The organism is Gluconobacter japonicus (assembly GCF_015244665.1).
GTDB lineage: Bacteria > Pseudomonadota > Alphaproteobacteria > Acetobacterales > Acetobacteraceae > Gluconobacter > Gluconobacter japonicus.
In genome coordinates this window covers 55,077-170,419 of record NZ_JABCQN010000002.1, presented here as the reverse complement: position 1 = coordinate 170,419, position 115,343 = coordinate 55,077, and the positions used below count along the sequence as shown (strand labels likewise).

Annotated in this window: 108 protein-coding genes, 3 tRNA genes and 3 riboswitches (2 of these 114 cut by a window edge); of the genes, 56 read left to right on the top strand and 55 right to left on the bottom strand. The window is 54.0% G+C overall.

Annotated elements, in window-relative coordinates; genetic code table 11:
- The 8 genes from HKD32_RS04225 to HKD32_RS04190 form a co-directional block, all read left to right on the top strand.
- Positions 1-117 carry the 3' portion of an entericidin A/B family lipoprotein gene (locus HKD32_RS04225; RefSeq protein WP_007284482.1) on the top strand. It extends 75 nt beyond the left edge of the window, so only the last 117 of its 192 coding nucleotides appear in the window; its start codon lies off the left edge, out of view; its stop codon occupies positions 115-117.
- A gap of 181 nt (positions 118-298) precedes the next feature.
- A riboswitch (FMN riboswitch) is annotated at positions 299-457 on the top strand.
- A gap of 118 nt (positions 458-575) precedes the next feature.
- Positions 576-1,610 carry a bifunctional diaminohydroxyphosphoribosylaminopyrimidine deaminase/5-amino-6-(5-phosphoribosylamino)uracil reductase RibD gene (gene ribD / locus HKD32_RS04220; RefSeq protein ID WP_194257577.1) on the top strand — a complete coding sequence of 345 codons (1,035 nt, stop codon included), beginning with the start codon at positions 576-578 and terminating at the stop codon, positions 1,608-1,610.
- A complete protein-coding gene (locus tag HKD32_RS04215) occupies positions 1,592-2,230 on the top strand; it encodes a riboflavin synthase (protein ID WP_194257576.1) in 639 nt (212 codons plus the stop codon). The genes ribD and HKD32_RS04215 overlap by 19 nt, the downstream gene beginning before the upstream one ends.
- Complete coding sequence (locus tag HKD32_RS04210) at positions 2,227-3,480, top strand: bifunctional 3,4-dihydroxy-2-butanone-4-phosphate synthase/GTP cyclohydrolase II (RefSeq protein WP_061931346.1); 1,254 nt, start codon at positions 2,227-2,229, stop codon at positions 3,478-3,480. The genes HKD32_RS04215 and HKD32_RS04210 overlap by 4 nt, the downstream gene beginning before the upstream one ends.
- Positions 3,477-3,941 carry a 6,7-dimethyl-8-ribityllumazine synthase gene (ribH, locus tag HKD32_RS04205; protein WP_061931344.1) on the top strand — a complete coding sequence of 155 codons (465 nt, stop codon included), beginning with the start codon at positions 3,477-3,479 and terminating at the stop codon, positions 3,939-3,941. Before HKD32_RS04210 ends, ribH begins: the two co-directional genes overlap by 4 nt.
- A gap of 213 nt (positions 3,942-4,154) precedes the next feature.
- Positions 4,155-5,651, top strand: a complete 1,497-nt coding sequence (locus HKD32_RS04200) for a glycosyltransferase family 2 protein (protein ID WP_194257575.1) — start codon at positions 4,155-4,157, stop codon at positions 5,649-5,651.
- 164 nt (positions 5,652-5,815) lie between these two features.
- Positions 5,816-8,011 (top strand): hypothetical protein, encoded by a 2,196-nt coding sequence (locus tag HKD32_RS04195; protein WP_156471984.1) that lies wholly within the window; start codon positions 5,816-5,818, stop codon positions 8,009-8,011.
- A gap of 116 nt (positions 8,012-8,127) precedes the next feature.
- Positions 8,128-9,342: a discoidin domain-containing protein gene (locus HKD32_RS04190; RefSeq protein ID WP_082905327.1), complete on the top strand. Its 1,215-nt coding sequence runs from the start codon at positions 8,128-8,130 to the stop codon at positions 9,340-9,342.
- Between the two features lie 15 nt (positions 9,343-9,357).
- On the opposite strand, the gene pqqE is transcribed toward HKD32_RS04190, so the two are convergent.
- The 5 genes from pqqE to pqqA all read right to left on the bottom strand — a co-directional run bounded on the left by pqqE (position 9,358) and on the right by pqqA (position 12,500).
- Positions 9,358-10,431, bottom strand: coding sequence for a pyrroloquinoline quinone biosynthesis protein PqqE (gene pqqE, locus HKD32_RS04185; RefSeq protein ID WP_061931335.1), 1,074 nt, complete (start codon positions 10,429-10,431; stop codon positions 9,358-9,360).
- Positions 10,428-10,703, bottom strand: coding sequence for a pyrroloquinoline quinone biosynthesis peptide chaperone PqqD (gene pqqD / locus HKD32_RS04180; protein WP_061931333.1), 276 nt, complete (start codon positions 10,701-10,703; stop codon positions 10,428-10,430). The genes pqqE and pqqD overlap by 4 nt, the downstream gene beginning before the upstream one ends.
- Positions 10,700-11,419, bottom strand: a complete 720-nt coding sequence (pqqC, locus tag HKD32_RS04175; protein ID WP_061931331.1) for a pyrroloquinoline-quinone synthase PqqC — start codon at positions 11,417-11,419, stop codon at positions 10,700-10,702. The genes pqqD and pqqC overlap by 4 nt, the downstream gene beginning before the upstream one ends.
- Positions 11,416-12,330, bottom strand: coding sequence for a pyrroloquinoline quinone biosynthesis protein PqqB (gene pqqB, locus HKD32_RS04170; protein ID WP_194257574.1), 915 nt, complete (start codon positions 12,328-12,330; stop codon positions 11,416-11,418). Before pqqB ends, pqqC begins: the two co-directional genes overlap by 4 nt.
- 89 nt (positions 12,331-12,419) lie before the next feature.
- Positions 12,420-12,500: a pyrroloquinoline quinone precursor peptide PqqA gene (pqqA, locus tag HKD32_RS04165; RefSeq protein ID WP_010502998.1), complete on the bottom strand. Its 81-nt coding sequence runs from the start codon at positions 12,498-12,500 to the stop codon at positions 12,420-12,422.
- 173 nt (positions 12,501-12,673) lie between these two features.
- On the opposite strand from pqqA, the gene HKD32_RS04160 reads away from it, so the two are divergent.
- The 3 genes from HKD32_RS04160 to HKD32_RS04150 all read left to right on the top strand — a co-directional run bounded on the left by HKD32_RS04160 (position 12,674) and on the right by HKD32_RS04150 (position 17,471).
- Entirely contained in the window at positions 12,674-13,939 is a 1,266-nt protein-coding gene (locus HKD32_RS04160; RefSeq protein WP_061931327.1) for an AI-2E family transporter, read from the top strand.
- Between the two features lie 95 nt (positions 13,940-14,034).
- On the top strand, positions 14,035-14,667 hold the full coding sequence (gene gmk / locus HKD32_RS04155; protein WP_062023550.1) for a guanylate kinase: 633 nt from the start codon (positions 14,035-14,037) through the stop codon (positions 14,665-14,667).
- A 188-nt stretch (positions 14,668-14,855) separates the two neighbouring features.
- A complete protein-coding gene (locus HKD32_RS04150; protein ID WP_194257573.1) occupies positions 14,856-17,471 on the top strand; it encodes a TonB-dependent receptor plug domain-containing protein in 2,616 nt (871 codons plus the stop codon).
- 44 nt (positions 17,472-17,515) lie between these two features.
- Here the strand turns inward: HKD32_RS04150 and HKD32_RS04145 are convergent, their stop codons facing one another.
- Complete coding sequence (locus HKD32_RS04145) at positions 17,516-18,289, bottom strand: SDR family oxidoreductase (RefSeq protein ID WP_194257572.1); 774 nt, start codon at positions 18,287-18,289, stop codon at positions 17,516-17,518.
- A 129-nt stretch (positions 18,290-18,418) separates the two neighbouring features.
- Here HKD32_RS04145 and HKD32_RS04140 point away from each other — a divergent pair, with 129 nt between their 5' ends.
- Positions 18,419-19,324 carry a LysR family transcriptional regulator gene (locus HKD32_RS04140; RefSeq protein ID WP_061931323.1) on the top strand — a complete coding sequence of 302 codons (906 nt, stop codon included), beginning with the start codon at positions 18,419-18,421 and terminating at the stop codon, positions 19,322-19,324.
- A gap of 2 nt (positions 19,325-19,326) precedes the next feature.
- Here HKD32_RS04140 and HKD32_RS04135 read toward each other — a convergent pair whose 3' ends face one another.
- On the bottom strand, positions 19,327-20,250 hold the full coding sequence (locus tag HKD32_RS04135) for an SPFH domain-containing protein (RefSeq protein WP_194257571.1): 924 nt from the start codon (positions 20,248-20,250) through the stop codon (positions 19,327-19,329).
- Entirely contained in the window at positions 20,247-20,690 is a 444-nt protein-coding gene (locus HKD32_RS04130; protein ID WP_062023548.1) for a GntR family transcriptional regulator, read from the bottom strand. Before HKD32_RS04130 ends, HKD32_RS04135 begins: the two co-directional genes overlap by 4 nt.
- A gap of 118 nt (positions 20,691-20,808) precedes the next feature.
- Between HKD32_RS04130 and hisG the strand changes: the two genes are divergently transcribed.
- Together hisG and hisD are read left to right on the top strand one after the other, a co-directional pair.
- Positions 20,809-21,513 carry an ATP phosphoribosyltransferase gene (gene hisG / locus HKD32_RS04125; protein ID WP_010502982.1) on the top strand — a complete coding sequence of 235 codons (705 nt, stop codon included), beginning with the start codon at positions 20,809-20,811 and terminating at the stop codon, positions 21,511-21,513.
- Positions 21,510-22,808, top strand: a complete 1,299-nt coding sequence (gene hisD, locus HKD32_RS04120) for a histidinol dehydrogenase (RefSeq protein ID WP_194257570.1) — start codon at positions 21,510-21,512, stop codon at positions 22,806-22,808. Before hisG ends, hisD begins: the two co-directional genes overlap by 4 nt.
- A gap of 17 nt (positions 22,809-22,825) precedes the next feature.
- Here hisD and HKD32_RS04115 read toward each other — a convergent pair whose 3' ends face one another.
- Positions 22,826-24,406, bottom strand: a complete 1,581-nt coding sequence (locus HKD32_RS04115; protein ID WP_194257569.1) for a DUF6311 domain-containing protein — start codon at positions 24,404-24,406, stop codon at positions 22,826-22,828.
- A gap of 278 nt (positions 24,407-24,684) precedes the next feature.
- Between HKD32_RS04115 and infA the strand changes: the two genes are divergently transcribed.
- The 5 genes from infA (at position 24,685) to HKD32_RS04090 (ending at position 26,917) form a co-directional block, all read left to right on the top strand.
- Positions 24,685-24,903 carry a translation initiation factor IF-1 gene (gene infA, locus HKD32_RS04110; RefSeq protein ID WP_007282896.1) on the top strand — a complete coding sequence of 73 codons (219 nt, stop codon included), beginning with the start codon at positions 24,685-24,687 and terminating at the stop codon, positions 24,901-24,903.
- A 13-nt stretch (positions 24,904-24,916) separates the two neighbouring features.
- Positions 24,917-25,564: a Maf family protein gene (locus HKD32_RS04105; protein WP_194257568.1), complete on the top strand. Its 648-nt coding sequence runs from the start codon at positions 24,917-24,919 to the stop codon at positions 25,562-25,564.
- Positions 25,561-26,607: a ribonuclease E/G gene (locus tag HKD32_RS04100; protein ID WP_194257567.1), complete on the top strand. Its 1,047-nt coding sequence runs from the start codon at positions 25,561-25,563 to the stop codon at positions 26,605-26,607. The genes HKD32_RS04105 and HKD32_RS04100 overlap by 4 nt, the downstream gene beginning before the upstream one ends.
- The gene (locus HKD32_RS04095) at positions 26,604-26,780 is read left to right on the top strand and encodes a DNA gyrase inhibitor YacG (protein ID WP_061931307.1); all 177 of its coding nucleotides are present in this window, start codon (positions 26,604-26,606) and stop codon (positions 26,778-26,780) included. The genes HKD32_RS04100 and HKD32_RS04095 overlap by 4 nt, the downstream gene beginning before the upstream one ends.
- A gap of 61 nt (positions 26,781-26,841) precedes the next feature.
- Positions 26,842-26,917 (top strand) — tRNA-Phe (locus HKD32_RS04090).
- Positions 26,918-27,232: 315 nt separating this feature from the next.
- Here HKD32_RS04090 and HKD32_RS15495 read toward each other — a convergent pair.
- The 4 genes from HKD32_RS15495 to HKD32_RS04070 form a co-directional block, all read right to left on the bottom strand.
- Positions 27,233-27,406 carry a hypothetical protein gene (locus tag HKD32_RS15495; protein ID WP_156471986.1) on the bottom strand — a complete coding sequence of 58 codons (174 nt, stop codon included), beginning with the start codon at positions 27,404-27,406 and terminating at the stop codon, positions 27,233-27,235.
- A gap of 133 nt (positions 27,407-27,539) precedes the next feature.
- Positions 27,540-27,911, bottom strand: a complete 372-nt coding sequence (locus tag HKD32_RS04080) for a glycoside hydrolase family protein (protein WP_061931305.1) — start codon at positions 27,909-27,911, stop codon at positions 27,540-27,542.
- Between the two features lie 23 nt (positions 27,912-27,934).
- Positions 27,935-28,405 (bottom strand): MgtC/SapB family protein, encoded by a 471-nt coding sequence (locus HKD32_RS04075; RefSeq protein ID WP_061931303.1) that lies wholly within the window; start codon positions 28,403-28,405, stop codon positions 27,935-27,937.
- Positions 28,406-28,438: 33 nt separating this feature from the next.
- On the bottom strand, positions 28,439-30,385 hold the full coding sequence (locus tag HKD32_RS04070; protein ID WP_061931301.1) for a glycoside hydrolase family 32 protein: 1,947 nt from the start codon (positions 30,383-30,385) through the stop codon (positions 28,439-28,441).
- A 101-nt stretch (positions 30,386-30,486) separates the two neighbouring features.
- Between HKD32_RS04070 and HKD32_RS04065 the strand changes: the two genes are divergently transcribed.
- The 5 genes from HKD32_RS04065 to HKD32_RS04045 all read left to right on the top strand — a co-directional run bounded on the left by HKD32_RS04065 (position 30,487) and on the right by HKD32_RS04045 (position 36,828).
- Positions 30,487-31,482: a bile acid:sodium symporter family protein gene (locus tag HKD32_RS04065; RefSeq protein WP_061931299.1), complete on the top strand. Its 996-nt coding sequence runs from the start codon at positions 30,487-30,489 to the stop codon at positions 31,480-31,482.
- A 136-nt stretch (positions 31,483-31,618) separates the two neighbouring features.
- The gene (locus HKD32_RS04060; protein WP_194257566.1) at positions 31,619-32,365 is read left to right on the top strand and encodes a sulfotransferase family 2 domain-containing protein; all 747 of its coding nucleotides are present in this window, start codon (positions 31,619-31,621) and stop codon (positions 32,363-32,365) included.
- Positions 32,366-32,581: 216 nt separating this feature from the next.
- Positions 32,582-35,074: a TonB-dependent receptor gene (locus HKD32_RS04055; RefSeq protein ID WP_194257565.1), complete on the top strand. Its 2,493-nt coding sequence runs from the start codon at positions 32,582-32,584 to the stop codon at positions 35,072-35,074.
- Positions 35,075-35,228: 154 nt separating this feature from the next.
- Positions 35,229-35,738 (top strand): DUF892 family protein, encoded by a 510-nt coding sequence (locus HKD32_RS04050; protein ID WP_010502956.1) that lies wholly within the window; start codon positions 35,229-35,231, stop codon positions 35,736-35,738.
- Positions 35,739-36,162: 424 nt separating this feature from the next.
- Positions 36,163-36,828: a helix-turn-helix domain-containing protein gene (locus HKD32_RS04045; protein WP_228118769.1), complete on the top strand. Its 666-nt coding sequence runs from the start codon at positions 36,163-36,165 to the stop codon at positions 36,826-36,828.
- Positions 36,829-36,836: 8 nt separating this feature from the next.
- Here the strand turns inward: HKD32_RS04045 and rfaE1 are convergent, their stop codons facing one another.
- From rfaE1 to flgE, 5 genes are all read right to left on the bottom strand, one after another.
- A complete protein-coding gene (gene rfaE1, locus HKD32_RS04040; protein WP_061931291.1) occupies positions 36,837-38,279 on the bottom strand; it encodes a D-glycero-beta-D-manno-heptose-7-phosphate kinase in 1,443 nt (480 codons plus the stop codon).
- Positions 38,280-38,403: 124 nt separating this feature from the next.
- On the bottom strand, positions 38,404-40,269 hold the full coding sequence (gene htpG / locus HKD32_RS04035; protein ID WP_061931290.1) for a molecular chaperone HtpG: 1,866 nt from the start codon (positions 40,267-40,269) through the stop codon (positions 38,404-38,406).
- A gap of 67 nt (positions 40,270-40,336) precedes the next feature.
- Positions 40,337-41,404, bottom strand: a complete 1,068-nt coding sequence (locus HKD32_RS04030) for a flagellin (protein WP_061931288.1) — start codon at positions 41,402-41,404, stop codon at positions 40,337-40,339.
- Between the two features lie 2 nt (positions 41,405-41,406).
- Complete coding sequence (gene flgK / locus HKD32_RS04025; protein ID WP_061931286.1) at positions 41,407-42,921, bottom strand: flagellar hook-associated protein FlgK; 1,515 nt, start codon at positions 42,919-42,921, stop codon at positions 41,407-41,409.
- Positions 42,922-42,947: 26 nt separating this feature from the next.
- A complete protein-coding gene (gene flgE / locus HKD32_RS04020) occupies positions 42,948-44,207 on the bottom strand; it encodes a flagellar hook protein FlgE (protein ID WP_061931284.1) in 1,260 nt (419 codons plus the stop codon).
- A 299-nt stretch (positions 44,208-44,506) separates the two neighbouring features.
- Between flgE and HKD32_RS04015 the strand changes: the two genes are divergently transcribed.
- Complete coding sequence (locus tag HKD32_RS04015) at positions 44,507-45,805, top strand: MATE family efflux transporter (RefSeq protein ID WP_228118768.1); 1,299 nt, start codon at positions 44,507-44,509, stop codon at positions 45,803-45,805.
- Positions 45,806-45,841: 36 nt separating this feature from the next.
- Here HKD32_RS04015 and HKD32_RS04010 read toward each other — a convergent pair whose 3' ends face one another.
- Together HKD32_RS04010 and HKD32_RS04005 are read right to left on the bottom strand one after the other, a co-directional pair.
- On the bottom strand, positions 45,842-46,888 hold the full coding sequence (locus HKD32_RS04010; protein ID WP_194257564.1) for an aldo/keto reductase: 1,047 nt from the start codon (positions 46,886-46,888) through the stop codon (positions 45,842-45,844).
- Between the two features lie 118 nt (positions 46,889-47,006).
- Positions 47,007-48,908, bottom strand: coding sequence for a S9 family peptidase (locus HKD32_RS04005; RefSeq protein WP_194257563.1), 1,902 nt, complete (start codon positions 48,906-48,908; stop codon positions 47,007-47,009).
- 150 nt (positions 48,909-49,058) lie between these two features.
- Between HKD32_RS04005 and HKD32_RS04000 the strand changes: the two genes are divergently transcribed.
- Positions 49,059-49,664, top strand: a complete 606-nt coding sequence (locus HKD32_RS04000) for a DedA family protein (protein ID WP_010502943.1) — start codon at positions 49,059-49,061, stop codon at positions 49,662-49,664.
- Positions 49,661-50,632, top strand: coding sequence for an SDR family oxidoreductase (locus HKD32_RS03995; RefSeq protein ID WP_061931276.1), 972 nt, complete (start codon positions 49,661-49,663; stop codon positions 50,630-50,632). The genes HKD32_RS04000 and HKD32_RS03995 overlap by 4 nt, the downstream gene beginning before the upstream one ends.
- A gap of 16 nt (positions 50,633-50,648) precedes the next feature.
- Here the strand turns inward: HKD32_RS03995 and galE are convergent, their stop codons facing one another.
- From galE to hemE, 5 genes are all read right to left on the bottom strand, one after another.
- Complete coding sequence (galE, locus tag HKD32_RS03990; protein ID WP_061931273.1) at positions 50,649-51,635, bottom strand: UDP-glucose 4-epimerase GalE; 987 nt, start codon at positions 51,633-51,635, stop codon at positions 50,649-50,651.
- A 522-nt stretch (positions 51,636-52,157) separates the two neighbouring features.
- Positions 52,158-53,678, bottom strand: a complete 1,521-nt coding sequence (locus HKD32_RS03985; RefSeq protein ID WP_061931271.1) for a glycosyltransferase family 2 protein — start codon at positions 53,676-53,678, stop codon at positions 52,158-52,160.
- A gap of 155 nt (positions 53,679-53,833) precedes the next feature.
- Positions 53,834-54,280, bottom strand: coding sequence for a protoporphyrinogen oxidase HemJ (gene hemJ / locus HKD32_RS03980; RefSeq protein ID WP_061931268.1), 447 nt, complete (start codon positions 54,278-54,280; stop codon positions 53,834-53,836).
- A complete protein-coding gene (locus HKD32_RS03975; RefSeq protein ID WP_061931264.1) occupies positions 54,277-54,981 on the bottom strand; it encodes an HAD family hydrolase in 705 nt (234 codons plus the stop codon). Before HKD32_RS03975 ends, hemJ begins: the two co-directional genes overlap by 4 nt.
- Complete coding sequence (hemE, locus tag HKD32_RS03970; protein ID WP_061931261.1) at positions 54,978-56,027, bottom strand: uroporphyrinogen decarboxylase; 1,050 nt, start codon at positions 56,025-56,027, stop codon at positions 54,978-54,980. Before hemE ends, HKD32_RS03975 begins: the two co-directional genes overlap by 4 nt.
- Before the next feature lie 354 nt (positions 56,028-56,381).
- Here hemE and HKD32_RS03965 point away from each other — a divergent pair, with 354 nt between their 5' ends.
- Both HKD32_RS03965 and HKD32_RS03960 read left to right on the top strand, forming a co-directional pair.
- The gene (locus tag HKD32_RS03965; RefSeq protein ID WP_061931258.1) at positions 56,382-56,996 is read left to right on the top strand and encodes a Maf family protein; all 615 of its coding nucleotides are present in this window, start codon (positions 56,382-56,384) and stop codon (positions 56,994-56,996) included.
- 90 nt (positions 56,997-57,086) lie between these two features.
- Positions 57,087-57,162, top strand: a tRNA-Ala gene (locus tag HKD32_RS03960).
- A gap of 65 nt (positions 57,163-57,227) precedes the next feature.
- Here the strand turns inward: HKD32_RS03960 and HKD32_RS03955 are convergent.
- Complete coding sequence (locus tag HKD32_RS03955; protein ID WP_061931253.1) at positions 57,228-57,713, bottom strand: aminoacyl-tRNA deacylase; 486 nt, start codon at positions 57,711-57,713, stop codon at positions 57,228-57,230.
- Positions 57,714-57,810: 97 nt separating this feature from the next.
- On the opposite strand from HKD32_RS03955, the gene HKD32_RS03950 reads away from it, so the two are divergent.
- Genes HKD32_RS03950 through HKD32_RS03935 form a run of 4 tightly spaced genes read left to right on the top strand, consistent with a single transcriptional unit; the run spans position 57,811 to position 60,566 of the window.
- On the top strand, positions 57,811-58,227 hold the full coding sequence (locus tag HKD32_RS03950) for a lytic transglycosylase domain-containing protein (RefSeq protein WP_010502927.1): 417 nt from the start codon (positions 57,811-57,813) through the stop codon (positions 58,225-58,227).
- Positions 58,228-58,284: 57 nt separating this feature from the next.
- Entirely contained in the window at positions 58,285-59,139 is an 855-nt protein-coding gene (locus tag HKD32_RS03945; protein ID WP_061931250.1) for a metal ABC transporter solute-binding protein, Zn/Mn family, read from the top strand.
- Positions 59,123-59,782: an ATP-binding cassette domain-containing protein gene (locus HKD32_RS03940; protein WP_061931247.1), complete on the top strand. Its 660-nt coding sequence runs from the start codon at positions 59,123-59,125 to the stop codon at positions 59,780-59,782. The genes HKD32_RS03945 and HKD32_RS03940 overlap by 17 nt, the downstream gene beginning before the upstream one ends.
- The gene (locus HKD32_RS03935; protein WP_010502922.1) at positions 59,775-60,566 is read left to right on the top strand and encodes a metal ABC transporter permease; all 792 of its coding nucleotides are present in this window, start codon (positions 59,775-59,777) and stop codon (positions 60,564-60,566) included. Before HKD32_RS03940 ends, HKD32_RS03935 begins: the two co-directional genes overlap by 8 nt.
- On the opposite strand, the gene HKD32_RS15420 is transcribed toward HKD32_RS03935, so the two are convergent.
- Complete coding sequence (locus HKD32_RS15420; protein WP_255312266.1) at positions 60,563-60,697, bottom strand: hypothetical protein; 135 nt, start codon at positions 60,695-60,697, stop codon at positions 60,563-60,565. The two genes, HKD32_RS03935 and HKD32_RS15420, sit on opposite strands and share 4 nt — an antisense overlap.
- A 126-nt stretch (positions 60,698-60,823) precedes the next feature.
- On the opposite strand from HKD32_RS15420, the gene HKD32_RS03930 reads away from it, so the two are divergent.
- Together HKD32_RS03930 and HKD32_RS03925 are read left to right on the top strand one after the other, a co-directional pair.
- Positions 60,824-62,311: a sugar porter family MFS transporter gene (locus HKD32_RS03930; protein ID WP_010502920.1), complete on the top strand. Its 1,488-nt coding sequence runs from the start codon at positions 60,824-60,826 to the stop codon at positions 62,309-62,311.
- A gap of 32 nt (positions 62,312-62,343) precedes the next feature.
- The gene (locus HKD32_RS03925) at positions 62,344-62,784 is read left to right on the top strand and encodes an HIT family protein (protein WP_010502918.1); all 441 of its coding nucleotides are present in this window, start codon (positions 62,344-62,346) and stop codon (positions 62,782-62,784) included.
- On the opposite strand, the gene HKD32_RS03920 is transcribed toward HKD32_RS03925, so the two are convergent.
- From HKD32_RS03920 to rfbB, 5 genes are all read right to left on the bottom strand, one after another.
- Complete coding sequence (locus HKD32_RS03920; protein ID WP_228118767.1) at positions 62,781-63,782, bottom strand: glycosyltransferase; 1,002 nt, start codon at positions 63,780-63,782, stop codon at positions 62,781-62,783. The genes HKD32_RS03925 and HKD32_RS03920 overlap by 4 nt on opposite strands.
- A gap of 65 nt (positions 63,783-63,847) precedes the next feature.
- Positions 63,848-64,738, bottom strand: a complete 891-nt coding sequence (gene rfbD, locus HKD32_RS03915; RefSeq protein ID WP_010502914.1) for a dTDP-4-dehydrorhamnose reductase — start codon at positions 64,736-64,738, stop codon at positions 63,848-63,850.
- Positions 64,739-64,746: 8 nt separating this feature from the next.
- Positions 64,747-65,310 (bottom strand): dTDP-4-dehydrorhamnose 3,5-epimerase, encoded by a 564-nt coding sequence (gene rfbC / locus HKD32_RS03910; protein WP_061931241.1) that lies wholly within the window; start codon positions 65,308-65,310, stop codon positions 64,747-64,749.
- A gap of 95 nt (positions 65,311-65,405) precedes the next feature.
- Complete coding sequence (gene rfbA / locus HKD32_RS03905) at positions 65,406-66,278, bottom strand: glucose-1-phosphate thymidylyltransferase RfbA (RefSeq protein ID WP_194257734.1); 873 nt, start codon at positions 66,276-66,278, stop codon at positions 65,406-65,408.
- Positions 66,279-66,298: 20 nt separating this feature from the next.
- Positions 66,299-67,354, bottom strand: a complete 1,056-nt coding sequence (gene rfbB, locus HKD32_RS03900) for a dTDP-glucose 4,6-dehydratase (RefSeq protein WP_010502909.1) — start codon at positions 67,352-67,354, stop codon at positions 66,299-66,301.
- 190 nt (positions 67,355-67,544) lie between these two features.
- On the opposite strand from rfbB, the gene HKD32_RS03895 reads away from it, so the two are divergent.
- Both HKD32_RS03895 and HKD32_RS03890 read left to right on the top strand, forming a co-directional pair.
- A complete protein-coding gene (locus HKD32_RS03895; protein WP_061931235.1) occupies positions 67,545-69,593 on the top strand; it encodes a hypothetical protein in 2,049 nt (682 codons plus the stop codon).
- Complete coding sequence (locus HKD32_RS03890) at positions 69,590-70,279, top strand: histidine phosphatase family protein (protein ID WP_061931231.1); 690 nt, start codon at positions 69,590-69,592, stop codon at positions 70,277-70,279. The genes HKD32_RS03895 and HKD32_RS03890 overlap by 4 nt, the downstream gene beginning before the upstream one ends.
- Before the next feature lie 152 nt (positions 70,280-70,431).
- Here the strand turns inward: HKD32_RS03890 and HKD32_RS03885 are convergent.
- The 8 genes from HKD32_RS03885 to HKD32_RS03850 form a co-directional block, all read right to left on the bottom strand.
- Positions 70,432-70,507 (bottom strand) — tRNA-Lys (locus HKD32_RS03885).
- 108 nt (positions 70,508-70,615) lie between these two features.
- Complete coding sequence (locus HKD32_RS03880; RefSeq protein ID WP_061931178.1) at positions 70,616-71,494, bottom strand: ParB/RepB/Spo0J family partition protein; 879 nt, start codon at positions 71,492-71,494, stop codon at positions 70,616-70,618.
- 6 nt (positions 71,495-71,500) lie between these two features.
- Positions 71,501-72,301: a ParA family protein gene (locus tag HKD32_RS03875; protein ID WP_034880827.1), complete on the bottom strand. Its 801-nt coding sequence runs from the start codon at positions 72,299-72,301 to the stop codon at positions 71,501-71,503.
- On the bottom strand, positions 72,291-72,872 hold the full coding sequence (gene rsmG / locus HKD32_RS03870) for a 16S rRNA (guanine(527)-N(7))-methyltransferase RsmG (protein ID WP_061931175.1): 582 nt from the start codon (positions 72,870-72,872) through the stop codon (positions 72,291-72,293). The genes HKD32_RS03875 and rsmG overlap by 11 nt, the downstream gene beginning before the upstream one ends.
- Positions 72,869-74,725: a tRNA uridine-5-carboxymethylaminomethyl(34) synthesis enzyme MnmG gene (gene mnmG, locus HKD32_RS03865; RefSeq protein ID WP_061931172.1), complete on the bottom strand. Its 1,857-nt coding sequence runs from the start codon at positions 74,723-74,725 to the stop codon at positions 72,869-72,871. Before mnmG ends, rsmG begins: the two co-directional genes overlap by 4 nt.
- Positions 74,726-74,728: 3 nt before the next feature.
- Entirely contained in the window at positions 74,729-76,024 is a 1,296-nt protein-coding gene (gene mnmE, locus HKD32_RS03860) for a tRNA uridine-5-carboxymethylaminomethyl(34) synthesis GTPase MnmE (protein ID WP_194257562.1), read from the bottom strand.
- Between the two features lie 114 nt (positions 76,025-76,138).
- Entirely contained in the window at positions 76,139-77,575 is a 1,437-nt protein-coding gene (locus tag HKD32_RS03855; RefSeq protein ID WP_062023473.1) for a c-type cytochrome, read from the bottom strand.
- A gap of 34 nt (positions 77,576-77,609) precedes the next feature.
- Positions 77,610-79,874 carry a PQQ-dependent dehydrogenase, methanol/ethanol family gene (locus HKD32_RS03850; RefSeq protein ID WP_010504410.1) on the bottom strand — a complete coding sequence of 755 codons (2,265 nt, stop codon included), beginning with the start codon at positions 79,872-79,874 and terminating at the stop codon, positions 77,610-77,612.
- Positions 79,875-80,302: 428 nt separating this feature from the next.
- Between HKD32_RS03850 and HKD32_RS03845 the strand changes: the two genes are divergently transcribed.
- The gene (locus HKD32_RS03845) at positions 80,303-80,788 is read left to right on the top strand and encodes a methylated-DNA--[protein]-cysteine S-methyltransferase (RefSeq protein ID WP_062023471.1); all 486 of its coding nucleotides are present in this window, start codon (positions 80,303-80,305) and stop codon (positions 80,786-80,788) included.
- A gap of 58 nt (positions 80,789-80,846) precedes the next feature.
- On the opposite strand, the gene rho is transcribed toward HKD32_RS03845, so the two are convergent.
- The 3 genes from rho to HKD32_RS03830 all read right to left on the bottom strand — a co-directional run bounded on the left by rho (position 80,847) and on the right by HKD32_RS03830 (position 84,573).
- Positions 80,847-82,148, bottom strand: coding sequence for a transcription termination factor Rho (rho, locus tag HKD32_RS03840; protein ID WP_010504413.1), 1,302 nt, complete (start codon positions 82,146-82,148; stop codon positions 80,847-80,849).
- A 251-nt stretch (positions 82,149-82,399) separates the two neighbouring features.
- Positions 82,400-83,929, bottom strand: coding sequence for a GMC family oxidoreductase (locus tag HKD32_RS03835; protein ID WP_061931156.1), 1,530 nt, complete (start codon positions 83,927-83,929; stop codon positions 82,400-82,402).
- 14 nt (positions 83,930-83,943) lie between these two features.
- Positions 83,944-84,573 (bottom strand): gluconate 2-dehydrogenase subunit 3 family protein, encoded by a 630-nt coding sequence (locus HKD32_RS03830; RefSeq protein WP_228118766.1) that lies wholly within the window; start codon positions 84,571-84,573, stop codon positions 83,944-83,946.
- A gap of 174 nt (positions 84,574-84,747) precedes the next feature.
- Between HKD32_RS03830 and sucB the strand changes: the two genes are divergently transcribed.
- The 4 genes from sucB (at position 84,748) to HKD32_RS03810 (ending at position 90,531) form a co-directional block, all read left to right on the top strand.
- Positions 84,748-85,845, top strand: coding sequence for a dihydrolipoyllysine-residue succinyltransferase (gene sucB, locus HKD32_RS03825; RefSeq protein WP_061931150.1), 1,098 nt, complete (start codon positions 84,748-84,750; stop codon positions 85,843-85,845).
- Positions 85,846-85,954: 109 nt separating this feature from the next.
- Positions 85,955-86,953, top strand: coding sequence for a L,D-transpeptidase (locus HKD32_RS03820; RefSeq protein ID WP_061931147.1), 999 nt, complete (start codon positions 85,955-85,957; stop codon positions 86,951-86,953).
- A gap of 147 nt (positions 86,954-87,100) precedes the next feature.
- Positions 87,101-89,347: a TonB-dependent receptor gene (locus tag HKD32_RS03815; RefSeq protein WP_061931144.1), complete on the top strand. Its 2,247-nt coding sequence runs from the start codon at positions 87,101-87,103 to the stop codon at positions 89,345-89,347.
- A complete protein-coding gene (locus HKD32_RS03810; protein ID WP_194257561.1) occupies positions 89,344-90,531 on the top strand; it encodes a histidine-type phosphatase in 1,188 nt (395 codons plus the stop codon). Before HKD32_RS03815 ends, HKD32_RS03810 begins: the two co-directional genes overlap by 4 nt.
- Positions 90,532-90,602: 71 nt before the next feature.
- Here HKD32_RS03810 and HKD32_RS03805 read toward each other — a convergent pair whose 3' ends face one another.
- The 3 genes from HKD32_RS03805 to HKD32_RS03795 form a co-directional block, all read right to left on the bottom strand.
- Positions 90,603-90,992, bottom strand: a complete 390-nt coding sequence (locus tag HKD32_RS03805; protein WP_007282989.1) for a DUF3597 domain-containing protein — start codon at positions 90,990-90,992, stop codon at positions 90,603-90,605.
- A gap of 71 nt (positions 90,993-91,063) precedes the next feature.
- Complete coding sequence (gene ahcY / locus HKD32_RS03800) at positions 91,064-92,359, bottom strand: adenosylhomocysteinase (protein ID WP_010504430.1); 1,296 nt, start codon at positions 92,357-92,359, stop codon at positions 91,064-91,066.
- A 90-nt stretch (positions 92,360-92,449) separates the two neighbouring features.
- The gene (locus HKD32_RS03795; protein WP_010504432.1) at positions 92,450-92,803 is read right to left on the bottom strand and encodes a hypothetical protein; all 354 of its coding nucleotides are present in this window, start codon (positions 92,801-92,803) and stop codon (positions 92,450-92,452) included.
- 199 nt (positions 92,804-93,002) lie between these two features.
- On the opposite strand from HKD32_RS03795, the gene HKD32_RS03790 reads away from it, so the two are divergent.
- A complete protein-coding gene (locus tag HKD32_RS03790) occupies positions 93,003-94,067 on the top strand; it encodes a transporter (protein WP_061931138.1) in 1,065 nt (354 codons plus the stop codon).
- 665 nt (positions 94,068-94,732) lie between these two features.
- Here the strand turns inward: HKD32_RS03790 and HKD32_RS03785 are convergent.
- Positions 94,733-95,176, bottom strand: a complete 444-nt coding sequence (locus HKD32_RS03785) for a hypothetical protein (protein ID WP_061931136.1) — start codon at positions 95,174-95,176, stop codon at positions 94,733-94,735.
- A 234-nt stretch (positions 95,177-95,410) separates the two neighbouring features.
- On the opposite strand from HKD32_RS03785, the gene HKD32_RS03780 reads away from it, so the two are divergent.
- The gene (locus HKD32_RS03780) at positions 95,411-96,895 is read left to right on the top strand and encodes a catalase (RefSeq protein ID WP_061931133.1); all 1,485 of its coding nucleotides are present in this window, start codon (positions 95,411-95,413) and stop codon (positions 96,893-96,895) included.
- A gap of 81 nt (positions 96,896-96,976) precedes the next feature.
- Here the strand turns inward: HKD32_RS03780 and HKD32_RS03775 are convergent, their stop codons facing one another.
- The 3 genes from HKD32_RS03775 to mutY all read right to left on the bottom strand — a co-directional run bounded on the left by HKD32_RS03775 (position 96,977) and on the right by mutY (position 99,946).
- Positions 96,977-98,155, bottom strand: coding sequence for a Gfo/Idh/MocA family protein (locus HKD32_RS03775; protein ID WP_061931130.1), 1,179 nt, complete (start codon positions 98,153-98,155; stop codon positions 96,977-96,979).
- Between the two features lie 109 nt (positions 98,156-98,264).
- Positions 98,265-98,888: a hypothetical protein gene (locus HKD32_RS03770; RefSeq protein WP_061931128.1), complete on the bottom strand. Its 624-nt coding sequence runs from the start codon at positions 98,886-98,888 to the stop codon at positions 98,265-98,267.
- A complete protein-coding gene (mutY, locus tag HKD32_RS03765; RefSeq protein WP_194257560.1) occupies positions 98,885-99,946 on the bottom strand; it encodes an A/G-specific adenine glycosylase in 1,062 nt (353 codons plus the stop codon). Before mutY ends, HKD32_RS03770 begins: the two co-directional genes overlap by 4 nt.
- 10 nt (positions 99,947-99,956) lie before the next feature.
- On the opposite strand from mutY, the gene HKD32_RS03760 reads away from it, so the two are divergent.
- Both HKD32_RS03760 and HKD32_RS03755 read left to right on the top strand, forming a co-directional pair.
- Positions 99,957-100,472 (top strand): DUF721 domain-containing protein, encoded by a 516-nt coding sequence (locus HKD32_RS03760; RefSeq protein ID WP_061931122.1) that lies wholly within the window; start codon positions 99,957-99,959, stop codon positions 100,470-100,472.
- A 117-nt stretch (positions 100,473-100,589) separates the two neighbouring features.
- Positions 100,590-101,282 (top strand): hypothetical protein, encoded by a 693-nt coding sequence (locus HKD32_RS03755; protein WP_194257559.1) that lies wholly within the window; start codon positions 100,590-100,592, stop codon positions 101,280-101,282.
- A 15-nt stretch (positions 101,283-101,297) separates the two neighbouring features.
- Here HKD32_RS03755 and serB read toward each other — a convergent pair whose 3' ends face one another.
- Entirely contained in the window at positions 101,298-102,191 is an 894-nt protein-coding gene (serB, locus tag HKD32_RS03750) for a phosphoserine phosphatase SerB (RefSeq protein WP_061929137.1), read from the bottom strand.
- Between the two features lie 42 nt (positions 102,192-102,233).
- On the opposite strand from serB, the gene miaA reads away from it, so the two are divergent.
- The 6 genes from miaA to speE all read left to right on the top strand — a co-directional run bounded on the left by miaA (position 102,234) and on the right by speE (position 108,462).
- Positions 102,234-103,241, top strand: a complete 1,008-nt coding sequence (miaA, locus tag HKD32_RS03745) for a tRNA (adenosine(37)-N6)-dimethylallyltransferase MiaA (RefSeq protein ID WP_061929135.1) — start codon at positions 102,234-102,236, stop codon at positions 103,239-103,241.
- 9 nt (positions 103,242-103,250) lie between these two features.
- Positions 103,251-105,047 (top strand): biosynthetic-type acetolactate synthase large subunit, encoded by a 1,797-nt coding sequence (gene ilvB / locus HKD32_RS03740; protein WP_061929134.1) that lies wholly within the window; start codon positions 103,251-103,253, stop codon positions 105,045-105,047.
- Positions 105,047-105,574, top strand: coding sequence for an acetolactate synthase small subunit (ilvN, locus tag HKD32_RS03735; protein ID WP_061929132.1), 528 nt, complete (start codon positions 105,047-105,049; stop codon positions 105,572-105,574). Before ilvB ends, ilvN begins: the two co-directional genes overlap by 1 nt.
- Complete coding sequence (gene ilvC, locus HKD32_RS03730) at positions 105,574-106,593, top strand: ketol-acid reductoisomerase (protein ID WP_010504460.1); 1,020 nt, start codon at positions 105,574-105,576, stop codon at positions 106,591-106,593. Before ilvN ends, ilvC begins: the two co-directional genes overlap by 1 nt.
- Before the next feature lie 443 nt (positions 106,594-107,036).
- Positions 107,037-107,516, top strand: a complete 480-nt coding sequence (speD, locus tag HKD32_RS03725) for an adenosylmethionine decarboxylase (RefSeq protein ID WP_010504462.1) — start codon at positions 107,037-107,039, stop codon at positions 107,514-107,516.
- Positions 107,517-107,589: 73 nt separating this feature from the next.
- Positions 107,590-108,462 (top strand): polyamine aminopropyltransferase, encoded by an 873-nt coding sequence (speE, locus tag HKD32_RS03720; protein WP_061929130.1) that lies wholly within the window; start codon positions 107,590-107,592, stop codon positions 108,460-108,462.
- Positions 108,463-108,500: 38 nt separating this feature from the next.
- Here speE and HKD32_RS03715 read toward each other — a convergent pair whose 3' ends face one another.
- The 3 genes from HKD32_RS03715 to HKD32_RS03705 all read right to left on the bottom strand — a co-directional run bounded on the left by HKD32_RS03715 (position 108,501) and on the right by HKD32_RS03705 (position 109,649).
- Positions 108,501-108,938, bottom strand: a complete 438-nt coding sequence (locus HKD32_RS03715; protein WP_061929127.1) for a MarR family winged helix-turn-helix transcriptional regulator — start codon at positions 108,936-108,938, stop codon at positions 108,501-108,503.
- A gap of 131 nt (positions 108,939-109,069) precedes the next feature.
- Complete coding sequence (locus tag HKD32_RS03710; RefSeq protein WP_061929125.1) at positions 109,070-109,345, bottom strand: putative hemolysin; 276 nt, start codon at positions 109,343-109,345, stop codon at positions 109,070-109,072.
- 1 nt (position 109,346) lies between these two features.
- The gene (locus tag HKD32_RS03705; protein ID WP_061929123.1) at positions 109,347-109,649 is read right to left on the bottom strand and encodes a putative quinol monooxygenase; all 303 of its coding nucleotides are present in this window, start codon (positions 109,647-109,649) and stop codon (positions 109,347-109,349) included.
- A 95-nt stretch (positions 109,650-109,744) separates the two neighbouring features.
- Positions 109,745-109,835, top strand: a riboswitch (glycine riboswitch).
- Positions 109,836-109,912, top strand: a riboswitch (glycine riboswitch).
- Between the two features lie 61 nt (positions 109,913-109,973).
- Between HKD32_RS03705 and gcvT the strand changes: the two genes are divergently transcribed.
- The 3 genes from gcvT to gcvP all read left to right on the top strand — a co-directional run bounded on the left by gcvT (position 109,974) and on the right by gcvP (position 114,398).
- On the top strand, positions 109,974-111,107 hold the full coding sequence (gcvT, locus tag HKD32_RS03700) for a glycine cleavage system aminomethyltransferase GcvT (protein ID WP_061929121.1): 1,134 nt from the start codon (positions 109,974-109,976) through the stop codon (positions 111,105-111,107).
- Positions 111,108-111,124: 17 nt separating this feature from the next.
- Entirely contained in the window at positions 111,125-111,484 is a 360-nt protein-coding gene (gene gcvH / locus HKD32_RS03695) for a glycine cleavage system protein GcvH (RefSeq protein ID WP_048842819.1), read from the top strand.
- A gap of 76 nt (positions 111,485-111,560) precedes the next feature.
- Positions 111,561-114,398 (top strand): aminomethyl-transferring glycine dehydrogenase, encoded by a 2,838-nt coding sequence (gene gcvP / locus HKD32_RS03690; protein WP_061929119.1) that lies wholly within the window; start codon positions 111,561-111,563, stop codon positions 114,396-114,398.
- Between the two features lie 67 nt (positions 114,399-114,465).
- Here the strand turns inward: gcvP and HKD32_RS03685 are convergent, their stop codons facing one another.
- Positions 114,466-114,936, bottom strand: a complete 471-nt coding sequence (locus tag HKD32_RS03685) for a YbaK/EbsC family protein (protein WP_061929117.1) — start codon at positions 114,934-114,936, stop codon at positions 114,466-114,468.
- A gap of 57 nt (positions 114,937-114,993) precedes the next feature.
- On the opposite strand from HKD32_RS03685, the gene HKD32_RS03680 reads away from it, so the two are divergent.
- Positions 114,994-115,343, top strand: the 5' portion of a protein-coding gene (locus HKD32_RS03680) for a putative quinol monooxygenase (RefSeq protein ID WP_228118763.1). 55 nt of this gene lie beyond the right edge of the window; 350 of the gene's 405 nt are visible here — the first part of the coding sequence; its start codon is at positions 114,994-114,996; the stop codon falls past the right edge of the window.

Genomic DNA, 115,343 nt, shown 5'->3' with positions numbered 1-115,343 from the left:
TGCAACACTGTTCACGGTGCTGGCCAGGACGTAAGCGCTGTGGGTCACAATGTGTCCCGCGGCGCCAACGCAACGCAGGATGCCATCCAGCGTCATACGGATGCGTCCACGCACTGATCTTCATTCATTCAGACCGAAGATCGACGAATCAACCGCCGGGATCTTTCCGGCGGTTTTTTCATGTCCGGCGCCCACACCAACAAGATCACGAAATGTGAGCCTTGAGGTGTTTTTAACCAGTTTTGATGTGATTCCACTTGTAATCTGTAATTTACCGGTCTCATATCTCAGTCTGAACAGACGTTCTCGGGGCGGGGTGGAACTCCCCACCGGCGGTATTGATAGGTTTCGATCTATCTGAGCCCGCGAGCGCCTTCTTTCTTCATGGAAGAGGGGTCAAGCAGATCCGGTGAGACTCCGGAGCCGACGGTCATAGTCCGGATGAGAGAGAACGCAGCACTTGCCCGATGTCGGGCAGGGAAAAGTGTGCACTGTGCACTCTCCCTGCGCTCATCATCGGTTGAGGGCGGCGTGCGCCCTGCGGACGTCCCTGACTGGGACCGAAGACCGCAGCCTTGTTGAAGCAGACCGCCTTTTCCGCATCTTCAAATCTCGCATCCATCCGGGACGGCTTTCGTGTGGCTATTGCTCGGGCAATAGACACGTTTGGGGCGACCTCACCCAACCCTTCTGTTGGCTGTGCGCTCCTGGATAGCGAAGGCCGTATCCTGACGGTTGGCATTCATCCGAAAGCTGGCCAGCCACATGCCGAAGCCATGGCACTTGCGCAGGCACAGGATACCGGCGTGCTTGAGCAGGCCCGGACGGCACTTGTGACGCTGGAACCCTGCAACCATACGGGCCGTACGCCACCATGCAGCGAAGCTCTGCGCAACAGCCCTGTTGAGCATGTCTGGATTGGAGTTGCTGATCCTACGCCTCAGGCAACAGGGGGAGCTGCACGTCTTCAGGAAATGCCGGGAGGACGTAATGTCACATTCCTGAAGGATGTTCCGGAACTGGCAGATCTTTATCGCGACTGCCGTGCATTACTAGCCCCTTTTCAGAGCCGCGCAACGCGTCATCGACCATGGATCAGCGTGAAGCAGGCTTTGGATCGCGACGGGTTTATGATCCCGCCAGTCGGTCAGACAACTTTTACGTCCGAGGCATCCCTGACACTCGCGCACAGACTGCGCCGCGCAACAGACGCCATCATCACGGGCGTTGGCACTGTTCTTGCTGACAAGCCCCGCTTTACCGTGCGTCGGGTTCAGGATCATGCCAATCGCGCAAAACGTCTGCTGGTCGTGTGCGACCGTCACGGGCGCCTTCCGGCGGACTGGAAAGCTGAGATGGAGCGGTCCGGGTTCGATGTCCTAACCAGCCCAGACCTTCTGGCTGTCCCGGCGATGCTGGCAGATCGCGGCGTGAACTGGGCCATGGTGGAAGCCGGGCCGGGTCTTCTGGAAACCGTGTCGGAGGCTGGTCTCTGGGATGACTGGCTGACCATTCGCAAGGATGGCGACACCGATCACATCACACTTCAATCGCGGGACGAGAGCCCGCTTCGACTGCTGAGGGAAAACGCATGTTCTCTGGAATCGTAGAGCGTCTGGGCACTGTCCGGTCCGTCTCCCTCCGGGACAAGGCCATGGACCTGACCATCGAGACGGGCTTTCCCGATCTGGAACTCGGTGAGAGCGTGGCGATCAATGGTGTCTGCCTGACGGTCGAGACGTTCGATGCCACCGGTCTCGCGACGTTCCACCTAAGTGGCGAAACATTATCCCGCACGCCGCTGGATCAGCTCAAGGCCGGTTCGAAGGTCAATCTCGAGCGTGCCGTTGCAGCCAGCACCCGGCTTTCCGGACATATCGTGCAGGGACATGTCGATAATGTCGCGACCCTCGCCAGTATCCAGAAAGCTGGCGATTCCTATGCCCTCCGCGTTTTCGTGCCTCAGGATCTGCGCCAGTATGTCGTGGAAAAGGGCTCCATCACCTTTGACGGTATCAGCCTGACGGTCAACGAACTGCATGACGGGATTGTTTGGGGAAACCAGACGGGATTCGAGGTTGGTCTGACCATTATTCCTCATACCTGGGAGCACACGAATCTTTCTTCCCTGGAGATCGGCACCCGGATGAACGTCGAAGTCGATGTGCTGTCCAAATACGTCGAGAACCTGCTGCGCTTCTCTCCTACCCTTGGAAAGGCTGTATCATGAAGCCATCTCTGAAAGCCGCCATTGAGGCCATTCGTGCAGGCGGAATGGTCGTCATGGTGGATGACGAAAACCGCGAGAATGAGGGTGATCTGGTTATGGCGGCACAGTTCGCCACACCGGAAGCCATCAACTTCATGGTGCGCGAAGCGCGGGGATTGGTCTGCCTTCCACTGGAGGCGGAGCAGGTTGATCGCCTTGGTCTACCTCCAATGGTCAGCCGTAACCGGGACCCACGCGGCACGGCCTTCACAGTTTCGATTGAGGCGGCGACGGGTGTCACAACAGGTATTTCCGCTGCGGATCGTGCCCGGACAATTGTGATCGCGGCCAATCCGGATGCAACAGCTGAGGACGTTGTTTCTCCTGGTCACATCTTTCCCCTTCGCGCTCATCCCGAGGGTGTGGTTGCGCGCAACGGACACACGGAAGGTTCGATCGACATCGCACGCCTTGCAGGCCTTGAGCCAGCGGGGGTGATTTGTGAGATCATGGCAGATGACGGCAGCATGATGCGTCTGCCGGAGTTGCGGCGGTATGCGGCAAAACACGGCCTGCCGATTGTCAGCATCGCGGATCTTCAGGAATGGTGCCTTGAGCATGGACGTGGTCCTGTAGAGGACGCCCAACTCATCAGCACGCCTGTTCCAGCTGCTGGGGAAATGATTGCGGCGTCGGCTCTGCCCAGCATTTTTGGCGGCCATGATCTGCGTATTCATGCCTTCCGGGCCGTTGACGGCGTGGAGCATGTAGCACTGGTGAAGGGCGATCCGTCCAAGGGAGTGCCGCTTGTGCGTCTACACTCCGAATGTGTGACAGGTGATGCACTTGGCTCCCTGCGTTGCGACTGTGGCGCACAGCTTCGGGAAGCTCTGGAGCGCATCTCCGCTGCGGAGTCTGGCGTGCTGGTCTATCTGCGAGGCCATGAAGGTCGTGGTATCGGCTTGGCCAACAAGATCCGCGCCTATGAATTACAGGATGCCGGCATGGATACCGTCGAAGCCAATGAAGCTCTCGGTCTGCCTGCCGATGCGCGGGAATGGGACGCCGCAGCCGACCTGCTCCGGCATCTGAGCGTAACCTCCCTGCGTCTTCTGACAAATAACCCGGATAAGGAATCCAACCTTGTCCGCTTCGGATTTGACGTTCAGTCTCGTGAACGACTGGAAATCGAAGCCAACCCTTTCAACCGGGCCTATCTCGCTACCAAGCGGACACGGATGGGTCATTTTCTTCAGGAACAACCCGCATGAGCAAGCATATCCCCGTCGCCCCTGACCTGCGCCTTTCGCCTGCACCGAAAATGGCCATCATCGTCAGCCGCTTCAATACAGAGATTACGGGCGGCCTGAAGAATGGCGCGCTTGAGTGGATGGAAGAGCGCGGCATCACAGATGTGGATGTTTATGATGCTCCTGGCGCGTTCGAACTGCCACTTCTGGCGCAAAAGCTGGCAAAGTCGGGAAAGTATGAGGGTGTGATCTGCCTTGGTTGTGTCATCAAGGGCGATACGGCGCATTTTGAATTCATTTCCCTGGGTGCCACCATCGGCATCATGCAGGCCCAGCTTGCAACGGAAGTGCCAATCGCTTTCGGCATTCTGACGACTTACACGGAAGCACAGGCCGTGGCTCGCTCCCGTCATGATGCAGAAAACAAGGGGCGGGAAGCAGCGGCGGCGTGTGTCGAAAGTGTTGCTTTCCTAAGAAATTAATATGACATTTGTAGGGATTCTCTTGTTATTAATTTAACAATAAGAGAATCCCTACTTTATTAGCATACGGTATTACTTATTATTATATTAATATTACTTTATAAACCCAAAAGATTGCGACTCTCTGGAAACCAGATTAATGTAAGATTAATTCGTGCGGTAGTGCCATGGTGAAGCTCCCAAAACTTCATTCTGGATCAAGGGAAACAAGTAATGTCAGAACGCCTAGCCCTCGCTATATTTGTCAAAAATGAAGAGCGGGATATCGCTTGGTGGTTAGGGTGGCATATCGCCCTCGGGTTCACGACGATCTGCGTTTACGATGATGACTCAACAGACAGGACAGCGGAAATCGTCCGCGCGGCCTCAAAATCGTTTGATGTTCGACTAGAGACATCCGAAAAAGCTGTCCGGTTTAATCACCGTCAAAGATTAACTTACGAAAAAGCAATTTCTGACGCAAAAAACAAGTTTGAATGGCTAATGTTCCTCGATTCAGATGAATATCTTGATCTTGGAAAAGATCAAAATCTTTCTGCTTTTCTAAAAAAATTCCCCGATGCGTCGGCTATTGCAATCAACTGGTGTTGCTTCGGAAGCAATCACCATATCGTTAGGCCAACAAACTCGTCTCCATTGGAATCATATGTACGTCGGTCAAACCCAAATTCTACTGACGCAAACAAAATTGTAAAATCAATATTTAGACTTGATAAAACGAGCAGCAGATACATTAATCCGCATCATTTTGATGTAGATGGGCTCTATATCACTTCAGACGGCACCGAAATACAGTGGGACGCCACCCACCCCGAAAGAACACAGGACTACCCATCTTGGACGAATGCTTGTGTGCGGCATTATGCCTGCCGCAGTCTGGCTGATTTTCTGGATAAGGTTGAACGGCGCAGCGATATTCGCGACCTACCTGATCCAATGAATTATTTCAAAATTTTTGATATCAACGAAACGCTCGATGTACCAGATGAAGGTTTTCTATTAAAGGTCAGAAAAATCGTCCGGCAAATACGCCAAAATTACGAACAGATTCTTTATTCTAAAATAACAAAAAAACAGCCATGGAAAATTTATAACGGTCATGTTGGTTTTGAGATTTGTGAAATCCAAACCGTTCATGGATCTCGTGCGTGTCTGGATCGGGAAAGTGGAAATTTGGTAAGCATTATGGATGGTGCAAACGCTGATCGTTTTGCACCTATCTATGGGATTTTAGTAAATGATGACCCCGACACTCTCTATCTAACCACCGCGACAGAAACAGACATTCTTCATGTGCCTTTTGATGATCGTTTTGGAACAATCGTTCCATTCAAGATCGAAACAACAGGAGAAGGTACATCTGATATCGGGCTGCGCAATCCTCATTCAGGTCGCGCTATCTGTTGGCTCCTTCCAGATCAGGAAACACGTTCAGGAGCTATTGAATGTGATCGACAGTGGATGCATGGATGGGAGATGATCCACCTCCACAAGCTAGATATGTTTCCAAACAGACTTGCAGAGATAGTTGCGAAACTAACACATTTTTCTTTGCCGAATGCATACTCGAATGAGGTATATACCAACGATATGGATATAGCATTTGCATTTTTGTCATCCAGAACTCAAAGTGAACAGAACATTTGGGCTCAGGAAAATAATGTGACGTTGCCAACCTGGATGACAAATGCCCCCAAAATCACACTTTAGATATGAATATCGCCAACAAAATGTTTCAAAAAATTCTTAATTATAGATAAAGAATTACCTTGCCCCGAGCATCCTATTTTGTTAGAAAGCAGTATTATCAAATTCAACTAATTTTATTTCTCAGCCACCTCAAAGAGGTGGCTTTTTTTTTGCGAGTTTGAGTCATGAAAAAAAATGCCATTCTGACGTATATTTTGAGCATTCTTTTTTTTCCCGGGATCTGTCTGGCTTCCCCTCAGACAACATACCGCGATAACTCCGGAGCTACTAAATCCATCCTGTTTACGACGTCTCTTAGCAATACCAATCTTATGAAATCATTATCTTACAAAGATAATACAGGGCAATGGAAACCTGTCACTGTTACACAACAAATATGTGGAACCGATGGCAATAATTATCCCGTAATATGTAACCCTTTAGAAAAAAACATGATTGGCACAGCCAATGGAGTTGCGGGACTAGATGAAAATGCACGAGTTACTTCTTCTATCCTTGGAGAATCTATTATTACTGGACCTCGTATCAGCGGTATAGTTCTTCCTACCGTATATAACAATGTCAATCCACAGTTGACAGCAAACGGCAAAGGACCATTTTACTGGTGGGACGGAAATTCCACGATGCGCGTTGGCGGAACTCCTATTACCCTACCTCATAGCCCATATGGAAATCAGGCTGGGACCTACGAAAGCCTTGTTCTGAACGGCGTTCCAACTGGTGGCTATACGGCTGGTTGTGTATTATGCCTTTTCATGGAGCCTAGTGACATCAAGCAGGCAGCCGTATCAGCCGTAAATGTTCAAGGTGGAACCATCCCTAGCGCCGATGGTGTTCAGCTTTATGCAGGTCCAGTAAACGCAAATTTTGATCTAATCCTGCCAGCTGCCACATACACAGCTACAAGCGTTACCCTTGCCGGGACTTTGACTGCGGCTGAACTTGCTCATATTCAACCCATGATGACGATTTTCACCAACTCTCAAATTCCGGGTATTTCGGCATCGAACAACGAAATAGCTGATTACTACATGGGTGTGATTAAATCTGTTTCTACCGATAAAAATGTAACTACAATCACTGTCTATGGTTGGGGACAACAACTTACACAGTCTACTGGAGCCATCCCTTCCACAACATCTCTGGAAAGCTATTTCTGGGCTAATCAGACAACGCCCGTTGTGGGAATTGGCGGATTTAACAAAACTTTCGCCCGTAATATATTCATGAGCTACGATGGCGCAAAATCTGGCGCAACAGGTAATGCGGCAACTTCTCTCATTCATTCTTTTGCTGGTGAGGAACTTGATTTCAACGTTCGTAACGAAACCCGTAAAGGTGCTGTTCAGTTTACCGGCTACACACTTAACGTGAGCATGGATCCACTCCATACGAATTCTTTAACCCATAACAGTCTCGGATTTTATGCGGGAGGCAACACGCCTCATCACTTCCTTGCAGGAGACAGTTGTTATCCGGACGCCTCAGGTTATTATGACCAGAGTGCTTTTGAAAGTGCAGGCTCCTGGATTGGTGGAGGATGCCGTCTCGGAGAGTTGGAAACAGTTCTCAAACGACAGGACCAAGAAATCTTTGAATTCGATGGCTTAACGCAACAGTCTCCAAACTGGCGGTTAATGTACCACCTGGCAGAGCGTGTTTCGGGAGAAGGAACCGGGATTCAAAACGTGACCCCGAAATTTGGCATTGTTCTGGATGGTGAGAAAGGCGCAGGGGTCAGTTACGGTTCCCAACAGGCCGATTTTGAATGGAATTGGAACGGCTATTGGGGTGGGCTGGCTCTTTGTGGTTATGGAACAAATTGTGGCTTCATAATGGATGGTAACGGGGTGTCGCACATGGCACCGCTAGGTCTGACAGGTGGAAACGCTCTGACGATTGGCACACAGCCGTCAGGACACGTCGCAGGATTAGGCGAATATGTGGACGCAACCTATAGTAATAATCTGCTTGAAATTATGCGAGGAACAACCGCTAACCTTAGCCTTGACGCAAATGGTAATTTAACTTTATCGGGAAATATCGCTGCAGGTGCGGGCGGACAATTTATCTTGGCCCCCGCAAGCGGGGCAGGAGCGGGTGTAGGAAATTACATGACCACAGATGGTTATGCCAACCTGACGGTTCACGCCTCCAACGGTGGAACGGCCACGATAAGTGCAGGTCATATAATTGAAACTACGACTTATTCACTAAATTCCATGCCTAACGCGTCTCAGGACGGAGAACATGTATGGTGTTCTGACTGCAAACTAAACGGTATCATAGGCGTTGAAGCCTATTGGCACAGTTCAGCATCCAAATGGACAGATAGCCAGAATAATGATCTGGCTAAATAATTTTTGATATCTAGGATTTTGATAACACTTTATTTAAAGAGACCATTTGAAAAAGAAAAATTTATGATATATTAAAAGTAATTGAAATTTTGGATTAAACTTTAGGAAGCTCCATAATGTCAGAAGTCATTCTTGATAACGATAACTATGAAGTTTCCTATTGGAACAGAGAATCCTGCAATGTCACTATTGTTTTCTCCAGCGCTGGAGCATTGGCTTTAGCGCAGCCTGTAGAAGAATTTAAAAATACCATAAAAAACTTTAATACATCTTATATTTTCGTTAGATCAAAACATCTAGATTGGTACAATAACATAAATTCTATTAAAATGTTCCGTTTTCTTAGTTATTTTTGTAAAAAATACCAATTTATTTACTCTATGGGCGAAAGTCTTGGCGCATCTGGAGCACTTTTATTTTCAAAATACTGTGAAAGAATCACCCGAATAATGGCTTTTAGCCCGCAGTATTCCGCGCTTCCAGCTTTTTGCAAATGGTTCGGGCCGCTTAGTCCTCTGGATGGTGCCATTAGCACATTCGCATTTTCTGATTATGCTCCAGAAAGTGCCGCCTCTAAAGCTGTTTTAATTTACCCCTCCTGTTCATATGAAGATAATCTTCATGCAAAATTTTATAAATCTGAGAATTTTAATGTTGTTACCATTAACACTCGCCATCATGATATCGCTAGGCATCTTAAAAAAGATTATGGTACCAATTATCTAAATATAGTTCTTGATGCATTCTATAATAATAGGATAGATTTTTCTGCCGATACATTTGAAAAAATTCTATGCAATATTGTAGAATATAGCCCAAAATCTTTTGTGAAATGGATTGGGGATCAAACATTTAAATACGATCATTTTATCGAAATACCAAATTTTCATCTAGTCTCTCATGATGGGAAAGCTACACAAAGTAGTGTCTGCGAATACTCATTTCACAGAGACAGTACTGAGGCAGAAGCACAACGAGCAATTGATGAGCCTCTGCGTATGATTCCAGCGTTCCATACAGGTTTCGAAAAAAATCCTTGGTGGAGCATTGAACTGAAACAGCCTGCTCATATCAAGCAGATCATCATTTTTAACCGTTGCGATAATGAAGAGTTTGCGCGCAGATTTAACAAATTCTCCTTACTCAAGTCAGATGATGGTATATACTGGGAGGAATTTTACGAAAAAAATGATGCGCGATACATTGGAGGTGAGTTCGGAGAGCCTCTTCAAATAGAGACCGATTTTACGGCTCGATATATCAAAATTTTTCTAAACGAAACCAATTTTCTTCATCTCAGCAGAGTCAGTATTTATGGAAACCATCTCTGATAGTTTCCATAAATTTTAAAAACGCCGATAAAATAATGTGTCTTTCGGAACACTATTATTATCAGCAATTTGCACTATCTGCTCATGAAACGGCGACTGGCTGCACACCGGATCCATGTTCGCCGCATCTCCTGTCAATGCTAGAGCCTGACAACGACATCCGCCCCAGTCGATTTCTCGACGATCACAGGCGCGACAGGCTTCCGGCATCCACTCTGTTCCACGGAACATGTTGAACAGGTGGGAGTTGTTCCAGATATCCGCCAAAGACTCATCTCGAACATTGGGAAACGTGACGTTCGGGATGATTTCTGCGGCGTGACAGGGAAGAACACGCCCAGACGGCGAGATATTCACAAACCTTTGCCCCCAACCGCCCATGCAAGGTTTGGGCCTGTCTGCGTGATAATCAGGCGTTACATAATCGATGGCGAGGCCACCTTTAGCGCGCTCTGCCTCAACCGCCCGGGTAGATTCCTCAAGCTGCTGCCGGCTTGGTAAAAGAGCATCGCGGTTCTTCAGGCCCCAGCCATAATATTGGGTATGCGCAATTTCGACGCGGCCAGCTTTCAACTCACGGGCCAGCTCAAACATCTGCGGAATCCGGGCCACATTTTCCCGATGAACGACGAAGTTCAACGTCATGGGAATGCCGGATTCCTGAATAAGCCTAGCGGACTTCAATTTGCGCTCCTGCGCGCCCTTCAAGCCACCAATGCGCTCAGCGCCCTCTGTCGTGACATCCTGAAATGAGAGCTGGATATGATCCAGTCCGGCCTTATCCAGAGCCTCCAGCTTGCTCGCATCCAGCAGGACGCCGGATGTAATGAGATTAGTGTAAAGGTTCAGCTTTCGCGCCAGCGTGACCAGTTCGACCAGATCCGACCGCGCCATAGGTTCGCCGCCAGAGAAATGGACCTGTAGAACGCCCATCTCCGCTGCCTGCTCCAACACCCGACGCCACCCAGCCGTATCCAGCTCTGCCGCCTTCCGCTCCAGATCCAATGGATTAGAACAATAAGGGCAGGCAAGCGGGCAGCGGTGAGTCAGCTCAGCCAGAAGGCTCATCGGAGGCTGGGGTAAGGTCATGCGCGAAGAACGCCCTTTTCCGTCAGATCAGAAAGAAGCGCGAGAACGTCCGTTGAGATGACCTCGCGGGGAGCGGAGAACTGTTCCGTCAATACCTCAATGATCGTACCGACAGCCCTCTCTCCGTCCACAAGACCCAAAATATGTGGGGCGGCACCTTCGATAATAAAAGCCTTCTCGGGAGCCTGGACGAGCCAGAGATCCCGAACGCGGTCTTGTTGAAGGCGATGACCGCGCGCGAAAGACAGCACGGTGTCTTCCGTCACACTCATGGGACAAAAGCACCCGGTGGGATGTGGCCTTCCACATACGCATAATCCAGCGCATCCAGCATGGACCACAGAACGGAGCACTTGAACTCCAGAGCGCCCAGAACTTCGCGCTGTTGTTCCGGTGTAAGAGCATTTTCCCGCACATAGGCTAACGCGAAATCGGAATCCCGAGGAGCCTGCGTGAGACGCGGCGTGAAATAGGCCAGCGTTTCTTCGGAAATGAAGTCGTAGTGACGCAGCATCCCCGAAACCCGTTCGCTGATAATCGTCGGGGAAAACAGCTCGGTCAGTGAGGAGGCAATGGCGGCCAGTATGGACTGATCCCGCACAAAGTTCACATACGCATCCACGGCAAAGCGCGTCGCGGGCAACAGGCCATCGGTGCTCTCCACATAATCCCGATCAAGACCCAGACCATCCGTGAGCACAAGCCATCGGGCAACACCGCCTGTTCCAGGCTCCGTACCGTCATGATCCTCGATACGGCGACGCCATTCGCGGCGCAGCTCGGCGGTCGGCAGGCGAGCAAGGAGCGTGGCATCCTTGGCCGGGATCTTGGCCTGATAATAGTAGCGATTTAGGGCCCAGGCCTGCACCTGCTGCTTCGTCAGCAGACCATCGTGCAGCTTGCGATGGAACGGATGACGGTTGTGGTAGCGCTCAGCCCCGATCTGGCGGAGGCGGGCTTCGAGCTGGTCAGGGGTCAGGAGTGTCATGGTGTTTCCAGTCTGAAAGTCATGCCGTCTTCGGACACGGTCCACCCCGCATTCTCGACGTCTTTGCGTTCCGGACTGTCTTCCATCAGAACCGGGTTTGAGTTGTTGATGTGAATCAAGACTTTACGCGGTTTTGAACAGGATGCGAAACTCTCGACAGGGCCACCGCTGTCGCGAACAGAAACATGCCCCATGCGCTGACCTGTTTTCGGGCTCAGACCGGCACAGATCATTTCATCGTCGCGCCAGAGCGTTCCATCGAAAAACAGGATATTCGCCTGGGACGCACGCTCTATGATGTCTGGGGTAATGTGAGCACAGCCGGGAATGAAAAGTACCGTTTGCGTCCCATCCGTGATTGAGACACCCAAAGTTTCATCAGGCCGCGACCCTTCAGCCTCAGCGTAAAGCGGGGCCTTCCCCGGGACTGCGAAGGCCGTCAGCGTCAGGCCAGACGGAGTGCCATCTTTCAGGTTGAGTGCTGTCGGTACGTCCAGCTTGAGAGTCACACGCGGGACAATCGCAGGGTCAAGCGCGCCGAAAATAGGATTGGCGGCCAGTTGGTCCAGCGTGGACTCGCTGCCCATCAGCGTGAAAGGCTCACGCTCACGCAGGGTTAGCAAGCCCGTGATGGCGTCGATTTCACCGCAGGTCAGGATGACACTCTGGATCGGCGTGCCACGAAGACTGCCCTGATGATGAAGGGCTGGCGTCTCGATGATCTGCTGTCGCAGGTCCGGGGAGGCATTGAGAACAAACCAGTGTTCTCCATCGGCACTCACGGCAATGGAGGCCTGAGTGCGAGGGCGTGCGCCCTGTCGCGTGCGGGCGGCAACACATCCGGGCGCTGCGGAGTTCCATTGGGGGAATCCACCGCCGGCCGCGGAGCCGAGCACGATGACATCAATCATTTTTCAGAAAACCGTCTGGTAGGCGTCAACAGAAAAACGGCCGCCCCTGTAGGAGGCGGCCGTCATTTTCCCCAGAAAGGGAAAGATGATTACTTCTTCTCGCCGCAGACGTACGAGTTGATTTCTGCGCCCAGCGGAATTTCGGTAACTTTCGGCGTGTTCCAAGCCATGGCTGTTCTCCTAGCTCCAGGTTCGCCAACGGGCAGGGTCCCGTTAGCTCTGATCATTATTTAGTGACCTGTTCCTACTGGAGTTCAAGAGGGTTTTTGGGCAGAACACGCAACTGTGTCCTCTGTCAGGTCTTCTCACCTGAACATCATCTCCTCCGATTCAGGCACCAAACATGTCCGGCCGTTCGACTGAGCCTTCCGCACTTCCCAGCCAGAAAGGCTCTCTTCCGCCGGAAGATGACGCCCCTTGTCCTCTTTCGGACCTTGTTAAAGAAGACGAGGATCTGCCGGACCCCACGCTGGATCGTGACATATTGCGTCAACATCTGAACGTCCGGGATATCTGTGTTCTAATCCTGACGATTCTGGCCGTTTTCTATTCTTTGTATTTCACAGCGCCCATTCTTCTGCCTTTCGTCTTCGCACTGGTGGTCAATCTCATGATGATTGCCCCGATGCGTTTCCTTCGACAGAAGCTCCACCTCCCCAAGCATTTGGCTGCGTTGCTTCTGATCGTCGCCATGTTTGGTGTGGTGGGGGGTATTGCCACGACGATCTCCGTTCCTGCAGCTGGCTGGATCTCCCGTGCTCCACAGACTCTTCCGGCACTTCAGAGCAAACTGGCCGTTCTGCGTGGCCCTATTGAAATGATGCAGCGGGACTATCAACGACTGTCCGGAGTGTTTGGCGGGTACCGGCCATCAGGCTCTCATGCCGTCGCTGCCCCTATTGGCGGAGAGACAGCGTTGAGCAAGTTGGGCACCTCTGTTCTTGCCGGCACACGGGAAGTCGCCGGAGGATTTTTCTCCATGCTGCTGATGCTGTTCTTCCTCATGACAGAAGGAGACACGCTGCTCCGGCGTATCGTGGAAATCATGCCGACTTTTCGGAAGAAGCGCCGGCTGGTTCAGATCACAACCCAGATTGAGCGGAACGTATCTCTCTATCTGGCGACCATCACCATGATGAATTTCCTGGTGGGTCTGGCGAACATGATCCAGTGCTGGGCGACGGGAATGCCCAACCCTCTGCTCTGGGGTGTTTTGGCTTTTCTATTGAATTATATCCCCATCATCGGACCGCTTACGGGTGTTGTGGTATATTTTTTCGTAGGGCTCTTTACCTTTCCATCCCTGCTTTATGCACTTGTTCCCCCATCCATCTACCTGCTGATCCATGTGCTGGAAGGCGAAACGATTACGCCGATGCTGCTGGCGCGGCGTTTTACGCTCAACCCCGTTTTTGTTATGGGATCACTGCTCTTCTGGGACTGGATGTGGGGAATTTCTGGCGCGTTCCTGTCCGTTCCAATGCTCGCGGTCTTCAAGATTGTCTGTGACCATATCGAAGTCCTTGCCCCGCTTGGACATATTCTGGGCGGCTCCCGCAGACGGTCACTCAGCAGCGCCATCACGGCACAACTTCAGTCCGAACCCTGAGAAGGCTGATTTGAGGAACATCTGGTCAGACAGGGGGTTTTCAGGGTAGAGGCTGCGGCATTGTCCGGCACAGGAACCATCTCAAGGAGACCTCCATGACCCAACAGTCCCGACGCGGCGTCTGTCTGGTGATCTCAGCCCCCTCCGGTGCGGGTAAATCCACGATCGCCAATGCCCTGCGTGCGTCAGAACCCAGCCTCAAGCATTCTGTCTCTGTGACAACGCGGAGCCCTCGCCCCGGTGAAGTGGAGGGCATTCACTATCACTTCCGGGATATCGAAGCCTTTCGTGCGATGGCTGAGGGCGGAGACCTTCTCGAATGGGCAGAAGTCTTCGGCCGTGGGTACGGCACTCCTCGATCCCCCGTAGAGGAAGCCCTGGATGCTGGTTATGACATGGTGTTCGACATCGACTGGCAGGGTCACCGTCAATTGCGTGAAGCTCTTCCAGAGGATGTAGTCAGTCTCTTCGTTCTCCCTCCGTCATTGGAAGAACTGGAGCGTCGCCTAAACAAGCGTGCTTCTGACGACCCTGCAGAAATTGAGAAGCGTATGAAAGCGGCCCTCAACGAAATTTCACATTGGGCAGAATTCGATCATACCATCATCAATTCCGATCTTGATACAGCAATTTCTCAGGCGCGTTCCGTTTTGATTTCGGCACGATTGACGACCCGTCGGCAACGTAATCTCGTCAATGTAGTGGCCGGCTTTAATCCCACTCGTTAGCGTCCTATGCACATAGAAAGATTTCCGAGGGGCTGCCATTATTTGATGGCAGCCTTTTTTGTTACCAAATCAAGAAATGACAAAATATTTCTAATGTGGAATTACTATAGCTAACCGTAACAGTTTCGTTATGAACTGTTTTAGCAGCCGCAACGCTGATTCAGATCTTCATTCCGGGAGTCGCCAGCATGTCATCAAGACGCCTCTTTTTTCTTGCAACCACATCAATTCTGGCTTCTTCACTGGAAACTCAAGCTGTCGCTGCAACAACACCAGCGACAGCATCCCATTCCGCAAGGGCCATACAGCACACCTCCGCTCATGGAGCAAAAAATCCGGTCTCAACAAAACAACAGGTTGTTCGGAGGCGTAGTGCGCCAGCAGGCGGCAATGAGACCATGATCGTTACGGGAACGCACGCAAGCAACAAGCATGCGCGTGAAAGCACGAGTCCGGTGACTGTCGTAACAGCCGCTACACTTCGTCGTTCAGGTCAAATGAATCTGGCTGACGCACTGACACGGACCTATGCCTCGATCAACGTTTCTGCCAAGGGAAGCGATACGGCTGCTCTGACCTCATCTATCCGGATGCGCGGCCTAAATCCAAACCAGGTTCTGATCCTGATTGATGGAAAGCGTCGTCACGTCACGGCCAATATTGTGCAGAATGCTGGGCCGCAGTTTGGTTCGACGCCTGTTGATCTCAACATGATCCCGGCCAATATGATCGACCATATCGAAGTTCTCGAAGATGGTGCCGCAGCAATGTATGGGTCGGACGCGATTGCTGGCGTGGTGAATATTATCACCAAAAAGCAGGACCATGGTCTGAACATGTCCGCACAGACTGGTGCCAATGCCTATAACGGTGATGGATGGCAGTACCAGCTCAATGCAGATGGTGGCTTCAAGCTTGGCCATGACGGTTTTATGCACATCAGCGGACAGGTCTATCATACAGATCATTTCGTTGCAGGAGCAAAAGATCATCGTCTTCTGGGGTACTGGCCTGCAGGTGCCAACACGAACGGTTATTACACCGGCGTTGTGGCTAACGCGCGAAGCGTGCCCACAGACTCCAATAAAATCATGAGCACCCCGGAAGAAACCCGTGAAAATCTGGGTATTGATTTCGGAAAACCCATTACAGAGAAAATCGATTTCTACGGGCAGGTCACATATGCCCACCGTCATGCCGAAGCCATTCAGAATTATCGCGTTCCCAGCATTGCACCAACACTTTACCCATCCGGCTTCTCGCCGCTCGAAGTCATTGACGAAGATGACTATGCAGGAGAACTCGGCCTCAAAGGGCACGATTTTTATGGCTTCGATTGGGATCTAAGCACCGTTTATGGTGCCGATCAGGACAAAATCAGCAACAAGAACACAGCCAATACCGGTATGCTGGGATCGACCTGCAATAACGGCAACGTAGCCAATTATTCCTCCAGCGGGTGCGGCTGGTCTCCAACGACTGTTCGTGCACTGAACTATCGTAACGCGCAGTGGACCAACAATCTGGACTTCCGACGCAAGATCAACATTTTCAATACGGTGCCGATGGTTCTGGCTTTTGGTGGCGAACATCGTTTGGAAATGTATGACATCGTTGCGGGCGAACCCGCATCCTATGAAGTTGGCGGAACGCAGGGTTATGCCGGTCTACGCCCCCAGAACGCAGGCTCCTGGAGCCGTAACATCTGGGCCGCCTATATCGATGGTGACTTCCATCCGCTGAAGCATTGGGATCTCGATTTCGCAGGGCGTTTTGAGCACTACACAGATGTTGGCAATGCCCAGAACGGCAAGGTCTCAACACGTTATGATGCGACACCGTGGCTGGCATTCCGTGGTACGATCAGCACCGGCTTCCGTGCTCCAACACTTGCGGAACAGCACTACAGCACCATGAGCGTTAGCCCGACCAGCGCCAGTGGTCTGCTTCCCGTCAGTTCTGCTGCTGCCCGCATTCTTGGTGCCAGCCCACTCAAGCCGGAATATTCTGTCAGTTCCAGCGGTGGTGTTGTGGTGGAACCTGTGAAAGGCTTCCATGTGGAAGCGGACGTCTACCAGATCAATCTGCGTAACCGTATTTCACAGGGTGGTACGACCAAGGGTCAAGCGGCCGTCGATGCCATTCAGGCTATGGGTTATGCTCTACCGGTCAATTCGTTTGATATAAGCAATGTTTCTGCATATTATTTCGCAAACGTAGCAAGTACTCGCACACAAGGTCTCGATATCAAAGCGGATTATACATTTCACCTGCACCGTTATGGCAATCTCGCACTGAGCATGGCGCTAGACCTGAACCGTACCCGCATGCATCATGTCGCAAGTGATACGAATGGCAGCCCGCTGCTTAATGCACAGACGATCGGCTACCTCACAACAGGCTATCCGCGCAGCAAGATTATCCTCAACGCTTATTATACTATTGGAAAATGGGATCTAAATGTTCGTCAGACCCGTTACGGTGAAACAACGTCCATGATGACGTATCAAGACTGGACGCCAGCTTCCGCAACGTGCCCCGCATCCGGTGGAGCGCTCCGCTACTCCAACACCTGCTTCGCTCAGTTCAAGAATACCCCTCGCTGGCTGACAGACCTTGAAGTCGGTTATCGCTTCAACGAACATTGGCATGTCGCTGTTGGTGGCAACAACGTCTTTAACATTCGTCCGCGCAAGCTACCTGAAGAGCTAAGCTCCTACGGTGCTGCTGTCTATGACTCAAACTCGGCACAAGTGCCGATCAACGGCGGTTACTACTACGGTCGTATCAACGCGACATTCTAATTCCCAACAGGACCGGTGAGGAAAATATCCTCACCGGTTTTTTCTTATTTGGTCGTATAGCCACCATTCACGAGAATGGTCTGACCCGTCATCCACCATCCATCAGACACAAGCATCCGCACAAACGGCACAACATCCTCAATATCTGTCAGACCCGTTTTACTCAGTGCTGATAAAGCCGCTGCTGTCTTGTGATATGCCACGGCATCCGCGCCTTCCTGTCCATAAAAGAAGGGCGTATCCATTGGTCCAGGGCCAATGGCATTTACGGAAATACCACGCGCTCCATATTCCTTGGACGCCGCACGAGTAAAATGCTCCACCGCTGCCTTGCTGCCTGCATAAGTGGAATAGAATGGTGTGTAGGCTCCCAGAAGGGATGTGACGAGCGTTAAAAGCTTACCATTGTCTTTGAGATGCAAGCCGGCTTCCTTGATGAAAAAGAACGCCGACTTCGTATTCACATCGAACATCTCGTCAAATTCAGCTTCAGACGTCTCGGCGATCGGTTTTTTCAAAACCTTTCCGACGGTATTGATGGCAATATCCGGCTGGCCAATCGCCGCCACAGTCTCTCTGAACAGGTCCGCGTTTCCGGCGGCTGTTCTCAGATCTTTCTGGAAGGCTACGGCCTCGGCGCCAGCCTGCCTGAGTGCGGCAAGAGTTTCATCCGCAGCGCCTTTTGTTTCTGCGCTATTATAGTGAATGGCAATGGCACGCACACCTTGAGCCGCAAGGTCCCGGGCAATAAGGCCACCAAGATTCTTGGCACCACCGGCGATAAGAGCCGTTTTTCCCTTCAGCGTATGATCTACCATGATTGGGGTCTCCATCTTTCGCAATTAAGGCCCACAGGCTACCGTCCTGCGAAACAGGACCAAGACCCTATTCCTGATCACACCTGTCAGGAATTTCGAACAAACCTTCCCCAATATGACGAGGTTCTCTTGGATCGGATCGACCTTTTCCGCATTTTCATCAGAGTGGTTGAAACATCCAGTTTTACACGGGCCGCTGACATGTTGAACATGCCTCGATCCACCGTGTCCACAGCCATCCGGGATCTGGAAATCCGGACAGGAACCCGGCTGCTGGCCAGAACCACTCGCGCTGTCTCTCCCACGCAGGATGGCAAAAAACTCTATGAGCACTGTCTGCGCCTTGTCGCAGATGTGGAAGACATTGATACTTTGTTTCGAAAAAAGACCGATGGGCTTTCTGGTATTCTACGTGTCAATCTTCCAGGTCGGATCGGACGGTTGATCGTTGCGCCAGCACTGCCCGACTTCCTATCCCGTCACCCCGACCTCTCCATCGAACTTGGCATGACGGACCGTGCCGTCAATCTCGTAAAGGAGCAGACAGACTGTGTCCTGAGGGTCGGGCCACTTCAGGACTCAGAACTTATCAGCCGCAGGATAGGAGAACTCAGCCTTCTGAATGTCGCAAGCCCCGCTTATCTTGAGCAGTCTGGCACCCCGGAGCACCCGGATGACCTGACCCGTCATAATGTTATCCGCTACGCATCTCCTGTGACGGGCCGTGTAGAACCCTGGGAATGGATGGAGAATGGCGTAAATAAATCTACCCTTCCTCCAGCCCGCATCACGGTTGATAATGCGGAAGCCCTGATTGCAGGTTGCCTTGCAGGGATGGGATTAATCCAGGTTCCCGCCTATGACGTGCAAGAGCACCTTCGAAACGGAGAGCTTGTGAGCGTCATGCCAGAATGGTGCGCAGAGCCCCTGCCGATGTCCATTCTCTATCCGCATAAGCATCATACTACGGACAGAGTTACAACGTTCGTGGAGTGGCTGGAGCACCTCCTCAAACGTCATATACTCCCAGACTGACGTTACTCTGCGGTCGTGTCATGATCCGTTTGCACTGCGGCCTGAACAGCTGCCGCGAAAGCCGTGGCATTTCCCATCGCATCCGCCATCGTCGTCGGCATCAGGATGGTCGTCCCACGGTTCTTGTTCATTTCAAAAACGCGATTGATCTGAAGGATCTGGAGCGCGATGGGCGAGGCTTCATACGTCTTGGCCGCAGCGGCCAGTTCCACAGCCACCTGCCGTTCCGCACTTGCAAGCGTTACCCGAGCTGCACGCTCACGTTCAGCCTGCGCCTGTCGACTCATGGCGTCCTGCAGATTGTCAGGCAACTGAACATCGCGGATTTCCACGGCCTGAACCGTAACGCCCCATTCCCGGGTCTTAACCTCGATCAGGTCTCGCAATTCATCATCAATGCGTCTGCGATCTTCCAGCAAAACGGCCAGATCCGAACTGCTGACCACTTCGCGCAGGGTCGTCAGCGCCACCATGGAGACTGAGCCTTCATAGTCATCCAGTTCTGTAATAGCCCGCAATGGATCATGCACCATCCAGAATACGACCGCATCCACATCCACGGGTGTTGTATCGCGCGTCAAAGTCTGACGTGTGTGGACAGGCACTGTTCGGATACGCTGGTCGACCACTTCACTGATCTGATCAACAAACGGAATAATCAGAAACAGACCCGGCCCACGCAGTCCCTGGATCTTACCTGCACGAAGAACCAGCGCCCGTTGCCAGGAATTGCACATCTTCAGAGACAGAAGAACAAACGCCCCGACAATCGCGCCAACAATGACAAATCCGATCTGGCGGGTCGCAAGCTGAAGACCCACCCCGATTAGAAAGCACAGGATCGCCAGTGCCGCTGCCAGCCCGTTGAAGGGCAACCCACGACCTCTCCGGGATGAGGGCGACGGAAATGTTGGATACTGAATCATAACTGTCCCTTTCCGGCGCCCGACACTGGCGCAATAGAAGGTGAAGACTCCAGAAGTGTCTTCATCGCCTGAAGAACACGGTCTGGCTCAAGCCCCAGAGCATGGCTTCGGGCAATCGTCGAAGCTGCGAGATCCATGATCTCGCGTTCCTTCAAACCCGGATCTGGCTGGGGCGGATGGTTGCTGACAAAACTGCCACGCGCCCGAAATGTCTCGATGGCTCCAAGTCGCTCCAGTTCCGCATAGGCACGCTGCACCGTATTGAGATCGACCTGAAGATGGACAGAGAGCGCCCGCATTGTCGGCAACCGGTCTCCGGGTTTGAGCAGCCCGGACCCGATGGCCGTCAGAAGACGCTCCCGCATCTGAACACGAAGCGGCAAACCTCCGGTCATCAGAAGCGGCGTGGGAAACAGTAGTGTCTCTATGTTTGCAGACATGCATACAAGATAGTCATCATCGCAATCTTTCCGTCAAGAAATTTTGGAAGACCGGCGCTTCGTGATATGCGCTGCTGTTCTCTTTTCATTGGCTGCGGACAGCAAGGACAGACGCCTCATGACAGCGCCTCAGACCGGAACGGACACTTCAGACCGGAGCGGCTCTCCGCTGATCCTCGCCCTCCCGAAAGGGCGGATTCTCAAGGCGCTGGCCCCTGTTCTGAAACGAACCGGTATCGAGCCGGATGCGGATTGCCTTGAAGAAAGCAGCCGCCGCCTGCGGTTCGGAACATCCTACCCCAATCTGGATGTCGTCCGCGTCCGCTCTTTCGACGTTGCGACTTTCGTCGCTTATGGGGGCGCCCATATTGGCGTCTGCGGCGCTGACGTTCTCATGGAATTCGATTATCCAGACATCTATGCGCCGCTGGATCTCGGGATCGGCGGCTGCCGTATCTCCGTCGCACGCCCCAAAACTGTGACCGAAGATCCGGCCGCCTCTCAGTCCCGCCTGCGTGTCGCAACAAAATATCCGACCATTGCCCGCCGTCACTTCGCCTCCCGCGCCATCAATGCAGAAATTGTACATCTGAACGGTGCCATGGAACTTGCACCGACCCTTGATCTGGCCAGTGTCATCGTGGATCTCGTGGATACCGGTTCCACCCTCCGCGCCAATGGTCTGATGGAGACAGAGACCATCGCACACGTCACAAGCCGTCTGATCGTCAACCGCGTGGCTCTCAAGACACGGCCCGAGGAAATTGGCCTTCTGATCGAACGGTTCCGTGCCGCCCTCAGCGAAGAAGCAGCAGCGAAATGAAGCGTCTCAACACTCTCAACGCCGGTTTCGAAAACGATTTTGCCAGTCTGATGGCTGATCGCAGCAGTGAGGAACGGAGCGTCGCCGAGCCGGTCCGTGCCATTCTGGCGGATGTCCGTGCCCGTGGAGACGAAGCGCTGTGTGATTATACAGCCCGCTTTGATCGTCTGACACTTCCGGCTGACAAACTACGAATTAGCGCGGAAGAGATTGCCCGCGAGGCAGACCGTGTGCCTGCGGATCTGATGGAAGCTCTCAAAACGGCCGCCCGCCGCATCGAGGCCTTCCATGCCGCGCAGATGCCAAAAGATCTGGATTTTACAGATGACGAGGGCATTCGTCTTGGCATGCGCTGGACCGCCCTGGATGCTGTCGGCCTCTATGTTCCTGGTGGCAAGGCGGCCTATCCGTCCTCGGTTCTGATGAATGCGCTACCCGCTCGTGTTGCAGGTGTGCAGCGCGTGGCCATGTGCGTTCCCTCGCCCGATGGTGTGCTGAATCCACTGGTTCTGGCCGCCGCCCGTCTGTGTGGTGTTGAAGAAATCTATCGCATTGGCGGCGCGCAGGCTGTGGGCGCCATGGCTTACGGCACTGAGCGTATTGCTCCGGTTGATCGTATCGTCGGACCGGGCAACGCCTTCGTGGCCGAAGCCAAGCGTCAGGTCTTCGGGCACGTTGGCATCGACAGCATCGCCGGGCCGTCAGAAGTCGTCGTCGTGGCGGACGGCAACAACGATCCGCGTCTGGCCGCAATCGACCTGCTGGCACAGGCCGAACATGACGAGCAGGCCCAGGCTATTCTTATTACGACCGATGCCGCTTTCGGGGACGCCGTGAGTCAGGCCGTTCTGACGGAACTTCAGACACTCCCCCGTACAGCCATCGCAGCAAAAAGCTGGGCTGACCACGGCGCAGTCATTGTCGTGAAAGACCTGAACGAAGCCGCACGCATCGTAAACCAGTTGGCCCCTGAACATCTGGAAGTCCTGCTGGACGAACCCCGCGCCTTCAGTGCGCTCGTACGCCACGCAGGCGCCATCTTCATGGGACGGTACTGCCCGGAAGCCGTAGGCGACTATGTCGGTGGTCCCAATCATGTTCTGCCCACAAGCCGCACAGCCCGCTTTGCATCCGGCCTGTCCGTCTTCGACTTCATCAAGCGTACGACAACCATTGAAGCCGACGAAGCCGGCCTGCAAAAGATCGGCCCCGCAGGGGTTGCACTCGCACAAGCTGAAGGTCTGGACGCACACGCCCTGAGCCTCAGCCTACGCCTGGACCAGATTAGCCCCTGACATGTTTGCCCGTCGTTCTACCGCGACGGGCAGATCTTCATCCCACTCACGTTCTGACAACGACGCCCCTGTGCAGGCTGGAATCCCCCTACATAGACCTCAAGTGTCCCTGGCTGTTGCTCGGTAGGCGGCATTTCATGATCGCATAACAATCCTTTAGGCGTGCGAGACAGGTAAAATGTGTTGATCGACCTACCGTGTTCAGCAGACAGGCGAAAAACGGTCATGATCCGATCCGCATCGGGCCCATAAAGGTCCAGTCCACAACCTGATACGGGATAAACATCCACCTGACGCGATGCTGTGATCAGCCCTGTCAGAACCAGAGTATCAGGCGTAACAGGAAAATCTGCATTCCAAAGATCGCGCGCCTGCGCCCTTAAAGAACGCGTATCCAAAAATTGTAACAGTGCGCAGAGAACCAACGCCCCGCTCCCGATAGGCCTTGAGAAAGCACTGGATGAACGAATAGCTGCAATCAACAGACCGTAACCTACCGGCCAGAAACACCGCCCACTCGACCGAAAAATATCTGCAAGCGGCGGCATCAGGGAAATATGCCAAAGCTTGTAAGGTCCCGCATATCCGGTGTTGGAAATTGCATAGAGCGTCATAAGACTGAGAAAGAACGATAATCCGGCATGTCGCTTTGCAGCGTTCAATAATCTCTGCCTGCAAAACACGAGATCGCAAATCAGAAGAGCAAGAAGCCCCCCTCCAAGATAAACATATCCTTCAAAAGACTGGGTCTGTAGGCCGTAATGCAGTGCAGGAAAATGCCTTAGCAAATCCGAGTGCATCGGCCAGACCGGCGACAGAAAGTTCATGGAAAATAATCCATACCCCCCAGCGCCCTGGGTATAGTGAAAATATCCCAACATTTTACTGATGACGAAAATAAGAGCAGCGCTTCCTGCACAGGTGCATGCAACAGCACGCCATTCCTTCCGTCGCATCCACAGCAGCGTTAAAAACGAGGATGCAATGGTTCCAAAGGCCAGCAACATCAAAATGGGATGAATGAGCAAACAAGTCCCAAGAAAAAACGGTGTCAAAATCAGAGCCCATTTTTTCCCCTGCACGAGCGAAAAATAGAACGCGAAGGCCAGCAAAATCAGGAACTGCCCCATCAGGCTGAAATGAATGATGCGGCCCAGAAAAAATGGCATGGACAGCGCCATGACCGCACCAGCGATCAATGCGAGGACTCGACGTTCTCCTGCAGCAGCAAGAGCTAAAACGGCTGACACAGCCTGCATAACAAAGCAAAATATCAGCCAGAGCCTATAAGGCACAAAACCTACAGGTAGCAGCGGCACAAAAGGTTTGAGCAACAGAAGCAGCAAAGGCGTGCTGTCTGTCATCGCCACGCTTGCTCCCTTCGGAGCAAAAAGAAATTTCGTGTCCAGCAAGGGCCAGTGCCAAACATCATTCAGGAAATAACGTTGCCCAGCCACAGCCTGGATTCCATCCTGAAATACCGGAAAGCGGCTCAGACTCTCCAGCGAAACCAAATGAATGCCTTCCGCTCCCCCCAGGAAAAGGGCGACAATAATGGTCCAAACCAGTGGAGGCACTCTGTTACGAAACGGTTTCATGCTTTCCTTCGCCAGGCGGGGCTAATCCGTGGATGATTGCGCTGCCCCAGCCTTCACGACAAGGACCCCCAGTCAGCAGCCAGTCCCGCGGGAGTACGTTAACAAAATGCCCCCTTGAACGAAGAGAACCGATCTTTTCCTTCAAAAATACCCGAAAAGCTGCGTCAAGCTTGACGTTTGGCCCGACAGTCCGCACATAGCGGAACTGGATTTTCAGGCTTCCATCGGAGCCACTGCCCTGCGCAGGCCCTTACCCTGTCTCTGTACCAAGGATTCTCATGTCAAAAGAAGACCTCATCGAGTTCACCGGCACCGTCATGGAACTGCTGCCGAACGCCATGTTCCGCGTCACACTCGACAACGAGCACACCATTCTCGCTCACACGAGCGGCAAGATGCGCAAGAACCGTATTCGCGTTCTGGCCGGTGACCGCGTGAACGTTGAAATGACGCCATACGATCTCTCCAAGGGCCGGATCACCTTCCGCTTCAAGTAAGAGACTGCGGCGCATGGCCCCCTCCCAGCCTTCACTGTCGGACTCTGACAGTCTGAAGTGCCCGGCGCTTGTCCTGGCTTCGGCCTCTCCCCGTCGCCTCGCTCTTCTGGGCCAGATCGGTATCGTGCCAGATGATGTCGTCAGCACGGACGTGGATGAAGAGCCCCGCCCAGGTGAACTGCCCCGTGCGCTGGCGCAGCGTCTGGCCCGCGAGAAGGCTGACTACGCAGCATCACAACGTCAGGATGCCGCTCTGATCATCGGGGCCGATACCGTCGTGGCTGTAGGTCGGCGGATTCTTCCCAAGGCAGAAGACGAGAAGACAGCCCGCGCCTGTCTCCGCCTCCTGTCTGGCCGGAACCACAAGGTTTTGACGGCTGTTGCCCTTCGTCCGACCGTGGGCTGGGTGGACGGCGTGGCCAACGAGCGTCTGGTGGAAACGTCCGTTACGTTCCATCGCCTGACGGACAGTCAAATTGATGCCCTGATCGCCCATGGTGATTGGCAGGGCAAAGCTGGCGGGTATGCCATTCAGGGCGCCGCAGCAGCACATATCCGCCAGATCGGTGGCAGCTACTCCGCCGTGGTCGGGCTTCCGCTGTTTGAAACTGCACAGCTTCTCCGCGGGCAGCCTCGTCGTCAGGGTGGGTGGATCGCGTGATTGAAATCCGCGCCGCCTGTTCCCCGGGCGAGGTACGGATTGCTGTCACGGACCAGGATACGCTGCTCGATGTCGGGCTCTGGCGACCAGGGCGCCCCGATGGTCTCGACGACTGGCATATCGCACGCGTTCAGACGGTAGCGCTGGCACTGGGTGGGGCCTTCGTCACGCTCCATGACGGGGAAAGCGGCTTTCTTTCCTGCCGCGATACGCTGGTGCAGGGACAATCTGTCTCGGTCCGTGTCAGCCGCTCTGCGCAAAACGGGAAAGGCCTGCGTCTTCGCAAGGCAGAAGCGCCTCCTCAAGACAGTGACAATACGCCACGGCTCATCGCCCGAGGCCCGACGCCTCTGGAAGAGCTGGCAGACCGGTATCCCGATGCGCCGATTCACATTGATGACCCCGGCATTGCGGCCCGACTATCTGCGCGACTGCGCCCAAGACTCCAACGATGCCAGCGGGCCTTTGACAGTACCCAGGAGAGCGAGTTCGAGGAACTGGGTTCTGAAACGGCTGACCTGGGCCTGTTAACCGCCAGCTTTTTCCCCACACCAGCGCTGATTGCGATTGATCTCGATAGTAACGCCAACCCCGACTTCAAAGGGAATGTCGCCAGCTTCCCTGCGTTAAGCCAGCAGATCCGGCTCAGAAATCTCTCCGGTACGCTGCTCATCGACCCCGCAGGCGTCAAGACACGCAAAAGACCTGCGCTGGTCAGCTTTCTTCGAGACGCCGTGGCGCTGGACCCGCTCAAGCCTCAGGTTCTGGGCGCAACACCGTCGGGCCTGCTGGAAGTCACCCGCCCACGCAAACGCCCCCCCTTGCATGAACTGCTGTCCTCCCCACATGGCAGGGCACTGGCAGCATTACGCATCATTCTGCGGGAAGAGCGGAAAGGCCGCGTGCTGACGGCATCCATTCCCCTCATCCGGGCACTGGAAAGTGACCCGGATGCCCTGAACGATTTCATATCCCGCCGCGCCGCTCCAATAGAGCTGGTTCTGAACCCGAACGCGGCGCCTGAAAGCTGGAGCCTGTCATGAGTGCAACCTGCCCCATCTGTCATCGCCCCACGGAACCCGCCTTCCGGCCGTTCTGCTCCCGCCACTGCGCAGACGTAGATCTGGGCCGCTGGTTCAGTGGAAATTACCGCGTTCCCTCTTTCAGACAGGATAATGAAGAAGAGCTGAACGATAATCCTGAATCGAAGGGTTGATCCCAAACGAATCATGAGCTACACCCCGTTTCCGCAGCGGGTGTTTCACCTTAAGCCCGGTGCCCAAGTAGCTCAGTTGGTAGAGCATGCGACTGAAAATCGCAGTGTCACTGGTTCGATCCCGGTCTTGGGCACCATTTATTCCTTAAAATTTGATAAGATTTTCAACCGACGTTTTTAGCGTCTGGTTCGCAGCACGAAATCCGTCACGCGGATTTCCCCTGTGCCGACACTCAGTTCAAGACCTGTTTCCTGTGCAGCAGGAAAAGCCAGCATCGTGAAGGCCACCAGACGGCCGTCTCCAAAAAATACCTCAGTGCCAAACGGCTTTACGATTACGCTGATCTGTAGTCTCCATAATCCACGCGCTCCCCAGCGTTCCGCAGAGCCAGTGTTCGAACCGTTGTTGAGTTCTCATAGTAGCCGTGTTTTGGCAGATTCTTGGCATAGCCCTAGTTGTTCATCCAACCCATCGCATACCGGTGGCTTTTCCGGTCTGAAGATAAAGAATCTTCCCATGCCATCGCGCCATAGAAATCCGGGCCGCTATCTAGCCAAGAATATCCTTGCTTATCCGGAATACATGCTTTTTCGTCGAAAATTCCGACAGCATATAGCTGTGCCAGCCGTCAGGCTGCCTTTGAAGGCATTGCCACCGAACGTCAGAACCCAGCGACTTCCAGTCGTCTTTCCACTCAAATCCTGAACGCCTTGTCTTTCAGATCACGCTGGGCAGCATAGGGATTCTGCATGATGACGCTATGAAAGCTGTAGCACCGCCCCCGCCGGTCTGGGGGAATACCACAAGGCCGTTGTCTGAACATGATGCGGCGCCGCAGGCATCGTCATCAGGATGGTCCATGCCCCTTTTCCAAATCCGGCCGTGTTGCCCTCATCAATAAAGACAAAGCCACTCCAGGGATCACCATTCTCCGTTGTATATTTTGGAATAGCCACATGCTGCGCCGTCCAGGTCACCAGATCCGACGAGGTCATGAGAAACCATTCGATGTCGTTTTTTGAGATCGCAGGATTAGGCGAGAACTGGGAATTGTACAGAAAATACAGACACCACAGGCCGCTCTCCCGATCATAGACGGCACGCTGCGGATCATTCAGCCAATTGGGCATCAAAGGATATTCCGTTCTCTGATTTATTCCCGATCCACAGGTTCAATCTGCGGCGGCAGCCGGCGGTCAATCCACTTTACCAGCACACGCAAAACCGTATTCGCACCCAGAATAAAGGCGGTCAGTAATGCCGCTTCTGCAATCATGTCACAGCCTGTACAGGCTCCGATTGCCGCTGAGCACCAAAGAGTGGCCGCCGTATTCAGACCACGGACATTTTGGCCATCCTTCATGATGACCCCTGCCCCCAGAAAGCCCACCCCCGATACGACATAAGCAATCACGCGGATGGCAGAGGCATCTCCACCAATCCGCTCGGCCAGATCCACGAATGCAGCCGCCCCAATCGCAACGAGAGCATTCGTGCGCAGGCCAGCCGTACGTTGCCGGAACTGTCGCTCTGCGCCGATCATCGTTCCGAACACAAAGGCCGCAAGATAGCTTCCAAAAGTATCCAGAAAAGAATGAGCATCAAATGTATGAGTAAAATGCACGTCCCTCTCCCTTTGAAACGCCAGACCTATCCCCTACATCGCCGTCGGACGATTCATGGTCTTACGAAGCGGATACAAACTGAGGTCTTCAACCATTGCACCCGCATTGGTCGCCTGAAGGCTTAGTGTATCCAGTGGACTTGATGGGAATACAAGCGCCGTCCCGACAGACAGGCCATCATTGGCAAAAATTTCCAAGGCGCAGGCATCCAGAACAATCTTCATGGAAAAGCGTCTGCTGTTGGCAGTCAGAGGCGTGGAAAACCGCTCCGTAAAGAATGGCTGTGAGAAACCATGCAAATCACCACGATCCAACCAGAGCTGCGCGGAGAAAGCATCAAACCCGATTGAAAGAGTTTCTCCCTGCCCATTGGAAAAGACAATAAGAAAGCGTCCGGCACGCCCCTTATTACCATCAGGTTGAGGGTTTTTACGCTCGTCCACCGTGACCGTCAGAGACAGTTCAATGGCCTGCCCAGTGGGTATAGAAACCTGAACACCGCTCTGGGCCCCGATCCGTCCGACCTTGAACGGAATAGCCTCTCCCCGAAGCTGTTCCAGCCCCTTGGGCCTTTGTACCAGTCGAAGCCAGTTCATATCATCACGACGAAGCGAGAGTGTACGGGGAACAGTCATGAGACCACGCCAGCTTCGGTTCGGAACCTCCTCGCAATACTGCCAGTTTCCCAACCAGGCGAAATACACGGCTTCATTGAGAGGCAGGTTTTCATAAACCTGCATCGCGTAGCTGTCCTTGGCAAAATCCGTCAGGCCAATGACCGTATTTTCCGGAATAAATCGCTCACCATCGAAGTCACCAACAAAATACTGCGTGACGCTTCCCCCCTGCGGACCACCCGGATTGACGGAAACGAACAGCACCCAGCGTGTATTTTTCCCATCCTCTTCAATCGGCAGTTCGATCAGATTGGGGCATTCATAATCGACGCCAAACAGGCCAGCTGGCCCGAAATCGCTCAGATGCATCCAGTGCTTTAAATCAATCGACCCATAAAATGCGACTTTATGAGCCCTCGCTTTCACAACGACCATGACCCATTTACCACTTGGCTCATGCCAGAAAACCTTGGGGTCACGGAATGAATTCAGACCAATATCGAGAACCGGGTTTTGCGTGTGGTCAATGAAGCGTTTCCCGCCATCGGGACTCCAGGCCAGATACTGTGTCTGCTGGCGAGGCGTAGCGCGGGTATAAAGTGCAACCAGACCGCCCGCCATTGGTGGCAACGTCGGGGCAGATGACGTGACGGGCGGCAGGTCAGCTGTTGTCGGAGGGTCAAAGACATGCCCGAACGGTGCAGCGGCACTCGGACCCAACGCATCCATGTTTTCCGGGGATAGGGGAACATCGGATGATGCTTTTCCAAGACTGGGCGTCAGAGCGTCAATGGCGGCCTGAGTGGCAGTCGCCGGACCTCTCGCGTGCGTTTCTGACGGATCAGTAGCCTTTTGGGCGGGAAAGAGACCGGACACATTATCCCGGTCGAGAACGACACAACCTGAATAGGCCTCCCCTGCGGCTGTCTGATCAATCGCAATCGTCTGATCCTGCCAGGTATAGAGGTCTGTACTCGTCGCATGCCCCCAGTGCACCTGCCCCGCATATGGGGCGAAAGGATCATACTGATAGTAAAGATGGAAGGTGCGACCATCGAAAATCAAACCGTTCGGATCATTCATGAAGCCGGTTTCTGGTGAAAAATGAATGGTCGGCCGGTAAAGATAATCGCTCTGCGTTCTCACGACAGGCTGGCTCGCTACCGCAGAATGGTTCCCCGGCTCCTGATGAGAGTTGCTTGGCTCATCATGATGAGGCGTCATGGCTGATACAGGCGTCTCTTCAGCTGCACGGGCAACGCGGACTGCACTGACTGAGGCTCCCGCTGCTAAAATTGAAGCCAAAGCACTACGGCGGCCTAATGAAGGCCTGTCATTCTGATCCGTCATACCCGGCAGCATACAGAACCTCACCGCATCCGGAACCCTTTCATGAAAATGCCCGTCTTCAATTATCAAAGGGCCAATTGCATGTTCATTACAAATACAGACATATGTGTTCCATGAAGCGCTTTGACCCTTTCCTGATGGCCCTGATCTGCGCGATCATTCTGGCCTCTATTTTGCCCTGCCGGGGGCAAATGCAGCATCTTCTCCAACAGGTCGTGACCGTTTTGATCACCCTGATGTTCTTCTTTCAGGGCGCCAAGCTCCAGCGTCATGCGATTATCGAGAGCGTACGGGACTGGCGACTGCAGGGAACAGTGCTTCTCTGCACCTTTGCTCTTTTCCCTCTTCTGGGGATCGGGCTGCATCTGCTGTTCAAAAATCTTTTCGCGGATGCTCTTTTTGGCGAAGACCTGTGGTCAGGCATTCTTTTCCTCTGCTGCCTTCCTTCTACAGTCCAGTCCTCCATCGCGCTCACCTCCATCGCACGCGGTAATGTCCCGGCAGCAATCTGCGCCGCTACGGTTTCAAACATTGCGGGTATCGCCCTCACCCCTCTTTTGACGGGTCTTGTTCTCGGCCACGTAGGCGCTGGGCACTCCCCACTGGACAGCGTGCTGGACGTCGCCAAAGAGTTGTTGCTTCCTTTTCTGCTTGGTCAGATCCTACAACCATGGGTGGGGCCAATTGTCCGGCGGCACAAATTTCTCATCTCCTTTACCGATCGCGGCTCTATTGTCGTCGTCGTTTACACAGCCTTCAGTTCAGCCGTGGTTGAAGGAATCTGGCACCGCGTTTCGATGGCACACCTGGCTGAGGTTGCTCTTCTGGACAGCGCTCTGCTCGCGCTTGTTCTGTTTCTCTCACATGCCATGGGCAAGGGCATGCAACAGTCTGTTGAAAGCAGTATTACCTTGCAGTTCTGTGGTTCAAAAAAATCTCTGGCCTCCGGCGTTCCAATGGCCAGTGTCATTTTCCCCGCAGCATCCGTGGGCATTATCGTACTTCCCCTGATGATTTATCATCAGATTCAGCTTTTTACCTGCACCCTTCTGGCAAGACATTATAGCCGACGGACAGAAATAGAGAAAAATGCTTCTTTCCATGTCTGACGTTTTATTTTTTTGAAAATTGATAATTTTATAACTGAATTGTCAAAGACGTTTCTTTTCGTCACGAGACGGTCTTTGACCACCGTGTATCCGTCCTTCAGTGTCACCCCAGTTTTAGAACTGGGGCTTTCACAGAATGCTATCACATTCCTCGCTGATCGAAATGCAGGTTGCAGATCAGAAAGAGTCTCCGTCTGCACCAGATGGTTTTCCTCAGTCTCTTCTCTGCCAGTTCTTTCGTGTCAAACAGTTCAATGACATTCATGAACGTGCCGCAGAACTCCGTCTTCTTCTCCCACTCGGAAAGAAACGTCTGAACCGTATCGCGCGTATTCGGGAAGCCGGAGCGCTCTTTATTCATGTTCCAAAAAATGGCGGCACGTCTGTCTGCAATCAGCTTTATGGATGTTCCATGATGCATCAGACGATCCGATATTACCGGCACGTCACGCCAGATCTTTGCCGAGACCTGCCAAGCTTTGCCATCTGGCGTGATCCGGTAGAACGCTTTGTGTCTGCCTGGGCTTTCGCCAGAAAGGGCGGAACATCAACAGTCAAAATTCATCCATCCCTCAACAGTCTTTATCGATCGTTCCACACCCTCGATGATGCTCTTTCTCATGTGGAAAACCAGTCTTCGCTCTACGCTGTAGATCATGTGTTTCGTCCCCAGTCCTGGTATGTCTGCGGGAAAGATGGGAGCCTAGCTGTTGACACCCTTTTCCCAATGGAAAAAATCATGCAGATTCCTGATCTGGTTCCAGCCATGGCCGGACAAACCATCCCACATTTGAATCAGAACCCACATCAGCACGACGTTACTGCTGACCAGGTCCGCAGAATCCGTAAACTCTATGAGCAGGATGAAGCGTTACGCCCCTGACAGACAAAAATAGAAATGTTCTAGTATTTCGCCAAACTGTCACAAAACGTATGGGTATCCCTGTATAAATCGCTACTTCCCAAAGACTTTGTGGCTAAATTGTCATACCCGCTACATGTCATAGTGTGACTGTCATCATCTAATTGATAGTGTGAACAAACCATGGTTTTCCTTTGGCCAAACAAACCTGTCTGGCCGAGAAAGACCCAACAGACGATGCGCCTTACACGCCTCCTCTCGACCTCTGCGCTGATTGCATTCGGTACAATGCCGGCGCTTGCGGCTCCCGCTTCGGATGTTTCTGATACGAAACATCACAAAGCCAAGCCCAAAACGGAAATTGCTGCTCCATCCATGATGGGCAATACGGCTCCAACCGACGTGCATGAAGAGCATGTGTCTGTCAGTGGCCATCACGCCTTCGACGGCGTCACCCGTCGTGCGGTCGGTGGCGGCCTGATGGAGAAGCAGGACAGCGCGAAGTCTGTCTCGGCCGTTTCCCGCGACTTCATTGAAAAGCAGGTGCCGGGCGCTGACCCGATGCAGCTGATTTCGCTGCTCCCGGGCGCAAACGTGTCGTCCGGTGACCCGGCAGGTCTGACGGGCAGCTCCATGAGCATGCGCGGTCTCGACCAGTCCCAGATCGGCTTCACACTTGAAGGCTTCCCGATCAACGATATCGGTAACTTCGCAGTCTATTCTCAGGAAATCGTGGACTCCGAAAACTTGCGCACGGTTCGCGTTGCTCAGGGTTCGGCTGACCTCGACAGCCCGCACATCAGCTCAACAGGCGGTGTGGTCGACATGTACATGATCGACCCCCAGATGAAAGCTGGCGGCCGTCTCGGCGTCAGCTATGGTTCCTACGATTACACCCGTGGCTTCCTGCGTCTCGACACAGGCAAGATTGGTAACACCAATCTGCGCGCCTACTTCTCCGGTTCTTATGCTACGGAAGGCGTCAACAACAGCGACGCGACAAACCGCAAGCTGCACGCCGAAACCAAGATCGTGAACGACTGGGGCGACGGCAACCGCGTCTCTCTCGCCATCGTTGGTAACCGCCTTTACAACTACCTGACTCCCAACGTGAACATGGCCTCCTGGGATGCCTATGGTCGCGGGATCAAGGATCGCTATGTTGCTCCGGGCAAGAATGCTGCTGGCCAGAACATTTCCAACACGGTCTGGAATTCGACCTATAATCCAAATGCTTCTGACCACGGTGCATCGTATTACAAGCTGCACCAGAACCCGTTCACCAATATTTATGCCAGCGCACCTTCTACCTTTAAGCTAGCAGATCACCTTGTCCTGACAGAAACACCATATTTCTGGTACGGCGACGGTAACGGCGGCAGTGCGTACTGGACGAATATGGACAAAATCAATTACGGAAGCACATCACTTAAAGGGACCCTTGAAGGAAAAGGCGGTGGCTACCGTCTTCTTTACAATCCCTCCAACACTCAGACCTATCGTCCTGGCGCTGTCACGAAGTTGACACTGACGACGGGAAACAACCGTCTTATGGTTGGTTACTGGTTTGAGTATGCCAAACAGCTTCAGTCAGGCCCATATTCGGGTGTCGGGCAAGACGGAAATCCATGGGATGTTTGGGGGGCTGCGGCAAACGTCGTACTCTCGAACGGTCAGACCTATATGTACCGTAACACCATTACCCAGACGCGCGTTCACACCATGTTCATCGGTGACACGCTGTCTCTGCTGAACAACAAACTGACGATCGATGCCGGTTTGAAATACTCCATCGTGATGCGCAGCGGCACTAACATGCTGCCGGATACGTCAACCGGGCGGAACACCAGCAAAACCTATTATGAACCCCTGCCAACCGTTGCGATCCGTTATCAGATCAATCCTGAGAACCAGATCTTCGTTTCCGGCGCGACCAACTTCCGTATGCCGACCAATTACTCACTTTACGATGCTGGCGCTTATTATGCTGGCTCCGGATATGCAACCCACGCCAACCTAAACCAAAATCCTGAAATTTCGATTTCGGAAGAAGTAGGCTACCGTTACACCGGTAAGACGATCATGGGATCGATCACCTACTTCCATTACGACTTTACAAACCGCCTGATGTCTTCCAGCCAGTGCATGGACGACGCCTGCACCAATTACTTCTCCACCAACGTCAACGCTGGCGGCCAGACGACCAACGGCGTCGATGCTGAAATCGGTACCCGCCCGATCTTCCGTTACTTCCGCCCATATGTATCTTTTGAATATGTTGATGCCCGCCTTGGCAGCAATCTTCAGGCTGGCAGCGGCTCCGGCATTGACTATCTGCGCACCAAGGGCAAGTTCGCTCCGGAAACGCCAAAGTTCCAGGTCGGCTTCAACCTTGACTACGACGACGGTCACCTCTTCGGGGGCTACAACCTGAAGTATGTGTCACGCCAGTACTCCACGTTCATGAACGACCAGTCCATTCCGGGCTATGTTCTGATGAACGCAAACATTGGCTACCGCTTCAGCAACCTCGGATTCCTTCAGGCTCCGAACGTTCGCATCAACTTCTCTAACCTGACAGACAAAGCCTATCTGGGCTTTGTTAAGGGTATCCAGACTAACGCAACACAGCAAACCGGTATCTTCGGCAAGACGGTTAGTGGCTCAACACCAACCTATGCTATCGCCGCTCCGTTCGCAGCAATCGCAAGCGTCAGCGCTGGCTTCTGATCTTTCAGAAAGCAGCGAGTTCCAATCCCCATGTCAGTTCTCTGGCATGGGGATTTTTTATAGACTACAAACAGCATATGCCCGCCGTTGACAGACCCCTTGTCCTGCACGGATATAAGATAAAACCCCGTCGTCACGACGTTAGAGGACTCTCATGGCCAGCAAAACTAAGTCCGCAGAAAAATCCGTAGTAGATATTTATCTGGAGCGGCTGCAGGATCACCTGTCCATTGAAACCAAAACAATTGAAACTGTTCTTTCCGAACTACCTAGTTGTGCGCGTTATGAAACCCTGTGCAACCAGATGCGGCAGGATCTCAGCATGCGACGTGCACACGCTGAAGACATTAGAATGCTATTGAGCCGACATGGGCACCCTGCTCCAGCAGCTCATGAAACGGTCTCTTCAATCCTGAACACGGTCTCCAGCCTTTTCCATGGCGGAGAAGATAACGACCTTATCAAGAGTATCCTCACAGATATCAGCTATCGATCCTATCAGATCGCTTCCTTGGATATTCTCATACTGCTGGCGGATCGCTTGGGCTTTACGAGTGACGTTGCAATGCTCAAGCGCCTGCATACGGAGGAAAACGTATCCATTGATCTCCTTCGTACAAATTTACCTAATACGTTCGCAGAATACCTCCAAAAATCTTTATGAAATTAAAATACTTATAAGAAATTAATTAACCAGACATTCAGGAATAAGTGGTTTTTCAAAAATAATTTAATCTGAATTTTTCTGTTTCTTTTTCGAAGAAAAAACTTCAAATGTCTTACTGCGGTTCACTGAACACATCTCTCGTACATTTATCTGGCACAATAGTCCCCTTATAAAGACAGCTCTCCTGCCGCATTGGGAGTTTCCTTAGAGTTTTTTTGCTATGTCCAAAGATGAGCGTTCATCGGAGTTGCCCGCTCGCATTATTCCACTTGCTACACTTCCCGCCCCTTCACGCGGCTTTGAACCTATTGTGCAGCACGTCCCTGCCTTTTGGCTTCACGAGCAAGACCTCCTTACACAATGCTTTGCGCAAAAGAGAGCACTCTTCCTCCTCACTCGTCGGAATGGCGGAATTCTCTATTTGAGTGCTGGTCATCTTTCAGCTGCACCTAAAGATGACGCTGTTCAAACAGACCTTCTTTCCCTTCCGGAAAATGTATTTCTGGCCCTTTCTGTCCGAAAAGAAGCACTACTCACTCAGCTTCCGGTTTTATCCGGCCTGCCTCCCGTCACAATTCAGACGCGATCTGGCCCAGGCCATTTCCTGTTTGTGACCTGTGATCTTATCGCTCAGGATATGTTGATTTCCTCCTCGCCACAGACCCAAACACGCATCCGTCAACACTTAACGAATCTGCTTCTCACCACAGTTCTGGACGCGCTTGATCTTGACCTTTCAACAGAAGGACGTCGGCGCCATCGCCAAAAGCATGTCCGTGCTTATATCGAATCCCGCTTGCATGAAGCTGATCTGACACCGCAGCTTATTGCACAAGCTTATGGTATCTCGACCAGGGCACTTTATCTCCTGTTCGATGGAGAACCGGGAGCCGTTTCTGGATGGATTTTGAACAGACGCCTTGAGCGTATTTACGAAGACCTTCAGTCCCTGGATTTCGCTTCAATGGCTATCGCTGAGATTGCTCTCAAACATGGCTTCAGAAACGCCGCGCATTTTTCGAGGCGTTTCCGTCAAAAATTTGGCTTATCTCCCAGAGAAGCACGACCAAAACGACTTACTGGGTAAGACTGAAGTCAGGCACAATCCGTCTTGTCCATATTTTGAATAAGACGGGTTGTGGATTGTCCATTCACAAGATCGACCAGAGCCACACGGCCCCCGCATGATTTTACGAAATCACCGCCAACGACCTGATCTTCGGTATAATCTGATCCCTTAACCAGAACGTCTGGTTTGATTGCCCGAATAGCTTCCAATGGTGTCTCTTCATCAAACAGAATAACAAGATCTACGGCACGTAACGCACCAATAACCGTAGCTCGTGCCTCTTCTTTTTGAATGGGTCGACTTGCCCCCTTCAAAGCGGCAACCGACCGATCCGTATTCAGAGCAACGATCAGTTTGTCTCCATGACGCGCTGCTGCTTGCAACAAAGAAATATGGCCCGGATGAACGAGATCAAAACATCCATTTGTAAAGACAACCCGGGCCCCATGCCGCCGCCAATTTTCCGCGATACGCGTTGCTTCCTGCACGGTAACCAATGCCCCATTCTCTGGAATTTCCTGTCCCAGCTCGCGCGAAAGCTCTTCTTTCGAAACTGTTGCTGTTCCAAGTTTTCCTACCGAAAGAGAGGCTGCTGCCGTTGCTATGACCACAGCCGTTTCCAGGTCCTGCCCAGCGGAAAGAACAGATGCGACCGTCGCAACGACCGTATCACCAGCTCCAGACACATCGAACACTTCTGATTTCCGCGCGGCCACATGCTGATACGTCTCATCACGCCGCCACAGGGTCATGCCATCTTCTGATCGCGTAATCAGAACATCCCCACCAAACTGACCTGACAAAGCCTTTGCAACAGTCAGAACCTCTGCATCTGTCCGCGCAGACTGTCCCGTCGCCTGTTCGGCCTCAAGCCTGTTAGGCGTAACCAAAGTTGCGCCAGCATAAGCTTCCAGCGTGCGCCGCTTGGGATCAACCAGAACGGGAATCCCTTTTTCTCGTCCGGCCGCAATAACAGCTTTCAGAACAGCGTCATCAAGAACGCCTTTTGCGTAATCCGAACAGACCACAACGTCCGTATCTTCTATGGCTTTTTGAGCAGCCTGAATCAGACGCTGGCGAACATCTTCGTTCAGAGGAACGACTTTTTCCACGTCGATGCGAACAATCTGTTGTAAGCCACTGACAACCCGCGTTTTTGTAATTGTTGTCCAATCAGGCGATGAAATAATTCCCTCCTGATGAACAGACGGCCATTCATCCAGAGCATTTTTAAGCTGTTCCGCAGCCTCATCATGACCAACAAGACCAATCAGTCTGACTTCTACGCCCAGAGCAGCCGCATTGACTGCCACGTTGGCAGCGCCACCGGGGACACGTCGGATTCCATCATTCAGAAGAACCGGCACAGGCGCTTCCGGAGAAATCCGACTGACACTTCCTGAGACATATTGGTCCAGAAGAAGGTCTCCAATGACCGTAATGCGGCCGAAGCGGAAATCGTCGATCAAGGCCTGTCTCTCCAGAACATGGAATGGTTCGAGCCCAGCAGTCTCACAGTGCCTTACAAAAGAAAAGAGCGGAGGATTCATCCCCCGCCCCTATTTTATTGCTCTCTATTATTCAGCCAGATGATCAGGCTGCCGCTGAACCAGCAAGAAGACCTGCCAGAAGGCGCGCAAACCCAGTTGGATCAGGAAGAGGCTCACCTTCCTGAACACGTGCCAGATCCAGCAGCACACGCGCCAAGTCCTTGATACTCTCGCCTTTCGACACCCGCTCGGAAAGAGCTTTGATCAAAGGGTGCCTCGGATTGATTTCCAGAATAGGCGGCGCTTCTGGAAGAGCCTGACCTGATCGACGCATCAGACGCTGCATAGCCAGATCCGGACCTCCCTCAGACGTAATGACGACAGCACTGTCCGTCAGGCGTACTGTTCCACGCACGTCCTTGACGGTATCGCCCAATGCTTCCTTGAGGGCCGGAACCAGCTTTTCCAGATCGGCAGGTTCGACGGTTTCATCCGCATCTGTCGGGAATTTTTCCAGATCACCATGCGAATACACGACAGAACGCAGGATCTTGTCGTTATAAGAATGGAGCCGTTCCGGCCAGAAACCATCAACAGGATCTGACAAAAGAAGAACCTCCAGGCCCCGGGCCCGGAATCCCTCAAGCTGTGCAGACGCCTTTAACGCATCAAGATTATCGCCCGTCAGGAAGTAAATGACGTCCTGACCCTCCTTCATACGCGAGATATAGTCATCAAGCGTGGTCAGATCATCACTCTGAGTCGTGTGGAAACGAGCGAAACCTGCGATTTCCTGACGGTGCTCGCTGTCTTCCCACAGACCTTCCTTGATAACTGCACCGAAGTTCTCCCAGAACGCCGTGAAAGCATCGTCGGCTGTGTTCGCACGGTTCTTGATTTCAGTAAGAACGCGCTTGGTAACGGCCTTGCGAATGCGGGCGAGAACAGGAGTTGCCTGAAGCATCTCACGAGAGACATTCAGCGGTAGATCTTCCGTATCTACGACGCCCTGAACGAAGCGCATCCAGCTTGGAAGAAGGTCGGCTTCATCTGTAATGAACATACGGCGGACATGAAGGTGAATCCGACTTTCCCGCGACTGCTCCATGAAATCAAATGGTCGGGCACTCGGCAAAAACAGGAGAGCCGTAAACTCCGTTGTGCCTTCAGCGTGCCAGTGCATGGTCGCATACGGCTCGTCAAAAGCACGAGCAATATGACGATAGAATTCCGTATACTGCTCAGGCGTAATTTCGGATTTTGGTTTACGCCACAGGGCTGTACCCTCATTGGCAGCTTTATCTTCCGTCGTGCCGTCTTCCTTGGTTTCCCTCAGAGTAATAGGCCAGGAGATATGGTCAGCCCATTTGCGGATAATCGACCTTAGACGCCAACTGTCCAGAAACTCATCAGCATCGTCCTTCATATGAAGAACGATATCTGTGCCCGGCGCAGAACGGGTTGAAGGCGTCAGGGTAAAAGAGCCCTTCCCGTCCGAAGACCACGTCCATGCTTCATCAGAACCGGCCTTGCGGGACGTGACATCGACACTGTCTGCAACCATGAATGCGGCATAGAACCCTACGCCAAACTGCCCAATCAGGCTTGGGCGGTCTTCTGCCTTTGCTGAACTCAGCTTTTCGCCAAAAGCACGGGTCCCGGACCGGGCAATCGTCCCCAGATTTTGAGCAAGCTCATCATGGGTCATGCCGACGCCATCGTCAGAAATGACCAGCTCTTTCTTGTCTTTTTCTGGCGTAATGCGGATACCCGCATTTTCCGGCAGAGCAAGAGCTGACTCTGTCAGAGCTTCAAAACGACGCTTGTCGGTTGCATCCGCAGCATTGGCGACGAGCTCACGGAGAAAGATCTCACGATCCGAGTAAAGGGCATGAACAACGAGATCGAGCAGACGTCCGACCTCGGCACTGAATTCATGCTTTTCAGCCTGACCCTGGGTTGCATTCATGGTTACAAATCTCCTTTCAGGAAAGTAATCTTGATATGCGACGTCAGGTCGAGTTTTTCAACGCTCCTTAAAGATAACTTGCAAGGGTCATCCCCTTCATGTCTGCAATGATGGAATAAGACGCCTGTAACTGATTGTTGGTATCATTAATCTGAACTGAAACCTGTGCGAGATCAGCGTCTTTTGTTGTTCCCAACTGCGTCGTCAGCGCGGATTTCATCTGCTCAAGCATAGCACTCTGGGTGGTCAGACTGTTCTGCTGAATACCAAGCGTTCCACTTATATCCGATAGCCCATCTATCGCTGCTGTATTTGTATTCTGAAGGCCTTGAATAAGCTGTGTATAATTGGCTCCCTCAGAATCCACTGACCCAAGCGCTGCGACAACCATCAGGTTTCGCATCAAATCCCGAATAGGCGAACCTGTGGAACTTCCAGAAGACGCGTTTCCCTGCGTTGCAACTATTCCTGCCGTCGCTATCTCATTTTTTCCCGTCACAATCTGCAAATTCTGTGCTGATGCTGTTGTAGGGTCTGTCGAAAGCGATGAGGAAAATGGCTGATTGTCAGCAGTGTTACCCGCCAATGCCAAGGTTGATGACAGAACTGAGGACGCATCTGCTGTTCCCAGTTGGTTCACTGCCTGAGAAATGGATGACGCCAGATCAGAGTTTCCCGGATCACCGCTCACCGGTGCTTCTGAAGACTCTAAACCGGAGAATATATAGCTGTCTCCCTGCTGAGTATTAAGCAGATTACCAAGAGACGTAAGAGCTGTTTTAGCCTGCTGGGCAGCAGTGCCTATTGTGCTTGAGGACATACTCCCGGCGAGGGTGGACAGTGTTTCGTTCAGATCACTGGCAATGGTCGCAATCTGGCTCAGAACAGACTGCGTTGTGGTTAGCCTGTTCTGAGCAGTCGTAATATTACCACTCCATGCACTGACCTGTGTTATAGCAGGCTGAAGCGCCAAAGCCTGTGCCCGCGAATTTCCAAGTCCTGCATAACTGTCTGACAATACACCTGTAGAAGCCTGTGCCTGCAAACCATCCTTTTTCTGGGACAGAGATGTCAGATTCAACGTCTGCTGAAGAGAAACGCCACTATACCCGAAAGAAGCCACTGTTCCTGTCATTTTCAGCTTCCAACCGCATTCAGAAGTGCCGTAAACATACTCTGTACAGAGGAAATAACTTTCGCATTTGCAGAATAGGCGTTCTGCAACGTCACGATATTAGCCATTTCTGTGTCTACAGAAACGCTGGATGTTCCAGAGAGACTTGAAGACAAACTACTTTGTGTTGTCTGAGCAAGAGAAAGATTGCTACTGGCTGTATTAGCCGTTGCTGCCTGATTGGCTGTTAGTGATGTTGCAAGACCAACGAGATTTTGGGAGCCACTGTAACCTGTGGACAACTGACCTGTCATTCCAAGGCCGACACTTGGTGCCTCCGTCTGGCTGCTCCCATCTGATTGGGTTGTACCAAATGCATAGGACAAAACATTCTGGACAACGCTCGTGCTACCAGAAACAAGCAGGGACGGATCATCCTGATAGGCTTGAGAAACCTGGATATCCTGTGCAAAGCCTACACTTCCTGCCGGGGTGATCTCTGTTTGGGATGCTCCAGGAACAGTGCCATTAGAGGTAGTGAATAATGTCATTCCCTGTGCACTGAAACGACTGGCCGCTGTATAAGCCAGGGAATCAAGTTGAGCCTGCATTGTTGGAAGAGTTGTATCACGCAGAGTGATATTAGCCCCCAGGGTTCCGCCTGTCAGATGTCCGGTAATATCTTTTCCATTCAATGTAATAGCTGGAATGGAATTAACGTCTGACGTTCCTGGATAGCTCATACTGGTCGAAATTTGAGCTTCTGAGGTCGTCAGAGGCCATGTGCTGGACACCGCATTGGTCGCTCCTGACGTCGTATTATGCGTGGGCAGCGTCAGACCATCTGATGTCGTAATGGACATGTCGCCGTTGGTTGACACTTTCCATGAAACGCTCAAATCACTGGAGAGGGAAGATAATGCCGTAAACCGTTGGTTTTCCAGATCAGCTGTATCAAGCCCCTGACTTTTCAACGTCATGATTTTTGTTGAAAGATTTCCAATTGTTGTCAGGTTGGTATTGATATCTGATACAGATGAAACAACAGCATCCTGTGCATTTTGACGCTGTGTCTGCGTCGCTTCTGCCAAGGAATTGAGCGATTGGGCAAAACTACTGGCAGCAGCAAGAACCGTACTTTGGGCTGTCGAACTGGAGGACGTTGCTGTCAGGGAAGTCAGTGCTGACTGAAGATTCCCCAGTTGGTCTGAAAGCGTGCCACTGCTGCCCGATGTCGCAGATGTAGACCCTTGGAGAGCGGTGATGGCTGAAAGGGAATTGCTGGTCGTTGTGTATTCTGCCACGTCAGCATTCTGTGAATACAGGGCAGCCTGAATATTCGTATTTGTCGCCAGAGTCGTGGTTGCCCGGCGGACACCACCACCTGTTCCATCATTGACAACAGACTGCACATTGGCGACTTCCTTGATATAGCCACCTGTGGATGCATTGGCGACATTCTGGGATGCCGTGGACATTCCATACTGCACAGCCTGCAGGCCGGATGCGGCAACCGAAAGTGAATCCGTCAAACCCATGATTCAGATCTTCCTTTCATGCAGCCTTACTGGATCATCGCCAGAGTGGTCTGAAGAAGCTGGTTAGCTGTGGTGACGATCTTTGTATTCGCGCCATAGGCCTGCTGGGCTACGATCAGTTTGGTCAGATCACTGGTGAGATCTGTCGTGGAGCTTTCGGTAGAACTGGTGCTCAGCGTGCCTGCGCCATTTGTGTTAACGGCATTGACAACCGGCGCCCCTGACGACGCCGTAGCGGTGTAGGCCTGCCCGTTCTGAGCCGAGAGACCATTCGGGTCCGCGAACGTGGTTAGTGGAATCTTGGCCAGCAGTTGAGACAGACCATTATCGAACGTCGCCATGACCGAGCCATCTGTTTGCATCGAAAGTCCGGTAAATGTTCCGCTTGTTACGCTATCCGTCGTCATGGTCGGATTTGTGCTGTAGCTTCCGCCATCCGTCGAAAGGCTAACTCCCGAACTGCTTCCAATGGTTCCAAGGCTGACCGTCATATCCTGAGGCGACCCTGTATAAGAAAATGTCGCGGCAGATCCTGTGGACTGGGCGGCCCCGTTTACAGAGGCCAGTGTGCCGTCACTATTGAATGTTACAGTCGCCGAGTTGCTGGCATCCGCAGAATTACTGACAGTCCATGTCAGAGGGTCTGAACTGGATTGTGCCCAATTTAGAGTAACAGTCTGGGCATTTCCCTGACTGTCATAAGCCGTTGCCGTTGAGGTGTTGCTCTGGCTTGTTCCTGTTGTGCTGCCGATAGCCGCAGAAAGCGACATCGTCGTACTTTTCGTCGGCTGGAATGCAACCGAGTCCGGGATATGGATCGGAGCCAGCGTGCTGCTCAACGCACCTGTCGACCCCACCTGATAACCCTCAAGGTAATAGCCAGATGTGTTGACCAGATAGCCTTGATTATTCTTGGAAAAATCACCGTTCCGGGTATAAAACTGCTGGCTGTTAAATGTAGGGGCCGTACTAGAGCCCGTACTCCCCGTTGGCTGCACAACATTGAAAAATCCGTTCCCGGAAATCGCAAGAGAGAGCGTATTGGTCGAGGAAACAACCATACCCTGCGTATCCGTATGCTGCCGGGTTGTTGCGGCGACGCTGTCGCTGAGAGACTGCCCGTCACTCGCCAGGTCATTACTCGTCACATAATCCGCAAAGCTTGTCGTGGTGGCCTTGTAACCCGTCGTCTGGCTGTTTGCGATGTTGTTGGAAAGATCGCTGAACGCATGAGACTGGGCGTTGAGGCCACTGACAGCTGTGTTGAGAGAATTGATGATCGACATGGCGGACTCCGACAGAACTGAAGCTTCGGGCCACGCGCCCGATTGGTATCTGGCCTGACAGTTCCACAGGAAGCGTTAATGAAACCCTTACATGCTGGCTTTTTCCCAGAAGGCTTGGCCCTTTCCCTTGCTGATACTCTTCGAGAGTTCCACCAAACAAAGCATGATGACCTACTGGCTCTTTGGGCTGGAACAAGGCAATATATGAAGACATGCCAGTACCATCCGATGACTCTTCGAAGCCCAGAATCCCTGACGATTCTCCCGTAAAACCTGCAAGATTTGTGCAGGGCAGCATCATGCGCCACGTCATCACGATGGCTGGGACAGGCGCTATCGGTCTGATGGCTGTTTTTGCGGTCGATCTTCTCAATTATTTCTACATTTCCCATCTGCACGACCCTGCCCTGACGGCAGCCATCGCCTTTGCGACATCCCTGAGTTACGTGCAGATCTCGGTCTCAATTGGCATGACCATTGGTCTAGGGGCCTGCATCGGGCGTCTGATTGGTGCCCGACAGCACGCGGAAGCCCGGCGACTGGCTTCAGCCTTTATTGCCGTCATGGTCGCCATTGCAGCTGTTCTCGGTCTTCTGACGGCGATTTTTGCAACGCCGCTTCTTCAGCTTCTTGGCGCACGGGGAACTGCTCTTCAAAGCGCCGCCACATTTCTTCACGTTGTTTCCCCGGCTTTGCCTCTGGTCTGTCTGGGAATGGCACTTTCCGCACTTCTTCGCGCGGTTGGCGATGCGAAGCGTTCAATGCGCATTACCCTCACCGGCGCGCTGGTTTCCGCCATTCTCGACCCTCTGATGATCTTTGTACTGCACCTTGGCCTGGAAGGTGCAGCGATCAGCACCATCCTGTCCCGGTGCGCCATTACGGCCAGCGGTTTCCTGAATCTTCGGGGGCACGCCATGCTTGAGTGGCCAAAGCGCGACGCTTTTGCCCCGGCCCTCCGAAAGATTGGTGGAATTGCTGTTCCAGCAATCGCGACCAATCTCGCCACTCCTACGGGGGCCTTGTTCGTTACTCATGCGATGGCGCAGTTCGGCCTGAATGCCGTCTCCGGTCAGGCCACCATCGACAGAATTGTTCCCGTTGCCTTCTCCCTTGTCTTTGCACTGACAGGATCTGTGGGGCCAATCATGGCACAAAACCTCGGCGCAAGACAGTTCGACCGCGTACGCGAAGCCCTGATGGCAGCCCTTAAACTCACCGCCCTGTGCGTCGGAACGACCTGGTTCGTTCTTGCCGCCGGGCACAATATCATCCTGCATATGTTCAACGTGCAGGGCATTGGCGCAGAAATTGTTCGGTTATTCTGCTGTTGGCTGGTGCTCAGCTATATGTTCGTTGGACTGCTCTTCGTTGCGAATACAGCCTTCAATAACCTTGGCCATCCCTTTTACTCGACAGGCTTCAACTGGGGACGAGCAACTCTTGGCACCATCCCCTTCGTGTGGCTGGGGTCAGGCTATGGCCCTATCGGCATTCTGGTAGGACAGTCTCTTGGTGTCGTAATTTTCGGAACATTGGCTGTTCTGACCGCATTCCGCGTCATTGGCCGTTTGGGGCATAACCCTGCAACACACTGACATACGGAGGCACTCGGCCTCCGTATTCATGCCCTGTCAGGGTGCAGGATTGGAATGCACCTGATGGATCTGGTTGATCTTCGCTTCCAGTTCCGGCGTGATCTCAAGATCAACAGAACCAAGAATATTCTTCAACTGCTCTGTACTTGTCGCACCAATAATATTGGACGTTACAAACGGGCGCGATGTTACAAAAGCAATGGCTAACTGGACAGGATCCAGCCCTTCTGCCTGCGCCAGTGCATGGTAGGCCTCAATTGCAACATCTACCCCAGGCTTCTCATAACGCTGTCCACGATTGAACAGCGTCGTACGCGCTCCAGCCGGCCGAGCCCCGTTGAGGTATTTTCCGGTCAGATACCCCTGAGCCAGTGGAGAGTAAGCCAGAAGTCCCACATTTTCCCGCAGGCACATTTCTGCAAGACCGATCTCGAAGGTCCGATTAATCAGATTGTAGGCGTTCTGAATGGAAGCAACGCGCGGGAGCCCGGTTTTCGAAGCTGCTAGAAACTGCGACACACCCCAAGCCGTCTCATTAGACAGGCCGACATGACGGATTTTACCTTCTGCAACCAGATCTGCCAGAGCGCCAAGGGTCTCATCAACAGGCACTTCATCAGCATCTGGAAGATCACGAAATGTCGTCCCGCCTTCCCCGAACAGGCCTACTTTCCGGTCAGGCCAGTGAAGCTGGTAAAGATCCAGATAGTCTGTTCCCAGCCGACCCAAAGAGCCTTCAATGGCATAACGGATCTGAGCAGGCGTCAGCCGCGCTTCTTCCCCACCAGGCCGGAACCAAGGCGAAGAGCTGCGGCCGACAACCTTACTGGCAAGAATTATCTTGTCTCGTCCCCCGCGAGCTTTCAGCCAACTTCCGACAATGGTTTCCGTCGCACCATAGGTCTCGGCGCGCGGCGGAATAGAATACAGTTCGGCGGTATCGATAAAATTGATACCGCTCTCAAGCGCCATATCGAGTTGGGCATGACCTTCAGCTTCAGTGTTTTGCTGTCCAAAGGTCATCGTCCCAAGGCAGATTTCACTGACTTTAATGCCAGTGCGTCCAAGTTCACGCTGTTTCATGTAGGAGCCTGATAAAAATATACAGAAGGATGAAGTGCGATGTTTAGCACAGCCAGACCAGTGACTCATCCTTGAGAAATTCTTGATTACCGTAAGAAAAGCTCGTCATCTGATCGTGCTATTTCTGTTCGAAAACCCTTTGGTAAAAATTCAGCTCTCTTACCAGAGCATCTTCAACAGCATTGCGATCCCGAAACCCATGCCCTTCCTCTGGATAAACATGCAATTCTGACTGTTCGAGTTTTGTGCTCATTGCCTCAGCCTGTGACAGAGGCACGACCTTATCCGCCCCTCCATGCAGGAACAGGACCGGAACATTGATTTTGGCAGCATGCGTTATGGGAGAACGTTCGAGGTACACAGCCTCGTCTTCTGGATAGCGCCCAATCAGACCATCCAGATACCGAGCTTCAAACTTATGCGTTTCTTCAGTCAGCGCCCGAAGATCCGTCACGCCGTAAAGCGACGCTCCGGCAGCGAACAGGTCTGAATGAGCCAGCGCAGCCAGAACAGTCAGGCCACCAGCACTACTGCCCCGGATGACACATCTGTCGGAATCCACCAGCCCACGCTCAATGACCGCCCGCACGCCAGCCAGACAGTCTTCCACGTCCGCAATGCCCCATTGCAAATCCAGAGCCTGCCGGTATTGACGCCCGAACCCTGTTGAGCCTCGGTAATTCACATCGAGAACGGCAAAACCGCGCGATGTCCACCATTGAATCTTGAAGGCAAAAGACGGATTGGCTCGTCCCGTCGGACCACCATGGGCCATTACGACCAACGGAGGTTTTTCGCCTTCCGCAAGACTGAACGAACTACTCGCCGGTGGATAGAAAAGAGCATGAGCTTCCTTACCGTCTGCCGTCGGGAAGGAAAGTGGCTCAGGTTTAGACAGATCGTCCTGCGTAACACCGTCGGGAAAAGAAATGCTTGAACGAAAATATTCACAAGCACCGCTCATATCGCCAACGGCAAGAGCGGGAGCGGCATCTTCTGCAGCATTGATCCAGGCGAAATCACCATTCGTCAGTGGCTCCGGGACATTAACCGGAGATCCCATCAAAACATCGCGCCACTGGCCTTCTGAGAAATGCAGAACACAATTCCGGCCGTGACGAATCCCCAGCGCCAGAAGTTCTCCATGTGCGAGCGGCAAAAGCGTTCTCTGGCCAAAGACCCAATGTGGAAGACCGATTTCTGCATCTGTCGGAGGCAGAAAACAGCCCGTCCAACTCTCCCCCTCACGAATGAACCGGAGAGGCGACCAGCGTCCACAGGCATCGGATGTCGCATAAAGTGTTCCATCCTCCGCCCATCTTGGCTCGATAATGCTGCATTTCTCGTCTCCACTCAGATCCGTCGCTGGGCCTAACGTCAAACGGCTTCGATCCAGAGAGGCCACATGCAGCGTTGTCGCCGTCCAGGGCATTTCCGGATTCTGCCATGAAAACCATGCCAGAAAAGCACCGTCAGGAGAGGGACGCGGCGCAGCATAGAAGTCTGCCCCTTCTGCAAGCACCCTCTCCGTTCCCGTCAGATCAACATAGACGAGCGTGGCGATTGGTATTCCGATGCCATGCGTCTCCCGAACACAGAAAACGCCGTTTTCCCCCGGATCCCATGTCAGATCGGCATAACGCCGTTCTGGCACGCATTGCCCATCAAGCACCGGCAAACAGCCCGCTCCATTACTGACCCAAAGACCACCTGTTTTCCGATCACTAAAGACCACTTCTGGTTTGCCGTTGTTAAGACGAACATCCCACGCACCACCGCCATATTCATGAACACGGGTGCCAACACTCCGCTCAGAAGGCGTCAGGTCCACCAGAATGCCATCAGGTCTGCGACCCACAATGACCGATCGTCCCTGTTCTTCAGGCCGCGTCTCCAGCCAGAAAATCCAGTCCCCCGCAGTTTTCAGTTCAGCGAATGACAGCGTCCGTCCGGCAACAAGGTCGGGGCCGACCCAGGAAGGCCAGTTTCCAGCAGCGGGGGAGTGGCAAAGCTCAGTCATTTTTCATCCTGTGTCTGATGTCCTAGTATCGTAACCGGCGGCTTTGTCTTCTGCCATCTTCTCTACGGGATCACGACACTGTTTCACCTCACGCAATTTCTCGATCATCTGCTCCAGCAATATGGTTATGGCGTCATTGGCGTGACGGTCATGCTGGAAAGCATGGGTTTGCCGCTTCCCGCAGAGAGCATCATCATCGCAGCCTCCCTGTATGCAGGCAGCACGCACCACCTTCATATCGAGTGGATCGCATTGGCTGCGGTCACCGGTGCCATTATGGGGGATAATTTCGGATATCTGCTGGGCCATCATTTTGGCTACAGCATTCTGAAAAAGCACGGCAAAAAAGTCGGGTTGACGGAAGAGCGTCTCATGCTGGGACGATATCTTTTCCGAAAACATGGCGGCATTGTTGTTTTCCTTGGACGCTTCGTTGCCATCCTACGGGTTTTCGTTGCCCTTCTGGCCGGAGCAAACCGAATGCCCTGGCATTCGTTTCTCTTTTTCAATGCCTTAGGTGGACTGTTCTGGGCTGGCGGCTATGCCTTCATCACTTACGAGTTGGGAAAGCAGATTGAAAAGATCACCGGACCGGTTGGCATCGGGCTCGCGGCCATCGGAGTCTGCTGTTTGATTGGAGCGTTTCTCTTTCTCAAGAAGAACGAAAAACGCCTGACGGATGAAGCCATGAAGCAGGCTGAAGAAGAGGAAAAGCATTCACATTCGAATGCGAAAGACAAAGGAAAACACGAATGACACGCTCCCCTCACGCTGCCTGGTCTCTTGACACGCTGGAGCGTCTGGATGGCCGGACCGCTCTCATTACCGGCTCAACAGGGGGGCTTGGATTTGAAGTGGCCTGTGGTCTGGCACAACGGGGAGCCTTCATTATTCTGAGTGGACGCAACCTTGAGAAAGGGCGTGCTGCTCTGAACCGTCTGTATGAGCGAGTGCCCAGCGTTCAGGGACGCTTCGAAGTTCTGGACCTTGCGTCTCTTGCTTCTGTCGCCAAATTTGCAACGGCTTTACGAGACAGGGGTCAACCGATCCATCTGCTGGCCAACAATGCAGGTATTATGGCCCCCGCATCCCGACTGACAACGAAAGACGGGTTCGAACTGCAATTTGGCACAAACCATCTTGGTCATTTCGCTTTAACAGGCCGGTTATTGCCCCTGCTGGCTGCTGGCAATGCTACTGTCATGACCGTAGCCTCCCTCGCCGCCCTCAAGGGAGAACTACCGTTTGGGGATCTGAACGCACGCCACCAATACAGCCCCATGGCGCGCTACAGACAAAGCAAACTATCCAACCTTCTCTTCGCTGCTGAGCTGAACCGCCGGGCTCATAAGGCTCCATGGCCTATTCACTCACGGGCAGCCCATCCGGGCTGGGCCGCCAGCAATATCGTTGCCAATAATGGTGCCCTGGATACAACAGGCAATCCAATCAGCCGTTGGGGACGTCGCATTGCCCGCAATTTCGCGGGACCTGTATTTCACGCTCTGGGGCAAACGGTAGAGGAGGGAGCCTGGCCGCTTCTTTATGCTTTAGCATCGCCAGAAGCCTTGGATGGAGAATATTATGGTCCACAGGGAAAAGGCGAACGCACAGGCATACCAGGAGAGGCAATCTGGCCAGAACTGGCTCAGGATCATCAACTGGCCGCACGGCTTTGGTCAGTGTCTGAAGAGATGACAGGCGTCAAATATGGTCTCATGTGAGACCATATTCTGACTTTCAATCCCCATAGCCATCCGGATGGGCCTCGCGCCACCGAAAGGCAGTCTCAACAATCTGGTCCAGCGTTCCAAATTTCGGCTTCCACCCGGTTTCTTTCTGAAGTGTGGTGGAATCAGCAATCAACACTGCCGGATCGCCCTGCCTGCGTGGAGCAACTTCCCAAGGAACTTTCCGACCACTGACCCGCTCAATGCTCTGAATGACTTCAAAATTGGAATACCCGCGACCATCACCAATATTGTAGGTAACGCTCCGTGTCTCAATCTGCTCAAGCGCAAGGATATGAGCATCAGCCAGATCCGTTACATGAATATAATCCCGCACGCATGACCCATCTGAAGTGGGATAATCTGTTCCAAACAGCTTAAGGGGAGGGCGACGCCCAAGAACGGCATCAATTGTCAAAGGAATGAGATGCGTCTCAGGCCGATGATCTTCACCGGCTCGGCCCTCTGCATCTGCTCCGGCAGCATTGAAGTAGCGAAGGCATGCACTTCGCAAACCATAAATAGAGTCTGCCCAATGCAGAACACGCTCAATCAGAAACTTGCTCTCTCCATAGGGGGACCCAGGCTCAATGAGAGCAGCCTCGGGAATCGGTTCAGAGCGTTCAGGTCCACCAAACAAAGCTGACGTAGATGAAAAAACAAGTTTTTTGACACCTGCTTCCGTACAAGCCTGAATCAAATTCAGGCCGGTCAGATAGTTCTGTCGCAAATAATGAAACGGCGCTCTTACGCTTTCTCCTACCAGAGACAGGGCTGCAAAATGCAGAACGCCATCCCATTTATGCTGAGCAACAACGGAACGGGTCGCATCATAGTCCATCAAATCAATCTGATGAAACGGAACACTTTGTGGAATGGCTTCCCGATGCCCAGTGCTGAGATTATCAAGGACAACGACCTCATGCCCAGCGTCCAGAAGTGCCAGAACGACATGACTGCCAACAAATCCCGCACCACCGGTAACAAGATAACGCATGAGCTAAGCCAACCTCTTCCTGCCCCCTGAATTTCAGGCCGTATATGCCTCAAATTGTTTTCGACTTCGAGAACGGATTTACAGGGTAGGAAAGCTGTTTTTTTGTCCTGTAGTCAGTCTCGTGAACTGTATTCGGCCATTCTCCGATTTCTATCACAAGCCTAAGGGCCTGTTTTAGGACATCTGTGGAATGTGGTTTATTTTTTGGATGTGACTACCTGAGCAAAAGATTAGTCCGAAAGATGCCAGTATCCAAATGATCCTGGACAAGATCCGTAAGCGCTGTATCTGGATTTCGTCGTCGAGATCACCCACCACTGTAATTCTGGATGGTCTGACTGTATGTTCCCCACTAACGCCAACTTATACTCTATGACGCATCGCACGTTGATGCGTCATAGGCTACACTTCTCGTTGTCATGAGGGTCAGTCTCATGTGCAAGAAGCCCACCCTTGTTTTTACAAACAGGATTTTCTTTCGTTTATAGGGCAAAATCATAATTTTCGACCCTATATCGATACTCAAACAAACGTCCAAAGCAGTCCTGGAACACGATATGAAATCTCCTCTCTGACTGAAAGAGGAACGGAAGCAAGAACTCGCAGAAACTCTTCTGCAGTTGGTGCAACTGCAGCGCTTACGAGCCACACGAGAATATCGTGAGAAGTTGTCTCTTTCCCGGGGACAAAAGAAAGCGGAGCACGATTAGAACCGTAGAAAATATTCTCAACAGGAAGCAGCGTGAATTTCTCCCATCCGCCTACTTCACGACGTTCTGCCGCGACCTGCTCAATACCCTGCGGTTGATTTTCAGTCGGGTTAGGAATGAAAACAAGATGTAGATTAGTGACAGGGTTATAAGCAGCGTATTGCCCTTCTCCAAAGGACCGAAGACTATAGACGAGTTCGCTTGCAAGACGATCATCTCGCTGCATGCGAATAAGACGATGAGTTCCGGGTTGTCCATCTTCCTCGTAAAAGAATGTCACAGCATTTGGCGTATCGTCGTGGACGGCCGCATAAACCGGAATCAGATGACTTTGTTCAGCAATCTCTGCCGTTGTGTGCATGATACGGTTTTCATGAGGGAGAAGGTAGAGACTGGTATCAAAAGCTGACTTCACCTGAAAAACCGTTGCTGCTCCATCTCCGCGAGGAGAGAACATGTTTCCGCCTTCGACCTTGTACCAGGTATCCCGTAGCGTCGAGATGGCACGGTCAAGCATTACACGGTAAATATCTCGCAATATACGGTGAGTTTGACCGATGAAGCGCAACGGCTCGTAGTCCGCCAGTTCATTGCGATTAAAGTGTTCCCAGTACACCGTGGAATCGCCAACGTCAGCATTCAACCGTCTTTTGATCCGCTGGATATAATGTTCCATGCTTCGGCAGATGTAATGCATGACAAAGGCATCATTCCAATCGATGTCCTGGTTTGCATCCTGTCCATTGACCAAACGGCCGTCAGGTCTGACGTAACGATCTACGGGAATGTCATACCAATGAGGATTATGATAATGGCTCCCCATCTTTTCAGGACGCACAAAGCTTTTGATCAGCCGATTATCGCCCAATTCAGGTGTTGAGTGCTGAACAAACGCTTCAACTGTAGTGACTTTGGGTCTTACAACCCGGCCAGAACTTCCTTGAATACGCCAGGACAGAGCAACTGCATCAGCATGGTCAAACTTTGAAAAGAATTCGGGCAGGCTGTCCTGACGCTTCAGATAGACATACTCGTCACCATCAAGAAATCCGATCCAGTCGTACTGACCTTTGGCCATTTCAGCCGCAGCCATGAAGCTTTTCCGCTGCCTCTGATAGAAATCAGGCTCCTCAATAGGATCTGTCCGCATAGCTCTGATATCGCAGACAGCTGCGGCAGACTGGATAATTTCCCAGGTTCCGTCTGAAGAATGATCATCAAAAATGAAGAAAGTTTTGACGCCCAGAGCTCTGTGCCAGGCAATCCATCCCGCAATGTCAGAAAACTCGTTTTTGACAAAAAGCGCTATTGCTACGGTTGGAAAAGCCGTCATCTGCTTAGTTCCACTTCAAAATGACCAAAACGATAAGTCTGATTACATTAACACCTAAGTGAGAAAAACCATATCACTCAGGTCTCATTAACCCAAATGCGGCCTTAAAGCCGTGATCCTTTCGGATTTTTTTTACAGAATGAATGATTTTTAAATTATGGCTTAACAACTATCATGACAACAATAATAACCATAAGAATAGTTGGAACTTCATTCGCTATTCTATAATATTTTTCTGAATGGATATTCTGATCCTTGAGAAATAATTTTCTCCATTGACTGCATGCGCCATGAAAACCCATCAGAGCGACAACGCAGAGCAGTTTTGTCCACCACCAGCCACTGTGCCAGTCTATCAAACCTGGAACTGATGCCATCAAACCACCAACAAGAACTGTGACGATCATTGCCGGTGTCATGATTTGCCGAAGAAGCTTGCGTTCCATGATCTTGAAACGCTCACTTTCAGGGGTACCCGGAGTTGTCTGTGTATGGTACACAAACAACCGGGGCAGATAGAATGTCCCCGCCATCCATGCCGTAAACGCCATGATATGCAGGGAAAGAAACCAACTCAGATGCGTGGCAACAAAATCTGTCATGCCTGATTCTGGCTTTCAACCACGTCACTAAGCAGCGGTACCAACTGAGACAAGTGGGTAATTCTCACAAAACCTGGCGCAGGCCAGAATGGGGGGAGCGGCAGATCTTCTGAGCGAAGTAATACACAACTCATACCAGCCCGACGTGCAGCCTCCGCACCTGTATCGCTATCCTCGATCACGACACAGTTTTCTGGCAGAACACCTTCTCTCTTTGCTGCGTACAGGTACACTTCCGGAGACGGCTTGGGCTCATCCATGTCATTCGCTGAGTGAACCCGGTTTTCTGGGAAAAAATCTGCCATTCCAGCGCGTTCAAACTTGACTTCCATCTCTGTGATCGAAGAATTTGAACCAACACGAAATGGCATTCCCAAAGACCGTATTTTCTGCATCATTTCTGGCGCTCCCTCTACAGGTTCCGCCATTTTCTTCATAATGCGTACAAGATTATCCCGCATTTTGAATGCCGTATTTTCTGGGAGAGCATGTCCCAGTTCAGTCTCCAGTTCTTCTACAATCTGCGGCAAGGCTTTCCCCGCAAAACGATCGTGAGCAGCTTCATCCGAAATAGCCAAACCAAGGGAACGGGCAAATTCTGCTGTTGCCTGACAGGAAGCCCGCTCGCTGTCCACGAGCACGCCATCACAGTCAAAAATCACCAGTTTTAACTGGCCTTCTGCATCAAGAGCTGTCGTCATAGGGCCCTCACCGCATCAACAAGAGCCCCAACATTTTCAGGTGGCGTATGCTGCATGACACCATGTCCAAGATTGAACACGTGAGGTCGACCTTTCAAGGAATCCCGAATGGCCTTTGCTTCGCGTATCATGGCTTCTCCGCCCGAGAAAAGAGCCATAGGATCCAAATTACCCTGGAGGGTAATCTCGGGTACCAGTTCTGCAATCTGGGCCGGGTCCGCTACGGTATCCAGAGCCAACGTATTTACGCCGGTCTGTTCTGCGTACTCCCGCACCATAATTCCTCCCAGACGCGGGAAACCGATGATCGGCGTCCCTGGATGCTTCTCCCGAATATGACGCACAATCTGGCGGGTTGGTTCAATAACATAGCGTCGGAATGCTGTAGGTGGCAGAATTCCCGCCCAGGAATCGAAGAGCATGACAGCCTCTGCGCCTGCTTCGATCTGACCGCAAAGCATCTCTGCAGTGCTGACTGTGAGGGTTTCGATCAGCCGATCAAAAAGCATCGGCTCGGTCTGCATCATCTGCCGGGTCGCTGCAAAATCACGCGATCCGCCACCTTCAACCATGTAACACGCCACAGTGAAAGGACTCCCGGCAAATCCTAGCAAAGTCGTGACATCAGGGAGGGACTTGCTCAGACGAGAGAGGGTTTCCCGCACAGGAGCTGTCGCCTCCAGGACGCGCTTCGGATCCAGTCTTTCGAGATCTGCCGCAGATCGAATTGCCCCCAGAACTGGCCCACGACCTTCAATAAATTCGAGCGACTGTCCCATGGCCCAGGGCAGGATCAGGATATCTGAAAACAGGATAGCTCCATCCATGCCATAGCGACGAATAGGTTGAAGCGTCAGTTCTTCCGCCATGTCTGGTGTCATGCAACGTGTCAGAAAATCAGCTTTGTCCCGCATGGCACGGAATTCCGGAAGGTATCGACCAGCCTGACGCATGAGCCAGATTGGTGGTGGCCATACGGCTTCACCCTTGAGCGCTCTGAGAAGCGGTTTGGAAGAGGAGGAGAGGGGTGCGTTTTCCGAATTCATGCCGCTCACTAACCATGAAAGAAAAAAGAAAGAAATCCTGGAGGATAGGATGATCCCTGTGGAAACTGGGGTACCCGGCTTTCTAAAAATGTACCCCGTCTTACTCACACTGTGTACAACTCCGAAAACCGCGGGGATGCAAGGGGCTCAGGATTCTATCCCGTTTTACTCACAGACCTCCTGTGTACAACCCCCAGTTTCAGAGGGTGTACCCAACAATCCACGGTACTCGGTACCTCATCCGGAGACTCCGAGTACTGTCCCCATGTACCCCAGTACTGACACAATCTTTTCACCGGGTCATACGCAGTACTCGCACAGATACGTGCCGTCGATAGTTTGGAGTCGCATCTTATGACCACACTGAGTACTTCATTGATTCTCGCGAGCGGATCTTTGGCACGGCGAGTACTTCTGGAAGAAAGCGGTCTGACACCCCACCTGCGACCCGTGGATGTAAATGAAGAGGATTTGCGAAAGGCTTGTGAAGCAGAGGGTAAGTCCCTTGGTCAGACGGCAATGATCCTGGCAGACGCAAAGGCATTGAAAGCAGCGGAAGCAGCAGGATTGGAGACGGATCTTATCATCGCGGCAGACCAGATCCTTGATTTGGATGGAACAGCGTTTGCCAAACCTAAGACATTGGAAGAGGCAAAGCATCATCTAAGGGCCTTAAGAGGCCGAACACATCGCCTTCAAACGGCGGTAGTGCTTTATCGAGGCATGCAAAAAATCTGGGCGAACCTGGCTGTTCCGGAACTGACCATGCGAGAGTTCTCGGAGGTTTTTCTGGAGACCTATCTCGAGCGGGAAGGGGAGAGACTTTTGGGCTGCGTTGGGGCTTACAGGCTTGAAGGGCCTGGCGTTCAGTTGTTTTCCCGAATTGTTGGAGATCACGATGCTGTTCTCGGTTTGCAGCGTCTTCCTCTTTTGCAGGCACTGAGAGCCCAGAATGTAATTCTGACCTGAAAAGTGTTTTTTTTGGCTTGTCAGCGGAAAAACATCCTTATATACCGCCCACATCCGATCTCACCCCAATGAGGTCGCAGATGAAACAGTGGGGCCATAGCTCAGTTGGGAGAGCGCTTGAATGGCATTCAAGAGGTCGTCGGTTCGATCCCGATTGGCTCCACCAGTTTCCCGAAAATTTTCCAGAAAAACATACAGTGTAGCCATAGCATGATTATGGTTTGGCATAGGTCAGCCAGGTGGCTTGACCAGATCAGCAATCATGCCCCCTGTTGCCAGTAACGCATCCTGAGGAGCCAGCTCCAGGAGGAGGCCACGGTCTCCACCGTTTATAACAACGGGTGGCCCGTCCATGGCGCTTTGTTCGAAAGCTGTTGGTACGACGCTGCGCTGACCGAACGGACTGACACCTCCGATCCTGTAACCTGTTCTCTGCTCGGCATCCGGACGCGAGAGCATTTTGGCTTTTCTTCCACCAAAAGCTGTCGCTACGCGCACAAAATCCAGTTCCCGATCTGCGGGAAGAACAACGCAGGCGGGGCGTCCGTCGATCTGTACCATCAGGGTTTTCAGCACATGATCAGGTGCCAGGCCCAGCGCAGTGGCAGCAGCCACCCCCAGCTTTCCGGCAGACGGGTCGTAATCGTAGATGCGGCGTTGGTATGCGATCCCCAGAGCATCCAGAGTTAATGTTGCTGACGTGTCCTGTTCGCTCATTTAGAAAGTCTCATTCTTTGACATTTGCCTGAAGGATGACACCTCGGATGAGGGGATGCTAGGGTCGTGATCTCTTCAAAAGAAAGAACAGGATGTTATGGCTGCTGCTATTCTGGCCTGCATGCTGGCATCTGCCATGCATTACCGCCTTCCACCTCGTGTTCTGCCCGCTATCCAGCGGGTTGAAGGCGGTGTGATGGGGAAAGTCAGCCAGAATACAGATGGATCTGTCGATATTGGCCTCATGCAGATCAATTCACGATGGATCCTGCCCATTGCTTCCATGACGCATCAGACACCATCACAGGTTGCGGCCAGACTGGCTCTGGAACCGTGTTTCAATGTCGCGGCGGCGGCAATGATTTTGAGAACAGCTCTGGATAACGAGCATGGTAATCTGCTGCGCGCAATCGGGGATTATCACTCCCGAACCCTTCCTCTGAACATGGCGTATCAGCGCAAGGTTATTGCTGCCGCCACCGAACTTTACGTCAGACAGCCTTCCCGAGGATAGCCAGACGGAAGATGTTATCTTATAACGTCCGTCCTTCTGGCTCCGTCGGGGAAACTCATGCATCGTTTCCGAACCCTGTGTCTGGTCGGTTCGCTGCTGACGGCACCTGTTGCTTCTGCCGCAACCATGCCTGTGGTCTGCGTTGAATCTGTCTGGTGTAATATTGTTGCTCAGATTGGCGGATCTGAAATTACGACGCAGGCTTTGATCTCAACGTCCGGTATTGATCCTCATGAACTGACGCCGACTCCCTCAATGGCACGTCAGACAGCGCATGCGGCACTCGTTGTGCTCAACGGCGCAACTTATGATGACTGGGCGCTTCCATTCGTTTCGTCTTCTGCATCTCGCATTATTGCTGCGCAGGAAGCTGGGTGGAAAGTGGGTGACAATCCGCATCTGTTTCTCAATCCAATGGCCGTTCGTAAGGTTGCTCTGGCTACAGCACGCGCTTTGATCAAGCAGGGGCTGAATCAAGAAGCGGTTCAACAGCGCTTGGATATTTTCCTAAAACAGATTGATGATCTGGAAACACGTAGTGAAAAACTGCGTCAAGATTACGAGGGAACAGCCATTGCTGCGATGGAGCCAGTCGGGGCTGATCTTATCCAGAATATGGGGTTACATATTGTGGATACAGGTTTTGCTCTGGCCGCCATGCATCATGCAGAGCCTACTCCCCAGGATGTCGCAGCGCTTGAAACTGCGCTGGATAAGAAGACCGTCAAGCTGCTGATTGTAAACCCTGCTGTAAGGTCGCCGCAAATTGACCGAATGGTGGAGAAGGCCAGAATGCGTGGTATGCCCATTGTCGTGATTGGGGAAACATTGCCTTCGGGATTATCATGGCAGGACTGGGTGTCTTCAATCATTGAGTCTGTTCAGAAGGCCCTTGATGGCGCATCCAGATAACCTTTTCCTTGACGGGGTCACGCTCTGTGCAGGGCACAAAATCATTCTGGATCATGCCACGCTGACAGTTCCCATAACGGGAATGACACTGCTGGCAGGTCGAAACGGTTCCGGAAAATCGACTTTTCTAAAAGCCTGTCTTGGTCTTGTTCGCCTGCAAAATGGGGTCCTTCTTGTCAAAGGGCAGCCGCCTGAAACGGCCTGTAAACAGATTGGCTACATGCCTCAGGGCCTGAATGATGCTGCTCTGATGATCCCGGCAATCAGTCATGTCATGGCCGCGATGAACGGTGCACAATGGGGGGTTTCTCTCCCGTCTCGCAGCCGGCGGGAGAATGCTGAACGCTTGCTGGCTCTGACGGGTGCGCTGTCTTTTGCCCGGCGGCCTCTTGGTCTGCTGTCGGGGGGCGAGCGCCAAAGGGTCTGTCTTGCCCAAGCCCTGACAGACAACCCGAAGACGTTGCTTTTGGATGAACCTTTGGCAGCGCTGGATCACGAGGCGCAGCATCAGATTGTATCTTTGTTGGATACCCTGACACGGGAGCTCGGAATTTCCATTCTCATGACGTCTCATGAGACGGAAGCTCTGGATGGGAAAGTGTCGCGTATTCTGAAGCTGGAAAATGGCAGTCTGCATGTTTGAGTTCGAATTCATGCAACATGCATTTCTGGGATGCACGATTGTTTCTGTGCTGGCCGGAACAGTGGGATGGTTTCTGATTCTGCGGCGTCAGGCTTTTGCAGCCCACGCTTTGTCTCATATTGGCTTCAGTGGAGCGGCTGGGGCGGTCTGGCTGGGCGTTTCGCCTCTTTATGGCATGATTGCTTTCAGTCTGCTCGCCGGTCTTGCGATGGGGAGTGAAGCAAAAGGCGTTGTTCTATCGCCCCATCGGGACAGCATGATTGGCCTCGTTCTTGCTGCCAGTCTTGGTCTGGGCACATGGTTTCTGCACGAAGCGAACGGTGCTTCCAGCATGGCAACAACGCTTCTGTTTGGAGATGTTCTTGGCATTGATATGCCCACGTTGCTGGCTCTAACGGGCGTTGCGGTATTGTGTTTGTCGGGACTGGTTTTTCTTGGCCGGCCGCTTCTGTTTGCAAGCCTGATGCCGGATGTTGCTCAGGCCCGTGGAGTTCCTGTTCGCCTTACATCCCTCGGTTTTATGGCAATCGCGGCTTTGGCGTGTTCTGCCTGCGCAGAGGTTTCTGGCGCGCTTTTGGCTTTCAGCCTGATGGTTGGCCCGGCGGCAACAGCGCTGAGGCTAGGTCTTGGACCTATTGCAGGCTTGGTAAGCGCCGTGACTTTGGCTTTGTTTCTCTCTTGGGGAGGGCTCGCTCTGTCATGGATGACAGACATACCCGTTCCGTTCTGGATCGGTCTTGGTGCCGCCGCCTGTTATGGAATGGCCTGTCTGGTCAGACGTTAATGGGCTGTCATTGTCACAAGACGAAAATGAATCAACCCGATAAAGGCAATCAGGCAAATATGAAGAATAATGAGCGCCTTTAGCGTAATGACGGGCGCATCACGCGTTGTATCCGGATTCTGAGACGGCATTATAAACCTCCACACGTTTTCTGCTTATAGCCACTTTAAGGCCACACTATACGGAAAATATAGTTTTTTACGAAAAAACAGCGTAGGCGCGAAAAACCTGACAGATTGCTCTATGTTAGTATCGCTATGTCAAATGATACGAAAACATCTCGACCTGTTCGTGAACAGATAGACCTCTCCAAAATCGAGGTCTCACCGAATGCGAAACTGATCCTGATGCTTGCCGCTATGGTCGCCGCAATTTGCGGTGGTCTTTACGGCTACGATACGGGAATCATTTCTGGCACTCTTCCTCTTATCGGTGAAGACTTCCATCTGAATTCCACCATGAAGGAAAGCGTGGCTTCCGCTATTCTTCTGGGGGCAGTCTTTGGTGCTTTCGGAGCTGGTTCCCTTTCCGAGAAATTTGGCCGTCGGACAACAACCTGCATTGTCAGCGGGGTGTTTGTTCTTGGTGCGACAGCCTGCGCATTTTCTCCTGATGTCTGGAGCCTGATTGCGGCCCGTTTCGTACTTGGCCTTGCTGTTGGTGGCTCTACACAGGTGGTTCCGATGTATATTTCGGAACTCGCACCTCAGGAACGGCGCGGTAGTCTGGTGACAATGTTCAATGTTGCCATCGGTTTGGGCATTCTGCTTGCCAACATCATTGGTCTGACCCAGCGGACAAATTGGGGATGGCGCCCAATGGTGGGTATTGCCGCCATTCCTGCCGCCATCGTCTTCGTCTCCATGTTCTTTATGCCGAAAAGTCCTCGCTGGTCGGCCGAGAATGAGGGCATGAAGAACGCCATTCTCCATCTCAGTCGCATTCGGACGACTAAGCGCGCAGTCCGCAAAGAAGTGGAAGCGATCCGCGAGAACGCAACGGACATTGATCCTAAGAACCGCGGCTGGCGTGGCCTCTTCCAGCCTTGGGTGCGCCCGGCGCTGGTTGCTGCTCTTGGCGTCGCTTTCTTTACCCAGTGTGGCGGGCTGGAGATGATGATCTACTACGCCCCAACCTTCCTGAACGATGCTGGGTTTGGTGCGTCTTCCGCCCTATGGGCGTCCCTTGGCGTGGCAATTGTCTACTGCATCATGACTTTCCTGGGCTGTCTGTTTGTGGACCGGATTGGGCGTCGTCGTCTCATGCTGATCATGGGCCCAGGGGCTGCCCTGTCGCTGGTTGGTCTGGGCATCATGTTCATGAGCCATCCGGCTCCGGGGAGCGTTGGATCTTATCTGATCGTTGCTTTCCTTCTGCTGTTCATGATGTTCAACTCTGGTGGCATTCAGGTTTGCGGTTGGCTTCTTGGTGCGGAAATGTTCCCGCTTTCCATGCGTGGGCAGGCAACATCCCTGCACGCAGCGACGCTGTGGGGGGCAGATCTGCTTGTGACCAGTACGGCACTGACAATGGCCGAAGGAATTGGCCTGACATGGACGATGTGGTTCTACGCCCTGGTCAACTTGGCCTCTGTGATCTTTGTGTTCTTCTTTGTGCCGGAAACTTCTGGTGCATCCCTTGAAGACATTGAAGATGCCCTACTGGAAAACCGTTTCCGTCCGACACGGGAAAACAAGCGTATTGTGCCTGAAGAAGATGAAGAGGACGCTCGGTCTGCAGCATGATACGGTTCCTCCTTTCTTCAGGAGGAACCAATATGGACGTTATCGCAAAACGGGTTATTGCTGCGCGAAGTGGCAATAACCCGTTTGTTATTGGGCGTATGAAATCCGGTTGGCTGGTCCTTGGTGAAACGCAACCGCTTCCAGGGTATTGCCAGTTACTGGCAGATCCCATTGTTTCATCCCTGAACGATTTACAGGGAGAGGCGAGGGCGCAATATCTTTTGGACATGGCTGCTGCCGGAGATGCCCTGCTTGCTGTAACAGGTGCGTCCCGGATCAATTACGAAACATGGTGCAATCTTGCGCCGTCGCTTCATACGCATATCGTGCCTCGCTATGTAAGTGAGGAGGAAGACAAGCGGATTAAAGCTGCCAGTATTGCCTATGATTACGCTGCAGCCAGACCCTTCAGCCTAGAGCAGGATAAAGCCTTCATGGACGCCATGAGGCAAGAACTTGGCTTGAAGGCTTAGTGACAGCGCGTTGCCAGAAGATACCAGAGGCGAAACACAGCCGTTTCACAGAAGGTCTGGCGCTGAAGCTCTGGCCGTTTCCAGATGAGTTTAAAACGTGCTTTGAGCGTCTTGGCCTGAGACAGATCTTCGAGAAGATCCTTGGACTCCGATGTTAGCATGTCCGGATAGCTGAGAAGGCGCTGCACATTCGATTCAAACGCAGTCATAAACGCTCCTGGGCCGCGTTTTATGGCGCAGAGGCCGCGTTTGAACTTGGAATGTTTTGCGCCGACCGTATTGCGAGAATGCTGGCGGTAATAACTCACACAGCGATTATCAAAAAAAATCTCGCCGCCTGCTGCCATAGTCAGAAGATAGGCCCACCAGTCATGCAGGGTATGAGAAGGTGGAGTAGTGCCATGCAGGAGATGACAGGCAGCGGCGTTAATGACAGCTGTATGGCCGGTAGCGATATTCTGGGTTAGAGCCGCGGCGAAACTGGGTTGTCGATGTAACCGCTCGGATTTGCTGAAGACATTCAGGTTGCTGTCCGTCAAATATTGGCGGGCACAATAGATTGCCGGGACATCTGAAGGTTGCGCTTTAAGCCAGTTTACGGCCCATTCCAGCTTTTTGGGGTGCCAGACATCGTCCTGATCAGCAAACGCAATAAATGGCGTTTCAGGAATAGAGTTCAGCAGATGGAGATATGAGGCGCCAACACCTTTGACGTCAGGAATAGACGTAACCTCAACACACCGTCCGTGGCCCCGATGCGCAGCAAAAGAAAGCATGATGACTCGCGACGCATCCGTCGATCCATCATCTCGCCAGTATAAAACCCAGTCCGTGTGAGACTGGGCCAGAATGCTATCGAGTTGTGCGTTGAGGTAAGATTCGCCGTTGTAAAGGGACAGTAAAATGGCAACGCGCGTCGTTCTGTCGGCGCCTAGGCTTGCTCCTCCCCGGATCATCTGCGGGTTCCAGCGGGGGAGGCCGGATTGAGGAGAAGACATGACATCCTTATGAGAACGGTAAAACTGCAGAAATAGGCCATTCTGTCAGGAATGGCCCATAAAACTTACGAAGCCGTAAAGAGACGATGCACCGTACGGGCTACACTCTCACGCCATTCAGGCATTTTAACGCCAAAAATGCGGTGAAGTTTTGAACAATCCAGACGAGAATCCTGCGGACGCTTGGCCGGAGTGGGCCAGTCTTCTGTTCGGATGGCTGTAACCGTTGGCATGGCCTGACCATGCTTCTCGGCTTCTTCCAGCGCGGCGACTGCCAAACCATGCCAGGTCGTCTCTCCGGTTCCGCTGGCGTGATAGATGCCAGCATATTCCGGTTTCCAGCCGTCTTTTTCCACCAGAGCCAGAATGGCCAGAATGGCTTCAGCCAGATCGTCGGAACTGGTTGGATTGCCGCTCTGATCTCCCACGACCTTCAGTGCCGGATTTTTGGCTCCTGCATTGATCATGGTCTTGATGAAATTCTTGCCATGGGCTGAATAGACCCAAGACGTTCTAAGAACGATGCTCTTCGGATTGGCTGCCAGAACAGCCTGTTCTCCGTCAGCCTTGGTGCTGCCATAGACCGTCTCAGGATTGGTCGGATCTTCTTCAGTGTAAGGTGCACCCTTGTCACCAGAAAAGACATAGTCCGTAGAGACATGCACAAAAGGGATGCCAGCCTTGGCACAGGCTTCAGCAAGCGCCTTTGGGCCAGAACAGTTGGCGCGTTCTGCACCGTCTTTTTCTGTTTCGGCCAAATCGACAGCCGTCCAGGCTGCCGCATTTACAACAGCAGCCGGATGATACTTCTCAATCGCAGCGGCGATTGTTTCCGGTTTGTCGAAATCGAACTCAGGGCGGCCGACACGAATGATGCGGTCACCGCCCAAAGTGGCGAGAGATGTCGCAAGCTGGCCATTGCCGCCCGTGACGAGGATGGAACCTGTGCTGGACATGACGTTACTCACTTTTCGTACTGGAACCAGCCCTTGGCTTCGGAGAAGTGCGGTGCGATCTTGTCCTTGTCAGACAGAACCGCTTCTTCTTCGGAAATGGGCCAGTCAATGTTCAGTTCCGGAGAGTTCCAGATCACCGCGCGCTCGGAGACCTTGCTGTAAAGAGACGTGCACTTGTACTGCACTTCGGTGTTCTCTTCGAGCGTCACGAAGCCATGCAGGAAGCCGGGCGGAACCCAGAGCTGGGACCAGTTTTCAGCAGACAACTCAGCTGCAACCCATTTGCCATAGGTGGGTGAGCCCGTACGGGCATCGACTGCCACATCCCAGATGGCGCCGCGCGTCACGCGGACGAGTTTGCCTTGCTCGTAGGGAGCTAACTGGCAATGCAGACCACGGACAACGCCTTTTTCAACGGAAAGGCTCTGATTGTCCTGAACGAAAGGCAGGTTGATGCCAGCTTCTGTCATACGGTCAAAATTATAGGTTTCCGAAAAGAAACCGCGATTATCGCTGAAGCGAGGAGGCGTAACGAGAATGACGTCTGGAATGGCGAGCCGTTCAACCTTCATGACGGTTTCCTTCAAAAATTAGATCTGGAAATAAAGGCAGATTATGCCTCAATAGAAAAAACGCTGCCTGACAAGGTCAGGCAGCGCGGGGAAGATCAGGCGCCGTGATCTGCCAGTTCAAGTAACAGGCGGCCCAGTTCAGTTTTACCCATTCGCTTTGCATGATCGCGAAGCTGGTCAGCGGTAATGAACTTGTTGCGGAAAGCAACCTCAGCCGGCGAACCAACCAGCATGCCCTGACGGGACTGAATGGTTTGTACGAAGCTGCCAGCCTGCATCAGGCTATCGGGCATGCCAGCATCGAGCCAAGCGCAGCCGCGGCTGAGGCGATCAACCTGCAATGTGCCTTCTTCAAGATACATGCGGTTGAGATCGGTGATTTCCAGTTCGCCACGGGGGCTCGGCTTCACCTTCTTGGCAAAATCCACAACACGGTGGTCGTAGAAATAAAGACCTGTGATGGCCCAGTTTGACTCAGGGTTTTCCGGCTTCTCAACGACTTCGAGCGCTTTGCCACTCTCATCGAACGAAACCACGCCGTAACGCTCGGGATCACGAACCTGATACGCGAAGACCGTCGCACCTTCAGGACGGTTTGCAGCCGCACGTAGCAGCACGCCCAGATGATCGGCGAAGATCAGGTTATCGCCGAGGGCCAGTGCGCATGGGCAGCCTGCAAGCCAGTCTTCCGCAATCAGGAACGCTTGGGCCAGACCGTCGGGGGAAGGCTGGATGCGGTATTCGAAGGTCACGCCGAACTGGGAACCATCGCCCAGAAGGCGCTGGAACTGAGGCATGTCATGCGGGGTCGTGATGATCATGATGTCCCGGATTCCCGCCAGCATCAGCGTGGAAAGAGGGTAGTAGATCATCGGTTTGTCATAAACCGGCAGAAGCTGCTTGGAGGAAGCGAGCGTCATGGGATACAGGCGCGTGCCCGAACCGCCAGCCAGGATAATGCCCTTCATGGGCTTCGTGTCGATCGTGCTCATGCGCGTGTTCCCAGTCGCTGTCCCGTGTATCGCTTGGAGCGGATACCTTCCCACCAGTCACGGTTGTCGAGATACCACTGAACCGTCTTGCGGATACCGGTTTCGAAGTCGTGCTTGGCTTTCCAGTCCAGCTCTTTTTCGGCATGCGACGGGTCGATCTCATAACGGAAGTCATGGCCGGGGCGGTCCGTCACATAACGGATCAGACGCTCGCGCGGACCTTCCGGATCTGGCAGGAGTTCATCCAGAACAGCACAGATCTTCTTGACGACTTCCAGGTTCGTGCGCGGCTGGCGGGCGCCAATAGCGTAGGTTTCGCCTGGCTTGCCAATTTCAACAGCGCGGACCAGAGCTTCAGCATGGTCTTCCACGAACAGCCAGTCACGGATGTTCTCGCCCTTACCGTAAACCGGGAGTTCACGCCCTTCGATGGCGTTGATGGTCACGAGCGGAATCAGCTTTTCCGGGAAGTGCCAGACACCATAATTGTTTGTGGTGTTCGTTACGAAGGTTGGCAGACCGTAAGTATGGTACCAGGCGCGGACCAGATGGTCGGACGAGGCCTTGGAGGCTGAATACGGGCTGCGCGGATCGTAAGGTGTTGTCTCTGTAAATGGCGGATCGTTTGGCTCAAGATGGCCAAAGACTTCATCTGTAGAAATGTGATGAAAGCGGAACGCGGCCTTTTCTTCGTTTCCGAGGCCGTTCCAGTATTTGCGGGCAGCTTCCAGTAGGGAGTAGGTGCCAACGACATTGGTCTGGATGAAGACGCCAGGACCATCGATTGAACGGTCCACATGGCTTTCAGCTGCCAGATGCATCACGGCATCCGGGCGATACTCTTCGAACAGACGTTGCATTTCAACGCCGTTCACGATGTTGGCGCGAGCGTGAGAGTAACGCGGATCGGAAGCGACTTCGGCGACCGTATCTTCAGAGGCTGCATAGGTCATGCAGTCGACGTTCAGCACGCTGTGTTCGGTGTTCTTGATGATATGACGCACTACGGCCGAACCAATGAAGCCGCAACCGCCTGTCAACAATATCCGCATTTCAACTCCTTAACATCACGGTAGGAGCATCAGCCCCGCCACAGGAAAGTACCTTACAGTGTTGTACAAGAGGCGCAAACAGAGCTGTCGGTAATACTAATGAAACTATTTCTACAACCATAAGGTCTCGCCCCTCATCGCTGAATGAGCTACCCAGACACTCCTGTGAGGCACGCAGGAGAACAAAGGTATGCTGGCTGATACATTAACCCGCTCGCTCGTTGATGTGCTGGAACGCCCAGATCTCAGGGTCGTTGCGGCAGGCCTCATGCCAGAACTCGATATTTCCTTACAGCAGCCTTTCCAATTGGGAGAAAATCTGACGGCAGGTCAGGAATCTCCTGCCGGGCGGGCCTGTCTTAAGCTGGGGGAACCCTGTCTTCGTAATCCGGCGCTGGCACCAACATTTCTACGGCAGGCGGTTGAACTTTTCCGGTTGCTCCATGCTGGTGCAGACGCACGTCTTGCCAGTTTTGCTGCGGCGCGTGTTGCCGCGCTGTTTCATGGTCTCGATACAAATGCATCCTGTCCGCTTCCGACTGAACTGGCCATATGCGCGGGGGATGTGCCGAGAAGCGAGATATTGCTTGATATCTGGAACAGCCTGAAACTGCTGTTGCCAGAGGCGCCAGAGTTTACTTTGCAGGATGCCAACAGGTTGCAACCCATTCTCGTGCGTTTGTGGCCCGTTATGGCGCCGGCAGAAACATTGATGAGTAGTGGAGGGGACTCCAGACTGGCAGTTGATCCCGAAACAGGGCTGAACCGTTATTCCTGCTCGCATCGCCCACGACCGTGGGCTGTCAGTTTTGGGTCGTCAACCGCATCTTCTTTGTCAGAGCGAGGGTTCGGAGGGGCAGAAGCAGCCCGATGTGCGATGATGAACGCACTTCTTTCAAAGCAGGACCCTGACCTTGTTCAGGAAACAATGGTCAAAAATGCGCGAGCTGGCATTGGAGGACATTATGGCCTGCCAGAGGATGCCGTATTGCTTTCGGCATCAGGGACGGATTGTGAACTGGCAGTTCTGGCTCTTGTTGCTGCGGGAACCACGCGACCTGTCAGCTCCATCCTGCTTGCTCCAGACGAGACTGGAAGTGGTGTACCTCTAGCGGCGTGTGGACGCCATTTTGCTGCAGACAGTGCATGTGCCACGCTGGTCGGGAAAGGGGAACTGATTGAGGGATTCCCTGCCGATACCCGTCTTATCGGTGTTACAATCAGACATTCGGATGGAACCTCACGGGCCATAGAAGAAATCAATGCCGAATGTCTTGAACTCGCGCGACAAGAGGTAAAAGCTGGACGTCATGTTCTGATGCACCGCTTGGATCAGTCTAAAACCGGTCTGGCTGCTCCCGATATGAACACCATCGAAATCCTGAGACGCGAGCTTGGGGAACATTTCAGTGTTGTAGTGGATGCCTGTCAGGCGCGCCTCAGCCCTTCGCGTGTTTTTGAATGGGTAGAGAGTGGCCTGATGGTCATGGTGACGGGCTCAAAATTTTTTACCGGACCGCCATTTTGTGGCGCCATTCTTCTGCCGGAAAAATTGCGCAACCGTCTTCGGTCACTATCCCTTCCGGTCGGTCTTAAAGACTATGCCCATCGTGATGAATGGCCGGAAGGATCGGATGAAAACGCGTTGAGCACGGGCCACAATATTGGTCTCGCTCTGCGATGGCATGCCGCTCTCGCTGAGATGGACGCACTTTTTACTCTACCTGATGACACAATCCGCTATCGATTAGAGTCTTTCATGGCGCAGGCCGTCGACATAGTGGATCGGTGTCCGTCACTGACAATGCTTCCCATGGGACAGCCCGTTGATGACGGGCGTTGGGATGCGGTTCCCACGATTCTGTCCTTTTTAGTGGATGATCCTCTGGTGCCTGAGCGGCCCCTTGCTCTGGAAGATGCACGAAAGCTGCATCGCTGGCTAAACGCGGATCTATCACCCTGGGTGAGGGAAGGGGAGCCAGCTTTGCTCTGTGTTCTGGGACAGCCTGTTCCAGTTCCTCATCCACTTCTGGATGGCCCAGCGGGTGCATTACGTCTGTGTGCTGGCGCGAGACTGGTTTCAGGAGAGCCCTCTCATGCAGGACTGGATGAGTCGCAAAGATTGCAGCGGGAATGTGCGGATGCCCGCAGAGTGATCGCTAAACTGGAATTGATCCTGAAACATTGGAATGTTCTTCTGGACGCCAACCCCGTTCCCCGTTACGCGCCTTTTTCATGACCCAGACAGATCACGTCGTTCCACACGGACATTTTCTAGATAGCCCAGAGCTTCCTCGGGGTATCACGCGTTTCTGGCTCGTGCGACATGCTGTCGTGGAGGCCGCTGCACGCAAGACAATGTATGGCGCCATGGATGTGCCTCTTTGCAAAGACGCCATGGCCAGTCAGCAGGGTGGTTATGCGGCACTCGCACGTCGTCTGCCTACAGATGCTGTCTGGTATAGTTCGCCGCTTCAAAGAGCGAGGGATACGGCGATCCAGATTCGCTGTGCTGGAGATTTCCAGTGTCCTGATGTGAGACTGGACACACGGTTTGTCGAACAGTCGATCGGTGACTGGCATGGAACACCTCATGAGCAGTTCCTGTCACTTTTGCGTCTACCGCCAAACCCGTTCTGGTCTTTGTCAGCAAGCGAGCTTCCGCCGGGCGGAGAGAGCATGCTGGATGTCTGTGCGCGCGTATCTCATGGCCTGGAGGATCTTGCCAATACGCATTCTGGTCAGGACATAGTGGTAGTCAGTCACGGAGGCGCCATCCGGGCTGCTCTGTCCCATGCACTTGCCATTCATCCAGATATTGCGCTCCGGTTTACGATTCAGAATCTGTCCATCTCAATCATCGAGCGCATCAATGGTCTATGGCGTGTTGTGGCTGTGAACGAGCTTCCAGATTTTCGGGGCTGAAAAATCCCCGAAAGGAAAAGTTTTCTGGCGGAGACCGGACTTTTCCTGCGGAAGAGTCCGGAATGAGTCCGCGACTGCCAATGCAGCAAACAGAACTAATATTCCGACTTTACGCAAAATAAAATTTCAAGAGAAAGACCGGAAACGGAGCTTGGTGGGCACACAAGGGCTCGAACCTTGGACCCGCTGATTAAGAGTCAGCTGCTCTACCAACTGAGCTATGTGCCCGTCGCTCCGTTTCCGGTGATGCGCGTTATAGAGCTAATTACGCGAGGTATGCAAGAGGGATTCGTAAGGAAAATAAATAAATCTGAAATATCCTCAAAAAACAATAACTTAAGATCGATTTAGTAGCCGCATGAGGCTCTCGAACTGTTCGAGAGACCGATAATCGATCTTGAGTGAGCCGCCTTTTTTACCATCGTAGGAAATCCGAACTTTCAGGCCAAGACGAAGAGCGAGGTCTTCTTCGATCTGAACAATTTCAGCATTTCGCCGGCTTTTGGGGGCAAGCTTCTTCTCCGATTTCTCAGCCGCAAGTGCTTCAGTCTGACGGACATTCAGGCCCTTTTCCAGAACGATCTTGGCGGCAGCCACTGGGTCAGGGTGGCCCAGCAGGGCACGAGCGTGACCAGCAGTTAACGCGCCTTGACGCACATAGGCGCGAACTTCGGAAGGGAGGTTAAGCAGGCGCATCGTGTTGGTGATGTGTGGGCGGGATTTACCAACAGCGCCGGCCAGTTCTTCCTGCGTTAGCGTATAATCGTTAAGAAGACGCTGGAGCCCTTCAGCTTCTTCGATCGGGTTCAGGTCTGCGCGCTGAAGGTTCTCGACCAGTGCCGCAGCCATGGCATCCGTATCATCCAACTGGCGCACATGGACCGGCACACTGTGCAGCCCCGCAAGCTGCGACGCACGCCAGCGACGCTCACCGGCGATGATCTGATAGCGTTCCGGATTGGCAGGGTCTGGTCGAACCAGAAGAGGCTGAAGAATGCCTCTGGAGCGAATGGAATTGGCCAGTTCTTCCAGGCGCTCGGGGTTCATATCCTGACGCGGCTGAAAGGGACTTGGTTCCAGCACATCGACGGGGAGGGTGGTGTGCTGCTGCACCGGAGTATTGGCGCGCGTTGTGCGGGCAAGTTGAGGGGCTTGATCCCCCAGCAGGGCTGCAAGTCCACGACCGAGGCGCGGGGAAGTGTCCTTTTTGGCCATCGCAGCTTACGCCTTTGTCCTGTTCTCGGTTCGCTTCAGAAGTTCATCTGCAAGGGCCACATAGGCAACAGCGCCTGTGGAGCGTGCATCATAGTTCAGCACCGGACTGCCGTGGCTCTGCGCTTCGGAAATACGGATATTTCTCGGGATCAGTGTTTCGAGAACCTGGTCTCCGAAGAACCCTCGTGCATCCTGTGCGACGAGTTCTGAAAGGTTATTTCGTCGATCATACATTGTCAGAACAATGCCTTCGAGATGCAGATCTGCATTGAAAGCACGCCGCACACGGTCAATGGTGCGGACAAGTTGACTGATTCCTTCGAGCGCAAAGAACTCACACTGAAGCGGAACCAGAACACTGTCGGCGGCAACCAGAGCGTTCAGCGTTAGGAGGCCAAGACTGGGAGGGCAGTCGATTAGGATGGTGTCGTAATCGCCTTCAAGGGCGCGGAGCGCATCGCGGAGACGATATTCCCGCCGCTCATCTGCAATCATCTCCAGTTCGGCACCAGCCAGTTCGTTATTGGCTGTGATGATCGAAAGATTCTCGAACTCGGTCGGCTGAGCAAGGGCATGTGGCTCTGCTTCCTGCATCAGAGCAGCATATGTGCCGACATTCCGCTGATCATACTCGATGCCTAATCCGGTCGAGGCATTGCCCTGTGGGTCCAGATCAACGAGCAGGACGCGCTGTTTCCGTGCCAGCGCAGCGGCCAGATTGATTGTGGTCGTGGTCTTGCCAACACCACCTTTCTGGTTGGTGACGGCAATGATACGAGTGGTGGGGGATACGGAATTAGACGACACGCTTGAAATCACTGACCTTGATGATGGCTCCGCCGGGGTCGGTGCGGCTGGGAAGAATGGTAGATGTCATGTGCCAGTCACGGCTTGCCTCGGTCAACTCATCCTGTGCCTTTATACCCTTGAGAAACAGACAAAATCCGTTTTCTTTCAGCAGAGGCCGCGCCCAGCCGAGCAGTTTGACCAATGGAGCCAGTGCGCGAGCTGTGATGATATCTGCTTCTGGAGGATTGGCCGCTTCAATTCTTTTGGGAAGAACAGTGACATTGGCTTCGCAGATACGGCCAGCCTCTCGAAGGAACGCGCATTTCCGCTGATCGGCTTCAATGAGCGTGACCGGATTACCCGTCGCGATGGCCAGAATGACACCCGGAAAGCCGCCACCAGAGCCGAGATCTGTAATGGTGGCGCCTTGGGGGATCTGGTCTGCGAGTTGCAGGCTGTCCTGAATATGGCGGGGCCAGAGTTGGCCTAAATCTTTCGGACTGACCAGATTGATCTTCGCATTCCACTGCACGAGCAGATCAGCGAAGCGCTCCAGTCTGTCCTGCGTTTCACGTGAAACGGTGGTCATGACAGGGTCCTTACATGAGCCAGCAGGGCAACAAGAGCGGCAGGCGTTACGCCTCGAACGCGTTGTGCGGCTGCAAAGCTGGTCGGTCGGGCCTGAGTGAAACGCTCGCGCATTTCGTTACTCAGGCCGCCAATGGCTGTGTAATCCAGATCGTCTGGCAGTACGATGGCACTTTCCGATGCAAGCTGTTTGATCTCACGGTCCTGCCTGTTCAGATAGCCACCATAGCGGGCTTCTGTTTCCACATGACGGCGGATGCGAAGCGGCAATTCTGCGAACCAAGGCGCTAGATCGAGAACTCTGGAATGATCACCATTACTGGCCAGAACATCGAGAACGCTCCGACGCCGTCCATCCAGTGAGACTTCAAACCCGACTTCTCTGAGTGTCTGGGGCAGGAATGTTGTCGAAGCGGCCTGAGCCATAGCCGCATCAATCTGGGTCTTCATATCTGTAAAAGCGTTGGCTCGTTCTGCCAGAACGCAGCCTGCATCCATACCTTTCGGGGTCAGGCGCAGGTCGGCGTTATCAGCGCGCAGGATCAGACGGTATTCGGCACGGGAGGTGAACATCCGATAAGGCTCGCTGATGCCGTGCAGCGTCAGATCATCAATCATGACACCCAGATAGGCATCGCTCCGATCCAGAATGAGCGGATCGTTTCCGGCTGTCGCGCGGGCAGCATTCAGCCCAGCGAGAAGGCCCTGAGCGCCCGCTTCTTCATACCCCGTGGTGCCGTTGATCTGCCCCGCCAGATACAGACCCGGCAGACTACGCAACTGAAGCGATGGCAGAAGTTCGCGTGGATCGACGTAGTCGTATTCCACGGCATATCCGGCAGTCACGATCCGGGCTTTTTCCAGACCCGGCATGGAGGCGATCATGAGCGCCTGAACGTCCGCCGGAAGGCTGGTGCTGATTCCGTTCGGATAGACGAGGTCGCCGCCCGGATTGCCAGGAAGTGCTTCGGGCTCCAGAAAAACCTGATGGGAAGATCGCTCTGCGAAGCGGACCACCTTGTCCTCAATTGACGGGCAATAGCGTGGACCACGCCCGGCAATCGCACCACCATACATAGCAGAACGATGTAGGTTCTCGTTGATGATTCGGTGTGTTTCTGACGTCGTCTGGCTGATGCGGCACGAGACCTGATCGTTCGTGATGCGATCCGTCAGGGGGCTGAAAGGTTCCGGGACCTCATCACCACGATCTTCGGGCAGATTGTCCCAGTCGATACTGTCCCGGGCAATGCGTGGTGGTGTGCCGGTCTTAAGGCGGCCCATACGGAGGTTCAGGGCTTCCAGACGTTCCCCCAATTTCGTGGCAGGGGCTTCACCGATGCGCCCGGCAAGTTGCTGCTCATGGCCGACATGGATCACACCGCGTAGAAAAGTGCCCGTTGTCAGGACAACAGCACCGCAATGAAAAGATCTGCCATTTTCACAAATGACGCCGCAGATCTGTCCGTTTTCTTCAATCAGATCCCCAACCGCTCCAGCCATGATCGTCAGGTTAGGCGTTTCTGCCAGAAGGGTTTGAATGGCCGTCCGGTAAAGGGAACGGTCAGCCTGTGCACGGGGGCCGTGAACGGCTGGCCCTTTGGAACGGTTGAGCAGTTTGAAATGGATACCCGCGCGATCGGCAGCTTTGCCCATCAAGCCATCCAGCGCGTCGATTTCACGCACGAGATGGCCTTTGCCAATTCCGCCAATAGCAGGATTGCAGGACATAGCTCCGATGGTTTCGAGCTTGTGGGTCAGCAGGAGTGTTCTGGCTCCAAAGCGTGCAGATGCTGCGGCTGCTTCGCACCCGGCGTGACCGCCGCCGATCACGATGACATCGAAATCGCTCAAAACCTACTTCCCGATACAGAACTGCCCGAAAATTGCATCGAGCAGGGATTCAACATCAACACGTCCCGTCAGACGCCCCAGAGCCTGCATGGAAAGGCGAAGCTCTTCGCCCCGCAATTCAGGCCAGGTGGCAGTCCGGGCGCGCTCCAGATGGGTGACGGCTTCCTGAATACCTGCACGATGACGTGCCCGGGTCAGGGGCGGTGCACCGGCGCTAGCAGTCAGTGCTGAGACCCGTTCCGTCAGTACGGACCGAAGTGCTGACAATCCATCACCTGTCTGGGTGCTGATGCCTAGCATGTTCGGCGGGGCAGATGCGATGTCGATTTTTGTACGAACCGCAATTTCATTGTCAGACAGAGCGTCCGTAGTTTCGTCTGGCCCAATTAAATGCAGAATGACGTCCGCCTGTTTCACGTGAAACAAAGCGCGCCGGATACCTTCTGCTTCGATCTCATCTTCCGTCTCACGAAGTCCCGCCGTGTCGATCAGCCGGAGGCGGACACCATTTAAAACCCAGTCAACGACAATGGCGTCTCGTGTTGTTCCTGCGCGATGCGTGACGATTGCTGCATCATAACCAGATAAGGCATTGAGAAGACTTGATTTTCCAACATTCGGAGAGCCTGCAATGACGACTGTTAACCCCTGTCGCATCAGTTCGCCGCGATTGTCCTGCAAGTGAGCGGACATTTCATGATGGAGCGCTGACATCTCAGCCAGAAGAGTTTCCTCAACTTCTGGAGGCAGGTCTTCGTCCGGGAAGTCAATCAGAGCTTCCTGATGCGCTAAAACAAGTCGTAGTCGCTGGGCCCAGCCATCGTATAACCGACTGAGAGCCCCATCTGCTTGTTGAAGTGCCTGTTTACGCTGGCTTTCCGTCTCGGAATCGACCAGATCGGCAATAGCTTCGGCTTGAAGAAGATCCAGCCGACCTTTTTGTACCGCACGTTTGGTGAATTCTCCTGGTTCAGCAGGCCTCGCCCCCAGATCAGTCAGAGCATCCGCAACGCGGGCAATAACGGCTGGTCCGGCATGAAGATGGAGTTCAAACCCGTCTTCCCCGGTGTATGACTTTGGGCCAGGCAGCCAGAGAACTACGGCATGATCCAGAACTTCGCCCTGATGACGAAGGCTGCGAAGGCTGGCGCGTCGAGGTTCAGGGAGGGAGCCGCAGAGGTTCTTGAGAAGTTCTGCACTTCCTGGTCCGCTAGCGCGCATGATGGCAATGGCCGCACGGCCCGCACCTGTTGCTAAAGCAAAAATAACCTGCGAGGTCGAAAAGGAGATGGGGGTCATGCTCCTTATGTAATGCAGGATGTGGTTCTGTGAAAACGGATTGATGGCAAAAGAAAAAAGGTGGTTCGCTTCCGAACCACCTTTTCATGTCAGGCTAACAAAGTTGGGAGAGGCTTACTGAGCCTGATCCACACCTGTGTGCGTCTGAGGGGAGAAGGTCCAGCCTTCGCCATAAGGCTGCGGCATGTAGGCCATCCAACCCTTGGAAGAAACATTCCATCCAGCCGTGGACACCGGAGCACCCGTTGTGCGGAGCTTGCGGATATCCGAAGCGGACAGCGTTCCTGGAGCCTGGTTGCCCCAGCTCTTACGCATGAAGTTGACGGCATCGGCGATCTGCTGGTCAGACAGATGATCGCGGAAGCCCGGCATCGCAACAGCGGACGGCGCCGTGTTCGTCGGAGGCAGGATGCCACCAAAAGTCACGATGTTCGCCATGGATGTTGCATCATCCGTAATGACAACCGGGTTGCCAGCCAGAGGCGGGAACATGCGGTTGACGCCCGTACCGTCGTTCATATGGCAGATGGAGCAGTTATGCAGATAAACCTCTGCGCCTGCGTCCCCCTTGCCACCGGCTTCGAGCAGGGCCGTAGCCTTGCCGTCATCCTGACCGAGGTTCTTGCCTTCTGGCACGGCCGGCATGCTCTTCAGGTACTTGGCGGTTGCGTGCAGATCGTCATCCGTCCAGTGCTGGGTGCTGTAAGCCACCACGTCGGCCATGCCACCGAAGACGGCAGAATGGTCGATACGGCCGCTCTTCAGGAACTCGGCAATGTCTTCTTCAGACCAGCGACCCAGACCCGTATCGCTGTTGCTGCGCAAGCTCGGAGCGATCCAGTTGTCGATCGGTGCGCCACCGGAGAGGTAAGCGTTGCCGTCCTTCGTCGTATAACCCTTGACCTGCATGGCCATGCCACGAGGTGTATGGCACTCGCCGCAATGGCCCGGGCCATTCACAAGATATTCGCCACGGGCAATTTCCGGATCGGAAATGCTCTTGTCGAGGCCGGGTGTAACTGTCGGAACAAACATTGCGCGCCAGATGGCCAGCGGCCAGCGCATGTTCATCGGCCAGGAAATGTCTGGTTCCTTGTTCTGACGGGCCACCGGCTTCACGCCATGCATGAAGAAAGCATACATGGCCTTGATGTCGTCATCAGACAGGCGGGCGAATTCAGGATATGGCATGGCCGGATAGACCGTTGCACCATCCTTGCGGATACCCTTGCGGATGGCCTTCGTGAAGTCTTCCAGCGTGTAGCTGCCGATACCGTATTTCGGGTCCGGCGTAATGTTGGTGGAGTAGATCGTGCCGATTGGGCTCTTGATCTCCAGACCACCAGCATAAGGCTGGCCGTGCAGCGCCGTGTGACAGGCGACGCAGTCAGACAGGCGAGCCACATAAGCGCCGCGCTGAATCAGGGCGTCATCAGCGTCCTGGGCTTGGGCAGCGCCGAAAGACACTGCCATAAGGCCGACTGCGGCCGCGTATTTCCATCCCTGTTTCATCTCAGATACCAGTCTGTCCCGAGTTAATGCCTTGAGCATGTCACGTCATTCCTTTCAGCGTGACGGTTTCCCGTCACGGATGGTCCGGCGTTGCAGGCGCAACCGAACCCTGAGGGACGTTGAGGAATTCAGCGTTGGGGACGCCTGCCTCATTCTCTCGGGCCTTGACTTCGTCTGCGTAGGACTCGTTGGCACGCTTCACAAGGAAGTTGCGGATGTCTTCGATTTCAGCCGGAGACATGGACGTATCGAAACGGTCCATACCATAGGCCGTCAGAGCACCCTTGCCGACGAGCTTGTAGAACTTTTCCTGTCCGCGGATTGCACCGGACCAGCGCAGGTCTGGCAGAACGCCACCGGAAATGCCGTTATCGCCATGGCAGGCTGCGCAATAAGTCTGGAACTGGAAGTAGCCATCCTTGATCTTGGCTTCGTCCCACTTTTCAGGTGGCTTCACCGGAACAAACCCGAGTTCGTTCTTGGTCGGAAGCTTGTCACTGCCGTCGAGAGCAAATGCAATGATTCTGGAATGGTTGACCGTCCAGCCCGACGTGCGGGCAACGCCGCCGAGGAAGAACGGATAGATACCGCCCCAGCCCACTTCCACAGCGACATACTGCTTGCCGTGTGCCGTGTAGGTCACAGGCGGAGCGATGATGGCGCTCTGGGCTGGGAAGGTGAAGAGGTCCTTGCCCGTTGTCGCGTCGTAGGCATGGAACTCGCCATTGGCGAGACCCTGGAACAGAACGCCGCCAGCCGTAGCCAGAAGGCCACCATTCCATGGACCCTTGTGGTCAACAGTAAAGACAGCCTGCTGCTTTGCGGGATCCCACGCAACGATCCAGCCCTTCAGATCCTTCAAAAACTGGGCCTTGTCAGCCTTATGCTGTGGATCGTTGTCATCCAGCAGACCGATCTTGTTCATGTCGAGGCCAAGGTTCCAGCTGTCGTGGTGAGCCTTGAAACCACCCTTCTGCGGATCGTAAACGAACGGAACCTGCTGGGCCGGGATATAAACCAGCTTCGTCTGTGGGCTGTAAGCCATGGCAGCGAAGTTATGGCCACCCAGATCGCCTGGGATACCGTACCAAGGCTTGCCGTTCAGCGTCCAAAGAGCTTCTGGATTATAGTTCGGGCGGCCTGTTACAGGATCCAGACCATTGGCCCAGTTCTCATAAGTGTAAGGCTTGCCGGAGATGAACTTACCGGTCTTGGCGTCGATGATGTAGAAGAAGCCGTTCTTTGGAGCGTGCACGAGCACATGGCGCATCTCGCCATTGATCGGCATGTCGAGCGCCATGATCTGCTGAACCGAGGTGTAATCCCACTGATCCATCGGCGTTTCCTGGAAATGCCAGACGTATTTGCCGGTGTCAGGATTGATGGCCACGATGCTGCCGAGGAAGAGGTTGTTACCCTTTCCTTCAGAACGGAACTTGTAGTTCCATGGCGAACCGTTACCCACGCCCAGATAAACGAGATCCGTTACCGGGTCATAGATCAGGGAGTCCCAGACGGTACCGCCGCCGCCCTGCTGCTTCCATGCGCCGCCCTTACCCCATGTCGGGTAAGCCTTGGACATCAAAACATCATCGGACGCAGCGCCATCCGGCTTGTTGTCAGGGTTCGGAACCGTGAAGAAACGCCAGTCCATTTTGCCGGTTTCGGCGTCATAGGCTGTGACGAAACCACGGGCACCGAATTCTGCACCACCGTTACCGACGATGACCTTGCCCTTGGCAATACGCGGAGCGCCATCAAGCGTGTAAGAGCGCTGATGACCCAGCTGGGCTTCCTTGGGAACCGTATAGACGCTCCAGACCAGCTTGCCGGTCTTGGCATCCAGTGCGATCAGACGGCCGTCAAATGTGCCGAAATAGACCTTGCCGTTCCAGTAGGCTGCACCACGGTTGACCGTATCGCAGCAGCCGCGGTCAGCGATGTTGCCTGGAACTTTAGGATCGTAGGACCACAGCAGCTTGCCGGTTGCTGCATCCAGAGCCTTCATTTTGCTCCAGTTGGTGGTGGCGTACATGACGCCATCAACGATCAGCGGCGTACCTTCCTGACCACGATTGGTATCCAGATCGTAGTGCCATGCGAGCTTCAGGTTGCTCGCATTGTCCTTGGTGATCTGGTCCAGCGGGCTGTATCGCTGCTCGGAATAGGTCCGGCCATAGCTCATCCAGTCTCCCGGATGCTGGTCGGCGTTTGTAATGGCTGTCCCTGTGTCCTCAGCTAGGGCGACAGGAGAGGCGGCGCAGAATGCCAAAGCGGCAGCGCAGCCCAGAAGGCGCTTCTTCGTAACGTTGATCGGCGTCAGTAGACCAGAAACCATGATCCGACTGTCCTCTTTGCAAAGACTGTTCCTGTTACTGGTATTTCGGACCCCTTAAGTCCTGATAGGCTCCTCTCACGCGATAAAGGTGCCATCAGTTTCTCAAGTTGTCTGGAAAACCAGCATCACGAGAACTTACTACTCCTTATTTTATTGTTTGTAGAAAACTGGGCTTCTGACGTTTCCGTGAGCGGTATGTTTGAGAAATAGTCTTCTTGATTAGATGAGAATTATTCTTAATAAGAAACAAGCAAACATCTTTGGTACCTGTCGCAGGTTTGACACAAAAAATGGCAGTTTCTCAACAAGGTGAGTAATATTTCGTAAAATCATACAAAAATGATCCCATATGTTATTTGAGAATACCGGCTTCCCGGCATATGCGTGACACGCATGTGTTTTTTTCATAGGGACTCTTTTAGGGAAGCATGATTGACGCTTTCCTGGGGATGAGGCAGCGTATCTGCATGCCACAGCTTTCCTGTCATTCCCCACTTGGAGCCCTGACCATCAGCGAAGATGAAGGGCGTATTGTTGCTCTTGATTGGGGCTGGGGCCGCGATCAGGAAGAGACGCCACTTCTGGTGAGGGTCCGCGATCTTCTTGAAAAATATTTCGATGGGGAGAAGGTCGATTTCAGCGACCTTCCATTTTCTCCCTATGGAACGCCTTATCGCCAGAAAATCTGGAAAGCCATTCTAAAAATCCCATACGGAGAAACGCGGACTTACGCTGAAATTGCCGCACAGGCTGGAGGGTCAGCGCGCTCTATTGGTGGGGCTATGGGAGCCAACCCAATTCCGGTTCTCATCCCCTGTCACCGCGTTGTAGGGGCAACCGGGCTAGGGGGATATTCCGGATTGAATGGTGTTGAAGACAAGAAAATCCTTCTTGATCTCGAAAAAGGCGACTGAAAATACCAACAAAAAAGGGGAGCCGAAGCTCCCCTTTTTTGCATGAACAGAAAACGGATTAGTTGTTCATGGCTTCAAAGAAGTCGTGGTTGGATTTGCTGTATTTCAGCTTGTCCAGCAGGAAGTCCATGGCATCCATCGTCCCCATTGGTGCGAGGATACGGCGCAGGACCCACATCTTGGACAGTTCAGCACGGTCAACCAGCAGTTCTTCTTTACGTGTGCCCGACTTGGTGATGTCGATGGCAGGGAAGGTGCGCTTGTCAGCCAGTTTGCGATCCAGGATGAGTTCGGCGTTACCGGTGCCCTTGAACTCTTCAAAAATCACTTCATCCATGCGCGAGCCGGTATCGATCAGCGCCGTAGCGATGATGGTGAGCGAGCCACCTTCTTCGATATTACGGGCTGCACCGAAGAAGCGCTTTGGGCGCTGCAGAGCGTTGGCGTCCACACCGCCGGTCAGCACCTTGCCGGATGATGGCACAACGGTGTTGTAGGCACGGGCCAGACGGGTGATGGAATCCAGAAGGATCACGACGTCCCGCTTGTGTTCAACCAGGCGCTTTGCCTTTTCGAGAACCATTTCCGTCACCTGAACATGGCGTGTTGCCGGTTCATCGAAGGTAGAGGAAACAACCTCACCGCGCACAGAGCGGGCCATGTCCGTCACTTCTTCCGGACGTTCGTCGATCAGAAGAACGATCAGAAAAACTTCTGGATGGTTTGCTGAGATCGAGGCTGCGATGCTCTGGAGCATCACGGTCTTACCCGTCCGCGGTGGAGCGACGATCAGGGCGCGCTGGCCCATACCGATCGGCGTGACAAGGTCGATGACACGAGGCGTGTAATCGCGCTGGTCTTTCTTGCCCTTGCTGCGAGGAGATGTCTCGGAAACAGCGGGCTCGGACTGTTCAACTTCCATCTTCAGGCGACGCTCAGGGTAGAGCGGCGTCAGGTTATCGAAATTGATACGCGTCCGGACGACGTCCGGGTCTTCGAAGTTGATGGTGTTGACCTTGAGGAGCGCGAAGTAACGCTCGCCATCACGCGGGGCGCGGATCTGGCCTTCAACCGTATCACCGGGGCGCAGACCGAAACGGCGGACCTGCGTCGGGGAAATGTAGATATCGTCTGGGCCGGGAAGATAATTTGCTTCCGGGCTCCGCAGGAAACCAAAACCATCCGGCAGGATTTCCAGTGTTCCCTCGCCGTAGATCGCCTGATCGCGCTCGGCAAGGGTCTTGAGGATAGCAAACATGATGTCCTGCTTGCGCATGGACGAGACGTTTTCGATCTCCAGTTCCTCTGCATAAGCCAGCAGATCGGCCGGAGATTTTTTCTTGAGTTCGGCGAGATGCATGAAAAACGCGCCTTATGTGCCCTTGGGGCAAACCTTATGGGGGAAGGATGGGCCTGCCTGATGCTGAATGATCAGAACAGAGGCTACGGACGTCAGGCACCTTTTCAGGGCGTGGCATCGGAAGCAAACGTCATCCGGTTAGGAAAGGAGACCGGGTGGCTAGATAACCACCAGGAAGTCCCCGTTGGATTACCGGAGCGCGCGAAGGAGTGTCAAGCCTGACGCGCTCGGTGACATGACTTTGATATGAATCAATGGGTCAGCATGGCATCGGCCGTGCGAAGGGCCAGAGCCATGATGGTAAGGGCGGGGTTGGCAGCGGTGGCGCTTGGGAAGGTAGAGTGATCGCTGATCCACAGGTTGTCGATATCGAAGCTCTGCCCGTAAGGCGTCACAACAGCAGAGCCGGAATCTTTCCCCATACGCGCCGTGCCCATCATGTGCGCCGCCCGATCAAGAATACGAAGATCCTTCGCGCCAATGGCGTTCCACATACGGGTCAGCAGGCGGGAGGCATGCGCATGCATGGCCAGTTCGTTAGGGCCATAACTGTGCGTGATCAGAGGTTTCGGGATACCGAAATGGTCTTTCTCGTCTGAGAGCACAACGCGGTTTTCAGGGCTGGGCATGCAGTCTCCGTGAATCCCCATGCCGATGCTGCGATTATACCCTGCGAGCGTACGGACAAGATCTGCCCCACGACGGGTAGACCCGCGTGCGATGTTGGAAGCCCAGGTGATGGGCATCATGCCAAGAGACTGGATCAGATATCCCCCAGCGAAATCTGCGTCTTTCGGGCGCATCATGTCTTCAGTAATTGTCAGGGAAGGATAACCGCGATTGGGGCGAACCTCCTGGTCAATCTCGCCCCAGATCTGGGTTGAGATATGAGTCATGTAATTTTCCCCAACCTGCCCTGAACTGTTAGCCAGCCCGTTATGCAGAAGCAGACGGGCAGTTTCGACAGCACCGGCAGACAGAACCAGTTTCTCGCAGCGCTGTCGGATATCCTGGCCATTCTGCTTATAGACAACACCTGTCACGCGACCTGCCTGGTCTGTTTCAATGGTATGAACGAAACAACCCGGTCGTATTTCGGCGCCATATGCAACAGCCAGCGGAAGCCATGTGTTGTCAGTGCCTGATTTTGCACCATTCCGGCATCCCTGATGACAGGCTCCACAACTGACACAGCCCTGCCGTTCACCAAAATATGGTTGATTGAAAGGTCGTGTGATCAGCGCTGTCGGACCGTCAGCATGACGAAGGCCTAAAGCGTCGCAGGCGTCGCGCATTTTCAGGGCTGCCGGATTTGCTGGCGGGGGCGAGTAGGCATATTGCCGGGAGGGATCCCATGGATATTGGGCCGGGCCAGAGACACCAATGAAGGATTCTACTTCTTCAATGTAAGGAAGCAGTTCCTCGTAACGGAAAGGCCAGTCCACGCTGCGGCCCGTTTCCGTATGAAGCTGGAAGTCCCGGGCGTCCGGGCGAGGAAGAAAGGCTCCATAGTGCAGCATGGATCCACCAACGCCCGTTCCACTATTGTTGCCGCCGAAAGGCTGAGGATTACGCCCCCCGGAAAGGCGTTCGTTAAGCCAGTAGATTTCGCGGGCTTCGATTTCGTCAGATGTATAGTGTGCAGGTGTGAATTTTGGTCCTGCTTCCAGCACAAGAACGCTCTTGCCTGCCTGGGCCAGCCGTGCGGCGAGGGGCGCTCCGCCAGCGCCGCTTCCAACAATAATGACGTCCAGAATATCGGTCTCAGCATAAGTCTTCATTTTTCAGGTGCGCCTTATGCTGCGGAGGAAATTTTTGTGGCAGGTTCGAAGTCTTCCCGTTCATTCGCCTGAACGGTTTCAAAGCCCTGAAATCTTTCGTCACCACCGTTCAGGTTGGCAGACATTCCAAGTCTGTCCTGAACGCGGGGATCAGCCAGAAAACATTCGATAACGTCTGCCCGCAGATCGAGAGCCCATTTCTGCATTTGTGACGGATTCAGACGGTTAGGCGTGTCCAAACCAGCTTCCCCTTCTCCCATGGCATCCAGAAATGCCGCGACGTCGCTCTCTTCGAGCAAAGAAAAAGGGCGCTCAAATTGTGAAATGGAAAGATCATTCAGAGTCAGGAGGGCTTGCTCCCACGCCTGACTGTCGGAAGGAAGTTCTGCAAAGCGCCAACCGTCCCGCGGTCCGCTCAAAGCGAGATCAACCCGCAAAGCAAGATTGAGCGTCTGTTGGCCCAAAACCTCTTCCTGCGGCAGGAGAACGGTCACAAGGCGTTCCAAAACCGCAAAAGCGGTCGAAGAAAGCGTTCGTTGTGAGCCTGACGAATCTTCTTCGAGGCGTTCCTTCAGGATGTCATGAGTGCGGTGGGAAAGATGATCTGAGGCCAGAAAGGGAGGAAAATCAGACGGGTTTGTCATGTCGGCGTCCTTTGCTGCATTTTTCAAAGTCCCGGCATAGAGATAGTTCCTGTCTCCCGCTCAGGATCAAGATGCACTATCCTGCTTCAGTTATCCTGTCGGGCATCCGGCGGAATGAGAGTTAGAAGAAGATCCATCCCCTGATTAGGGTGTTTGTGCAAGTGAGGAGAGACGATGGCGGTCGAGATCCGGGTGCCGGCGCTGGGAGAAAGCCTGACGACCGCGACTGTCGCGCGCTGGCTGAAGCAGGCGGGTGATTACGTTCAGCATGACGAAACAGTTGTCGAACTTGAGACGGACAAGGTGAGCGTTGAGGTGACGGCACCTTCTGCCGGGCGCCTTGAGAACTGTATTCCGTTGGGGACGGAAGTGGAGATTGGTGGTCTTTTAGGCCAGGTTGATGAGACGGCTGAAGCACCAGCGGTGACCGCATCTGAAGTTCTGCCTGTCGAGGCTGTATCTTCTGAGCCTGTCGCGCCGCCGGTTGTTGAGCCTTCACCTGCGCCAAAACCGGCTCTTGGACCGACAATCACGGAGCCTCCGGTTGTCGGTAATTCTGGAGAGAATATCTCCCGGGAACGTCGCGTTCCGATGTCGCGACTGCGGCAGACGATTGCACGAAATCTGAAAGCAGCACAGAATACGGCTGCAATCCTGACGACATTCAATGAAATTGACATGTCTGCGGCCAAGGCACTTCGGGCCGAATACAAGGATGAATTTGAAAAAAAACATGATGGTGCCCGACTGGGCTTCATGTCTTTCTTTGCCAGAGCCGTAGTCGGGGCACTTCGTGATTATCCAGCCCTGAATGCCCAGATTGAAGGAGATGAGATCGTTTATCGTGATTTCGTCAATCTCGGGATCGCGGTTGGAACAGAGCGCGGACTGGTTGTCCCTGTTCTTCATGACGCTGACCAGATGAGTTTCGCAGAACTGGAGCGTCGTATTGCGGATTACGGCAAACGCGCGCGAGTAGGGTCGCTCAAACTGGACGAGCTGTCACACGGGACGTTTTCAATCACGAACGGCGGTATTTTCGGATCGCTGCTTTCAACGCCAATTCTGAATACGCCGCAGTCGGGCATTTTAGGTATGCATGCCATTCAGGATCGTCCTGTCGTGCGTGACGGTCAGGTCGTTGTTCGTCCCATGATGTATGTTGCATTGTCTTATGATCACCGTCTCGTGGATGGGCGCGAAGCTGTCAGCTTCCTTGTTCGCGTCAAGCAGCTTGTTGAAGATCCGAGGCGGCTGCTTCTCGATCTCTGATCTTTTTCGGAAGACGCAACGTTAAGACGTGGCGTCTTTTGCTGAACGCCGGACGAGTATCGTTCCCCCGCGTTCATTGAACCATTTTGAACCGAGGGTTATTCCAGCCATGTCACCTGCTTTCAGACTGTCTTATTCCATCCGGCTTCTTGCCATGACAACGGTCTTGGGAGGAGGTGTACTGCCATTGCTGGCGTGCGCGCAGACTGATCCAGCGGGGGGAGAAACACCACGGCCTGCTGCCGTGACAAGTGCAATCGGAGATGTGTCGGTTCCGCCTCCTGCAATAAATCCACCCACTGATGCCGCGCCTGTCATTCCTCCTGTAGAAATTCCGCCTCTTCCTGTCGTGAGTAATGCTGAGGCACATAAAGAAGCCGCCCGACTGGAAAAAATAATGGTGAAAACCGTCAAGGGATTTTCAACTTACAAACCAGAACGCCGGGAAATATTTATTACTCTGGCTCAGGAAGAATTGACGAAATCCGGTTTGCCAATTTCACGCCCACAACTTGTTATGGTTGTGGATCGAAATGAAAAAATACAGCATCTGGATTTTGTTCTGGCACTTCCGGATGAGCCTTGGGTTTCGATTGGGGGAACTCCGGTCTCCACGGGAACAACAGGCCGCAAATATTATTACATTACCCCAACGGGTGTTTTCCAGAATACGGCAGACAGGCTGGGCTATCGCGCGGAAGGAACCAAAAACAAATATGGTATTCGCGGTATTGGCGCCAAGGGATCCCGTGTCTGGGATATGGGGTGGCAGACCGCATTGAAGGGGTGGTTACCCAAACATGAAACCGGGCAGATCAGGCTGGAAATTCATGCGACAGATCCGCAGTTTCTGGAATGGCGTCTCGGACATCCAGCCTCGGAAGGGTGTATCCGTATTCCGGCGACCATGAATCACTTCATGGATCACTACGGTTTGATCGATGCGTTGTACGAGCAGGCAGCCGGTTATGATCCGCGGTTTTCGGCCCTGTTGCCAAAAGATCGGGAGCAGACACCTATTGCTGGAGATCTGGTAATTGTTGTGGATTCCGGACCGTTAACCGAGCCAAAAATTGATCCGATTGCAGATAAAAGACCTCTTCCCTGATGTTGGGAATAAGAAATATTACATAATAAGTATGACATTTTTGGGTAAACCGTATGAAACTTCTGTTGCGGAGGGGTAATACAGGTTTTCAGTATCCAGAAGCATGAGTAATGAGCGTCTTCTCTTCCACGGGAGCACGCGATTTCCATGAAAAATGTTCGAAAAAGTTTCGTCCTGTCCAGCCATATTGTGACAGGGGCGATTCTTTTTGGTTCTGTTGCATATGCTGCTGAAAGCAAGCATGCGGACGACAAAAAAGATGCAAACAAAGAAACACAGGCAGTTGAAAAACTGACTGTTCTAGGTCATGCTTCTCGTATCGCTCCCGCAACGGTACCTTTGGACATTACGCAACCGACATCAAAAATCCAGTCAGGGTTTTTGGCGAATAATATTATTCCACTGGCAAGTGTTGATGATATTATTCAGTTTCAGCCTAGCGTTTTTTCGCAAAACCCTAATGGCCCGGGAATGGGAAAAGCGGAGACAATGAGTCTTCGTGGGTTTCAGGACGGTCAGTATAATATGACGTTTGATGGTATTCCGTTCGGGAATGCCACGGACCTTGGGCATACAACCTCATCGCTGTTCATTTCCCATTTTCTTGGGGAAGCCCAGATTGATCGTGGTCCTGGAACTGCGTCAACAATTGGGAATGCCACTTTCGGTGGCACAATGGGATTTACGTCTAAAAATCCTGCTGCCCGGATGGGCACAACCCTGTATGGAACGTATGGAAGCTTTAATACCCGTGCGGGCGGTATTGAGTTCAATACAGGAAAAACCAGATTTGGCCGTGCTTTTATCGATATGCAGCATGAAGAGACGAATGGTTATCTGACCAACTCGTCCGAACGTCGTAGCAATCTGATGTTTAAGGATGTTGTTGACCTTGCACCAGAAACGACGCTGACAATTGAAACGACCTATAACAAGGAATGGCAGTACACGACGCAGGGCGCCACGCTGGAAGACTATAGAAAATACGGTAAAAATTACGGACTTTGTAATGATCCGAAAAAGCAATGTTATTACGAATACCAGCCTAGCACCTACACATCTGATTTTGACTATATCTCTCTTAAAACACGTCTTCTGTCATGGCTGACGTTGGAAAATCAGATTTATACGAGTGGTTTCGAGCATGATTATTCCGAAAGCACGGATGCCAGTCAGAGTAGTACTGCGGCAAATGGTGTGACGTTCTACAATGCAGCAGGTAAAAAAGTAGCGACGTATAAAAATGATATTCCTGGCAAATATGCCGATGCAGCATATCGAACCTACGGAGACACTCTCCGCCTGAAGGCGCATACAACTTACGGTGACATTCTTACTGGTGTATGGGCAGACGTTCAGAAGGATCGACGATATACGTACGCCATTGATATCAGTCAGGGCTCCATCCCTGTGACTGGGAAAAGTGGTTCTCCGTATAATTATGATATTTCAGATCTGAACACGACTATTCAGCCTTATCTTGAGTTGAATGTTCACCCATGGAAAGGTGCAACAATTAAACCGGGAATAAAATATTCCATCTTCAAAAGAGATTACGATGCGGGTATCAACAAGAGCACAAAGGTGCCATTGAAAGATACGCAGAGCTATAATTCCTGGCAGCCCTCTATTGCGATAAATCAACGTATTATCAAGAACTGGAGCGCCTACGCACAGGTTGCGCGAGGTTTTCTCGCACCGCCAATGTCTGTCTTCCAGGCGAATTCCGTTGGAGACGTAAAGCCTGAAACAACCATGAATTATCAGGTCGGGTCCGTATATCATGGTCGGAACTGGATGCTGTCTCTGGACGGGTATTATATCAATTTCTCAAATTATATTGCTGCTGCCCAGATCAAGGTCCCGAATATCGGTACGACATCGACATATGTGAATAGCGGTGGCGCAATCTATCGGGGAATTGAGATCGAAGGACAGTATGTCATTGGCTACGGTTTTTCTCTTTACGGGAATTACAGTGTTAATGATGCAAAATACAAACACAGCCATGTCCGGGTTGCTCAGTCACCTAACGCACTTGCCTCCTTTGGTGTGCTTTATGAGAGTGAACATGGGCCATATTTCTCCCTTATGGGAAAATATGCCGGAACGCATTGGGGTCTGGACAGCACTACGGATGATGAAGGAAACACGGCTTTCAAAAATCAGTATAAAATTGGAAGCACGGTGACTGCGGATCTCGCCATGGGCTGGCGAATTCATCACATTGGCTCGTTTTTCAGAGATGTTACGCCGAGCATCAAGATTGCCAACCTCTTCAATAACCGTGCGATCAGCGATTTTGCGGGCAACCAGTCTTATGGAGATGCCCCATTGTTCTGGCGTATTGCCGGCCGGAGCGTCTTCTTCAACATGACCGCAACGATGCCATGATGCGACGGTTTTCTTCGCTTGTTTGCCTGCTTGTTCTGGGGGCTTGTGCACCTCAGACGCAGGGAGACGTGCTTGAAAAAGTTGTTCTTCTCAGTCGACATGGAATTCGCAGCCCTACACAGTCGCCGCAGGATATGGAGCGCCGTACGGGTCACGCCTGGCCTGTCTGGTCTGTGGCACCGGGGGAAATGACGGATCACGGTGCTAAAACTCTTGCTGCGATGGTGCAGGCTGTTCAGGAGACTTACCGTAAAACTGGCATACTTCCTGCGTCAGAAGACTGCCAGACAATGGAACAAGAGAGCGTTGTCTGGGCGGATACGGCCGATCATAGAACACGACAGACAGGTGAGATCTGGGCAAAAGGAATTGCGCCTGAATGTGCCGTAAAAGCTCAATGGGCGCCTACTGCGGCTGATCCTGTCTTCAATGCACTTGGTACTCAGTCCGGCCGTGTTGATCCTACGGCATTGAGGCGGGACTTTGATGCTGCGGAGAGAACCTTACCCGAGCCAGCGTCCACCAATGCGCTGAACAGACTTCAGGCTCTTCTTACTCCGAAAGGCTGTTTGTCAGATCCAGCATCGCCTCAATGCCTTGCTGGGCCGACGAAGATTGAGTGGAAAAAGGGTACTCCTCGCCTTCAGGGAGGCTTTGTAACAGGAGGAATGGCCGCGGAAAGCCTGTTGCTGGCCTATTCCGAAGGGCTGTCGTTAACAGGCTTCGGCATTACCGACAAAGACGCACCGGCTTTTATCGACGCAATCATGCCTGCGCATGAAGCAGAAAATCACCTGCTGCGCCGTTTGCCTGAATATGCTCGAGCCCGGAATAGTATAATGGCCGAGACTATTCGCGCGTTTCTGTCTGACCGGTCTGTGCCGTCTATTCCGAGCGTTCTGCCTTCAACGAAGGTGCTGGTTCTGGCGGGGCATGACACGAATCTGGCAGCCATGATGGCGCTATTCGGATTGGACTGGTCTTTCCCGGATCAACCTGATTCGACCGCGCCCAATACCGTTCTGGCGTTTGAGCGTTGGCACCATTCTGATGGCACGCGTGATATCAGGGTAAGGATTTTTCATCAGTCCCTGGTTGAGTTACGTGAGGGAAGAGCGCCTGATATCGAGGCTTCAGCCATAACGCTTTCCCCCTCGTGGCCTGTTCTGGCTCGTCAGCCCTGAACGCCTTTCCAAGACAAAAAAAGCCCGGATGTTTTCATCCGGGCTTTTTCGTAACGGATCTAAAGGAAGGCTTAGTGAGCCCAGCCTTCAGGAACCTTGCCGCCGTTCTTGGCCAGCTCGGCATAGACCTGCTTGATGAGCCAGACGTTCATCGTTGCTGAGTCGTCCGTGCTGCCCGTGTAGTGCAGTTCGCCTGCAAGCTGCTTACGTGCTTCCAGGGAGCTGTCGAGACCGAGCAGCTTCAGAAGATCCACAATCGAGGTCTTGTAGTTCAGCGGCTGGCCAGCCTTGGATGCCAGATCGGAAAGAACGGCATCCACGTCCACTGGTGCGGCTGGGGTAGCAGGTGCCGCAGCAGCCGGAGCGCCAGCGGAAGCCTGTGCATCAGCCGTGCCGGACGTTGGCGTGGCTGCTTCTGCATGTCCGAAAATCTTGGACATGATCGTGCTGAAAAGACCCATAGGAAATACTCCTGACGGTTTGAAAAATGGTGTCGGGGTAGACAACGCCTACCCCATGTCACCTGTTCCGCTCAGTAACGATATTCTTCGTGCTTGAACGGACCGGCAACCGGAACGCCAATGTAGTCAGCCTGCTTCGTGGACATCTTGGAGAGTTCGGCGCCGACCTTTGCGAGGTGGAGGGCAGCGACCTTTTCGTCCAGAGCCTTTGGCAGGGTATAAACCTTCACCTCGTACTGGCCCGGCTTGGCGGTCCAGAGTTCGATCTGGGCCAGCGTCTGGTTGGTGAAGGAAGCGGACATCACGAAGGACGGGTGACCTGTGGCGTTGCCAAGGTTTACGAGACGGCCTTCGGAGAGCAGGATGATGCGGCGGCCTTCGGCCAGCTCGACTTCGTCAACCTGCGGCTTGATGTTGTTCCAGCGATAGTTGCGCAAGGCTTCGACCTGGATTTCGCTATCGAAGTGACCGATGTTGCAGACGATCGCACGGTCCTTCATTTCACGCATGTGGTCGATCGTGATGATGTCCACATTGCCCGTGCAGGTGACGAAAATGTCGCCGCGCGGTGCTGCGTTTTCCATGGTGACGACTTCATAGCCTTCCATGGCGGCCTGAAGGGCGCAGATCGGGTCGACTTCGGTCACGAGAACGCGGCAGCCTGCATTGCGCAGGGAGGCAGCGGAACCCTTGCCCACGTCGCCGTAACCGGCAACCACGGCAACCTTGCCGGCCATCATGACGTCTGTGCCACGGCGGATGGCGTCCACCAGGCTCTCGCGGCAGCCGTACAGGTTGTCGAACTTGGACTTCGTGACGCTGTCGTTCACGTTGATGGCTGGAACCTTCAGCGTGCCAGCCTTGGCCATCTGCCAGAGACGATGCACACCCGTCGTCGTCTCTTCGGACAGGCCGCGGACGTCCTTCAGGAGTTCCGGGAACTGATCGTGCATCATGACCGTGAGGTCGCCGCCGTCATCGAGGATCATGTTCGGCGTCCAGCCGTCCGGACCCGTGATGGTCTGCTCAATGCACCAGTTGAATTCTTCTTCCGTCAGGCCCTTCCAGGCAAAGACGGGAATACCGGCTGCAGCGATGGCTGCTGCTGCGTGATCCTGCGTGGAGAAAATGTTGCAGGACGACCAGCGGACCGTTGCGCCGAGAGCCGTCAGCGTCTCGATCAGCACGGCGGTCTGAATGGTCATGTGGAGGCAGCCAGCGATACGCGCACCCTTGAGCGGCTGGGTGTCCTTGTATTCTTCGCGGAGTGCCATCAGGCCGGGCATTTCGCCCTCAGCGATGGAGATTTCCTTGCGGCCCCAGTCTGCGAGGGAAATGTCGTGTACCTTGTAGTCCTGCGTGGTCATGATTGGCCCTTACTGCCCGTCTTGGATGGCAGCAGGTATAGAGGCTTGGCGGAGCCACGCAAAGTGTGGCTCCGTCGCATCTGGTCTGTGTCAGTTCGGCTGTGCGGTGTCGGTCTTGGTTTTGACCGTCCGCGGTGTCTGATGTGTGCGCTTCAGATGGTGCTTGTATTCGGTTTTGCCCTGCTTTGTGGTGTCCGTCATGGCGTGAGGCGCCTGAGGGGCGGGCTGATCCGGCTGCTCTGTGATGGTACGGGGGTTCGTCGGCAGGTGATTGGCAGGCTGGTCAATCGTGGAATTCTGCGCTTTCTGCGTCGCAGAACTGGACGTCTGGGGTTGATCGTTGCTCGGGCTGCTGACGGCCTGCGCGAAAGCTGCTGATGAAACGGCAGGAGAGGCCATGATAACGGCTGCGGCAAGCAGGGAGGCTTTCAGGCGAATGGACATGTCTTGAATTTTCCTCTGCAAAGGGAAGAGCTGGCTCCTCCGGGAATAATCTGATAACTCCCGGACAGCGTGACAGTTGCCCCGATGCAGCATATTGCGTCAGTTGCCCGGGCATGTCAGAGAACGGCAGATCACCTTCTGTCGTGTTGTTCGAAACCGGCGCAGGTCCAGAATACCCCCTGAAGAACAGGAGGCTGCCGTGTCAGAGAACCCCACTTACAACTTTCCTTTCACGGTGCTTGATCCGGCGTTCCAGGAAACTGGAAAACCTGCCTTCGCCAATGGTCTTGTCTGGGCTGTGCATGCGATTCCGGGACAGGAATTGCGGTCTCTGGGGGCGGGAGAAGTTGAAGATCTGTTGGTTCCGGGGCGTGTGCCATCGTCCGAGGGGTGGTTCTGGCTTCATTTTGATACGGTTCACAGTTCTGCCCGGTCCTTTGTCGCTCATCTGCCAGGGCTACCGGAAGACGTGCGCGCCATGTTGGCGGAAACGGAGTACGGTATTGCGCTTGAGGCCGTTGATGATCTGATCTGGGGGGCGCTTCCCGCATTTGACGATGCATTGGCGGAAGACGACCGGGAAATCTGTGCCTGGCGTTTTGCCATGCGACCTGATCTTCTGATCACGACGCGGCGGAACCCCATTCCTGTTTTGGGGGCGGCCTATCGGTCCCTCAGGCCTGATCATATTCCGCCGACCCCTGCGGGCATTGTGGATCGGGCATTACGGGAATTTACGGGAACCGTACGTCGGCAGCTTGGCCAGCTTGATGATGATCTGGATCGGGCGGAGGATGTTCTTCTGTTGATCGAGCATCGGTCTGATCTGGGGCATCTGGGTGGTATTGTCGGTAAGGTGCGCCGTCGGGCGACGGAACTCAGACGTGTTGTTACGCCGATTGACCGTGTTCTGAAGGATGAGGATCTGGACCTTCCTGAATGGGCGGAAGACGAACTCCGTGACCGTGCGGAGCGTCAGGTTCATGCGGCTTTGGACGATCTGATTGCTTTGCAGGATCGGGCGCGCTCCCTGCAGGACGAACTGGGGTCCAATCAGGCGGAAGAAACCAACCGTCGTCTGTACATTGTTTCGGTGGGGACGACGTTGATGCTGCCGGCGACTTTCGTGACCGGCTTCTTCGGTATGAACACGGGCGGCATGTTTCTGGCGCAGGGGGCGTGGGGAACAATCGAAGCCGGATTTGTGTGTTTCGTGTTCATGGCTGTGACGTTTCTGTTCATGAAACTCGCCCGGCTTCTCTGAAGGGGTATTAGCTGGGTGCCTTTTGTCTGGGCGGAAAAACCTCTTTCTGTTACAGAAGGATACATTCAGAAGGCAGTTAATAAAAAGACTGTCTGTCCAAGAAGCGGAAACTGATGCCTCGTTTTCTGACACTCTCTGTTTTTTCTCTTGTGATTTGCGGTCTTACTGGCTGCGGACCGCAAATTTACACGCCTGAGACCGCGATTTCTGCGGTTCATGCTGATCCTTCCGGAGTGGTCGGAAAATTCAGAATGACTGTAAGGCGCGTTGGTTGGAGTGACGGATCAATGTACCTGGATTCTGCTCAGGATTACAGAGATCCAAAAACCCTTGTTGTTGCCATTAGCGGCGCTATGGCAAAAGATTTGCTGCGTAATACGTCACAGTCGGCTGAACAACATTTCATGGACCGAACAATCCTTGTGTCCGGGATTGCTCAGAGGGTGCCTGTTTTCTGGCTAAATGACGACGGGACGCCGACAGGAAAATATTATTTTCAGACGCAGGTTTTTACCGGAGACTCTGAAGACCTGAAAATTTTGCCCTGAGAACGAAGAACCATCTAGCCTTCTGGATCTGTAACACAGGTTATGTTGATGCTGTTTGGTATTGCATTGAGCTATGCCAAACAGCGTGATGTCGGTTTCTTGACGCTCTGGAAACGGTCAGGGATTTTTCTTGGCAGGCCCGCTGGATGTTGCGGGGGTTTGGCCGAGGGCAGACGAGGTTGTGTTGGGATCTGTCGTCTGGTGCATGTCTGATTTTGTGGTGTCTGATTCTGGGGCGGGTGTTGTGGAGACGCCGTGAGGCTGTTCAGCAGCGTATTTTTCGAAAGCTTCTGGCGTGCCAACGAAGGCGCAGTCACACAGGTCCCGATCTGCATAGATGTAGCGCAGACCCTCGGGTGTTTTGCGTGTCAGGAAGACGTGTTGCGGCATGAGTTGCAGCTCTGCGCGGCGAGACGGAGAATTGGCGGGGTGTCTGACGAACCCTGCGGAGATGAGCTGCTTTTCCTGTGGGCTGGTATTGTCGTTAACGCAACCGGCGAGACCGAGGGCGACAGACAGTGCTGCGACAGAAAGGGAGAGGGAAGAAAGAGTTTTCAGCATATCAGTCTCCTAACAGCTTTGATGCCATGGGGTTTCATGGGCAGGGCCGATCTTACGGATATTGTCGAAGGGTAGGGGAAAAAGAAAATCTGTGCAGGAAATGGATCAGACACTGACGCAAACTTGAAAGGTTTTTAAAAGGAAAAACCGAACACAGATAAAAAATAAATCGGTTTAACCTTTTGTTTGTGTATCGGCTAACTGGTCTCACTTGTTAAGACAGGAGATCAGGCCATGGCCGACCGGACTATCATTCGCACCACCGCAGGTGCCCCTTGGGTCAGTAATCAAGATAGCAAGACGGCAGGTCCGCGTGGGCCGCTGCTGCTGGAAAATTATCAGTTGCTCGAGAAACTGGCGCACCAGAACCGGGAGCGTATTCCTGAGCGGACTGTGCATGCCAAGGGTTCGGGCGCGTTCGGCACGTTTACGGTCACGCATGACATTACCCGTTTCAGCAGGGCGTCCATTTTTTCTGAGGTTGGCAAGACCACCGATATATTGGCGCGTTTTTCCACGGTCGCAGGTGAGCGCGGTGCGGCGGATGCTGAACGGGATGTTCGGGGATTTGCCCTGAAATTCTATACCGATGAGGGAAACTGGGATCTTGTTGGGAACAACACCCCTGTTTTCTTTGTTCGTGATCCGATGAAGTTTCCTGACTTCATTCATACCCAGAAGCGGCATCCGCGTACGAACCGCCGGTCTGCGACAGCGATGTGGGATTTCTGGTCTCTGAGCCCAGAAAGTCTGCATCAGGTGGCGATCCTGTTTTCCGATCGTGGGCTGCCGCGGAGCTACAGGTTCATGAACGGGTATGGCAGTCACACGTTTTCGCTCTGGAATGCGCAGGGTGAACGTTTCTGGGTGAAGTTTCATTTCAAGACCCAGCAGGGGCACCGTTTCTGGACGAATGATGAGGCCAACGCTGTCATCGGGCAGGATCGTGAGAGCGCGCAGGCTGATCTTTACGAGGCCATTGAGGGCGGCGATTTCCCGAAATGGACCGTGTTCATTCAGGTGATGGAAGAGGCTGAGGCGGAGCGCGTCAGTTTCAATCCATTCGATGTGACGAAGGTCTGGCCTCATGCGGATTATCCTTTGCAGGAGGTGGGCGTCATGGAGCTGAACCGGAATGCCGTAAATTATTTTGCGGAGATCGAGCAGGCGTCTTTTTCACCATCCAATATCGTGCCAGGCATTGGCTTCTCGCCTGACAGGCTCTTGCAGGGGCGTCTGTTTGCTTATGCAGATGCGCATCGTTACCGGGTGGGGACGCATTATGAATCGCTGCCGGTGAATCGTCCGCAGATTGCCGTGAAAAATTATCACATGGATGGTCCCATGCGGTTTGATGCGCCTGAGCCGGGGGACGGCGGATATTATGAGCCGAATTCGTTTGGCGGGCCGGTTGAAGAGAGTGCAGCCATGGAGCCGCCTCTGCGGATTAATGGCGATGCCGAGTACTATGAGCACCGCCATGAGGGCGATGATTTTGCGCAGCCCCGGGCGTTGTTCCGGATGTTCGATGCCGGTCAGCGGGAGCGGTTCTTCGATAATATCGCGGGGGCCATGACGGGCGTTCCGGCAGAGATCATGGAGCGGCAGTTTGCTTTGTTCCGCCAGGCAGATCCGGAATGGGAAGCCGGTGTGCGGCAAGCTATTACGCGGATCATGACGGGGCCGCCCTCTTCTGCGCCGACGACACAGGGCGACTGAGGGAAGCCGTCTTTCTGGTCAGTTGCGTTCAGAACATGCTGACCAGAAAGATTCCTCCGACCGCCAGGAAGAACAGGACTTTCATGACGTCGGGGACAGGTGAATCATTCGTCCTGTTTTTGCGGACTCATAGAGGGACTCCATGAGTTTCTGATCGCGCAGTCCTTCTTCGCCGGGGGTTCTGGGGGTGAGATCGTTCAGGATACAGTTTGCGAAATGGTCGATCTCAAGAGCAAACTGGTTTTCTGCGGGAAGCCGCCATTCGCTGACAGTTTTATGGTTGCCTTCCCGTCTGCCGACCCGAAGGCGATGGCCGGTGTAGGAGAAAGCATTTTCAAGGGTGATCCATCCTTTTTCGAGTTGAATTCGAAGATCCTTGCTTTCATGAGCTCCGTAGCTGGTCGCGCAGTTTGCGATTACGCCGGATGGAAAGCGGAGCATGAATGAGAATGTTTCATCCAGATCTTTGTAGCGCGGGTCATTTGGGGGGCTGACCATTTGAGCGAAAAGGCTTTCCGGCTCTTCTCCAAGGACGGCGCGTGTGCCGTTCAGGCAGTACAGTCCAATATCTGGTAACGCTCCGCCCCCTGCCAGTTCCGGTTTGAGGCGCCACTGGTCTGCGCTGCCCTGCATTTGGGTGTTGATGGCTTCTACAAGTTTCGGGCGCCCCAGTTCTCCGCTCTGGACCAGTTTGCGGACCGCCTGATTGAAGGGCTCGTAATGGCAGCGATAGGCGATCATAAGTTTGACGTGTGCTTTCTGACAGACGTCGATCATGTGCTGGGCTTCTGCACTTGAATTGGCCATCGGCTTTTCACACAGGACGTGTTTTCCGGCTGCAGCGAGAGCTTCGACCTGTTTTTCGTGAAGAGCGTTGGGGGTGACGACATATACGGCCTGAATATCGGGGCGATCTGCCAGACGGTGGATGTCGTCGTATGTGAAGAGGGAGTCGTCTCCGATGCCGTAGCTATGTGCCGTTAAACGCGCTTTTTCGGGCCGTCCGGAGATGAGTGCTACAGGTTTTGCGAGGCGGCAGCCTGCGAAAGCGGGGAGAATTTCTCCGAGGGTTAGGCGGCCAAGGCCCATGATGGCAAACCCTACCCGCTCTGAAGGGGGAAGGGCCTGTGGGGGTTGGCTTTCGGGAACATCGGCGTCCCCGCGCCAGTTTCCGAAATTGATCTGACCTTTCTCGACCATTCCCGTATCCAGAATGGACGGGGCGAGATGAGGAATAATGGCCGGGATATCATGAGACATTGCGAATTGCTTTCCCTCAGAGATGTCAGGGGAAACAACGCAGAGTCAGGGTAATGGGTCCGGTTTTTACGAAAGCTCACATCAATCGTGACGTCTGTGTCATACGGTGTCAACCAGGACGTTGAACGCGGATTATTAAGGGCGTGTCATGATCTTCCTCCTGAAAGGAAATGTCCGCTGTTTGCCCTGCTGCAAGGGAGCCAAGTTGTTCGATGGCTGAGGTGTTTTTGACGAGAGAAAGCCGCTTTCCGTTTATTTCTCCGATAAATCCAGATTGTAACTGGATGACTGAAAAGGCTTCACCAGTCTGCGGGTTTGTTAAGGTTGCGGCCTGCGGCATAAGAAGTGCGGAGAGGCCGCGCAGAAAGTTTTCGCTCATGGGAAGAAAATATTCCCATTGGGCAATCTGAGGCGATGTGGCGACGACTTCTCCACCCTGCGGGAAACGGGCGCTTTTGAGGTAGGTGCCTTTGTCTTCTACCTGAAAGCAGACGAGTCCGTTCGGTGCGGCCTGCATTTCAAACCGGGGGAGCGGGCGAGGCATGGAAACCCGCTTTTCTAAGGCAACACTGCAGGGCAGGTGCAGTGGAACGGGAAGCTGTGCGGACAGACCAGGGTGGATGCCGGGCTCAAAGGGAGCTTGTGAGAAGTTGTCCCGGATAGGGTCGTGGCTGAGAACCCGACCGTGCCAGTCCATGAACCACAGGCGGGTCAGGGAAGGGGTTGCGTTCATCGTGTCTCCAAATCAGCAACTGCGAGGGCCAGACATTTTTTCATGACACCTGGCAGGGCGGCGCGCTCTGTGGACCGAAACGTGCCAAAAGAGGGATCGATCCCTGCATTGTGGCCTGCAGGGAGGGCTGCGGCGTAAATCATGAGCCGAAGCGTGAAATGGGTAAAGACATGGATGACCTCTCCACAGGCTGTCCATGGGCCCAAAACCGGAGCCATTGCGAGGGCGTCTTTCTCGTCCCATGGGGTTGCGAGCCAGTCTGTACCGGGAAATTCGTCCATGCCGCCGAGTAATCCTTTTTCAGGACGCGTTCTGATCAGCATATGCCCGGATGCATCCTGAAGAACGAAGTGAGTGCCATAGCGGGTTGGTTTTGCCTGTTTGGGGGCTTTGCGGGGAAGGGTGGCCGCAATTCCATCAGCGTGCCCCTGACAGGCTGGGCGCCAGGGACAGGTGAGGCAGGACGGGTTGCGGGGGGTACAGAGTGTGGCGCCAAGGTCGAACAATGCCTGAGCGAAGTCGGAGGGGCGTTGCTGTGCGTCTTGGGAGTGGTTCAGCAATGCGGCCTGTCGTGCCAAGAGAGGCCGGGATGCAGGAAGCGGGTCGTCAATGGCGAAGAGCCGTGACGTGACACGTTCGACATTTCCATCAACCGGGACAACGGGTCTACCAAAAGCGATGGCTGCAATGGCGCGCGCTGTATATGCACCGATGCCTGGGAGCTTGAGCAATTCGTCAACGGTGTCTGGGAACTGCCCGAGTTCAGCGACACGTTTTGCGCAGGCGTGCAGATTTCTGGCGCGGGCATAATAGCCGAGCCCGGCCCAGAGACGGAGTACATCTTCCTGTGGGGCGGCGGCCAGGTCCTGTACAGTGGGGTAATGCGTGAGAAAGCGTTCATAATACGCTATGACGGCTTTTACCGTCGTCTGCTGAAGCATGATTTCGCTTAGCCAGACGCCATAGGGATCGGGGCGTTCGCCGGGGAGGCTACGCCAGGGCAGGGTGCGGCGGTGCGTATCGTACCAGCGCAGCAGGTCGGAAGCATCAGGAGTCACGGAGAGGGATATGACGAAGGATTGGGGTCCAAACAAGAACCTTCGTGATCGGACTGATACATTTACGCCCAAACAGAACTGGACGGCTAAACGGGGTGGAGCGCGGCAGATCGGGGCTTTGGTGCCGGGAATTACCCAGCCAGCTTTCAAAAAAAAATCGCCATTGCTAGTTCGATTGTCCATGGATTGGGAAGATTTTATTGGGCCGCGCCTGTCTAAAGTAACGGAGCCGCGCCGGTTTTCTGCGGGGACGTTGACGCTGGCCTGTTCTGGGCCTGTGGCGATGGAACTTCAGCATCTTGCGCCTCAGATTATCGAACGGATCAACACAACCTGTGGCCTGCGGGGAGAGACGATGATCGTGCGTCTTAAAATCGTGCAGGATATGACGGTGTTTGAACGGCCACGTCTGGCTCGGCCAAAACCCATTCAGGTCGATGTTCCGGAAATTGAGGACGATGAGCTTCGAGATGCGTTGCAGCGTCTGGGGGGGCATATCGGGGCCCGGGGGAAGCGCCGTCGGTGACTGGTATGTTTCACGTGAAACGACTTGTTTCATGCCCTGAAACAGCCCTTTTCAGAGAACAGGGTGTTACCGATATTTACTGAAGACAGAATACGGCTCTTTCCGAGGAGACAGGCCATGAACATCACGAAGAAAACCGTCGGAGCATTGTTGATGGCTGCCCTTGCTGGAAGCCTCCCGATGACGGCGTTCGCCCAGCAAGGAGGCGGTGGCCCGGGAGGCGGTCATGGGGGCGGACCTGGCGGAGGCGGTGGTTTTCGTGGTGGTCCTGGCCCTGGTGGTGGTGGATTCAGGGGAGGAATGGGCGGCGGTCCAGGTGGCGGTTTCCGTGGTGGACCCGGTGGAGGTGGCTTTCGCGGCGGACCTGGCGGAGGGCCAGGTGGATATGGCGGCGGGTTCAGGGGCGGCCCAGGCGGGTTTCGCGGTGGATATGGTGGTGGACCGGGCTGGGGATTCCGGCCGGGCTACAGGAACTGGAGTGGAGGCTGGGGTGGCCCGCGCTTTATGGGGTGGGGACGCCCCGGATGGAGCGGCTGGAACGGCTGGGGTGGCCCCGGTTGGTATGGCTATGGTTGGGGGGTACCGGGCTGGGGTGGCGGCTGGGGCTGGGGCGGTTGGGGCCTTGGCGCCGCCGCGCTGGGCGTTGCTGCTGGAATGGCGATTGAGAACGCCGCCTCGGGATGTCCGGCCGGATATTATCTGACCCAGTATCAGGGGTGTGTTCCCGCAGGGGGGTATGCCGTGCCTCAGGGGTACTACGGTGCTCCGGCCTATGACGGGGGTGTCCCGCCCTATACCTGGGGGTATTGAGGCGGGTGCACGAGGTTAGTCGGTGACGAAATCGGCTGCCTTGTAGCCCTGAGCAAACAGATGGGCGCGCAGATTGGCGAAATTGATCTGCGTGCCGATGATTTTTTTTACGTTTGGTTTGGCGTGAAAGGCGAGGCCAAGACCTGCATTGGCCAGCATTGGGATATCGTTTGCGCCATCGCCGGTTGTGAGTGCGGCCTTGAGCTGAACGCCGCGTTCGGCAGTCAGGGATTCGAGGTGGCTCAGTTTGGCGTCTGGGCCCAGAACCGGGGCATCGAGACGGCCGGTCATTTTGCCATCCACGATTTCAAGGCTGTTGCCGTAGTTCTCGTCGAAGCCGCAGAGTTCAGCGACCTTCTGGGTGAACCAGGTAAAGCCGCCTGAGACGAGTGCCGTGCGGGCATTGTGCTTGCGCATGGTGCAGACGAGTTCTCTGGCGCCTTCCGTCAGGGTGACGGTTTTCCAGACTTCTTCAAGAACAGACGCAGGGTGACTGGCCAGCAGGGCGACGCGCTGTTCGATGGAGGTTTCGAAGTCGATCTCTCCATTCATGGAGGCGCGGGTAATGGCCGCGACCTGTTCCCCGATGCCGAGCAGAGCTGCCATTTCGTCCAGCGTTTCGCCAGTGACGATTGTGCTGTCCATGTCCGCGACCAGAACGGCTTTGCGGCGGCCACGGGTTTTCAGAAGCAGGGCGTCTGTTTGATAGGGCGCGAGGGTTGCGCGGATTGTCGCAGCACTCGCCGAGCCTGGGCCGGGTGTTGGGCATGGAATATCGACAGCTTCCCCGTCCGACAGGACGATGGGGGCCTTGCCCTTCACCAGCGAGCGGGCGACGTCGATGGCTTCTGGTTTGAGGGGGCCAGCCTTGCGGTCGGCAATGAGGGTCAGAACGGAAGGAAGGGACATAAGCTCTCGTAACGGTCCAGCGCGTGTGGCAGGAACAGGGGGATGAACGCCCCGAAGACAGCACTCATTGTGGCTGGCCCGACGTGCTCCGGCAAGTCGGCTCTGGCTCTGGACCTTGCCCGGACTTTCCGGGGGACGGTGATCAATGCGGATTCTATGCAGGTTTATCGTGATCTGCACATTCTGACGGCCCGCCCTGACGCGGCTGATGAGGCCGCTGTTCCGCACCGGCTTTACGGTGTGCTGGATGCAGCAACGCCGGGCAGTGTGGCCTGGTGGCGGGTACGGGCGCTTGAGGAAATGGAGGCTGCCTGGGCGGAAGAACGCCTGCCAATCCTCTGTGGCGGTACGGGGATGTATCTTCGAGCACTGACGGATGGGCTGGTGGAAGTGCCCGATCCCGGCGATGAGGCGCGTCAGGAAGCGCGGGCGCTGGCCGAAGACATTGGTCCAGCGGCATTGCATGCCCGGCTTGCGGAGGTGGACCCCGAAACGGCGGAAACGCTTCGGCCGAATGACACGCAGCGGATTTCGAGGGCCTGGGAAGTGTGGCGCGGGACCGGGCATGGTTTGGTATGGTGGCGTACCCAGCCGGGGTTGCCGCCTGCGCCGTGCCGGTTTGTGTCTGTTCTTCTGGACCCGCCGCGTGATGTGTTGCGGCAATCTCTGAATGTGCGGTTTGAACAGATGCTTGAAGCTGGCGCTCTGGAAGAAGTGCGTCGTCTTATTGCGAGGGGGCTGGATTCTGTTCTGCCTGCCATGCGTGCGCATGGGGTTCCGGAACTTGCGGCAGTTCTGCAGGGTGACATGACGCTTGAAGCCGCGCAGCAGGCGGCCGTTCTGGCGATTGGACGATATACCCGCCGTCAGGCGACCTGGTTTCGGCATCACGCTCTGGGTGTAGAGGCTGATTCAATGATTTCATTTCAAAGATATGCCTGCTTTGCGCAAGAATCGAAAACTGAATACGAAAAAATAGAACATTTTATATCTGGACGAGTTGACGGCCCCCCTCAATCTGTCCTAAATCCCGCGCCTCATACCCCTTAGGAGGATACGGTGACGGCTGCTGCTGAAAGAGACGCAACAACAGGCAACGAAGCGCTGAATGGCGCGGAGGTGCTTCTGCGCGTTCTCGATGAACAGGGCGTAGAGGTAGTCTTTGGCTATCCGGGGGGCGCTGTCCTTCCAATCTACGATGCGCTCTTCAAGCAGGACCGTATCCGCCACATTCTTGTCCGCCATGAGCAGGCCGCCGTTCATGCGGCTGAGGCCTATGCGCGTTCGACGGGCAAGGTTGGCGTTGTTCTGGTGACATCTGGTCCGGGTGCAACCAATGCCGTGACCGGCCTTGTTGACGCGCTGATGGATTCGATTCCGCTGGTCTGCCTGACCGGTCAGGTACCGACGAAGCTGATCGGCAATGATGCGTTCCAGGAAGCGGACACGACGGGCATTACCCGCCCGGCCACGAAGCATAACTATCTGGTGCGGACGCCGGGTGCGCTGGCCCAGACGGTGCGTGAGGCTTTCGAAGTGGCGCGCTCCGGTCGTCCGGGGCCTGTGCTGGTTGATCTGCCCAAGGACATCACGGTGGGTCAGGCTCCGCTGACGGCGCCTGCCATGTCGCGGCTGAAGCGGTTCCGCCATCAGGGTGGGCCGGATGCCGAGGCGATTGGCCGCACGATCGAGGCCATGAAGACGGCCAAGCGTCCGCTGTTCTATACGGGCGGTGGTATCATCAATTCCGGCCCGGAAGCGTCTGAGCTGCTGCGTCGTCTGGCGCGTAAGACGGGTTTTCCGGTCACGTCCACGCTGATGGGGCTGGGCGCGTTTCCGTCTCCTGATCCGCAGTTCCTGGGCATGCTGGGCATGCACGGGTCTGTTGAGGCGAACATGGCCACGCATGGCTGTGATCTGCTGATTGCTCTGGGTGCGCGTTTTGATGATCGCGTGACGGGGCGTGTGGATGCGTTTTCGCCGAACTCGTTCAAGGTTCATGCGGATATTGATCCGAGCCAGATCGGCAAGATCATTCGTGTAGATGTGCGTCTCGAAGGGGATGTTCGCGATACGCTTCAGGCGTTGCTGGATGCGTGGGACGACACGCCAGCACCTGATCTGAGCACATGGTGGAACCAGATTGCGTCCTGGCGCAGCGTGGATGGCTTCGGCTTCACGCAGGATATGACGCCGTCTGCGGTGATCCGTCCGCAGCATGCCATTCGTCGTCTGTATGAGATGGCGATGGAGACGGGGCGTGACACGTTTGTGTCCACCGAGGTTGGCCAGCATCAGATGTGGGCAGCCCAGCACTTCCAGTTTGCCAAGCCAAACCGCTGGCTGACTTCCGGTGGTCTGGGAACGATGGGCTATGGTCTGCCGGCTGCTGTGGGTGCGCAGGTAGCGCATCCGGATGCGCTGGTGATTGATATCGCGGGTGAAGCCTCGACCCTGATGAACATTCAGGAACTGGGGACGATTGCGCAGTATCGTCTGCCAGTGAAGATCTTCATTCTGAACAACCAGTATATGGGCATGGTGCGCCAGTGGCAGGAACTGCTGCATGGGTCGCGCTATTCCCAGTCTTACAGTGAGGCACTGCCAGATTTTGTGAAGCTGGCAGAAGCGTTTCAGGCAACGGGAATGCGTGCGACCTGTGTGGGCGAACTGGATGATGTCATTCGCCGGATGCTGGAGCATGATGGTCCTGTCATTGCGGATATCTGCGTGGCTGAAAACGAAAACTGCTATCCGATGATTCCGTCGGGTGCGGCCCATAATCAGATGCTGCTTGGCCCGGATCAGGATTCCGCGGCGGCAGGTCTGACCGAAGAAGGGATGATGTTGGTCTGATGACGGAGACAATCCAGAATTCGGTCATCTCGGTTCTTATTGAAGACGAGAGTGGCGCGCTGGCCCGTGTGGTGGGCCTGTTTTCCGGCCGTGGCTACAATATTGAGAGCCTGACGGTGGCGCTGGTGGATGCCGAGCGCAGTCTGTCACGCATTACGGTTCTGACGTCGGGGACGCCGCAGGTTATTGAGCAGATCAAGGCGCAGCTCAAGCGTCTGATCCCTGTTCATGCTGTCTGTGATCTGATGGAAGAAGGCCCGTATGTGGGCCGCGAGCTTGCTCTGGTGAAAGTTGTGTCCCGCGGCGAAAGTCGTACGGAAGGTCTGCGGATTGCAGACTCCTTCCGGGCACGCCCGGTTGATACGACGGCCACCAGTTTTGTGTTCGAATTGACGGGGTCTCCCGCCAAGATCGACGCTTTTATCGAGTTGATGCGCCCCCTTGGCCTGGCTGAGGTTTCGCGCACGGGGATTGCGGCCATTGGTCGTGGCCCTTCTGTCTTTCACGTTAACGAGGAACATGTCTGATGCGGGTGTATTACGATCGCGATGCCGATCTGAATCTGATCAAGAGCAAGAAAGTCGCGATCATTGGCTACGGCAGCCAGGGTCACGCTCACGCCAACAACCTGCGTGACAGCGGCCTGACCGACATCGTCATCGGCCTGCGTCCGACGTCCTCTGCCGTCAAGAAGGCAGAAGAGGCTGGTTTCAAGGTCATGTCCCCGGAAGACGCTGCTGCGTGGGCCGATGTGGTCATGGTTCTGACGCCGGATGAAGGCCAGGGCGCTCTGTACAAGGATAGCCTTGAGAAGAACCTGAAGCAGGGTGCCGCTCTTGCGTTCGCGCATGGTCTGTCCATCCACTTCCGCATCATTGAAGCCCGTCCGGATCTGGACGTGTTCCTGATCGCGCCGAAGGGCCCGGGCCACACGGTTCGTTCCGAATACCAGCGTGGCGGCGGCGTGCCGTCCCTCGTCGCTGTGGCGCAGAACGCTTCCGGCAAGGCTCTGGACATCGCTCTGTCCTACGCTTCCGCAAACGGCGGCGGCCGTGCAGGCATCATCGAGACGACCTTCAAGGAAGAAGTCGAAACCGATCTGTTCGGTGAGCAGGCTGTTCTGTGTGGTGGCGTTGTTGACCTGATCCGCGCTGGTTTCGAGACGCTGGTTGAAGGTGGCTATGCCCCGGAAATGGCTTACTTCGAGTGCCTGCACGAAATGAAGCTGATCGTGGATCTGATCTACGAAGGCGGTATTTCCAACATGAACTACTCCATCTCCAACACTGCGGAGTATGGTGAGTATGTGACGGGTCCGCGCATCATCACGCCGGAAACGAAGGCTGAGATGAAGCGCGTTCTGACGGACATTCAGGATGGTACGTTCGTTCGTAACTTCATCCTTGAGAACCAGTCCGGCGGCGTTGGCTTCAAGGCTATCCGCGCTCGCAATGACGCTCATCAGATCGAGAAGACTGGTGAGAAGCTGCGTGCGATGATGCCGTGGATTGCCAAGGGCAAGCTGGTCGACAAGGCCAAGAACTGATCTTTACGGGTTGGGGTCCCTCAGCGGTTTTCTGCTGAGGGGCAGGAAAAACACGCGTCTCGGAGTTGGAGGATTTCCGGCTTTGGGACGCGTGTTTTTTTGTTTTGAGGCGCTCCGAATCGTTTTTTAATACGGATATGACAGGTCCTTGAATTATTGGATTAAAAAGCGTTGATGTGTCGGCCCATCCCAAGACGAAGCCTCTTTTGAGAGGGATCTTGGGGTGTTTTTATGCTGCTATCCCAGTTGTGAGGTGCGCCAGACACTGATGAGCGCAATGTATGGAAGCGTGGGCGGACGCCTGTTTCTTCCTAGAATATGACATATTAACGAATCAGGGCAGAAAATCCTTGCATCCGCAGGGAGGGGGCTCTAACACCGCGCTTCTTGGCCCAAGGGGGCGATTTCGCCCAACAGGCTGTCTACTGGTTTGGGGGTACGTGATGAACGCACTTGCTCAACTGGGGATGGTATCGGAACTCCCGAGAGATATCCAGAACAGCGATGCTCACTCTGTTGAAGAGGAGCGCAAGGACTACTTTATTGAACGGGATGGCGAACGCTATGCCGGCAATCACCTGCTGATCGATTTCTGGGATGCCCGGAATCTGGATGATCCGGCACGTATTGATGAGACTCTGTGCGAGTCAGCAATCGCTGCTGGTGCAACGATCCTGCACAGCCATTTCCATCACTTCACGCCGAATGGTGGCGTGTCTGGTGTGATCGTGCTTGCTGAGAGCCACATCTCGATCCACACGTGGCCAGAGCGGAATTACGCTGCGGTTGATGTCTTTATGTGTGGCGCATGTGATCCGAATCTCTCGATTCCGGTCATGCAGCGTCTGTTCCAGGCTGGCCGTATCGAAGTCGATGCCGTGCGCCGTGGACGCGTCCAGGACAGGAACGCTAGCGCGTCCTGATCCTCAGGCAAGGATCGGCCCGGTGGGGCCGGTCCTGCTTCTGCACTGAAATCCCGACAAGGAATTGAAGACCATGGCTGAAACATGGATCAACGAGACCCTGTACCCGGACTGGGGACAGCGTTTTCTGGTCACGCGCGAGCTTGCGCGCGTTAAATCTGACTTCCAGGACGTGGTGGTCTTTGAAAGCTCCAGCCATGGTCGTGTGCTGGTTCTGGATGGTGTGATCCAGATCACGGAACGCGATGAGTTCGTTTATCAGGAAATGCTGACCCATGTTCCTGTTCTGGCTCATCCGTGTGCCAAGCGTGTTCTGATTATTGGTGCCGGGGATGGTGGCGTTCTGCGTCGCGTTCTGGAACACAAGACCGTTGAAAAAGCCGTTATGGTAGAAATTGACGGTGCGGTGATCGAGCTTTCCAAGCAGTATCTGCCGAACATTGCGGGGGATGCCTGGAACGATCCGCGTGCGGAAGTGATCGTTGGCGATGGTATCGACTATGTTGCCAAGGCTGCTGATGGGTCTTTTGACGTCATCATCGTTGACAGCACGGACCCGATTGGGGTGGGTGAAGTCCTGTTTACGGACGAATTCTACAGCAACTGCGCGCGTATCCTGTCGGATGAAGGTCTGATTGTGAACCAGTGCGGTGTGCCGTTCATGCAGGCTGATGAACTGTATGAGACGAGCCTGCGTCGTGCGAAATTCTTCCCGCATGTCTCAGCGTATGTTGCCGCTGTTCCGACCTATGTTGGCGGCTTCATGACGCTGGGTATGGCCTCCAAGGGCCAGTCACCGAACACGCAGACGCTGGAGCAGATCCGCGCGCGTGCAGAGGCTGCCAATATTCTTGGAACGACGCGTTACTGGACGCCGGAAATTCACGTCGGGTCTTTCAATCTGCCGCCATATATTGCCGAGCACCTTCCGAAGACGGACAAGTAAGGTGCTTTTCCCCTCACTTTTCTAAAAGTGAGGGAGCTTTAAAGACAGCGTTCGAGACTGCTGCTCATCCGTTCCAGAAGCGTTATGAGAATGTCTCGCTCGAGTGGGGTAAAGCCTTTGAAGGCTTCCTTGCTCGCTTCTTCCATGATCGGAATGATTTTCTGGCCTTTCATCAGCCCGTCTGGTGTCAGGCGAATCTGGCTGACGCGTTTGTCGTTGGGATCGGTCTCACGCTCGATAAGGCCGTCGCGTTCCATGCGGGCCAGCAGGGTGGCCATGCCGGGCTGCTCGATGCCAGCGAATTCGGCCAGATATTTCTGATTGAGGACTTCCCCTTTTCCTAAAGCGAGAAAGACCGGGATCTGGCCTGCGCGCATTCCGGCGGGTTTCAGTTTCTGCTCCATCAGGCGCGTAAACAGGCGGCCTGTTGTGGTGGCGAGGAAGCCGATGGAGAGACAGGGCGCCTGGGTCCGCATGGGGAAAACTGCCTTGGGTGGATAATGTGGATAAAATACATAACATGTTATGTATTTATTCTGAAAGGCTCAATGTGCAGAAGAAGCCGTTCCCCGACGACATTGGAGGTGGGGGAAACGGCTGACGAGGATTATGGTTTCGTGGTCTGCGATGTGCTCTGGCAGCGGTGGTCGCGGAACAAAGCCCACTCTTCGCAGGTCTGTCCGGATGGGAGGTGGCACATTCCGCTTTGACCGGTGGGCCCGTTGACGATTTCGAGAGTGCCGCCCTGTTTGATGCAGCTTGCGCTAGCAGGGTTCGGCATGCCGATGATGCGGTGTTCTGGTGTCTTCTGGTTAGGGGAAGCGGCACAGGCCGTGACCAGCAGGAAAGCGCAGCCGAAAAGACTGTTTTTCAGTGTGTGCATATTATGGGGCTGTCCTTGTGAAAAAGCGGACGCTTTTTTCGACTGCGCCCAGAGCTTTTGTTGTTGCGGCAAATTTCTCGAAATGAGGTGTTTTGAGATGTGTGTCGAAGGCAGCCTGATCCGTGTAGCGCTCGACCAGCACGATGGTGTTGGGATCTTCGTTTGAAGTGATGACGTCGAAGGCGTGGCAACCGGGTTCGTCTGCGTTGGAACGCTCACTGTCATAAGCGCAGTTTTCCAGAAAAAGAGAGCGATTCTCCGGATTGATGGAGAATTCTGCGATGACGGTCAGTTCGCCAGCCATTGTGGCTCCTTTCAAAGTCTAAAAATGTCCAGAAATCGTAACGCAGAACAGATCGTAACGATTGCGAAGAAATTGGGAAACTGGCAGGATCGGCCCCGACCAATACGGGAGAGATCAGCCTTTAGAGCTGGCGCCGAAGGAGCAACCGCCCCGGAAACTCTCAGGCCAAAGGACCGAGTTGGTCGGTAAATTCTGGAGAGAGGTGCGCCTGACGTACCCGCCGACGGGATAGCGATCTCAGGCAAAAGGACAGAAGGGGCGGCGTATTCCGGAATCTCCGGGCGCGTCTGCACCTTCATGTTCTGACCGGGCCGGACCTACCCTATGACCGACTCTCTCCAGCGTACTCCCCTTCATGCTCTCAATCTGGAACTTGGCGCCAAGATGGTGCCGTTTGCGGGTTATGAGATGCCGCTTCAGTATCCGGCCGGGCTGATGGCCGAGCACCTGCACACACGTAGCAAGGCTGGGCTTTTTGACGTCTCCCATATGGGGCAGATCCGGATTGCTGCCAGAAGTGGTGATGTCCGGGACGCTGCGCTCGCACTCGAAAGCCTAATTCCGGCGGATTATGCGGGGCTTGCGAAAGGGCGGCAGCGCTACGGATTTTTGACCAATGATACCGCAGGCATTCTTGATGATCTGATGGTCGCCAATATGGGCGATGATCTGTTCGTTGTGGTGAATGCGTCCTGCAAAGAGCAGGATGCGGGGCTGATTGAAGCGGCTCTTTCCAACCGTTGTGTTGTGACGCGACAGTTTGATCGCGCGCTGATGGCGCTGCAGGGACCGCAGGCTCAGGACGCGATTGCGCCTCTCTGTCCGGCAGCGGTCGATATGCGTTTTATGGACGTGATCGAGACGGAGCTTTCTGGTGTTCCGGTTACGCTGTCGCGTTCGGGTTACACGGGTGAAGACGGTTACGAAATTGGCTGTGCAGCCGCTGATGCGGAGACTGTCGCGCGGGCGTTGCTGGCCCAGTCGCAGGTTCTTCCCATTGGGCTTGGAGCCAGGGATTCGCTGCGTCTGGAAGCGGGGCTTTGCCTGTATGGCAATGATATCGATACGACGACCACGCCGATTGAAGCCTCTCTGGTCTGGGCTATTCAAAAAGCCCGGCGCGAAGGAGGCTCTCGTGAAGGAGGCTATCCGGGTGCTGAAATCGTGCTGCGTCAGGCTCGTGAAGGTGTCAGCCGCAAGCGTGTTGGCCTGATGGCGGAGGGGCGTGCGCCTGTTCGTGCGGGGGCGAAGCTTTTTGCGGATGCGGAAGGCCAGAAAGAGATCGGCGTGGTGACGTCAGGGGCTTTTGGCCCGACGGTCCAGGCGCCGGTGGCGATGGGATATGTCGCAACAGACTACGCGGGAAATGACACGGCGCTGTTCGCCGAACTGCGTGGGAAATTCGTTCCGGTTCATATTCGGGCGATGCCGTTCGTGGCGCCCGGTTTCAAGCGTTAAGCCAAGGAAAAGCAGCGATGACGACTTATTATACCAAATCGCATGAATGGATCCGTCTGGACGGGGAAGAAGCGACCGTAGGCATTACGGCGCATGCTTCTGAAGAACTGGGCGAACTGGTGTTCGTGGAAGCCAAGGACGAGGGCACGGACGTGGCGGCGGGCGATGCTGCTGCAGTTGTGGAATCCGTCAAGGCGGCGTCTGACATTTATGCTCCGGTTGCCGGTGTGCTGTCGGGCTTCAATACGAAGCTGTCCGACGAGCCGACGCTGGTTGGTAATGACCCGGAAGGTGAGGGCTGGATCTTCAAGATGAAGGTTTCCAACCCGGATGACGTGACGTCCCTTCTGACGGCAGAGCAGTACAAGAGCCTCTGACGTTCTGTGATGGGTCTGGCTTCTGTCGGACCCATTTTTCTTTCCCTGCCCATCAAGATTTCCAGAGAACGATACCGTGACGATCCTGTGGCCTCAACAGACCGAAGACTTCAGCTCCCGCCATATTGGCCCACGCTCCTCTGAAATTGCGGAGATGTTGCAGACGATCGGGGCGTCCAGCCTTGATGATCTGATTGACCGGACGGTTCCAAAAGCCATTCTTGATCGTGGTGACCACGGGATTGGCGCGGCGCTGACGGAACAGCAGGCTCTGGCGCGTCTGCGGGAGATTGCGTCCCGGAATCGTGTTCTGACGTCCATGATCGGGCAGGGATATTACGACACGGTTCTGCCGCCGGTCATCCAGCGCAATATTCTGGAAAATCCGGCTTGGTACACGGCCTATACGCCGTATCAGCCGGAAATCAGTCAGGGCCGCCTTGAGGCACTGTTGAACTTCCAGACGCTTGTGGCGGATCTGACGGGACTTGATATTGCCAATGCGTCCCTGCTGGATGAGGGCACAGCCTGTGCGGAGGCGATGGCACTGGCCAAGCGCGTCTGCAAGTCCAAGTCCGAACGCTTCTTCGTAGATGCCGACACGCACCCGCAGACGCTGGCTGTTCTGAAGACGCGGGCCGAGCCTCTTGGCTGGGAGATTGTGGTGGGTGATCCGGCGACGGATCTGGATGCGGCGTCCGTGTTTGGTGCGCTGCTGTCCTATCCGGGGTCTTCCGGGGCGGTGCGTGACCCGCGGTCCGTGATTGAGGCGGTTCATGCTCAGGGCGGTATTGTTGCGGTGACCTGTGATCCGCTGGCTCTTGTGATGCTGGAAAGCCCGGGGGCTCTGGGCGCAGACATCGCCATTGGGTCCATGCAGCGTTATGGCGTGCCGATGGGTGGTGGTGGCCCGCATGCCGGGTTCATGGCGACGAAGGATGCTTACAAGCGGCATATGCCGGGGCGTCTGGTCGGTGTTTCGCGTGATAGTGCCGGGCGCCAGGCGTATCGACTGGCGTTGCAGACCCGTGAGCAGCATATTCGCCGTGAGAAGGCGACATCCAACATCTGTACGGCGCAGGTTCTTCTGGCCGTTATTGCGTCCATGTATGCGGTGTATCATGGGCCGGAAGGGCTGAAGGCGATTGCGGGTCGTACGCATCGTCTGGCGGCTATTCTGGCGGCGGGTCTGAAGGCTTTGGGTGTGACGGTTGAGACGGAAACGTTCTTCGACACGCTGACAGTGCAGGCAGGTTCCGATGCACAGGGCATTCTTGCCAAGGCTCTGGACGCCGGGATCAATCTGCGTGATGCGGGCGAAGGACGGATTGGTCTGTCCTGTGATGAGACGACGACGCCTGAGACCATCCGGACGCTGTGGCAGTGCTTCGGGGCGAATGAGGCGCGCGTTGCGGTTCTGGAGCGGGAGCTTTCTGTTGAAGACGCTCTACCGCAGGCGCTGTCCCGTCAGGCGGCTTTGCTGACGCATTCGGTGTTTCAGGTCCATCGTTCGGAGACGGATCTGCTGCGGTATATGCGGTCTCTGTCTGACAAGGATCTGGCGCTGGATCGGACGATGATTCCGCTGGGTTCCTGCACGATGAAGCTTAATGCAACCGCAGAAATGATTCCCATCACCTGGCCTGAATTTGGGCGGATTCATCCGTTTGCGCCGAAGGATCAGCAGGCTGGGTATGCGGAACTGTTTGCGTATCTGGAACGGACGCTGTGTGCGATTTCTGGCTATGATGCTGTGTCGCTTCAGCCAAATTCTGGTGCGCAGGGGGAGTTTGCGGGGCTGCTGGCGATCCGTGGGTATCATCAGGCGCGGGGGGATATGGATCGGGATGTGTGCCTGATTCCGGCGTCCGCGCATGGGACAAACCCGGCGTCTGCCCACATGGTGGGGATGCGTGTTGTTGTTGTGGCCTGTGACAGCAATGGCAACGTTGATGTTGAGGATCTGAAGGCGAAGATCGCGCAGCATGACGGGCGTGTGGCGGCCATCATGATTACCTATCCGTCCACGCATGGTGTGTTTGAGGAACGGATTGTCGAGATCTGTGACCTTGTTCATGCGGCTGGTGGGCAGGTTTATCTGGATGGTGCGAACCTGAATGCGCAGGTTGGTCTGGCACGACCGGGCTTGTACGGGGCCGATGTTTCGCATTTCAATCTGCACAAGACGTTCTGCATTCCGCATGGCGGTGGTGGACCAGGCATGGGGCCGATTGGTGTGGGCAGCCATCTGGCGCCGTATCTGCCGGGTCAGAACGGGATTGCCGTTTCTGCCGCGCCGTACGGGTCAGCGTCCATTCTGCCGATTTCTGCAGCGTACATCATGATGATGGGCGATGAGGGGCTGCGCCGTGCAACGGAAGTGGCCATTCTGAATGCAAACTACATCGCGACGCGTCTGGAAGCGCATTATCCGGTACTGTATCGGGGCAGCAATGGCTTTACGGCGCATGAGTGCATTATTGATCTGCGGCCGATCAAGGATACCGTGGGTGTGACGGTGGACGATATTGCCAAGCGTCTGATTGATCACGGGTTCCATGCCCCGACGGTCAGTTTCCCCGTAGCGGGGACGTTCATGATCGAGCCTACAGAGTCTGAGGCTAAGGTCGAGCTGGATCGATTCTGTGATGCCATGATCGCCATTCGGAAGGAGATTTCCGAAGTGGAGGCTGGTGCTGTGGCGATCGAAAGCAGCCCGCTGCGTTTTGCGCCGCATACGACGGCGGATCTGGCGGGTGCGTGGGATCGGGCTTACAGCCGTGAGACCGGATGTTTCCCTGGGGGTGTTTCCACGTCCAAGTACTGGTCTCCGGTGGGGCGACTGGATAATGCCTGGGGTGATCGGAATCTGGTTTGCTCTTGCCCGGATATTTCTACCTATGCAGACGCGTAATCGGGTCTGGTTTTGATGCAAAAGGCGCCCTGAGAGGGGCGCCTTTTTTGTTGGCTAGGGGCGAGGATCAGGTGCTGACTTTGACCCATGTGGCGGACGTCAGTTCTGCAAGGCGTTGCGGTGTGAGGATCACGGAAGCGTTGATGGCTCCGCCAGCAGGGATGATCTGTTCAAAGGCGCGCAGAGAGTCATCGCAGTACACAGGGAGAGGTTCGGGGAGGCCGAATGGGCAGACGCCGCCCGGTGGGTGGCTTGTCAGGGCCAGAACCTCTTCACCGTTGAGGAAGCGGGGGCGACCGCCGAGCGTTTCTTTCGTCAGGCGGTTGTCCAAGCGTTTTGTGCCTGCCATCACGACGAGAACGGTTCTGGCATTTGGACCTGATCCAACTTTGACGCCGAGGGTTTTTGCAATCTGGTCGGGTTCGACGCTATGTGTGGCGGCGGCTTCTTCGACTGTTGCTGTGGAACTGCTGGTCACGACGACGGAGAGGTCAGGCGCGCGGGTGGCGAGATCTGCTTTGACGCTTTCGAGGCTCATGGATGTTGGTTCCGGCGATGGGAAAAGGATGTTTCATGTGAAACATGGGCGAGACTTATGGAAACCGATCTTTTAGAAACAGGCTTTGGCAGGGCCGGGGATCGGATGGTTCATGACGGTGCTGCGTTTCGTTTCCTGAAGGATCTTATGATGAGCCATTCTGCCTGTGTTGTCGCTATCCTGACTGTTTCTTCTGACAGGGCGCGCGACCTGGAGCTGGAACTGGTGCGCTGCACGGTAGCGTCCCGCAAGGAAGAAGGCTGCCAGCGTTACGTGATCAGTCGGGATATGGAGACGGCAGGACGGTTTACGGCGGAGGAGCGCTGGGCGTCTACGACAGCATTTGAGCAGCATCTTGAGACGCCGCATTTCCGGGCTCTGGCGGGGCTTCTGGATCGACTGGATGC

Coding starts and splice junctions, on each gene's coding strand:
- HKD32_RS04215 (WP_194257576.1), top strand. CDS start 1,592: ATGTTCTCTGGAATCGTAGAGCGTCTGGGCACTGTCCGGTCCGTCTCC.
- HKD32_RS04210 (WP_061931346.1), top strand. CDS start 2,227: ATGAAGCCATCTCTGAAAGCCGCCATTGAGGCCATTCGTGCAGGCGGA.
- ribH (WP_061931344.1), top strand. CDS start 3,477: ATGAGCAAGCATATCCCCGTCGCCCCTGACCTGCGCCTTTCGCCTGCA.
- HKD32_RS04200 (WP_194257575.1), top strand. CDS start 4,155: ATGTCAGAACGCCTAGCCCTCGCTATATTTGTCAAAAATGAAGAGCGG.
- HKD32_RS04195 (WP_156471984.1), top strand. CDS start 5,816: ATGAAAAAAAATGCCATTCTGACGTATATTTTGAGCATTCTTTTTTTT.
- HKD32_RS04190 (WP_082905327.1), top strand. CDS start 8,128: ATGTCAGAAGTCATTCTTGATAACGATAACTATGAAGTTTCCTATTGG.
- pqqE (WP_061931335.1), bottom strand. CDS start 10,431: ATGACCTTACCCCAGCCTCCGATGAGCCTTCTGGCTGAGCTGACTCAC.
- pqqD (WP_061931333.1), bottom strand. CDS start 10,703: ATGAGTGTGACGGAAGACACCGTGCTGTCTTTCGCGCGCGGTCATCGC.
- pqqC (WP_061931331.1), bottom strand. CDS start 11,419: ATGACACTCCTGACCCCTGACCAGCTCGAAGCCCGCCTCCGCCAGATC.
- pqqB (WP_194257574.1), bottom strand. CDS start 12,330: ATGATTGATGTCATCGTGCTCGGCTCCGCGGCCGGCGGTGGATTCCCC.
- pqqA (WP_010502998.1), bottom strand. CDS start 12,500: ATGGCTTGGAACACGCCGAAAGTTACCGAAATTCCGCTGGGCGCAGAA.
- HKD32_RS04160 (WP_061931327.1), top strand. CDS start 12,674: ATGTCCGGCCGTTCGACTGAGCCTTCCGCACTTCCCAGCCAGAAAGGC.
- gmk (WP_062023550.1), top strand. CDS start 14,035: ATGACCCAACAGTCCCGACGCGGCGTCTGTCTGGTGATCTCAGCCCCC.
- HKD32_RS04150 (WP_194257573.1), top strand. CDS start 14,856: ATGTCATCAAGACGCCTCTTTTTTCTTGCAACCACATCAATTCTGGCT.
- HKD32_RS04145 (WP_194257572.1), bottom strand. CDS start 18,289: ATGGTAGATCATACGCTGAAGGGAAAAACGGCTCTTATCGCCGGTGGT.
- HKD32_RS04135 (WP_194257571.1), bottom strand. CDS start 20,250: ATGATTCAGTATCCAACATTTCCGTCGCCCTCATCCCGGAGAGGTCGT.
- HKD32_RS04130 (WP_062023548.1), bottom strand. CDS start 20,690: ATGTCTGCAAACATAGAGACACTACTGTTTCCCACGCCGCTTCTGATG.
- hisG (WP_010502982.1), top strand. CDS start 20,809: ATGACAGCGCCTCAGACCGGAACGGACACTTCAGACCGGAGCGGCTCT.
- hisD (WP_194257570.1), top strand. CDS start 21,510: ATGAAGCGTCTCAACACTCTCAACGCCGGTTTCGAAAACGATTTTGCC.
- HKD32_RS04115 (WP_194257569.1), bottom strand. CDS start 24,406: ATGAAACCGTTTCGTAACAGAGTGCCTCCACTGGTTTGGACCATTATT.
- infA (WP_007282896.1), top strand. CDS start 24,685: ATGTCAAAAGAAGACCTCATCGAGTTCACCGGCACCGTCATGGAACTG.
- HKD32_RS04105 (WP_194257568.1), top strand. CDS start 24,917: ATGGCCCCCTCCCAGCCTTCACTGTCGGACTCTGACAGTCTGAAGTGC.
- HKD32_RS04095 (WP_061931307.1), top strand. CDS start 26,604: ATGAGTGCAACCTGCCCCATCTGTCATCGCCCCACGGAACCCGCCTTC.
- HKD32_RS04080 (WP_061931305.1), bottom strand. CDS start 27,911: ATGCCCAATTGGCTGAATGATCCGCAGCGTGCCGTCTATGATCGGGAG.
- HKD32_RS04070 (WP_061931301.1), bottom strand. CDS start 30,385: ATGCTGCCGGGTATGACGGATCAGAATGACAGGCCTTCATTAGGCCGC.
- HKD32_RS04065 (WP_061931299.1), top strand. CDS start 30,487: ATGAAGCGCTTTGACCCTTTCCTGATGGCCCTGATCTGCGCGATCATT.
- HKD32_RS04060 (WP_194257566.1), top strand. CDS start 31,619: ATGCTATCACATTCCTCGCTGATCGAAATGCAGGTTGCAGATCAGAAA.
- HKD32_RS04055 (WP_194257565.1), top strand. CDS start 32,582: ATGCGCCTTACACGCCTCCTCTCGACCTCTGCGCTGATTGCATTCGGT.
- HKD32_RS04050 (WP_010502956.1), top strand. CDS start 35,229: ATGGCCAGCAAAACTAAGTCCGCAGAAAAATCCGTAGTAGATATTTAT.
- htpG (WP_061931290.1), bottom strand. CDS start 40,269: ATGAATGCAACCCAGGGTCAGGCTGAAAAGCATGAATTCAGTGCCGAG.
- HKD32_RS04030 (WP_061931288.1), bottom strand. CDS start 41,404: ATGACAGGAACAGTGGCTTCTTTCGGGTATAGTGGCGTTTCTCTTCAG.
- flgK (WP_061931286.1), bottom strand. CDS start 42,921: ATGGGTTTGACGGATTCACTTTCGGTTGCCGCATCCGGCCTGCAGGCT.
- flgE (WP_061931284.1), bottom strand. CDS start 44,207: ATGTCGATCATCAATTCTCTCAACACAGCTGTCAGTGGCCTCAACGCC.
- HKD32_RS04015 (WP_228118768.1), top strand. CDS start 44,507: ATGCGCCACGTCATCACGATGGCTGGGACAGGCGCTATCGGTCTGATG.
- HKD32_RS04010 (WP_194257564.1), bottom strand. CDS start 46,888: ATGAAACAGCGTGAACTTGGACGCACTGGCATTAAAGTCAGTGAAATC.
- HKD32_RS04005 (WP_194257563.1), bottom strand. CDS start 48,908: ATGACTGAGCTTTGCCACTCCCCCGCTGCTGGAAACTGGCCTTCCTGG.
- HKD32_RS04000 (WP_010502943.1), top strand. CDS start 49,059: ATGCTGGAAAGCATGGGTTTGCCGCTTCCCGCAGAGAGCATCATCATC.
- HKD32_RS03995 (WP_061931276.1), top strand. CDS start 49,661: ATGACACGCTCCCCTCACGCTGCCTGGTCTCTTGACACGCTGGAGCGT.
- galE (WP_061931273.1), bottom strand. CDS start 51,635: ATGCGTTATCTTGTTACCGGTGGTGCGGGATTTGTTGGCAGTCATGTC.
- HKD32_RS03985 (WP_061931271.1), bottom strand. CDS start 53,678: ATGACGGCTTTTCCAACCGTAGCAATAGCGCTTTTTGTCAAAAACGAG.
- hemJ (WP_061931268.1), bottom strand. CDS start 54,280: ATGACAGATTTTGTTGCCACGCATCTGAGTTGGTTTCTTTCCCTGCAT.
- HKD32_RS03975 (WP_061931264.1), bottom strand. CDS start 54,981: ATGACGACAGCTCTTGATGCAGAAGGCCAGTTAAAACTGGTGATTTTT.
- hemE (WP_061931261.1), bottom strand. CDS start 56,027: ATGAATTCGGAAAACGCACCCCTCTCCTCCTCTTCCAAACCGCTTCTC.
- HKD32_RS03965 (WP_061931258.1), top strand. CDS start 56,382: ATGACCACACTGAGTACTTCATTGATTCTCGCGAGCGGATCTTTGGCA.
- HKD32_RS03955 (WP_061931253.1), bottom strand. CDS start 57,713: ATGAGCGAACAGGACACGTCAGCAACATTAACTCTGGATGCTCTGGGG.
- HKD32_RS03950 (WP_010502927.1), top strand. CDS start 57,811: ATGGCTGCTGCTATTCTGGCCTGCATGCTGGCATCTGCCATGCATTAC.
- HKD32_RS03945 (WP_061931250.1), top strand. CDS start 58,285: ATGCATCGTTTCCGAACCCTGTGTCTGGTCGGTTCGCTGCTGACGGCA.
- HKD32_RS03940 (WP_061931247.1), top strand. CDS start 59,123: ATGGCGCATCCAGATAACCTTTTCCTTGACGGGGTCACGCTCTGTGCA.
- HKD32_RS03935 (WP_010502922.1), top strand. CDS start 59,775: ATGTTTGAGTTCGAATTCATGCAACATGCATTTCTGGGATGCACGATT.
- HKD32_RS15420 (WP_255312266.1), bottom strand. CDS start 60,697: ATGCCGTCTCAGAATCCGGATACAACGCGTGATGCGCCCGTCATTACG.
- HKD32_RS03930 (WP_010502920.1), top strand. CDS start 60,824: ATGTCAAATGATACGAAAACATCTCGACCTGTTCGTGAACAGATAGAC.
- HKD32_RS03925 (WP_010502918.1), top strand. CDS start 62,344: ATGGACGTTATCGCAAAACGGGTTATTGCTGCGCGAAGTGGCAATAAC.
- HKD32_RS03920 (WP_228118767.1), bottom strand. CDS start 63,782: ATGTCTTCTCCTCAATCCGGCCTCCCCCGCTGGAACCCGCAGATGATC.
- rfbD (WP_010502914.1), bottom strand. CDS start 64,738: ATGTCCAGCACAGGTTCCATCCTCGTCACGGGCGGCAATGGCCAGCTT.
- rfbC (WP_061931241.1), bottom strand. CDS start 65,310: ATGAAGGTTGAACGGCTCGCCATTCCAGACGTCATTCTCGTTACGCCT.
- rfbA (WP_194257734.1), bottom strand. CDS start 66,278: ATGAAGGGCATTATCCTGGCTGGCGGTTCGGGCACGCGCCTGTATCCC.
- rfbB (WP_010502909.1), bottom strand. CDS start 67,354: ATGCGGATATTGTTGACAGGCGGTTGCGGCTTCATTGGTTCGGCCGTA.
- HKD32_RS03895 (WP_061931235.1), top strand. CDS start 67,545: ATGCTGGCTGATACATTAACCCGCTCGCTCGTTGATGTGCTGGAACGC.
- HKD32_RS03890 (WP_061931231.1), top strand. CDS start 69,590: ATGACCCAGACAGATCACGTCGTTCCACACGGACATTTTCTAGATAGC.
- HKD32_RS03880 (WP_061931178.1), bottom strand. CDS start 71,494: ATGGCCAAAAAGGACACTTCCCCGCGCCTCGGTCGTGGACTTGCAGCC.
- rsmG (WP_061931175.1), bottom strand. CDS start 72,872: ATGACCACCGTTTCACGTGAAACGCAGGACAGACTGGAGCGCTTCGCT.
- mnmE (WP_194257562.1), bottom strand. CDS start 76,024: ATGACCCCCATCTCCTTTTCGACCTCGCAGGTTATTTTTGCTTTAGCA.
- HKD32_RS03855 (WP_062023473.1), bottom strand. CDS start 77,575: ATGCTCAAGGCATTAACTCGGGACAGACTGGTATCTGAGATGAAACAG.
- HKD32_RS03850 (WP_010504410.1), bottom strand. CDS start 79,874: ATGGTTTCTGGTCTACTGACGCCGATCAACGTTACGAAGAAGCGCCTT.
- HKD32_RS03845 (WP_062023471.1), top strand. CDS start 80,303: ATGATTGACGCTTTCCTGGGGATGAGGCAGCGTATCTGCATGCCACAG.
- rho (WP_010504413.1), bottom strand. CDS start 82,148: ATGCATCTCGCCGAACTCAAGAAAAAATCTCCGGCCGATCTGCTGGCT.
- HKD32_RS03835 (WP_061931156.1), bottom strand. CDS start 83,929: ATGAAGACTTATGCTGAGACCGATATTCTGGACGTCATTATTGTTGGA.
- HKD32_RS03830 (WP_228118766.1), bottom strand. CDS start 84,573: ATGACAAACCCGTCTGATTTTCCTCCCTTTCTGGCCTCAGATCATCTT.
- sucB (WP_061931150.1), top strand. CDS start 84,748: ATGGCGGTCGAGATCCGGGTGCCGGCGCTGGGAGAAAGCCTGACGACC.
- HKD32_RS03820 (WP_061931147.1), top strand. CDS start 85,955: ATGTCACCTGCTTTCAGACTGTCTTATTCCATCCGGCTTCTTGCCATG.
- HKD32_RS03815 (WP_061931144.1), top strand. CDS start 87,101: ATGAAAAATGTTCGAAAAAGTTTCGTCCTGTCCAGCCATATTGTGACA.
- HKD32_RS03810 (WP_194257561.1), top strand. CDS start 89,344: ATGATGCGACGGTTTTCTTCGCTTGTTTGCCTGCTTGTTCTGGGGGCT.
- HKD32_RS03805 (WP_007282989.1), bottom strand. CDS start 90,992: ATGGGTCTTTTCAGCACGATCATGTCCAAGATTTTCGGACATGCAGAA.
- ahcY (WP_010504430.1), bottom strand. CDS start 92,359: ATGACCACGCAGGACTACAAGGTACACGACATTTCCCTCGCAGACTGG.
- HKD32_RS03795 (WP_010504432.1), bottom strand. CDS start 92,803: ATGTCCATTCGCCTGAAAGCCTCCCTGCTTGCCGCAGCCGTTATCATG.
- HKD32_RS03785 (WP_061931136.1), bottom strand. CDS start 95,176: ATGCTGAAAACTCTTTCTTCCCTCTCCCTTTCTGTCGCAGCACTGTCT.
- HKD32_RS03780 (WP_061931133.1), top strand. CDS start 95,411: ATGGCCGACCGGACTATCATTCGCACCACCGCAGGTGCCCCTTGGGTC.
- HKD32_RS03775 (WP_061931130.1), bottom strand. CDS start 98,155: ATGTCTCATGATATCCCGGCCATTATTCCTCATCTCGCCCCGTCCATT.
- HKD32_RS03770 (WP_061931128.1), bottom strand. CDS start 98,888: ATGAACGCAACCCCTTCCCTGACCCGCCTGTGGTTCATGGACTGGCAC.
- HKD32_RS03760 (WP_061931122.1), top strand. CDS start 99,957: ATGACGAAGGATTGGGGTCCAAACAAGAACCTTCGTGATCGGACTGAT.
- HKD32_RS03755 (WP_194257559.1), top strand. CDS start 100,590: ATGAACATCACGAAGAAAACCGTCGGAGCATTGTTGATGGCTGCCCTT.
- serB (WP_061929137.1), bottom strand. CDS start 102,191: ATGTCCCTTCCTTCCGTTCTGACCCTCATTGCCGACCGCAAGGCTGGC.
- miaA (WP_061929135.1), top strand. CDS start 102,234: ATGAACGCCCCGAAGACAGCACTCATTGTGGCTGGCCCGACGTGCTCC.
- ilvN (WP_061929132.1), top strand. CDS start 105,047: ATGACGGAGACAATCCAGAATTCGGTCATCTCGGTTCTTATTGAAGAC.
- ilvC (WP_010504460.1), top strand. CDS start 105,574: ATGCGGGTGTATTACGATCGCGATGCCGATCTGAATCTGATCAAGAGC.
- speD (WP_010504462.1), top strand. CDS start 107,037: ATGAACGCACTTGCTCAACTGGGGATGGTATCGGAACTCCCGAGAGAT.
- speE (WP_061929130.1), top strand. CDS start 107,590: ATGGCTGAAACATGGATCAACGAGACCCTGTACCCGGACTGGGGACAG.
- HKD32_RS03715 (WP_061929127.1), bottom strand. CDS start 108,938: ATGCGGACCCAGGCGCCCTGTCTCTCCATCGGCTTCCTCGCCACCACA.
- HKD32_RS03710 (WP_061929125.1), bottom strand. CDS start 109,345: ATGCACACACTGAAAAACAGTCTTTTCGGCTGCGCTTTCCTGCTGGTC.
- HKD32_RS03705 (WP_061929123.1), bottom strand. CDS start 109,649: ATGGCTGGCGAACTGACCGTCATCGCAGAATTCTCCATCAATCCGGAG.
- gcvT (WP_061929121.1), top strand. CDS start 109,974: ATGACCGACTCTCTCCAGCGTACTCCCCTTCATGCTCTCAATCTGGAA.
- gcvH (WP_048842819.1), top strand. CDS start 111,125: ATGACGACTTATTATACCAAATCGCATGAATGGATCCGTCTGGACGGG.
- HKD32_RS03685 (WP_061929117.1), bottom strand. CDS start 114,936: ATGAGCCTCGAAAGCGTCAAAGCAGATCTCGCCACCCGCGCGCCTGAC.